Below are 111,591 nucleotides of genomic sequence, written 5' to 3' on the forward strand. Positions count from 1 at the left end.
GCCACCTCGAGGCCTGGGAGGGGCGGGTTCCGGACGTGCCGTCATCGCTCGATGAGTTGTCCCTGCCGGGTAGCGACGCCACCACGCAGAGGGTCACAACGCCTCCCGAGAGATAATTTTCCGTGGGGGCCCTGTGGGTCTTCCGCGTTTCCAGATAGCAGTTACCAGTCCAGAGCTATTGCAGTTAGGCTACGCGCCAGACCAGCCCCGAGCTACCTGCGATAGCCCTGGTTACCAGTCAAGGCAAGTCCAGGAAAACGAGGTAAGGTGGAATGTGCGGTATAGTGGGCCTGATGGCCAAGCAGGCGGTGAACCAGGGCATCTACGACGCCCTGACGGTGCTACAGCATCGCGGACAGGACGCCGCCGGCATGATGACCTGGCATGAGGGCCGCTTTCTGTTGCGCAAGAGCAATGGTCTGGTACGCGATGTCTTCCATACCCGCCATATGGCGCGTCTGAGGGGCAACCTCGGCATCGGCCATGTTCGCTACCCCACCGCCGGCTCCTCCAGCGAGGCGGAGTCCCAGCCGTTCTACGTGAACTCTCCCTACGGCATCGCGCTTGCCCATAACGGCAACCTGACCAACTCCGATCAGCTCAAGCAGGAGCTGTTCTCCTCCGATCTGCGCCATATCAACACCAGTTCCGACTCGGAGGTGCTGCTCAACGTCTTCGCCCATGAGCTGGGCAAGCAGGGGCTGCACCTGGGGGCGGGCGATGTCTTCGATGCGGTGCGCCGCGTCCATCGGCGCTGCCGGGGTGGCTATGCGGCGGTATCGATCATCAATGGGGTGGGGCTGGTGGCCTTCCGCGACCCCCATGGTATCCGCCCGGTGGTGTTCGGCACCCGTGACGAGGGGGCCGGCCAGGAGGTGATGATCGCCTCCGAGTCGGTGGCCCTGGACGTGGGGGGCTTCGAACTGCAGCGAGACCTGGCGCCGGGTGAGGCGATCTTCGTCGACATGCAGGGCAAGATCTACACCCAGCAGTGCGCGGATGCTCCCCAGCTGACCTCCTGTATCTTCGAGCACGTCTATCTGGCGCGTCCCGACTCGATCCTGGATGGCGCCTATGTCTACGGCACCCGCATGCATATGGGACGCAAGCTGGGTGACCGCATCCAGAGCGAGTGGCCGGAGCATGATATCGATGTGGTGATCCCGATTCCCGATACCTCGCGCACCTCGGCGCTGGAACTCGCCCAGCATCTGGGGGTGACCTATCGCGAGGGGTTCATGAAGAATCGCTATATCGGGCGGACCTTCATCATGCCGGGCCAGACCCAGCGGCGTAAGTCGGTGCGCCAGAAGCTCAATGCCATCGGCGTGGAGTTCAAGGACAAGAACGTGCTGCTGGTGGATGACTCCATCGTGCGGGGTACCACCTGCAAGCAGATCATCCAGATGGCGCGTGAGGCCGGGGCCCGCAAGGTCTACTTCGCCTCCGCCGCGCCGCCGGTGCGCTATCCCAATGTCTACGGCATCGATATGCCCTCGGCCGGTGAGCTGATCGCCCATGGGCGCAGCGAGGCCGAGGTGGGAGAGCTGATCGGCGCCGATCGCATCTTCTACCAGAACCTGGACGATCTGAAGGCCGCCTGCCGTGAGGCCAACCCGGCCCTGGATGCCTTCGACTGTTCGGTGTTCGATGGCAACTACGTGACCGGTGATATCGACGATGTCTACCTGGCGGCGCTCGAGGCCTCGCGCAACGATGATGCCAAGCAGCAGAGCGCCGGTGACCATGCCCTGGTTGGCACCCATAATCTCGATGACGATATCGACGACTGAGGCGATGCGCATGCATGACGAACACGATAGCGACTCGCCCTGGGCGCTCGAGACCCTGGCGATTCGCGCCGGCCATGATCGTACCGGTGAGCAGGAGCACGGCGAGCCGATCTTCCCTACCTCGAGCTTCGTCTATGGCAGCGCCGCCGAGGCGGCGCGCAAGTTCGGCGGGGAGGAGCCCGGCAATATCTATTCGCGCTTTACCAATCCTACGGTGCGTACCTTCGAGCGTCGCCTGGCGGCGCTGGAGGGGGGTGAGCGCTGCGTGGCGACGAGCTCGGGGATGGCGGCGATTCTCTCCACGGCGCTGGCGTTGTTGTCGGCCGGTGATGAGATCGTTGCCTCGCGCTCACTGTTCGGCTCGACGGTGAGCCTGTTCGACAAGTATCTGGGCAAGCTGGGCATCACCACCCGCTATGTGGAGCTGTCGGATCTCGAGGCCTGGGAGGCGGCGATGACGCCCGCGACTCGGCTGCTGTTCGCCGAGACCCCCTCCAATCCGCTCTCCGAGGTGGTGGACATCGCCGCCTTGGCCGAGATCGCCCATCGTCACGGGGCGCTGCTGGCCATCGACAACTGCTTCCTGACACCGGCGTTGCAGCGCCCCCTGACCCTGGGGGCCGATCTGGTGATCCACTCGGCCACCAAGTATCTGGATGGGCAGGGCAGGGCGATCGGTGGCGCGGTGGTGGGGCGCGACAAGGAGCTGGAGGAGGTATTCGGCGTGGTGCGGACCTGCGGCCCCTGCCTGAGTCCGTTCAATGCCTGGATCTTCACCAAGGGGCTCGAGACCCTTGAGCTGCGCATGCGGGCCCACTGCCAGAGTGCGCAGGCCCTGGCCGAGTGGCTGTCGGCTCATCCGGCGGTGACCCGTGTTCATTACAGTGGTCTCGCCAGCCATCCGCAGCATGCCCTGGCCGCACGCCAGCAGCGCGGCTTCGGCGCCGTGCTGGGGTTCGAGGTCGCGGGGGGGCGCGAGGCGGCCTGGTCGGTGATCGATGCGACTCGACTGCTCTCCATCACCGGTAACCTGGGGGATGTGAAGAGCACGATCACTCATCCCGCCACCACGACTCATGGTCGCCTCAGCGATGCCCAGAAGTCGGCGGCGGGTATCGCCGAAGGGTTGATTCGGGTCGCGGTGGGGCTCGAGGCCCTCGATGATATTCGGGCCGATCTGGCCCGTGGGCTCGACGCCTTGGTCTGATTCCGACTGTCGTTCTGACGCCCGTGCCGGGAGATTCGGCACGGGCGTCTTCGTCTACGCCATACGCCAAAGCAACACTTTTTTCGAATGCAGCATTTGGGTTTATTCAGCGGACTCGAACGATTACCTGGGGTAAGCTGTCCCATATCAAGTATGGGGACGGAGGGGCCATGTGGCGTAATACTAACGATGGCTGGGGGATGGTCAGCATCCTGCTGCACTGGACGCTGGCCATCCTCATCATTGGACTCTTTATCCTGGGGTGGTGGATGACCGGTCTGGGTTACTACGATCCCTGGTACAACCTGGGCCCCTGGTGGCATCGTTCGCTGGGCATGTTGGTGCTCTTTGCCACCCTGCTGCGCCTGGGGTGGCGTCTGGTCAATCCGACGCCTCGCGCACTGGGTGGGCCGCTGGAGCGGGCGATAGCCCATCTGGGGCACCTGGGCCTCTATGTGCTGATGCTGGTGGTGCTGGTCAGCGGTTATCTGATCTCCACCGCCGATGGCAAGGGCATCGCGGTATTCGACTGGTTCACGGTACCGGCGGTGATCAGTGGTCTGCCCAATCAGGCCAGTGTGGCCGGTGAGGTGCACTGGTATGCCGCTCTGGCGCTGATGATCCTGTCCGCCGGTCATGCCGTCGCTGCGCTCAAGCACCATCTTGTTGATCGCAATCCAGTGCTTCGTCGGATGATCGATCCCCATGCAGGACGACGCTGACCGATGTCGTTTCGCGAGGAGTATTCCTCAACGTGTCTTGTTCCAACAGGAGTCAATTTCGATGTTCAAGAAGAGTGCCATTGCCGCCGCGCTGAGCGCCACCGCCTTGATGGGCGTCGGTCAGGCCCAGGCCGCCGATTACACCATCGACAGTGAAGGGCAGCATGCCTTTATCCAGTTCAAGATCAGCCACCTGGGTTACTCCTATATCCTGGGTAGCTTCGAGGAGTTCAACGGCAGCTTTCAGTACGACCCGGAACAGCTCGAGGCCTCAAGCGTTCGGCTCGAGGTGCAGGTAGACAGCCTGAATACCAACCACGCCGAGCGTGACAAGCATATCAAGAGCGATGACTTCCTGAATGTCGGTGAGTATCCCACCGCAACCTTCAGCTCCACCGGCTTCGAGCCTGGCGGTGAGGGAGAAGGGGTGCTGACGGGCGAGCTGACCCTGCATGGCGAGACGCAGCAGATCGAGATGCCGGTCACGCTGCTGGGAGAGGGGGAAGATCCGTGGGGCGGTTACCGTGCCGGCTTCGAGGGAAGCACCACCCTGGCGCTCGCCGACTATGGCATCGACATGAGTAACTTCCCCGAGCCGATGCGTGAGCTCGAGCTCTACGTCACCTTCGAGGGTGTTCGCCAGTAAGCGTCGCTGCTCGAGCGACGCCGCGCACGACGAACCGCTCCCGGCCGAGGCTGGGAGCGGTTCTTGCATTCAGGGGAGGCTGGCTTCCCTGAGGGGCAGGCCTTTCGGCCTGCCCTGGTTGCTTTTATGCCTCAGTCAGTGTGTTTCGATCGAATCATTTCGATCGAATCACTTCGATCGCATCACTTCAGTCTCAGCATTGCGATATGGGTGTTGCGATTTCTGCATCAATTTAGCCCTCCGTATGCAGTATGGCGTGGGGGAAATGACGCCTCAGGATGCGGTTCTGGAACTCATCCACGAAGCGGCTGTTGATGATGATGATGAAGCGCTCGAAGGGGCGCGTCTCGTCGAGCTGGCGAATACCATCTACGCTGTGAAATACACGATCATCACGCAGATGCAGTACCTCGCCAGGCGCCAGGGTGGTATGTGCGATCGGATGCTGGCCGGCCTTGTCGCGGTAGAGATGATTCTCGGCCCCGGTGACGTTCTCGCGGTTGACCACCATGATGCTCAGCGCCTTGCAGCCGTCGGCATGGATCCCCTGGCCCTGCAGGGGGTCGACCTGGCCCTTGCCGCGTACGCCGGTGATCTGCATCAGGATGGGCTCGCCCGCCCCGAGGTTCCAGAGTCCCGCCCAGCCGCGCACGAAGGCCTTGACGTCGGGCCGCGAGAGGAACTCCTCGGTCAGAGGCGCATAGTAACGCAGCTTGTCGGCCATGCTTTCGGCGTCGTTGAAGGCGCCGCCCTGTGCCATGGGGCATTCGCCCAGGTTGGTCACGTCACCGGTCGGCGTCAGGGCAAGCCAGGACATGCGCTTCCAGCGTTGATTCACATAGGGGTCCCGTGGCAGGTCATCAAGAAAGCCCTGCCAGGCTGGCAGGTCGATCTGTTCGCGCAGATCGGCCTGACTCCAGTCCTGATGAGCGAGCGACTCGCGCACGCTGCGCGACCAGTAGTTGTCGTGTGCGGTGAGGGGGTGTGAATCGGTGCCGAGGCTGGACTTGAGGATGTTACGGTTCATGCGGTCTCTCCTGAGAGTGTTGGCTACATAGCCAGTTATGCCGGTCATGCTGCCGGCGGACGTGAATCGCCTCGGGTCGTGCGCACTCTCTCGAGTAGCGCAGTCACCGTGACGAGCGGGCAGTGTAAGTTCGCCCGACTGCGGCCGGCGAAACTGGCGTTGGGCAGGAGAGTGGCGATGAGATATTCTCATTCGTCTGTAGGAGATCTCTTACACGACTTCCCTGGTCATTCGGGGCAGGATCCATACAACGACGAGAGCCGGAATGAATGGATTGGCATCACGCCTCAGGTACTGGCTGAAACATCGTCGAGCACCGAATTGTCGCCGGCGCTCTCGCCTGGCGGATGGGGAGGGCTCGTCGGAGGAAGCCGAACGCGTTCGCCGACAGTATCGAGAGAGCGAACAGCGCTTTCGTGCCCTGCTGGAGAGCCTGCCCAAGGTGGCGGTGCAGGGCTATGACCGGCATCGCCGAGTGATCTACTGGAATGAGGCCAGCACCCATCTGTATGGCTATACCGCCGAGGAAGCCTTCGGGCAGACTCTGGAGGAGCTGATCATTCCCGACATCATGCGGGATGATGTGATCGCGGCGCATCGTGCCTGGGTCGAGGAGGGGCGCGAGATTCCCGCCGATGAGCTGGAGCTTCGTCACCGCAGTGGCAAGTTGGTGCCGGTCTTCTCGCATCATGTGATGCTCAATGAGCACACCGATGAGCCGTTGATGTTCTGTATCGATGTGGACCTGTCCGAGCAGAAGCAGGCCCGTCGTGAACTGGACTTCGCCAGGCGTTTCGATCGACTGACCCACCTGCCGAATCGCGAGTTCTTCGAGGAGCAGCTGGACGAGGCGCTGAGGGACACCACGGCGCAGGGTAGGTTGCTGGTGCTGGTGTTTCTCGATATCGACCGATTCGTGGATATCAACGATGCCCTGGGGTACCAGGAGGGCGATCGGCTGCTGCTTCAGCTGGCCGCCCGACTGGGCCAACAGCTGCGTGTCTCGGACCTGATGTGCCGTGTCTCGGGCGATGAGTTTCTGGTCGCCTTCTCGGGGGTGACCCATGAACGGGATATTCCGCGGCGTGTGCTCAAGGTTCAGGAGGCCCTGCGGGCGCCCTTTGCGCTGAGGGAGACGTCTCGCAAGCTGACGGCCTGTCTGGGGGTGAGTGTCTTCCCCACCAACGGTGAGAGTGCCGCCGAGCTGATCCGCTGTGCCGATGTGGCGAAGAATCGGGCCAAGCTGGAGGGGCGAGGGCAGGTGGTCTATTTCGATCAGCGCCTGCACGATGAGCTGCTCTACCAGCACCGCCTCATTGACCGCCTCGAGCTGGCCGTGGAGAGAGGCGAGTTGATGCTGCACTACCAGCCTCAGGTGGCACCGGCCAGTGGCCAGGTCGAAAATCTCGAGGCGCTGTTGCGCTGGTACCCCGCCGATGGCCCCCCGATATCACCGGCCGAGTTCATTCCCCTGGCGGAGCGCTCCGGGCTGATTCATCGCATCGGTGACTGGGTGATGGAGGAGGCGTGCCGTCAGCGCGCGGCCTGGCGCCAGGCCGGCCTGGCGCTGGGGCGTATCGATATCAACTTCTCCGGTAGCCAGTTGAATAGCCCCGACCTCTTCGCGCGCCTGGATGCCTGTCTGGCGCGCTTCGCTCTTGGCCCCCGAGACATCGGTCTGGAACTGACCGAAAATGTGCTGATCGACGCCGACCAGCGCGTTCTCGAGGGGCTGCAGCGGCTCTACCATCGTGGCTTTCGCATCGCCATCGATGACTTCGGTACCGGCTACTCATCGCTGAGCTATCTGAAGCACTTTCCGGTAACGGCACTGAAGGTCGACCGGGCTTTCGTGCGCGATGCTCCTAACCAACCCAAGGATCGCGCGATCATGGAGGCCGCCGTTTTCATCGGTCACCGGCTGGGCCTCGAGGTGGTGGCAGAGGGGGTGGAAAACGTGGAGCAGCTGGACTTGATACGCGAGATGCACTGCGATCTGGTGCAGGGCTTCTACTTCTTTGCGCCGATGGCGGCCGCGGAGGTCGAGCGCCTGCTGGCCGGGGTCTCGGCGTCTCCATCGGGTCTCTCCAGCTGAGCGTGACGCCATTCTGGCGTAGAATCGCGCCCTCACTCATCGATCTGGAGCCCGCGTGACTCGACCCGACTCTACCGACTCTTCCGAATCGCTCGGCGTAACCCTGTGGCGCCAGACCTGGCCGATGGCCATCGGCGTGCTGTCGCTGCTTGGCTTCCAGCTGGTGGACAGCGCCTTTATCGCCCGGCTGGGGACCGCGCCGCTGGCCGCCCAGTCCTTCACCTTTCCGCTCAGCTTCCTGATCATCGGCGTTCAGGTCGGCATGGGGATCGCCATCGCCGCCCAGATCTCTCGCTCCCTTGGCGCCGGTGACACCGCGCGCGCACGGCGCCTGGGGAGCCTGGTACTGGTGGTCGGCGCCGCGGTCATCGGTGTGCTGGCACTGCTCCTGTGGGTCTTGCAGGCGCCGATCTTCCTGCGCCTGGGGGCCGATGCCTCGACCCTCGAGCTGATTCGCGACTACTGGGCGCCCCAGCTGCTGGCCGCCTGGCTGGGGGCGGCGATCTACTTCGGGTATAGCCTGTTTCGCGCCCATGGCAATACTCGCCTGCCCGGCAGCATGATGGTGATGACCAGTCTGGTGAACCTGCTCCTCGACCCGTTGCTGATCTTTGGCGTCGGCTCCTGGGAGGGACTGGGGCTGCCCGGCGCGGCCTGGGCCACGGTTGTCGCCTTCGCTACGGGGCTGGTGGTGCTGGGATGGCAGGTTGGCAGGACGAATTGGCTGGCCCGGCATGGGCTGGTCGAGGAGTTGCGTGCCTCGGCGCGGTCATTCGCCGGCATCGCCGGGCCGGCCATGATCAGCCAGCTGATGCCGCCACTGGCGGCGATGCTGGCGATCGCTGTCGTGGCGAGTCAGGGGGAGGCGCAGGTCGCCGCCTGGGGGCTGGCCAGCCGCCTGGAGACACTATCGCTGATGGTGGTGCTGGCCATGACCATGTCGCTGCCACCCTGGCTTGGCCGCTGCTATGGCGCCGGAGATTGGGATCAGGTGCATCGCCTGATGCGTCTGGCACTGCGGGTCATCATCGTGTGGCAGCTGGCGTTGGGCCTGCTGATGGCTCTCGCCGCCCCCTGGGTCGCGCTGGCACTGTCCGGCAACCCCGAGGTGCGCGATGACCTGGCGCTGCTGATCCGCTTCCTGCTGCCCAGTTATGCGGCCCTTGGCGTCTGCATGATCGTGGTCTCGGCGGGCAATGCTCTGGGCTGGCCGCTGCGTGCCATGCTGATGTCGGGAGCGCGGCTGTTCATCTTCTATCTCCCCTGCCTGGCGCTGGGTGCCTGGCTGGGCGGGTTCCTGGGGCTTGCCGCCGGGGCCGCCATCGGCAATCTGATGGCGGGTTTCGCCGCCTGGTGTGTGCTGCGACGCATTCTGGCCAGCCCCCGGCGGCGTGCGCGGGTGGCGTAAGCCTTATACGTGATGCACTTCATGCGTGATGCACTTCATGCGTGATGCACTTCGTGGCCGCCATCCGAGAAGCCGGGCGGGGTGTTGGCGCTGACGATCACGCACTCCTCCTTGCCCAGGTTGCGGAAGCGGTGGGGGAGGCGCGACTCGAAGTAGTAACCGTCGCCCGCCCCGAGAACCCTGCTCTCGCCATTGACGGTGATCTCGATCTCGCCCGAGACGATGACACCACCCTCTTCACCGTCATGCTCCAGCATCTCCTCGCCGGTATCGGCTCCCGGGGGGTAGCGCTCATGAATGATCGAGAGTTGCCGCTCGGGTCGGCGTGCCGCGACCAGACGAAAGGACAGATGGCCGTCGCCGATCTCGGTAAGCTCCTCGGCGCGGTAGAACATCTGGGCCCCGCCGGGCTCGTCGCCGGCGAAGAAGGTGCTGATCGATACCGGCAGGGCGTCTAGTATTTTCTTCAATGAACTGACCGAAGGGCTGACGCTGTTCTGCTCGATCAGTGAGATGGTGCTGTTGGTCACGCCGGCGCGCTTGGCCAGTTCACGCTGTGAGAGGCCGTTTGCCAGTCGTAGCTGGCGAAGGCGGCTGCCTACGTCGAATCCGCTTTCCTCTTGCATGAAGCATCCCGTCAAGAAAATTGCACATATGATAGCGGTTAACGCCTGCGTCGATAAGGGCCGTGAGACGCTTGAGACGCAGGGGCGGTGAGATGTATCTGTTACCTCTCGGGACAATGACTTGCGTCACGCTTCGACATGGCGTCCGGGTCCGGGGTCAGGCATCATGGTGGATGGATAAGGAGGCCTTCGATGACCCCGTTACACGACCTTACCGGATTGATCCTGGCCGGTGGCCAGGGGCGCCGCATGGGTGGCGTCGACAAGGGGTTGGTGCCCTTCGCCGGTCGTCCGCTGGTCGCCCATGTACGCGATCGCCTGGCGGGCCAGGTGGCCGAGCTGCTGGTCAACGCCAACCGCAGCCTTGCCGATTATGACGACTTCGCCGACCGCGTAATCGAAGATGCCGAGGATGGCTACCAGGGGCCATTGATGGGGATCTACAGCGGCTTGCGGGCGGCGCGTACCCCCTGGCTGCTGGTGGTGCCCTGCGATACCCCAAGACTGCCCGATGATCTGGTGGATCGCCTGGTGACCGGCATCGGCGAGGCCGATATCGCCGTGGCCGGCGATGGCCAGCGCCTGCACCCCGTGGTGGCTTTGATGCGCACGTCCCTGGCCGACGATCTGGCCGCGGCACTGGCAGACGGCGAGCGCAAGATCGACCGCTGGTATGCCCGCCACGCCTGGGTGCGGGTGGATTTCGCCGAGGGGGGTGAGGCATTCGCCAACCTGAATACCCAGGAGGAGAAGCGTCGTCTGGAGCAGGCGCTTGCCGAGGAGCCGGCCAAGCGATGAGTGAGCCTGTTGACACCCTGATCCTGGACGAACATCTGCCGCTGCTCGGCATCGCCGCCTGGAGCGGCACCGGCAAGACCACCCTGCTCGAGGCGCTGCTGCCTCGCCTGCGTGAACGGGGGCTGCGGGTGGCGGTGGTCAAGCACGCGCATCACACCTTCGATGTCGACCAGCCCGGCAAGGACAGCCACCGACTGCGCCAGGCCGGTGCCAGCCCGATGCTGGTGGCCTCCAGGGAGCGATTGGCGCTGATGATGGAAACCCCGAATCAGCAGGAGGCGGATCTTCAGGCGCTGCTCGCCATGGTGGCAACCCAGCGGCCCGATCTGGTGCTGGTGGAGGGCTTCAAGGCCTGGCCGCTGCCCAAGCTGGAGCTGCATCGCCCGACCCTGGGCAAACCCCTGCGGGTAGCCGAGGATCCCTGGGTGCGTGCCGTGGCCACGGATGCCCCGCTGGTGTTGCCCGATGGGGTCGAGCGGCTCGACCTCAACGATCTGCCAGCCCTGACCGAGTGGATCGCCGCCTGGCCGGCGCGCTGGCCCGCCGAGCGCCGGCCGCGAGAGGTGAGTGAGGAGACCACGCCATGACCCTTTCCTGCTTCGAGTTGGGCGAACGCATGCTGGCCGTGGAGGAGGCCCGTGAAGCGGTAGTGGCGCTGGCTTCGGGACCGCTGCCCGCCGAGCGGGTGGCGCTCGCGTCACTGCATGGTCGGGTGCTGGCCGAGCCACTGCTGGCGCCCATCGATGTGCCCCAGAACACCAATGCCGCCATGGATGGCGTGGCCCTGGCCTGGCGGCCGGAGGCGCTGCCTGCCGGTGGTTTCCTGCGAGTCGCCGAGGTCCTTGCCGGCCATGCGATCGATCGGCCCCTCGCGTCCGGCGAGTGTGTCGGGATCACCACCGGCGCGCCGCTGCCGCCAGGCGCCGATACGGTGATCATGCGTGAACAGCTGCATCTCGAGAAAAGCGCCGATGGCGAGATTCGCGTTCGGGTCGACCTTCCCGAGCGTGTGCGTCGCGGCCAGAACGTGCGTCAGGCCGGCGAAGACATCCCCCGCGGTGCGACCGTTCTGGCGTCCGGTACACGCCTGGGGGCCGCCGAGCTGGGGTTGATCGCCTCGCTGGGATTTCGTGAGGCCACGGTGGTGCGCCGGCCGCGGGTCGCGGTGTTTTCCACCGGTGATGAGGTGGTGGCGCCGGGCGAGACGCTGCCGAGCGCCGGGATCTTCGATGCCAACCGCTTTGCCTTGATGGCACTGGTAGAGGAGCACGGTGGCGAGGTGATCGACCTGGGGATTCTTCCTGACACTCGTGATGCCATTGCCAGTGGGCTGTCGCGTGCCGCCGGCGACGCCGACCTGGTGCTCTCCAGCGGTGGCGTCTCGGTCGGGGATGCCGACTATACCCGCGCGGCGCTGCTCGAGCAGGGCGAACTGGGCTTCTGGAAGATCGCCATCCGTCCCGGTCGTCCGCTGGCCTGTGGTCGCCTGGGCTCGCGCGGGGTTCCCTTCCTGGGCCTGCCGGGCAACCCGGTGGCGAGCATGGTGACCTTCCTGCAGTTCGCCGCGCCGCTGCTGGCTCGGTTGCAGGGGCGAGAGGGCGCCTGGCCGCGCCGGCTGACGGCGGTGGCCGAGCATCCGCTGAGAAGTCGTGAGGGACGTGTCGACTACCTGCGGGGCCGCTACGCCAGTGCCAGTGACGGCCGCCTGCTGGTGAGCGATGTCGGTGCCCAGGGATCCGGTATCCTCTCCTCCATGGTGCGAGCCAACTGCCTGATCGAGATTGACGACACCCGCGGCAGCGTGGCCGCGGGTGAAAGCGTCACCATTCAACCCCTGTTCCGACTTCCATGAGGTGTCGATCCATGTCTTTGACCCATCTCAATGCGCGCGGCGAGGCCCATATGGTCGATGTTGCCGACAAGCCGGAGAGTCGCCGCGAGGCCTCGGCCTCGGGGCGTATCCGGATGCGCCCCGAGACCCTGGCGCTACTCGTCGATGGCGGGCTTCCCAAGGGGGACGTGCTGGCCACGGCGCGCATCGCCGGAATTCAGGCGGCCAAGCGTACCCATGAGCTGATTCCATTGTGCCACGCCCTGGCGCTGTCGAAGGTGGTGGTCGACTTTCACCTCGACGAGGACGAGAGCTGCGTCACCGTGACGGCCACCTGCCGTCTCAATGGCCGCACCGGCGTGGAGATGGAGGCTCTCACCGCGGTATCGGTGGCCTGCCTGACGCTCTACGACATGTGCAAGGCGGTGGACAAGTCGATGGAGATCGGCGCCATCCAGCTCGATACCAAGCGCGGCGGAAAGTCCGGTGACTACCGGCGTGATGCCGTCGCGCCGCGGCCGGCCCCCATCGTGACCGGCGAGGGGCAGGCCGGCGAGGTTCGTCTGGGTAGCCGCTGTGATATCGCCACGCCGTGCATCCGGGTCAAGTGCCTGGCCGAGCTGCGCGAGCGCCTCGGCGTGGGCGAGGTTGCCGTGGAACTGGATAGCCTGGAAAGCTTCGATGTCGCCGGGCTCAAGGCGGCGCTCAAGGTTCTCGATCCGCGCTTCTCGCGGCTCGATGAGGGGCGGGTGCTGTGCGCCGTCAACCAGGTGATGGCCTCGGACACCACGCCGGTGACCAACGAGGATGAGGTCGCTTTCTTCCCGCCGGTCACCGGAGGCTGAATCATGATTCGAGTGCAGGAGGCGCCTTTCGATGCCGGTGCCGAACAACAGGCGTTGCTGGCCGGGCGCACCGATATTGGGGCCGTGGTGAGCTTTACCGGCCTGGTGCGTGACTTCAACGAGCATCCGGAGGTATCGGCGCTGACCCTGGAGCACTATCCTGGGATGACCGAGTCGGCGTTGAAGGCGATTGTCGAGGAGGCACGTGGACGCTGGTCACTGGATGCGGTCACGGTGATTCACCGCGTTGGACGCCTGACCCCGGGAGACCCTATCGTGTTGGTGGTTGTCGCCAGCGCTCATCGCCGTGCCGCTTTCGAGGCCTGTGACTTCATCATGGACTACCTCAAGACACGGGCCCCCTTCTGGAAGAAGGAACACGCCGGCGACGGTGACTACTGGGTGTCGGAGCGGGATTCCGATCACTCGGATGCCCGCCGTTGGGAAGCTTGAATCGGAGATTGCACCATGACCACTCTGCCACGCGAACTGATTGATGACTTTGGCCGGCGCGTCAACTATGTGCGAATCTCGGTGACCGACCGCTGTGACTTTCGCTGCGTCTACTGCATGAGCGAGGAGATGACCTTCCTGCCTCGTGCCCAGGTGCTTACCCTGGAAGAGCTGGCGATGGTGGCACGTGCCTTTGTCGAACTGGGCGTGGAGAAGGTGCGCCTGACCGGGGGAGAGCCGCTGGTTCGTCGGGATATCGGCTCCCTTGTCGAGCAGATAGGTGGGCTTTCCGGGCTCAATGACTTCGCCATGACCACCAATGGGGCCAGCCTGCGCAAGCATGCCAGGCAGCTTCGTGAAGGGGGGCTCAAGCGGCTCAATATCAGTCTCGACTCCCTGGATTCCGAGCGCTTTCGTCGGTTGACGCGCACCGGTGATCTCGACCGGGTGATCGATGGGATTCGAGCCGCTCGCGAGGCAGGCTTCGAGCGCATCAAGCTCAACGCGGTGATTCTCAAGGGGCGTAACGATGACGAGGTGCTCGATCTGGTCGAGTTCGCTCGCCATGAGAATCTCGATATCAGCTTTATCGAGGAGATGCCGCTGGGTGATGTCTCCGATCACAGCCGGGCCGAGACCTTCTGCTCCAGCGACGAGGTGCAGGCGATCATCGAGAGCCGTTATCCACTGATTCCCACCACCGAGTCGACGCCCGGGCCATCACGCTACTTCCGCATGGGTGACAGTGATTCGCGCATTGGCTTCATCTCGCCTCATAGCCACAACTTCTGTTCGACCTGCAACCGCGTGCGTGTGACGGTAGAGGGGCGCCTGCTGCTGTGTCTCGGTAATGAGCACTCGGTCGACCTGCGTCGTGTGCTGCGCTCTCATCCCGGCGACATGGAGGCCCTCAAGCATGCCATTGTCGCCGCCATGCCACTCAAGCCCGAGCGCCATCACTTCACTACCGATGGCGATGTTCAGGTGGTTCGCTTCATGAACATGACCGGCGGGTGAGGGCTCAGTGAGCAAGATCTCAGTGCCAGCCATTCTTCAAGCGGCGCCATCGGGCGCCGCTTTTTGATAGTGATATTCGCCAATGAACAGCCGTATTTCTCACTCAAGACGATGGAAAGGCCCTCGATATTTCTTGCGACTTTTCTTGCCAAGCGGTGGCAACTGCATATACTTTTCATTGCGTAAGACAATGTCACCGTCTCATTTATTCGGCTCAGGAGGGACTGATGTCCAGCGAAACCCTGGAACGCATCGCTCGCAACAAGAACGTGGCACGCGCCGCGGCACGTCAGCTCAGCATGGAGCAGCTGCATAAGCTCGCCGAGGTGATCGAGGAGGTCATCGAGCAGAAAAAGGATGAAGAGCAGCAGCGTCAGCAGGAGGAGGCCGAGAAGGAGCGCAAGCGCTCCGAGATCCTCGAGGCGATCAACGAGGCGGGGCTTTCCGTGGATGATCTGGTAGTGGAGCCGCCGCGTCGCAAGCGTGGGCGTCCGCCGAAGAGTGCCAGCAAGGAGTAAGCTTTTTGGCCTGACTCTTTCGCCACATGTCCGTCGCCACATGTTCGTCGCTAAACGTGTGTCGTGAAGGACAGGACAAGAAAAAAGTTGTGCAAAAAAAGCCGCTTCTGAGAAGCGGCTTTTACGTCACGGGCCGGCGTCGGGCTACCCCGTATGGCTGATTGTCGACGTCTCCATGGCGAGAATCTGCAGGTGAATCTCCGGCAGGCGGCGCAGGTGTTCGTCGAACCAGCCGATCAATCGTGGCTGCAGGGCCAGACGAAGATCGGCCAGTGTCTCGACGCGCAGTGACGCCAGGACCTGGTCGAGCCATTCGCCCAGGTCGGTTTCGTCAAAGGGCTGGCTTTCGCTGGCATCGAGCATCAGCCTGCCGATGCGAGTCCAGCCGCCCTCGTCGGTGGCGGCCACCGTCAAGGCGAGATAGAGGCTGCCATGGCGGCTCTCCCTGCGCTGCCTACCCCCCAGACCCGGGAGCGGTGCCACGGCATTCTGGTCGATGATACAGGGGGGCTGTGGATGACGAGCCTCCAGGGTAAGGCCATCGGCATCGAAGCGAATCATGTCGCCGTTCAGTGGCGACAGTGGCGCCAGGATGCCGAGCGACTCGGCGATCTCGCGATGCGCCTGCTGATGGCGGGGTTCGCCATGAACCGGCAGCAGATAACGGGGCTTTACCCAGCCATACAGCGTGCGCAGCTCCTCCTGAGCCGGATGCCCCGAGGCGTGCAGCTCTGGGTGGTTGAACTCATCAAGCACCTCGACCCCTAGCTGACCCAGTCCACGTTTCAGGCGCTCGATCAGCAGCTCGTTGCCGGGAATCGCCTTGGCCGAGAAGATCACGCTGTCGCCAGGCGCGAGCTCGAGGGAGCGATGCCGGCCGCGGGCCAGTCGCTGCAGGGCGGCGCGTGGCTCTCCCTGGCTGCCGGTGGCAATCACCACGACCTCTTCCGGGGGCAGGTAGCCGAGGTCGCTGCTGGGTACCAGGGGCGGAAAGTCGTCCAGGTAGCCGAGGCCACGAGCGACGGCCACCATGCGTTCCATGGAGCGCCCCATCAGGCTGACCCGGCGACCACAGCGTTCGGCGGCACGGCCGATGGCGAGCACCCGAGCCAGGTTGCTGGCGAAGCAGGTCACCACCACGCGGCCCTTGCAGCGGGCGATGGTGTGATCCAGCGCCTTGGCCACCTCGCCTTCGCTGCGTGACTCGCCGGGCAGCGGGGCGTTGGTGGAGTCGCCGACCACCAGGTCCACGGGGGCCAGGGCGCGGAAGGTGGCCGGTGATATCGGGGCGCCGAGCAGCGGGTCGGGGTCCAGCTTCCAGTCACCCGTGTGAAGCACGCGATGCTCGCCGGCGGCGATCAGCAGCGAGCAGCTCTCGGGAATCGAGTGGGGCACCGGCAGGAAGCGCAGGGTAAAGGGTCCGGTCTCCATGGCCTCGCCGGGCTCGATCACCTGGATGGCGTCGCTGGCGAGCCCTCGTTCATGGAACTTGGCACGTAGCAGGCCGGCCGCCAGCGGGGTGGCGTAGATGGGGCAGCCCCATTTCGGCCACAGCCAGGCCGCGGCGCCGATATGGTCCTCGTGGCCATGGGTGATGATCAGCGCTCTGGGCGCGATGCCGAGCGTTTCCAGGCTGGCCAGGTTGGGCACCTGAAGTGGCGAGTCGGGAAGGTCCTGGCGAATCATCATGCCGCAGTCCACCGCGATCCAGGCCGCATCCTGGCCTTCCCCATGACCGTAGAGGCTGAGGTTCATGCCGATTTCGCCACAGCCGCCCAGCGGCAGAAAGCGCAGGGGAGGGCGGCGGCGAGGGCGGATCTGGACTCGAGACTTGAGCATCACGAAGGAGGCTTCCTAGTATATGACAGTTTCACTATACGGGAAGGCCCCCGGAGGTCACAACGCGCCCCCCGGATACAGGCGTTAGCTCGAGCCGTCCAGCGACACCTGGTTGGCGAGCACCTTGCGCAGGAAGTTGCGGGTGCGCGGGTCCCGGGGAGCACCGAAGAGCTGGTCGGGTGGTCCCTGCTCGACGATGCGCCCTCCTTCCATGAAGATCACCCGGTCCGCCACGTCCCGGGCAAAGCTCATCTCGTGGGTGACCACCAGCATGGTCTGGCGCTCTGTGGCCAACTGCTTCATCAAGCCGAGGACCTCCTCGACCCACTCCGGGTCCAGCGATGAGGTCGGCTCGTCGAAGAGTATTACCTCGGCCTGGGCCGCCATGGCGCGGCCGATGCCGACACGCTGTTGTTGGCCACCGGACAGCGAGGCGGGATAGGCGTCGGCCTTGTCGGCCAGCCCGATGCGCGCCAGGATCTCCCTGCCGCGCGCCAGGGCCTTCTCCTTCGGCCAGCGGTTGACCACTATCAGCCCCTCGGCAATGTTCTGAAGCGCCGTCTTGTTGGCGAACAGCGCATAGTTCTGGAACACGAAGGCGGTTCGCCGGCGTGCCGTGAGGATATCGGCACGGCTGGCCCGGGTGACATCGACATCGAGGTCCCCGATGGTCAGCCGGCCGGCATCCGGCCTCTCGAGGAAGTTGAGGCAGCGCAGCAGCGTCGACTTGCCGGTTCCCGAGGGGCCGATGACCACGATGATCTCGCCCTGCTCGATGGCCAGGTCGATGCCGTCTAGCACCGCCACCCCACCGAAGCGCTTGATGAGTCCCTCTACCTTGATCATCGCCGATATGCCTCGTTGAGCCGGGTCTCCAGGCGCCGCTGGAACCAGGCCAGAAGCTCGACGATGACCCAGTAGAAGAGCGCCACGGTGATAAAGGCCTCGAAGTAGAGGAAGCTGCCGGCGGCCTCCTTCTGGGTGGCGCCCATCAACTCGGTCACCCCAAGCGTAAATGCCAGGGAGGTGGCCTTGATCATGTCGATGAAGTAGTTCATCAGCGTGGGCACCGCGACGCGGGTCGCCTGAGGCAGCACGATGCGTCGCATCAGCTGGCCATTGGTCATGCCAATGGAGAGTGCCGCCTCGGTCTGGCTGCGGTCGACCCCGACGATGGCGGCACGGATGGACTCCGCCATGTAGGCCGAGAAGTGCAGGGTCAGGCCCATGATGGTGGCGGTGATGCCATTGATCTGAGTAAGAAAGGCCAGCAGCTGGGGTAGACCGTAGTAGAACAGGAATAGCTGTACCAGTAGCGGCGTGCCGCGAAAGAAGGAGATGAACAGCAGGGTAGCGGCGTTGAGCCCCGGGATCCGCAATACGCGGATCACGGCGAGGCCACAGGCGAGCACCAGGGCCAGCGCCATGCCTGCGGCTGCCATCTGCAGGGTCAGCGGCAGATAGCGCAGCAGGACGGGGACCAGCCCCAGCATGTAGTCGAGATCGAGTACGGGCATGGGGGCGGCTCAGCGCATCACGGGGTGGTGATGTCGGTGCCGAACCACTGTTGCGAGATCGTGCGCAGCTCGCCCGATTCACGCAGGGTGGCCAGGGCCGCGTCGACCCGGTCACGCAGGGCGCGATCCTCCTCGGTGTCACGGAAGGGCAGGGCATTGCGAATCTGCGAGAAGGGCTTGCCGGCCAGTGCCAGGGGCATGGGTTTCTCCTTGATGACCTGGCTGGCACTCACCCGGTCCATGATAAAGGCGTCGACGCGGCCCAGGGCGGTATCCTGCTCGATATTGCTCTCATAGGTACGGATGTCGATCTCGTCGGCGTAGGGCAGCTCGCGCAGCAACTCCTCATAGTTGGAGCCGAGATTGACGGCCACGGTCTTGCCCTTCAGATCCTCGACGGACTGGATCGCGTCATTGCCCTTCTTGACCACGACCTGAGCGCCGTCATAGACGTAGGGCTCGGTAAAGGCGTACTTGGCGGTGCGCTCTTCGGTAATGGTGATCTGGTTGGCGATGGTGTCGATGCGGCCGGACTCGAGCATGCCGAACAGGCCCGAGAAGTTTGCCGTGATGAACTCGACCTCGGCCCCCATCTCGTCGGCCACGGCTTCCATGACATCGACCTCGAAGCCCTGAAGCTTGTCCTGTTCGACGAAGGTGAAGGGGAAATAACCGCCGGACATGCCCACCTTGATGGTGTCATCGATAGTGTCATCGTCGGCCTGAGCCAGGCCGGCGGTCACGATACCTGCGGCCAGTGTGGTAAGGACAATGCGCTTGAGCATGATGTGCTCCCGTATGGTGTCTGGAGTAGCGCTAAGACGACGTAGCGTAATGGCTTTTCAGGATGCCCAACCTAGAGAATATAGTCGCGGAGCTCCAATAGCGCTTAGTTATATATTGGTAATGCAAGCTAGGGAGCGTTAACAATTACTAATTTTTGCGTACCTGATGTAGCATGACGGGATTTGGATGACGAATGCCTCGACTATTTCACGTTCGGTGCTTGGGGACGTCATGGATAGGTGCCCATCTATTGTTACGTGGGCACCTAATGTCGCTGGCCAAGGGCTTACGCGGAAGGTGTGTTCAGCGGCCGCTTACCGGAGCCCGGAGCGCCGGCCGGAACATCGTCAGGTACTTATTGGAAAAAGCCTCGAGCTCATGAAGAGTTCGGGGCTTTTTGCGTTTGCTGCCTTTTTTTCAGGGAGCCTGGGAGTAAGAGGGTGGTGATTAGACTTTGGTCGTTAGACAAAGGTATAATGCTTTCAAAGATCACCACCGTAAGGGTCATGATATGAGCAAGTCAGCAGTAGCTTTCCCTACCATCTGGGACCGTAGCGGCACCTCACGCAGAGTCGTGAAGCCTGCTCTGCGTGGGCTCTGGCATGGAATGATCAAGTTGGCTGAAGCCCAGTTTGCGGCACAGGCTCGCCGTGGGTCTCACCCCTACGTTTAAAGCAGCAAGGGACACCGACAAACTCGGCGCTCGGCAAGACACGCAAAAGCCCGGACCAGTAGGTCCGGGCTTTTCAGTGGTGCACTTGCAGGAAGGTGCGTGATCAATGCGTGGTCATACAACGCCCTGGTCGATCATGGCGTCGGCGACCTTGCGGAAGCCGGCAATATTGGCACCCAGTACCAGGTTGGTGGGCTCGCCGAACTCCTCGGCGGTCTCGGCGCATTGCTGATGAATATTGGCCATGATCTCCTTGAGCTTTATGTCGACTTTTTCCAGTGGCCACTGTTCCATGCTGTTGTTCTGGGCCATCTCCAGCTGGCTGGTCGCGACGCCACCTGCATTGGCGGCCTTGCCGGGTCCATAGGCAATTTTTGCCTCGAGGAAGTGGTCCACGGCATCGGCGGAGGAGGGCATGTTGGCCCCTTCGCTGACGCAGTAGACGCCGTTGTGGAGCATGACCTCTGCATCGGCGGCGGTAAGCTCGTTCTGAGTGGCGCAGGGAAAGGCGGCGTCGGCCTTGATGCGCCAGACCGCGTGGCCATCCTCCGGATACTCACCGACGGGGATGTAGTTAGCTTCAGGGTGTTTTTCCAGGTAGCTCTCCAAGGAAGCGCGGGTCACCTCCTTGAGCTCCTTGAGCAGATCGAGGTCGATGCCGCGGGCATCATGCAGCGTGCCACGGGAGTCCGTGCAGGTCACCGGCTTGGCGCCCAGCTCGTATAGCTTTTCGATGGTGTAGATCGCCACGTTGCCGGCACCCGAAACCAGACAGGTCTTGCCTTCCAGCGTCTTGCCGCGGGCTTCCAGCATGTTCTGAGCGAAGTAGACGGCACCATAGCCAGTGGCTTCCTTGCGACCGATGGAGCCACCCCAGTCCAGTCCCTTGCCGGTCAGCACACCCTCATAACGGCCTGTAAGGCGCTTGTACTGGCCGTAGAGGTAGCCAATTTCACGACCGCCAACCCCAATATCGCCGGCGGGAACATCGGTATGGGGCCCGATGTGCCGATACAGCTCGGACATGAAGGCCTGACAGAAGCGCATTATCTCGCCATCGGACTTGCCCTTGGGGTTGAAGTCCGAGCCGCCCTTGCCGCCGCCGATGGGGAGGCCGGTCAGGGCATTCTTGAAGATCTGTTCGAAGCCGAGGAACTTGATGATGCCGGAGGTGACGCTGGGGTGGAATCGCAGCCCGCCCTTGTAGGGGCCTAGCGCCGAGTTGAACTGGATGCGATAGCCCTTGTTGACCTGGACACGGCCGGCGTCATCGGTCCAGCAGATGCGGAACATGATTTGCCGTTCCGGCTCGACGATGCGTTCGATGATGCTGTGGTCATGATAATGCGGGCTGCGTTTGAAGAGTGGTCGCAGGCACTCCAGAACCTCTTCCGCCGCCTGGTAGAACTCGGTCTGGGCGGGGCTGCTCTTGCGGAGGTTTTCCAGTGTCTCATGAACGTAGGGCATCATCGTATCCTGAACAGAGGTGAATGGGCTGACCGCAGTGGGCCAATCTGAAAGTGTTTTCCATGGCAACGACTATATAGCAATGCAGCATTATGCATCAAATGTATGGGTCATGCGCGCACTGTGCGCTGTGATGGTGCACGCTGCATATCGGTTGTCCTCATTATGGAGCTTCGGTGTCGAAGGCATCTTCATTGACACACCGTGTCGCGGCTCTCGACATGGCGGTCGTGCCGGCTTTCCCTGTGCGGGGAGCGGTGCTAAGGTGCTCTGCCGCCGGTGCCCCGGCAGCAGGTTGGGTTCACGAGGCGCTGTAACGGTAAGGAAGAGACGGCATGGAGAAGACGACAACATATCCGGTGGAGCTTCTCTGCTACTGCCGCCCGGGCTTCGAACCTGACCTGGCTGCCGAGCTCTCCGAGAAGGCGGCTTCGCTTGGCAGAGCGGGGGAGACCGACTTTACACGGGATGCAGGCTTCGTGAGGTTCCTGCTCCCCGAGGGAGAGGTCGCCAATGGCCTGCATCGTGACCTGCCGCTGGGCGGGCTGGTCTTCGCCCGGCAGAGTCTGGTGGCGTTGCCGCCGCTGACGCTGTCGCGGGACGATCGACTGACATCGATCGTCGATCAGGTGGAGGCCAGTGGCTGGAGTTTCGAGAGCCTCTGGCAGGAGACCCCGGATACCAACGATGGCAAGGCGCTGGCTGGGCTTGCCAAGGCGCTGGAGCGGCCGTTGACCTCGCTTCTGAAAAAGCGCAAGGCGCTGCGTCGCAAGGCGGGCGGCAGGCGCCTGCATCTGCTGTGGAGTGCCGGTGACCGGGTTCAGCTGGGGATGAGCTTTCCGGGAAATCGCAGCGAGCTGCCGGGCGGCATCCGTCGTCTGCGTTTTCCCAAGTCGGCGCCCAGTCGCTCCACTCTCAAGCTGGAGGAGGCGTGGCATGAATTCGTGCCGCGGGGAGAGTGGGACGAACGACTCGGCGAGGGCATGCAGGCGGCAGACCTCGGCGCGGCACCGGGTGGCTGGACCTGGCAGCTGGTGCAGCGGGGCATGCATGTCTATGCGATCGACAATGGCCCGATGGACAAGGCGCTGATGGCCACCGGGCAGGTTGAGCACCTGCATGCGGACGGCTTTACCTGGGAGCCTCCGTACCGTCTCGACTGGCTGGTCTGCGATATCGTCGACAAACCCTCACGGGTGGAGGCGATGGTGGAGCGCTGGCTGGTTCGGCGCTGGTGCCGGGAGGCGGTATTCAACCTCAAGCTGCCGATGAAACAGCGCTGGCCGGAAGTGGATGCCTGTCTGCGTCGGCTTTCCGAGGCGCTGGAGGCGGCCAGGGTCGAGGCCGACATTGCCTGCCGCCACCTCTATCACGATCGTGAAGAGGTGACGGTGCATGTGAGACTGAAAGGGTAAGCGTCAGTGCGTGGTGGGTTCGTAGATGCGGATCCGCTCTTCCTCGGTTAGCAGTGGCAGCAGGCGCTGCATTACCTGAGTGCGGGTCTCGCTGGTGTACCACTCCTTCCAGGCACGCAGGTCACGCCACTTGGTGATCATCAGACGCCGGTCGCTGTGCCCCTGCTCCACGAGGCTCTCACCACCCACGAAGCCCTTGGCACCCAGCGACACTCGCATGGCCTCGCGGGCGGCCGCCTCGTACTCTTCCTCGAGGCCGGGCATGATACGGCGTTCGATAATGATCTTGATCATCTTGCAGGCTCCGACTGATTTCTTTAGCACCTAATGCCTTTACAGCGATCTTCAATTGTCACCAGGAGGTTCTCGATGGCGGAGAAACACGACTTTCAGGCCGAACTCGATACCACCGGACTCTACTGTCCCGAGCCGATCATGCTGATGCACAACAAGGTCCGCGACATGCAGACCGGGGAGGTGCTCAAGGTAGTCGCCAGCGACCCGGCGACCACCCGCGATGTGCCCAAGTTCTGCCAGTTTCTGGGGCATGAGCTGGTCCATCAGCAGCAGCAGGGAGACAGTTATCTCTACTTTATCCGTTTAGGCTAATCCTGTCCCCTCTGCGCCGCCGGCGTGGCTGGGATGCCCTCAGGCACCACCATCAGGGCCAGCGCCTCCAGGGTCGCCGGGTCCTCCTGGCGAATCCGGTTGGCGATCTGGCGCTGAAAGAAGTAGACCCGGCGATGGCGGCTATGCACGGGATAGAGACAGGCATCGCCGAGCACGATCGGCGTCTGCTCCACATGGCGCTCATCGGCGAGTAGCGCCTCGACCGTGCCGTCGCTGTAGAGTCGCCAGCCGAATACCTGCTTGAGCTGCCAGGGGGCCTCGCCATCATCCATGCACAGGGCGTGGGTGCCCTGCAGTTCGGGTAGCTGCTGGATCAGGGTGACCTGCTCGGTCTCCTCGTAATCGAAGTAGCTGGCGGCGTGCTCCAGCTCCATCACCTTGTGCTCTGGAGCGCTATCGAGCAGCTCCTCGGTCTCGGGATCCCGATAGCCGACGAAGCGGCCATGCTCGTCATCGTCCAGGCGTTGGCAGGGTGTCAGTGACTCCATCCACGCCACCAGGCCCACCACTTCACCATCCTCGCGTAGTCCCCAGGCCAGCAGTGGCATGCCATACAGGGTGTCGGGGCTGGCGTCGAGGCGATACACCATCTCGAGCCCATCAAGCTCCGGTGCCAATCGGACCAGGCGGCGTCTGGCCTGCTGACGCTGGCGCCTGGCATCCAGGTCGATGACCCGGGCAGTGCGGGGTGACATCTGGGTTCCCATGGTGTCCCTCCAGGTGCTGCTTGATCACGGATCCAGGCCGGGCGGAGATCGCCCCGGGCCGGTGCGGAAGCGCTCTGCGTCACTCAAGCACCACCAATAGCATAGACCCGATCATAGGTTAAGCCCTGCATCACGGGGCCGCTGACGGTCATGCCTCCGGGCAGCGTGAGGCGAGAGCCTCGCGCCGCTCAAGATGGGCCTGCAGGGCCTGATGGAAACTCGGAAATGGCGCCTCGGAATTTTGCCGAGAAAGCCACGCCTGACGATAGGCCTGCACCGCTTCCGGCGGCGTCTCAAGGCTATCGAAGAGTGGCAGGAGGCGGGTGAGCCACGCCTCAGCGGCATCATCCAGTGCTGTCAGCCAGTTGGCGAGCCGCCGTGCCTCGGGTGCCTGCCGCGGGTCGGCAGAGAAGCCTTCCGGCGGACAGTATCCGGGGGTGTCGAGCGCCTGGTCGAGCAAGGTATTGGCTTCCGTGAGGCGCTGTTCGGCGAGCAGCAGGGTGCGCAGTAACTGTGCCGTGTAGGGACGGTCGTTGAGCGCCTGCAGGTGTCTCTCGAGTGCCTCGAGGTCGACCGGTCGCGGAGAGCTTTCCAGCGGCGCGCGACTCAAGGCGTTAAGGTACTCGAGGGCGGTTAGCTGCTCACTCGGAGGCGTCAGGTCATCCGGGGGCAGTGGGGAGCTGACGCGTGAGAAGCTCTGCGCCCACTCCTCGGAACCGAAGAGCCCATTCCAGCTCGCCTGTGGAAGCTGTCGGCGCTTGGTGGAGGTTAGTTGTTCGAGACGAGCGAGGTCATCCGCGGCCAGCCTGTCGGCCACCCCGCTCGACAGGCATGCCGTGAGGCGTTGCCACAGTTTTAGTTCGTACTGCCAGCGCTGGCTGGCGGGGGCCACAAGTCCCAGGGTGCTGTTGCGCTGGGCGACCAGGGTGGTGATATGGCACTCACGCAGGGCAAAGATGTCGAGCAGGCCCTCGCGGGTGTCGGGGATGGGGACACGGCGTTCGCGTAGCCTGGGGAAGGCACCGATATTGCGTGGCTCGGCGTGGTCGGGAGGTGACAGGTCGAGGCGTTCGGCCAGGGTTCGCTGATAGTCGCGGAGCAGCCGATCGCTGGCATCGTTGGTGTCGCAGCCTGCCAGCATCAGGATAAGCGCTATGGCCACGATGCCACGGCACACAGGGTCAGGGATGAAGCGGGTCGCGTTCGCCATGGGCCACCGCCTTGCTGATTCGTCTCAGTCGCTCACCGAGCAGGATGGCCGCGACGGTGAGCCCTCCGATCAAGCCGATCCAGTAGCCATGGACGCCGAGCGGCGCCACGAGTCCAGGAATTCCGCGGGTGCCCAGCCAGTGGCCGCCGGCCATGCCCACCAGCCAGTAGGAGGTCAGCGTGATCACCATGATGATACGCGTGTCCTTGTAACCGCGCAGTGCGCCACCGAGATTGACCTGTAGCGAGTCGGAGACTTGGTAGACCATGGCCAGCAGGACCAGCGACAGGGCCAGAGAGGCCACTTCCGGGTCCCGCGTGTAGAGCCCGATCACCGGTTCGGCGGTGAATCGCAGCAGCAGGCCGTTGAGCAGGGCCACGGCCAGGCAGAGGACAATGCCATGCCAGGCGATCCGGCGCGCATGGTTGTGGCGCTGCTGTCCCAGCACATTACCGACCCGCACCGTTAGCGCCATGCTCAGCGACAGCGGCAGCATGAACAGGATGGAGGTGTAGTTGAGAGCTACCTGATGGGCAGCCACGGTGACCTCGCCGAGGCTGGCGATAAACAGGGCGATCAGCGTGAATAGCGTGACCTCGACGAAGATTGCCACACCGATGGGCAGTCCTACGTACAGCAGTTCGCTGACCAATCGCCAACGTGGGAGGCTGGCGGTATGCCATAGCGACACCTTGCCATAGGCACGCGAGTGGCGCGTATAGAGCCCCATGCACAGGCACATGGTCCATAGCGAAAGCGCGGTGGCGATCCCGCAGCCCAGCGCGCCAAGCGCCGGCAGCGCCTTAAGCCAATGCGGCAGCCAGGGCCCCAGCAGGGAGGTCAGTCCCTCGCCGCCGTAGATCAGCACGAAGTTGCTTGGCACATTGACGGCCAGCCCCGCCAGGCTGATCCATAACGAGGGACGGGTATGGTTCATGCCGTCGGAGAAGGCGCGCAGGGCCTGGAAGAGCGCGGCCCCGGGCATGCCGAAGGCCACCGCAAGAAGATAGCTACGCGAGCGTTCGGCGACTGCCTCGGGCACTTCCATCAGGGTGAAGATCGGGCCCACCGCAAACCACAGCAGCCCGGCGGCCAGTGCACCGAGTACCAGCGCTACCCATAGCCCCTGGTGCACATTGGGGGTGATCTCCGCGATACGACCTCCCCCCAGCAGCTGAGCGACGATGGGAGTGAGCCCCATCAGGGTGCCGGTCATGAACAGCATCAGTGGCAGCCACAGGCTGGAGCCAACCGACACCGCCGCCAGGTCAGTGGCGCTCAGTCGACCGGTCATCATCACATCGGCCACGCTCATGCCTGCCTGAGCCAGCTGGGCGCCGCAGATCGGCAGGGCCAGCGCCAGCAGTGGACGAGTCTCACGGCGGGCGGTATCGAAAAGGGTGGCCATCGGGCGGCTCAAGAGATGCGCTCCATGCAGTCGGGTAGGGGGGCCAATGCTAGCAAGGCCGGGCATTCTTTGCCCGTCTGGCGAGCGGTATACTAGGGCCTCAACCACGATCATGGAGGCCGCGTGACACACCGCTTGGAGGATATCATCGCCCTGTTCGATGGCCTGTTTCAGGAGACCTACCGAACGCGTCTGGTACGGGGTGGCGATGACCCCCTCTACCTGCCCGCCGACGCCGACTCGCCCTGGCACCGAGTGATCTTCGCCCGCGGCTTCTTTACCAGCGCATTGCACGAGATCAGCCACTGGTGCATCGCCGGGGCGAAGCGCCGCCAGCTGGAGGACTACGGCTACTGGTATCTGCCCGATGGGCGCGATGTCGCCCAGCAACGTGACTTCGAGGCCGTGGAGGTCGCGCCCCAGGCGCTGGAGCTGCTCTTCTCGCGGGCCTGTGGCCTGCGCTTCCATGTCAGCGTCGATAACCTCGATGGCGATGCCGTAGTGGACCGTGAGGCCTTCCATGCCAGGGTCGAGGCGCGTGCACGACGCTACGAGCGTGAAGGGCTGCCGTCGCGGGCAGACGCGTGGCGCCGTACCCTGGCCGCCTTCTATGACCAGGGCCTGCCTCTGTGCGAGGCGGTGGCCTCCGGTCGCGCCAGGCTTGCCGCCTCGCCTCAGCCGGCCTGAGTGGCGCGCCACGCTCGGCAGGGGCGATATGAACCCACGGGCAGCCTCCTTATCGGACCCGGGCGGTCGCTCCAACACCCTCGTCTGGAGAGCAGGCTAGGCTAGGGGGAGACATCAACGCCGCGAGGTGCCGCCGTGTTTCCCGACCCGTTACCCCAGGAGCAGCGCTTCCTCGATGCGCTGGCCCAGGACGACTGGCCCGCCGCCGATCAGTCCCTGACGCCGGGCGCCGTGGGGCTCGCCCCTGAAGAACTGATCGAGCTGTTCGAGTCGCAGCTGATGAGCCGTCACCTGGATCTCCAGGCACGGCGTCTGCAGGCCCGCGGCGAGGCCTTCTACACGATCGGCAGCGCCGGCCATGAGGGCAATGCGGCCATCGCCCTGGCGCTTCGCGCTACCGATCCCGCCTTCCTCCACTATCGCGATGCGGCCTTCTTTCTTCAGCGGGCCCGCCGGGTGCCTGGGCAGACGCCGCTGTGGGATATGCTGCTGAGTTTTGCGGCCTCCGCCGAGGATCCGATCTCCGGTGGCCGCCACAAGGTGCTTGGCTCCAAGACACTGTGCATCCCCCCTCAGACCAGCACCATCGCCTCACACCTGCCCAAGGCCATGGGAGCGGCCTACTCACTGGGGCTGTGGCGACGGCTGGGAGCTGGTGGCGAGTGGCCCGGCGACAGCGTGGTGCTGTGCAGCTTCGGCGACGCCTCCTTCAACCACTCGACTGCCCAAGGTGCCTTCAACGCCGCCGCCTGGTCCGCCTTCCAGGCTGTGCCGATGCCGCTTATCTGGCTGTGCGAGGACAATGGCATCGGCATTTCCACGCCCACACCGGAAGGGTGGGTGGCGGCCAGCATGGCCGCACGCCCGGGTATCCACTACCTGGCCTGCGACGGCCTCGATCTGCTCGATACCTGGCGTGTGGCCCGCGAGGCGGTGCGCATCGCTCGCAGCAGGCGCCAGCCAGTGTTTCTGCACATGCGCTGTGTCCGTCTGTTCGGTCATGCCGGCTCCGATGCTCAGCAGGCCTATCTGCCAGCCTCGCGCATCGAGGCCGATGAAGCCCGCGACCCGCTGCTGATCGGCGCCGGGCTGCTGCGCCGCCACGCGGGGCTCGACCGTGAGGCGGTCGCCGCTCTCTATCATCGGGTGCGCGAGCGGGTGGCGCGACTGGCCGAGGAGGCGGTGTGTCGGCCGCGCCTGGAGCAGGCATCTCAGGTGATGGCCAGCATCGTACCACCGCCGCGCCCTGGCCGCGTTCAGCCTTGGCGTGGCGAGGTCAGCACGACCCCCGACACCCTGGCTCGACGGCTCAATCAGGCACTCGATCGGCTGATGACCCGCTATCCCCACCTGGTGCTGGCCGGCGAGGATATCGGCCGCAAGGGGGGCGTCTACGGGGTGACCCAGAAGCTGCAGGCGCGCTTCGGGGGGCATCGGGTGATCGATACCCTGCTCGATGAGCAGAGCATCCTCGGGCTCGGCATCGGCATGGGGCAGAGTGGCCTGGTACCGATTCTTGAGATCCAGTTCCTGGCCTACCTGCACAACGCCGAGGATCAGCTACGCGGCGAGGCGGCCACCCTGAGCTTCTTCTCCTGCGGCCAGTACACCAACCCCATGGTGGTGCGTATCGCCGGGCTGGGCTACCAGAAGGGCTTCGGCGGCCACTTCCACAACGACAACGCCATCGCCGTGCTGCGCGATATCCCCGGCCTCTTGGTGGCCTGCCCCGCCAACGGCGCCGATGCCGTGGGGCTCCTTCAGGAGGCGGTGCGCCTGGCCGACGAGGAGCAGCGGGTGGTGGTCATGATCGAGCCGATCGCCCTCTATCACCGCCGCGACTTGCTGGAGGAGGGGGATGGCGGCTGGTGCTTTCCCGACCCGGGAGCGGAGTACCGCCTGGCGCCGGGGGAGCTCGGCCGCTGGGGCGACGGTCGCGAGCTGGCCATCGTGACCTACGGCAACGGGGTCCATCTCTCTCGTCAGGCGGCCGCGCGGCTTCAGGCCGAGGGTATCGCCCTGCGCATCATCGATCTTCGTTGGCTCACCGCCATTGATCACGACGCCGTCTTCGCGGCGGTGGCCGACTGCGCGCGGGTGTTGATCGTCGACGAGTGTCGGCGTACCGGGTCGGTGAGCGAGGAGCTGATGACCGCCCTGGTGGAGCGCGGGCTGCCCGGCGAGCGTCTGGCACGACTCACCGCCGAGGACAGCTTCATTCCGCTGGCACGGGCCGCCACCGTCACCCTGCCTTCGGTTGAAGGCATCGTGGCGCATGTACGGGCACTGCTGGCGCGATAGCTGGGCGATCAGCTCTCCTTCAGGCGTTGATGCAGGTGCAGCATCACCTCCACCTCATGTTCGGGGCGCAGCGGCTCCAGGCCCAGTTCGCCAAACAGCTCGCCCCGGGCACGCGACCAGTCGCCGGGGTCGAGGTCATCATACAGGCTGTCGGCGGGGGCCAGCTCGACGAAGGGGTCGAGACCATAGGTGTCGAAGAGCTGCGAGAGGGCCGCCTCATCGTCGCCGACGCCGGCGGTGTAGAGAGTGGCATTGAAATGGTCACCCTCCAGCTCGCGGATCACGTCCAGCGGGCTGACCCCCATGCTGCCGAGCTCCTCGAGGCTGTAGCCACCGAGTGATACCAGCTCGGCCTCCAGCCACTCATCATCGGGCTGTATCAGGGTGTGCTTGATACGGCCGTCGGGCAGCGTCCAGGCGATTGCCAGCGGCAGGCCGCCCGCATCGCCGGTCTCCACGGCGATAAAGCCGGGGATCGAGTTGTCTGTGCCGTTGGGTGGCATGTCAGGAGTCCTCATGTGTCATGTCGTCGCGGCCTGTCTCGCCGGCGGCGTCCGCGGTCAGCCGGAAGAAGCGCCGGGCGGTAGCGGTGGTGGCGGTTGCCAGCTCGGCTTCGGATTCGCCACGCCAGTGGGCAATCTCACGCAGGATCCAGGGCAGCAGGGCCGGTTCGTGACGTCTGCCCTTGAGTTTGGCAGGTAAGTTGCGCGGCAGCAGGTAGGGACAGTCGGTCTCGAGCATCAGCCGCGTCGAAGGAATCTGGGTGACCAGCTCCCGAAGATGGTGGCCGCGGCGCTCGTCGCATAGCCAGCCGGTCAGGCCGATATGCAGATCCAGGTCGAGATAGCCGAACAGCGTCGCGCGGTCGGCGGTAAAGCAGTGCACCACGGCATCCGTGATCTCGTCTCGCCAGGCATGCAGGATCTCGCGCATGCGCTGGCCGGCATCTCGCTCGTGAAGAAATAGCGGCTTGCCGTTCTCCGCCGCCAGCTCCAGCTGAGCCTCGAAGGCCAGCTCCTGTTCGGCGGGCGTGGAGAAGTTGCGATTGAAGTCGAGGCCGCACTCACCCACCGCCACCACCTCGGGCTGGCGATGCAGTTCGCCCATGGCGGTCGCGAGATCGGCGTCCCAGCGGCTGGCGTCATGGGGATGCACCCCGGCGGTGGCATGCAGCCCCAGGCCCTTGCCGGCGTGCTGGCGCGCCATGGCGATGGCCTGTTCGGCATGTTCGCGGTCGGTGCCGGTAAGAATCAGCGTTGTGACATTGGCCGCCTGTGCACGGCGCAGCACGGCCGGGAGGTCCCGGGCAAAGCTGTCATGGGTGAGGTTGGCACCGATATCCACCAGGGGCGCGGGCGCGGTGAAGCGCAGCGCCTCGGGCAGGAAGTCGTCGAAGGTGTCGGACACGCCTTGGCTCCTGTGCGTGAGGATCGGCAAAGGCCACTATTCTACCCGTCGGTTGGATGCTGCGGCCACGTCGGGGCGCGCTTGCGTTACACTGGGCGCCCTGTCGATCGAGGAGGACCCCGCGTGACCCTGCTACGTCTGGAACAGCTGCAACTGGCCTATGGTACCCATGTGCTTCTCGATGGCGCCGATCTGGTGCTGGAGAAGGGCGAGCGCCTGGCCCTGGTGGGGCGCAACGGCACCGGCAAGTCCACGCTGCTGCGCCTGGTGGCCGGCGAGATCCTGCCCGATGGCGGCAGCATCTGGCGTGCTCCCGGGCTCAAGATCGGTGTGCTGGCTCAGGAACTTCCCGAGGCCTCCGGCCAGACGATCTTCGATATGGTGGCCGGTGGCCTGCCCGAGGCCGGCGAGCTGCTCTCCGAATACCACCATCTGATTCACGAGGAGGAGCCGGACATGCGCCGCATGTCCGAGCTGCAGACGCGGCTGGAGGCCATCGATGGCTGGTCCTTCCACCAGCGCATCGATGTGGTGCTGACTCGCCTCGGTCTTCCCGGCGAGGCCGAGATGGCGTCGCTCTCCGGTGGCTGGCGTCGCCGTGTGGCGCTGGCAAGAGCGCTGGTGGCCGAGCCTGACCTGTTGCTGCTCGATGAGCCCACCAACCACCTCGATCTCGACACCATCGCCTGGCTGGAAGAGCAGCTGCTGGACTTCAGGGGGGCCGTGCTGTTCATCACTCACGACCGCGCCTTCCTGTCGAAGCTGGCCACCTCGATCCTGGAGCTGGATCGCGGCCGCCTGGGGCGCTACCCCGGTGAGTACGCCGCCTATCAGGCGCAGAAGAACCACGAGCTGGAAGTGGAGGCTCGAGAGAACGCCGAATTCGACAAGAAGCTCGCCCAGGAGGAGGCCTGGATTCGCCAGGGGATCAAGGCGCGCCGTACCCGCAATGAGGGACGGGTCAGGGCGCTGGAGCAGCTGCGCCGGGAGCGTAGCGAGCGCCGCGATCGCCAGGGCAAGGCCTCACTCTCTGTCGACAGCGGCGAGCGCAGTGGCAAGCGGGTGGTGAGCCTCGAGCATGTCAGCCAGCACTTCGCCGACGAGACGGTGATCCGCGACCTCTCCATCGAGGTGCAGCGTGGCGATCGTATCGGCTTTATCGGCCGCAATGGCGCCGGCAAGACGACGCTGCTCAAGATCCTGCTCGGCGAGCTGGAGCCGAGCGAAGGCAAGGTGCAGTTCGGTACCAAGCTGCAGGTGGCCTACTTCGATCAGCTGCGCGCCGGACTGGAGCCGGAGAAGACGGTCTATGACAACGTGGCCCAGGGCAGCGACCGCATCTCCGTGGGCGGCCGCGACCGCCATGTGATGAGCTACCTGCAGGACTTCCTGTTCACGCCGGAGCGAGTGCGCCAGCCGGTAAAGGCGCTCTCCGGCGGTGAGTCCAATCGCCTGCTGCTGGCCAAGCTGTTCACCCAGCCGGCCAACGTGCTGGTGCTGGACGAACCGACCAACGACCTGGATGTGGAAACCCTGGAGCTGCTCGAGGAGCTGCTGCTCAGCTTCGATGGCACCCTGTTGCTGGTTTCCCACGATCGCGCCTTCATGGACAACGTCGTCACCAGCGTGCTGGCCTTCGAGGGCGAGGGGCGGGTGCGTGAGTATGTGGGTGGCTACAGCGACTGGGTGCGTCAGGGCGGGAGCCTGCCGCCGGCCCCCTGGGAAGGGGCGGCGCGCCAGCATGCCGAGCCGGTGGCGGAGGCGCCAGCGGCGGAGCCGGAGAGGAAGGCCTCCTCCACGAGCGAGTCGGCGGCGAGCGCTACCGCGAAGAAACCGGTCAAGCTCTCCTACAAGCTGCAGCGTGAACTCGATGGGCTGCCGGCGGAGATCGAGCGGCTGGAGGGAGAGGTCGCTGAGTTCGAGACCCAGGTGGGCGACCCGGCCTTCTATCAGCAGGAGGCCAGCAAGGTGACCGCCACCCTGGAGGCTCTCGCGGCGCGTCAGGCCGAGCTCGATGCGGCCATGGAGCGCTGGATGGAGCTGGAGGCGATGGCCGCCGGAGAGGCATGAACCATGAACCATGAACGAAGAGGCGTGAGCGAGGAGCCATGAAAAAGGCGCCCTCTAGGGCGCCTTGTCAGGAAGGAGGCGAGGGGATTACTCCGCGCTCTCCTCTCCCTTCTTGCCGACGCGCACGGCGAGGACGTCGCACTGGGCCCCGTGGAGCACGCCGGTAGAGGTCGAGCCCAGCAGCAGGGCGAAGCCATGGCGGCCATGGGACCCGACCACGATCAGGTCGACATCATTCTCCTCGGCGAAGCGGTGGATCTCGGTGTCGGGCATGCCCACCAGCACGTGCTGATCCTCCTTGGCCACATGGCTATCGGCGATCTCGGCCAGCCGCTGCTTGGCATGCTCATCGAGCTGGTCCTGGATGCTGGTCAGGTCCATGGGGATATCGCCGCCATAGGCGAAGCCGAGCGGCTCTAGGGTGTGCATGATCGAGAGCCGGGCATGGTTGCGGTCGGCAATCTGATGAGCACGCTCAAGCACCCTGTGGGAATCCTTGGTCAGGTCGACGGCGACCAGGACGTGACGATATTCGTTGCTCATGGGACGTCTCCTCGACGGGTATCTCTCGGTGAATCGTATGCCTTCACTCTAGGCCGGCAGGCGCGGCAAGACAACGATCTATATCAACCATTTCGCATTAACTCGAGGGGAGAGGCGCCAATGATCTGGCTGATTATCCTGCTGACCATGTTTCTGGTGATATCACCGGTGATATGGCTCAAGCCCAATCCACGCCAGAAGCGGGTGGGGTCACTACGCAATGCTGCCATGCAGACGGGCCTCAAGGTAACCCTGCGGGTGCCGCCCCTGCATGGCGAAAAGACTCCGATGCCGGCCTATCGTTGGCCCTACCCACCACGGCAGCCGGGGCCGGACTTCATGCTGGTGCGAGACTCGCACGCGGCCGAGGCGCTCAAGCCCTTCGCGCATGACTGGCGCTGGCGCAAGGAGCCGCTGCGTCCCCTGCCCGAGGCGTTGGAGGCCAGGCTCAAGCGACTGCTGGAGCGGCTGCCTCAGGACGCCCTGGTCGTGGAATCCGGGGCCGACGCCCTGACCCTGTGGTGGCAGGAATCCCAGGGCTTTGCGCGCTTCTCGACCTATCTGGAGGACTTCGAGACCCTGCGAGACGGCCTGGCGGGCCGACCCGATGACCCGCAAGTGCCGGGACCGCCTGCGTTCTAGTCTTCTACCGTGGCCTCGCCACGCGACTGCAGGGCCAGGCCGTTGTCCTCGATGCGTGACAGCAGCTGAGCCAGGGTGGCGATCTCCTCCCGGTCGAGCCCGGCGAGCATCTCATTGCGAGCCTCGCGTACCACGTCGTCGATGCGCTCGAGCAGTGGGGTGGCGGCTGGAGTCAGAAACACACGCTTGGTGCGACGGTCCTGCTCACAGGGGCGACGTTCCACCAGTCCCTGGTCGGAGAGCTGGTCCAGGGTGCGCACCAGTGAGGGGGCCTCCACGCCGATGGCGCGGGCCAGGTCGCACTGGGGCTGGCCGTCGCCCAGTCGCCACAGGTGGTAGAGGGTAACCCAGCGAGTCTGGGTTAGCCCCAGGGGCGCGAGACGCTCATCGATGACCGCCCGCCATAGGCGAGGTAACCGGCTGAGCTGGAATCCGATATTCTCATGCATGGGCAAAGGGCCTTCGATTTAGGAAGTATGCTCGAATTGTCGGAACCCCCTGCGTGGATTGCAAGCGGGCTTATCATTCGCTTTTCCACACAGTGGCCGATGCCGGGCTTTCTGCCTCCACGGCGTCAGCCTCCTTCTCGACGTTTCGTTCAGGGGGCGGCGGTGCGGGAGTGGCCTCCTGTGGAGGCGCCGTCTCCTCGGCGATGGGCTCGCCGTCGCCTGGGACCGGAGGCCGCCAATCCATCCCCGGCAGGCCCGCCGGTCGACGCAGGCGACCATCGGCCAGGGTCGCGCTCTGCTCGTCGGCCACATGAAAGCGAATCACCCCGATGCGTTGACCGCCTTCGGTCATCACATCGATGCGCCAGCGCCCCGCGGTCGCCTCGGGGAAGTTCCGCTTATGGCTCCAGGCCCGATACCCCGCCTTGCGCCCCCCTTCGATCACCAGCGGTATGCGGTCGACCTCTTCGCCCTCGTGGCGCCATACATGATGAATCTCCTCCCTCAAACCACGCGGGGCGCGGATGGCCGTAAAGGCGAACAGTCCCTGATGGCTCAGCGCCTCGGGGCTGAGGCGAAGCTCACCCTCCGGCGAGCGGGCGGCCTCGTCGAAGCCAGGGGAGAGCGCCGTGGCGGTGATCCACAGGCTGGCCGGCGGCACCCAGATCCGGCCTACCCAGGCGGCCCCGGCCAGGGGTAGCAGCAGGGTGAGCGCCATCAGCCAGCGTCGACCGCTCTGGCTGGCGGTGAGATGCAGCAGGCTCGGCAGGCTGAACAGCAGCATGGCGGCAATCGCCAGCAGCAGGCTCTGGTAGGTGGTCAGATGGAGCAGGGTGGGCAGGGTGACCAGCACCACCACAAAGACGCACTGGGCGTGGAAGGCGAAGTAGAGCCAGCGTAGCCGCTCGGCGACCCGGTAGTAGAGTGGGTCGATAATCGAGAACAGCGCCATGGCGATCACCAGCAGGGTGAACAGGGCCTGGCCGCTGCTCCACACCGTGGTCGCCAGCAGAAAGGGCAGGCAGAAGAAGAGTGTCTCCTGGTGGATCATCTGGGCGATGAACTGGGTCGCCCCCTGGGCCAGGGTGGGGTAGCCGCGGCGTGCCAGAAGGCGGCCGATCACGCTTTCGGAGAGCAGCAGCAGCCAGGCGGCGAGCATCCCCAGCGCCAGCACTGCACCGAGCCACGGCTGGCGCTCTGCCAGGAAGAAGCTGCCGAGCCCCGCGGCAAAAGCGATGGGAGGCCATAGCCAGCTCCAGGGGCGCAGTCGTCTCACCAGTCCTTCGGCGCGGGCCTGCAGGCGAGTGATGCGGCTGGCGGATGGCGTATCGTGTGGGGTGGGCATGGTTGTCTCGGCTGGGCTGACGACTCGGTAAGCCCGCTATCCTAGCAGCATTGCTGGCTGGCCTGGCTGCCATACTTCTGAGTCACCGGGGAAGAGACTTGACGTGCGGGCCAGGCTGAACCAAGCTGTGGGCATTCAAACGTCCGTATGAAATCGGGAGGTTCGCGGAATGATCTATCAGGGTAATGCCATCGGGGTGATACGCGGCGATGATGATATCGCCACGCTGACCTTCGATCTCAAGGATGAGTCGGTCAACAAGCTCTCCAGTGCAGTGGTCACCGAGCTGGATGAGGCGGTCAAGGCGCTGCAGGACGAGACCGGCCTGGCGGGCCTGCTGCTCACCAGTGCCAAGGAGGCCTTTATCGTCGGCGCCGATATTACCGAGTTCCAGGCCATGTTTGGCAAGGGCGGTGACTTCCTGGAGTCGATGCTGATGCGGGTGCACGGCATCTTCAACGCCATCGAGGATCTTCCCTTTCCTACCGTCACCGCCATCAATGGCCTGGCGTTGGGCGGTGGCTGCGAGGTGCTGCTGACCACCGACTTCCGGGTGATGAGTGAATCCGCCCAGATCGGCCTGCCCGAGACCAAGCTCGGCATCCTCCCAGGGTGGGGCGGCTGCGTGCGCCTGCCGCGCCTGATCGGTGCCGACAATGCCATCGAATGGATCGCCGGCGGGACCCAGAATCGGGCCGACGCCGCCCTGAAGATGGGTGCCGTGGATGCCGTGGTGCCGGCCGAGCAGCTGGAGGCCGCCGCCCGCGACATCCTGGCCCGCGCCATTGCCGGAGAGCTTGACTACCGTGCCCGCCGTGCGGAGAAACAGCAGCCCCTCAAGCTCGGCCCCATCGAACAGATGATGGCCTTCGAGACCGCCAAGGGCTACGTGGCCGGCAAGGCGGGCCCGCACTATCCGGCGCCGGTCGAGGCGATCAAGGTGATCCAGAAGGGCGCCGGTGAGGAGCGCGGCCGGGCTCAGGCCATCGAGGCCAAGGCCTTCGCCAAGCTGGCAATGACCGATGTGGCCTTCAACCTGGTTGGCCTGTTCATGAACGATCAGGTCGTCAAGAAGAAGGGCAGCCGCTATGAGAAGGCGGCGCGTCCGGTCAAGCAGGCCGCGGTGCTGGGTGCCGGCATCATGGGCGGTGGCATCGCCTACCAGAGTGCCTCCAAGGGCACGCCTATCCTGATGAAGGATATCAAGGACGACGCCATCGAGCTGGGGCTCAAGGAGGCCCGCAAGCTGTTCGCCAAGCAGGTCGAGCGTGGCAAGCTCTCCACCGAGAAGATGGCCCAGAGGCTCAGCAACATTCGCCCGACCCTCTCCTACGGTGACTTCGGGCACGTCGATCTGGTGGTCGAGGCGGTGGTCGAGAACCCCAAGGTCAAGGAGGCGGTCCTCAGCGAGGTGGAGGCTGAGCTCGGCGAGCAGACCATCCTGGCCTCCAACACCTCCACGATCTCCATCGATCGTCTGGCGGCCAACCTCAAGCGTCCCGAGAACTTCTGCGGCATGCACTTCTTCAACCCGGTGCATCGCATGCCGCTGGTCGAGGTGATTCGCGGCGAGAAGACCAGTGACGCCGCGGTGGCGGCGACCGTGGCCTATGCCCGCGCCATGGGCAAGACGCCGATCGTGGTCAATGACTGCCCGGGCTTTCTGGTCAACCGGGTGCTCTTCCCCTACTTCGGCGGCTTCAGCCTGCTGATGGGGCAGGGCGCCGACTTTGCCCGGGTCGACAAGGTGATGGAGAAGTTTGGCTGGCCCATGGGGCCCGCCTACCTGCTCGATGTGGTGGGCATGGACACCGCGGTGCATGCCGGCGAGGTCATGGCCAAGGGCTTCCCCGAGCGCATGGGTAGCCTGGGAGGCGAGGGCCAAAGCAGCGCCATTCAGCTGATGTACGAGAACGATCGCCTGGGGCAGAAGAACGCCAAGGGGTTCTACGCCTACGAGGAGGATCGCAAGGGCAAGCCGAAGAAGGTCCGCGACGAGGCGGCCATCGAGCTGGTCAAGGGGGTGGTCAAGGAGAGTCGCGAATTCAGCGACGACGACATCATCGCCCGGATGATGGTGCCGCTCTGCCTGGAGGCCGTGCGCTGTCTGGAAGATAACATCGTCGGCAGCCCGGCCGAGGCCGATATGGCGCTGATCTACGGTATCGGCTTCCCGCCCTTCCGCGGTGGCGCGCTGCGCTATATCGATGCCATGGGAGTGGAGTCCTTCGTCGCACTGGCCGACGAGCTGGCCGGGGAGCTGGGCGCCCTCTATGCCCCCACCGACAAGCTGCGCGAGATGGCGGCTGCCGGCGAGCGCTTCTACGACACTCAGGTCCAGGCCCCGGACCAGGCCTGACCCCACCACCCCTACAGGAGTAGCAAGATGAGTTTGAATCCGAGAGATATCGTGGTGGTCGACTGTGTGCGTACCGCCATGGCCAAGGCCAAGAACGGCGCCTTCCGTCACGTGCGGGCCGAGAACCTGTCCGCCGCCGTCATGCAGTCGCTGTTCGACCGCAATCCGGGCCTCAATCCGGCCGAAGTGGATGACGTGATCTGGGGGTGCGTCAACCAGACCCTGGAGCAGGCCATGAACATCGCCCGCAATGCGGCGATCATGACCGGCATTCCGCGCAGTGTGCCGGCCCAGACGGTCAATCGCCTGTGTGGCTCCTCGATGAGCGCGCTGCATATCGCCGCGGCCAATATCAAGGCCGGAATGGGCGACTTCTATGTGATCGGGGGCGTGGAGCACATGGAACATGTGCCGATGACCCACGGCGTCGACGTCAATCCGGCGGCCAGCAAGCATGCCGCCAAGGCGGCGATGATGATGGGCCTTACCGCCGAGCTGCTGGGCAAGATGCACGGCATCTCCCGGGAGGAGCAGGACGCCTTCGGCGTACGCTCTCATCAGCGTGCCCAGGCCGCCCTGGAGAGAGGCGGGTTCGACAACGAGATCATCGGCGTGGAGGGGCACGATGCCAACGGCTTCCGCGCCCTGATCAAGCAGGATGAGGTGATCCGTGCCGATGCCAGCCTGGAGAAGATGGCCGCCCTCAAGCCGGCCTTCGACCCGCGCGGCGGCACCGTGACCGCGGGCACCTCCTCGGCGCTCTCGGTGGGTGCCTCGGGCATGGCGGTGATGAGCTACGAGCGGGCCCAGGCGCTGGGTCTCGAGCCCATCGCCCGGGTGCTCTCCACCGGCGTGGCTGGCTGTGATGCCTCCATCATGGGTTATGGGCCGGTACCGGCCTCCAAGCAGGCGCTCAAGGCCGCCGGCCTCACTGCCGATGACCTCGACACCGTGGAGCTCAACGAGGCCTTCGCCGCCCAGGCGCTGCCGGTGCTCAAGGACCTGGGCCTGCGCGATGTCATGGACGAGAAGGTCAACCTGCATGGCGGCGCCATCGCCCTGGGTCATCCGCTGGGCTGCTCCGGTGCGCGTATCTGCACTACCCTGCTCAACGTGATGCGCGAGCGCGATACCAGCCTGGGCCTGGCCACCATGTGTATCGGCATGGGGCAGGGCGTGGCGACGGTGTTCGAACGCCTGAAGTAAGCACCGGCTCGATGCAGGAAACAGCGGCGGCGCCCCGAGGGCGCCGCCGCTTCGTTTATAGGTTGGCACTGTCCCAATGCGCCACACTCTGTGGCAGGCTGAAACATCGTCGGCCAGTCCCAGGGAGATGGAAGAGACTTGTGACGGAACATGCTCTTTTTAATTAACTGATTTTAAGGCAAAAGTTTATTAATGGCCTGACTCTTTCATGATCTTCTCAGGAGGAGTCGATTCGTCTCCCCCCCTCGATAACTTGGCGACAATAATAAACAGGAGAGACTGCCTTGATGATGCTATCCCCAGCGCAAGGCCTAAGTGTTTTGGCCCTGACGCTTACCCCTCTTGCTGCTGCTACTGCGGTAGCCTCCGATCAGTCACTGATTGACCAATATTGCTCGGGCTGTCATCAGGCCAGCGACGAGTCAGGCTCCTGGAGTCGAATCAGTCAGCAGCGTAAGACGCCCGAGGGTTGGGACATGACGGTGGCGCGGATGCAGGTCATGCATGGGCTTGAACTGCCGAACGATGCACGTCGCGATATTGTTAAGTACCTGGCCGACACTCGGGGGCTTGCCCCAGAGGAGAGTGAAACGCAGCGTGCCCTGATCGAGCGGCGCCTTAACCGCATCGAGTCATTTGACCACCCCATTTATCAGGAGATGTGTGCACGATGTCATACGGGAGGCCGCGCTCAACTACAGCGGCGCTCCCAAGGCGAGTGGGAGCATCTGGTTAATTTTCACATAGGCCAGTTTCAGACCACAGAATACCAGTCCATGGCCCGAGATCGTGACTGGTTTGGCGTCGCTTTGGACGAGATCGTCCCCTGGCTGGCGGAAACTCAGGGGCTGACGAGCGAAGCCTGGGAGGCTTGGCAGCAGGCCGAGCCCCATGAACCGGAGGGTGAGTGGCAGCTCTGGGGCCACTGGCCCGGCGAGGGCGACTTCTACGCTGATGTCAGTGTGGTCGCTGCTGAAGGCGAGGATGCCTACAGGGTTGCACTGGATGGTGCCTTCACCGATGGGCGAAGACTCGACGGTGAGGGTCAGGCGGTCGTCTATACCGGTTATGAATGGCGCGCTCGCCTGACCCTCAACGGCCGCGACTTCAAGCAGGTGCTGGACCTCTCCCGGGAGCATCCTGGTGGGCGCATCTTTGACGATCATGATGATGCCCTGGGCATGCAGGTCACCATGCTGCCTCAGGAGGCCCAGGCGGCCAATCTGGTTGCTAGCCTGCCCGCCTCACTCAAGGCAGGCGAGCGTCGTCGTCTGGTGTTATTGGGTCATGGTCTGGACAAGGGCGAGATCGACCTGGGTGAGCATGTAACCCTGCGGCGGGTGGTGGAGCGCAGCGCGCATCGCCTGGTGATGGACGTCGAGGCCGATAGCCTGCTCCCCACCGGCTGGTTGCCGGTGACGGTAGGTGAGAGCAGCGCCGACGCGCTCTTAGCCGGCTATCGGCAGGTTGACCGCCTGGAGGTGAGTCCTGCGCTTGGGGTGGCGCGTATCGGCAACGACAAGACGCCGCCAGTCAGTGGTGTGTTTACCGCCGCCGGTTATACCCAGATGGGTGACGAGACGCTCCCCTTGGGACAAGTGCCCGTGCGCTGGGATGTCGCGCCCTGGGACGACATCGCTGAGCGTGACGAAGATGTGAAGTTCGCCGGCGTGATGGATGCGGCGACTGGCGTCTTCAGTCCCGCTGGTGCGGGTCCCAATCCCCAACGCCAGTACAACGCCAATAGTGTGGGCAACCTACGCGTGACCGCAGCGGTGGAGGGCCAGCCTGAGATTCAGGACGAGGCGCAGCTGATCGTTACCGTGCAGCGCTGGAACAACCCACCGCTTCGTTAAGGAGAGCACCATGGGAATCTTGCAAGCGATACCCCAGAACCTGCATCGCGTGGAAGTGGAAGGCGAGCCGCTCTGGTTCCATATCCCCACCACCAGTCTTTTCGCCCCGGACGACCTCAGCGAGGAGCTGCTGGCGCTGGCCAGTCGTGGCGAAGGGTTGGACAGCCAGGCTCTACCCCATCACCTGAAGGCTCTGGGTGGTGATATCGAGGCGCGACTGGAGCAGCTCAAGTCGCTGAAGCTTATCACCGATGGGGTCGTTCAGGCCTACAATCCCACGGTCGAGGTGGAGCAATTCCCCCTCTCCACCGTGGTGATTAACGTCAATACCGGCTGCAACCTGAGCTGCAGCTACTGCTACAAGGAAGATCTGGACAATCCTCGGGATGGCAAGAAGATGGACCTGGCCACTGCACAGGCGTCCATCGAAATGGTGCTGCGTGAGGCCCCACAGCGGGATCGTTATAACATCGTCTTCTTCGGCGGCGAACCACTCAGCAACATGCCACTAATCCGCCAGGTGGTCGAGTGGGCCGAGGCACGGATCCATGGGCTTGGCAAGACAGTGGACTTCACCTTGACCACCAATGCCACCTTGCTATCCGAGGAAAAGATCGCCTTCTTCGACGCGCACCGTTTCGGCCTGACGGTGAGCATGGATGGCCCCAAGGCGATTCATGACAAGAACCGCATCGCCGTCAATGGGCAGGGAACCTATGACCTGGTGGCCAAGCGTATCGCGCCATTGCTGGCCAATTACCGCTCGCGGCCAGTGGGGGCCCGGGTCACCCTGACTCGTGGGGTGACCGATGTGATCGGTATCCATGACCACCTGGTCAACGAGCTGGGGTTCGCCGAGGCGGGGTTTGCGCCGGTCACCTCCGGGGACATGGCCGCCTACAACCTTACCAGCGAAGAGCTCAAGACGGTCTTTGACGGCATGGTAGAACTCGGCGAGCGTGCCGTGTCGGCTGCCATCGACGGGCGCGATATCGGCTTCGGCAACTTCAACCAGTTGCTTACCGACCTCTGGGAGGGGCGCAGCAAGGCAGTACCCTGTGGCGCTGGCCTCGGGCTGGTCTCGGTGGATCACCAGGGGGATGTCCACCTCTGTCACCGCTTTACCGGCTCTGACATGCCAACCTTCGGCAATGTCGATGACGGCCTCGATCATTCGGGGCTCAAGCAGTTTATCGAGGCGCGGTCCGACCGCAGCGAGCGAGGCTGTGCTGATTGCCGGATTCGCAACCTCTGTTCCGGTGGCTGTTACCACGAGAGCTACGCCCGCTATGGTGATCCCATGACACCCACCTACCATTACTGTGACCTAATGCGCGACTGGGTCGATTTCGGCATCCAGGCCTATGCCCGCATCTTGCGACATAACCCCGACTTTCTGGACGGCCCCCTGGCCGGGAGGCAGAGCGCATGACCCATAACAAGAAACGTTTCAGTGACCTGGGGCTGGCCCCGCTCAACCGGAAGGCCCGCGAGATGGAACGAGCCTCGAGTCCCGAAGCCCTGGAAGAGGTTCAGGCCATGCAGACCATCGCCGGCTGTACCTCCAGCTTCGATCCAGGCTGGGAGGTAGATCCCTTCGGCGGTGTCGCCTCGCTGTGCCAGCCCATGGAGGCGGATCTCTACGGCTGTGCCGACCCCTGCTGGTGGCCTGCCCAGGTGCCGGACACCATGAACACCTACCCCGATTGGGGTGACGGGGCAGAGCGGGCCGAGGATGACTGGCGCAAGCTCGACAGCGTCTACCCGGGGGGTGAGAAGTGATGGAGAGCCCAGTGATGAAGCGACTCAATCTGACCTTGGCAGGCCTTCTGGCGCTCTCGGCACAGCCGCTGCTGGCAGACGCTGTCCAGGACGACGCCGCGCGCGAGTATCTGGTCACCATGGCGCACCCAAACCAGCTCTACGTGATCGACCCCGAGGCCCGTGAGGTCGTTCGCACCTGCGACGTGAAGGGCGACTTCGGTCCCGGCACCCTGCAGCTCTCCCCGGACGAGCGTACCGCCTATGTGCTGCATCACCGCTGGGAAGAGGCGGTTGGCATTGATCTCACCAGCTGTGAGGAGGTGTTTCGCGCCAGCGGTTCAATCGATAGCATCCGCGCCAAGTCTATTGCCTCGCTGGCGGTGAGCCCCGACGGCAGCCGTCTCTACAGCGTCTGGGACCGGGTGAGATTGGGCCTCGACCATTACGAGGTGCTGGAGCCGCAGTTGGCGGTCTACGATACCGCGTCGGGCCTGGATGCCGAGCCGATCGCCACCTTCCCGGCACCGCGCCAGGTGACCACCATGGCCGCAGCCGAGGATGGCTACCTGTATCTAGCCGGAGCCGATATCTATCGGATGGATCCGGAGAACGGCGACACTGAAATTGCCATCGCCAACCGAAACTGGGATCGACCCGACTTTAGCCCGCCCGATTCGCTGGCCATATGGAGCATGGGTGAGGTCACCGACGAGTTCCTGCGTCCCTATACGGTGGCGGAGCATCCCGGTGAGGAGAACGAGGCCTGGCACTGGGGCATTAGCCGTGTGGATCTAACGAGTGGTGAGACCGAAAACAAGGAGATTGCTCCCTTCGAGTTCATCATCTTCTCCATGGTCTCGGATCCTCGCGAGCAGGATGTCTTCTACGGTGTCTATACCCAGCTCAGCAAGCTCGACTCACGCACAAGGGAGATCGTCAAAGTGATCGACCTGGATCATACCTACTACAGCATCAACACTTCCTATGATGGTTCACGGATCTATCTCGGTGGCGCCTCCAGTGATATCGCCATCTACGATGACGACTTCAATGACCTGGGGCGTATTGAGCTGCCCGGCGATATGAGCACCGCGACTCTCAAGGTGGCACGCTTCTAGCTTGCCGTTGCGTGATCCTTCTGGCCGGCGCTTGCCAGAGCGACCGGCCCTTTCCACTGGGGCCAGCGCCTTGAATGAAGAGAGTGTTGATGCGTGAGACTGACGCTGCCCGCGATGCGAGGGCGCTGTCCTGGAGCTGGCTCTATCGCCCCCTCAAGGCGAGGCGCTTGGCGCTCGCCCGACTGCTGGGGTTGAGCCTGTCGGCGACGCTGATGGCATTGTTGCCGCCGTTGCTGACTCAGCGACTGATTGACCAGGGCTTGATGCAGGGTGATTTCGCCACCGTCGCCACTTACGTGGGTGCCCTGGTAGCGGTGGGGCTCTCTGCCATGGCGCTGCAGGGGCTGACCCGGCTGCAGCACGTGGCGCTCTCCGCTCGACTGCTGTTGTCACTGCGCCGTGCCTTGCTGCGCCATCTACTGCGTCTGGCACCTGCTCGCTGGCAGGCACGGGGTCGGGGAGATCTGATGAGCCGTCTCGACGGCGACCTCACCATCCTTCAAGGATTCGCCCTGGATAGCCTGCTGGGCGGCCTCTCCAACCTGCTGGGGCTGGTCGGGGCGCTGGCCATGATCGGCCTGTTCAGCCCTGCCTTGATGGCGCTGGTGGCGGTGCTGGTGCCGATCCAGTGGTTCTGGCTGCGCGCTTGGCGCCCAGCGCTGACACGCCGTCAGGAGGCCCTGAGGGCGCAGAGCGGGGATATCTCCGGCTTCTGGCAGGATACCCTGGCACATGGCCCCTGGTTCCAGGGCCAGGCATTGGAGGCTGCACGTCTCAACCGCTTACAGGGGCTTGGTCACGAGCAGCTGCGGCGCCTCCTGGCGGTGCGTCGGGTGGGGTTTCTCAGCGACATGGGGCCCCAGTTGATCCTCGCCCTGGCCCGGGCTGGGGTACTGCTGCTGGGCGGTTATCTGGTGATCCAGGGACGCTTGCAGCTCGGTGAGCTGGTGGCCTTGTTGGCCTATCTGGGCATGGTGATGGCGCCCATCGGCGGTCTGCTCGGTCTCTATGGAGGCTGGCAGCGTGCCCGAGTCAGCGCTTCACGCCTCGCCGAGCTCTTTGCCGAGCCCGCCATGAGCGACCCTTACCAGGGCCAGAGTCCAAACGGCCCGGGGGCATTGCGTCTCGAGGGCGTGCGTTTTCGTCATCCGGGGCAGGATACCTGGCTGCTGGACGGGGTCAGCCTTGGTCTCGAGCCGGGACAGAAAGTCCTGATCGAGGGGCCCTCAGGGGCCGGCAAGAGCAGCCTGATACGCATGCTGCTGGGGCTGGAGGTGCGTGAGGCTGGAGTCATCCGGGTCGATGGCGTGCCGCTCGAAGCCCTTTCCCGTCGTCAGTGGCTCAAGCAGGTGGCGTGGGTTGAGCAGTATCCAAGCCTGCTGCGCGGCAGCCTGGCCAGCAATCTGCGTGCCCTGGAACCTCATGCCACGGATGAGGCACTCTGCGAGGCGCTGAGACGGGTCGGACTGGGGGAGTGGCTGGCCAGCTTGTCGAATGGGCTCGAGACCGAGCTGGGTGATCTGGGGGGCAAGGTCTCCGGCGGCCAGAGGGCACGCCTGGCCTTGGCGCGGGCGCTGCTCAAGCGTCCCCACCTGGTCCTGCTCGACGAGCCTACCGCGGCGCTCGACCCGGTAGCGGCGAGGGCCCTCGACCTCCTGCTCGATGACGTCCTGGGCGACACGACCCGGCTGATCATCAGCCACCAGGGGGAGCGGTTCGGCCGCCTCGATGCCCGTTACCGACTGGAGCGGGGGCGCCTGGTCCCCGTGGAGGAGGCGGCATCATGTCGCTAACGCCGACCCTGGGAGTGATTGACAGTGGTGTTCCCCCAGGCGTGTGCCTGGCACGCTTTCACTCACCGAATGGTATGGAGGCCGAGGATCGGCTGGGCCATGGGCGTGCCATCTTCGCCACCCTGGGTCACTATCTGACGCTATCGCGGCAGGATATCGCGCTTTACAAGCTCTTCGAGAGACGTTTAACCGCCGATGCCGCGAGTCTGGCGGCGGCCTTCGAATGGCATCTCGAGGAGCCTCCGGCTTGGTTGTTGTGTAGTTTGGGGCTGGCCCGTCCCGAGGCGCGGCTGCAAACGGCCGTGGAACGCCTCCAGGCAGCCGGCACTCGTATCGTAGCCGCCAGTCCACGCTTCGGGACAGCGGTCTATCCGGCTGCATGGCCCGGGCCGATCGCGGTCAGCGGATCGGCGGGATTACCACCGGGCAAACCGCAGAAGGGAGGCGACGGGCGATGGTATGCCTGTGTCTGGGCGGCTCGAGAACCCCGGAAGGCAAGCGGCGCCTTGCAGCCCTGGCAGGTGGGGCCACCGACACTAAGGACGCCATCACCACTGGGCGGTGCCAGCTTCGCGGCGGCCCACGCCCTGGGTTACTGGCTGGCCGAGTCGGTGATGGCACTGGCGGGAGATGTAGGAGACCTGACAGGGAGAGCCGGCCAGTCGGAGTGATCGGCCCACCAGCGGATGATGGCCGGGGCGGCGGCGCCGGCTTCGGTCAGCAGTGTCTCCACCCGACGGGTATCCTCTACTTTCATCGCCTCGACCAGCGGCGCCAAGGGAACCCCCGCAACAGCCCGAATGCCTAGGGGCTGATCAGGGGTGAAGACCATGGCTTGTTCGCTCAGGCGGGTGCCGACAATGGCGAGCCCTCGTCCCACGCGTACCCGCGACCAGGGCTCCGGCATATGCAGTGGCAGCAGGTCGGGCCAATGGCAGCGTTCCACCCAGTAGGGCGCTGGTTCGGCGGATACCGAGCCCCATGAGGCGGCCTGGCGATAGAAGTCGCGACCGGCTCGGGCGAAACGAAAGTACTGGGCGTCCTGGCGACGCTGGTGGAAACGCTCCAGGGGCGCGATGGGCCGGCCATCGAGCAGGCTATTGAGCACCGGCGCGAGGCCATGAGCCGAAGAGAGGGCATTGAAGATGCCCTGGCCGGAGAGTGGGTCGATGGCCATGGCGGCATCCCCCAGGCGCCACAGGCGCTTCTCCCGGACCCGGGTGCGCCCCAGCAGGCTGGGGCGCTGATAGTGATGCTGGATGGGACTGTCGCCCCAGAGCTCGGCCAGCTTGGGCTGGGCGGCCAGCCAGGCGTCTGGTTCCCGACGCGTCCGGCGTAGCGTCGCCTCCGGCAGGGCCAGCTGCAGGTACTGCTGTCCGGCGAGCCGCGACCACCAGGCCCAGCCGCCGCCGGTGAGCGACAGGGCGGCGCTTGCCGGCGAGGGTTGGGTGGCATCGCCGCGCAGGATCCAGGACGGGGTGGCCCAGGGCGCACCATCGCGTAACTGGCGCCGTGCCGCCGCCCGCCCCCTTGCATCCACGCCCCAGGGGGCGCTGAGGATGCGGCCATCCGCCAGGGTCAGCCGCGCCCGATCGCCGTCACTCGCCAGGGCCGTGATCCGTGCCTCGATCACCGGAATACCGGCTTCGTGCAGGTCCGCCAGCAGGGCGGCATCGAAGGCCGGGCGTGGCAACAGCCACTCGGCATTGGGGGCACGCGCCTCGCCGCCCCAGGTGACCCGTCGTGGCAGGGGACCCACGGCGCAAGCGGCGGCCCGTGTCAGCCCCAGGCCGTGCAAGGCCTGAAGACTGCGTCGGCTGATACCTTCGATGGCGCGATAGTCGCGGATGCGGCCTGCTACCGTCACCCGCCGGCCGGCGCGATGCAGCAACATGGCCAGGGCGGCCCCGGCGGGGCCACCGCCGGCGATCAGCACCTCGCCGGCCGCCTCATCATGCATCAGAAGAAGCCCCCCACCAGTAGCTGAGCATAGAAGGACGTCTCGTCGCTGAGCAGCCACTCCGTATAGAAGTTGAGCTCGCCCCCGCCCATGTTGGGTCGGTCGGTGGTATCCAGGCTATCGAAGTCGTAGCCCATAGTCCGAGCAGCGCCTGGAGGTCGATGTCCAGGGTGGAGTGGCCGAGATCGGGTATCTCGTAGGCTTGTGCCGGCAGGTCAGCGGCCAGCAGCATGTTGCCCAGCGTCATCGTAGGACACTGGAAGTTATTTTTATTGTGCATTGCGGGTATCTTTTGTGGTTCGAAGGAGCCCCGGCAATATGCCGGGGCCTGAGTCCTGTCAGACTATCATGACGACCGACTTCTGCTCGGTGTAATGCTCGATCAAGGAGTCGCTGAGCTCGCGGCCGATCCCCGACTGCTTGAAGCCGCCGAAGGGCATGCTGGCGTCCAATAGGTTATGACCGTTGACCCAGACGCTGCCGGCCTCGATCTCCGGAATCAGGCGATTGACCGCGGCGAGATCGTTGGACCAGATGCTGGCGGCCAGGCCGTAGGGGGAGTCGTTGGCCATCGATACCAGGTCGTCGAGCTCGCGGAAGGTCTGTACTACCACCACTGGGCCGAAGATCTCCTCTTGCACGCAGCGGCTCTCCTGAGCCAGACCGGTGATCACCGTGGGCTCGACGAAGTAACCGCTCTCTCTCCCCTTGCCGCCGCCGGTGACGATGGTGCCGCCGTCGCTGCGGGCCTGGTCGATGTAGTCCAGCACTCGGTGCTGCTGCTTGGCAGAGACCAGTGGTCCCAGTGTGCTGGTGGCTTCCCAGCCTGGCGCCAGGGTCAGACCCCGGGCCTGGTCGGCGAGCTTGGCGACAAAGGCGTCGTGGATCGTTTCGTGCACATAAATGCGGGAGCCGGCGGTGCACACCTGGCCCTGGTTGAAGAAGATCGCCTGAGCAGCGCCGATTGCGGCGGCCTCGATATCGGCATCGGCCAATACCATCACCGGCGACTTGCCGCCCAGCTCCAGGGTGGTGCGGGTCATGTTCTCCATGGCGGCGTGGCCGATCAGCTTGCCCACCGGGGTCGAGCCGGTGAAGGCCACCTTGTTGATGCCAGGGTGGCCGGCCAGGGCTGATCCGGCGGTGTGCCCCAGGCCGGTGACCACGTTGAGGGTACCGGCGGGCAGGCCCACCTGCTCGGCCAGTTCAGCCAACAGCAGGGCGCTGAGAGGGGTGTCCTCGGCGGGCTTGAGCACAATGCTACAGCCCGCGGCGAGTGCCGGGGCCACCTTCCATGCCGCCATCAGCAGTGGGAAGTTCCATGGGATGATGGCTCCCACCACGCCGATCGGCTCGCGGCGGGTATAGGCGACGATCTGCCTATCGTCGGGCACGAAGGGCATGGAGGGGGTCATGCTGCGCCCCTCGATTTTGGTGGCCCAGCCGGCGGTATAGCGGATGAAGTCGATGGCCAGAGTCACGTCCATATGCCGCGAGAAGGTCACTGGCTTACCGTTGTCCAGAGTTTCGAGCAGTGCAAAGTCATCGGCGCGGGCCTCCAGGGCGTCGGCGAGATCCAGCAGCAGCTTTTCGCGCTGGGAAGGGCGCGAGCGGCGCCAGCTGAGGAAGGCCTCCCGGGCGGCAGTGATCGCGTCGTCGATATCCGCGGCGTCACCCGCCGGTACACGACTGATTACCTCGGCGGTGGCGGGGTTGTAGACATCCAGGGTATTGCCGCTCGCGGCGGGTCGCCAGCGGCCCCCAATGAAAAGGTCGTGACTCTTGTCCAGCCAGGATTGAATGGTGGGGGAAGGCTGCGTCATGGTTGTGCTCCTGTGGGGCTGATTTATGATTGTTGGCAGACCTGACTAGACAGCATGGGCCTGCTGCTTGGTATAGCAAGTACTATGCCAGCGTTATGTAATGTAATAATCACAATGAAAACAGTGGGTAGAGGTGCCGCGCGGAGGGTTGGCCGCAGATGATGCGTCGCCGGACACGACGGCTGTCGCATCTTGGGACACCTCGCCCCATGGGGAGACACCTATGTTGACCAAGGCCGCCCTGCGAACTACCGAGATGATGCGCCAGGCCCATGCCCGGCTACGTCGAGGACAACTGCCGGTGGATCTGCTCGATGCCAGCATCGGTCGCTCCTGGCAGCGCTGCCTGGATCACGGTCTCTCTCCCGGGAGAGTGCCGGAGTTGCCCAGGCTTAGTGGTAGCGAACTGCGGGACCGGCGTGACTCGCATCGTCGACTGATCGCCCTGGCTGAACCCCTGCTCAAGCGGGTTGCCGAGGATCTGCGCGGCTGCCAGCTGTTGCTGGCCGGCCCCGATGCCACCGTGCTCAAGAGCTACGGGAAGCGCTTCGTGCTGGATGAACGACTAGACATCGCTCCTGGCATCATTCTGGATGAGCGTTGGTTTGGGACCAATGCACCAGCCCTGGCGGTGATCGAGCGCGCGCCGGTGCTGGTCAAATCCAGCGAGCATTTGATGTTCCCCGAGAATCCGGTTTCTTGTGTGGCGGCACCGCTGCTTGATGTGAGTGGTGACTGCCTGGGGTTGATCGACCTGACGTTCGACGCCGGTCATCCCCGTCCGGAGATCTTCCTGCGGCGGGTACAGCAACTCACTGGCGCCCTGGAGCAGCAACTGTTTCGTGATCACTACCAGCAACGCTGGGTGCTTCAGGTGCATGCCTCTCTTGCCGAGTTGGATGGGGTGGCGTGCGGCCTGGTGGCGATCAACGAGGCCGGCCTGATCCTGGCAGTCGATCCTCAGGCGGCTCAGTGGCTGGGACGTGATGCTACGGGCCTGATTGGTGGTCATATCGAATCGCTCTTGGGCCGCTCCTGGACGGAGCTTCGTCGCCAGTGTGAGACGAATTCGGCGTTGTTGGGGCTGGAGCTGACCGGCGGACAGTTGGTGGGGCGCCTCAATCCGCCTGAGGCCTGGCGGCCGGCGACCCTGGATGGCGAGGTGGGGGGGGGCTCCGGCAACCGGATGCCGATCAAGTCGTCACGGCCCCGTCGGCCGGTGCTGGAGTCGTTGGTGGCCAGCTGGCCGCAGATCTTGGCCCGGGAAGCGCGCAGGGCGTCCCAGGCCCTGGCCGCGGGGCTGCCGGTCCTGCTGCAGGGCGACACCGGCACCGGCAAGGAGCAGCTGGCCCGTGCCTTGCACACCAGTATCGACGAAAAAGCTCCGTTCGTGGCGCTGAACTGCGCGGCCCTGCCGGAGAGCTTGATCGAGGCGGAGCTGTTCGGCTACGGCGAGGGTGCCTTTACCGGCGCCCGCAAGGGGGGCTATGACGGGCGCCTGGTGCAGGCCAACGGCGGGACCCTGTTGCTCGATGAGATCGGTGATATGCCGCTGGCGCTGCAGGCACGCCTGCTTCGGGTACTTCAGGAGCGGGTGGTGACGCCGCTGGGTGATCATCGCGAGGTACCCATCGAGTGTCGGGTGATCGCCGCCAGCCATCGCGATCTGGAGGCTCGGGTCGAGGTTGGCGACTTCCGCGAGGATCTCTTCTATCGCCTGGCCGGTGTGGTGGTCGAGCTGCCAGCGCTGAACCAGCAACAGCCGCTGACGGAAACGATTCGCCATCGCTGGGAGGTGCTCTGTCGCGGTCACGGTCGTGACCTGCCCCTGGCGGAGTCGCTCTGCGAGCGGTTGGCCGCCTATGACTGGCCCGGCAACTGGCGCGAGCTCGAGCACTGCCTGGAAGCGGCCTTGGTCGGCGCCGAACCGGAGCTTGATGCCCTGACACTGGATGCGCTGTCGCCGCGCTGGCAGCGCAAGTTGACAGGAGGGGCCCCTTCAGAGGCATTGGCCATCAGGTCATCGGGGACAGCAGGCGGTCCCCAGGAACTTCGAGAATTACAGCAGGCACATATGCAGCGCACCCTGGAGGCTTGTGACGGCAACTATACCGCCGCCGCTCGAGCCTTGGGGGTCAGCCGTTCGACGCTCTATCGGCGCCTGGGACGCTGAGCCATTGGTCGATACTCTCGAGGTTCTCCGTTGAGGCCTCGGGTACGGCGGTGATGAACATGAGTGTGCATAGGCGCAGCCGGTACTCAAGGAGGAGTGGCTACCCAATGTCACGGATGAGAAGATTATCCTCATGGTAAGAGTATTGGAACGCCTGAAGTAAGCACCGGCTCGATGCAGGAAACAGCGGCGGCGCCCAGAGGGCGCCGCCGCTTCGTTTTTTGTGGCCACTGACATCAGATTGCCACTCGCTCGCCTCCCCCTGCCGCCGGTATCAGTTCGCCATGCCCGCCAAGGCGGCGCCGCGACGAATCTCGTGGCGTACGGGGAGCAGTGCCTCGTCATGGATCCAGCCCCGCTCACGATAGTAGCGCAAGGCGCCATCATGGAGGGGGGCGCTCAGGCCCTCCTCGATCATCACCTGGGGCGTCAGCACCCCCAGGGCAGGATGGGTAGCCTTGAAACGGGTAAACGCGCCGAATACCTCGGACACCAGCCGGTAGACCTGCTCTGCATCGACATCGGCGCGGGTAACCAGCGTTGCCTTGACGCCGAAGGTGTGGATCTCGGGCTGGTCGGGCCCATACAGGCCAGCGGGGATCGTGGCGTAGCTGAAGTAGGGATAGGCGTTGACCAGCAGGTCGATGGTGGTGCCGCTGACATCGATGATCTCGGCGTTACACAGACGAATGGCCTGAGCGACCGAGTCATTGGGATGCCCCACCGTATAGACCATGGCGTCGATATTGCCATGGCACAGCTCCATGGATTGCTGATCGGCGGGCAGGTCGTGTACCTGGCGGAAGGTGGTGCGGCTCCAGCCGCGGGCATCCATCAGCCTGAGCATGGTGCTGCGCTGCCCGGAGCCCGGGTTGCCGATATTGACGGAGCGTCGCTGCAGATCCTCGAGGCTTGCGATGTCGGCATCGCGGCGGACGACCAGAGTGAACGGCTCACTGTGCAGCGAGAACACCGAACGCAGGGCCGTATCGGCGCCGGCCTGGCGGAATCCCTCGATGCCCTGGGTGGCATACTGGTGCAGGTCCGACTGGACGAGAGCGAATGCCAGCTCGCCACGGCGCAGGGCGCGCAGATTGGCGCTGGAGCCATCGCTGGGTTGTGCCCGACAGGGCGTGCTGAGGGTTCGACACAGGGCGCGTCCGACCACGTGGTAGACCCCGGCCGGACTGGCGGTGGCGATGGTCAGGGGTGTCTCGGTATCGGCAGGCAGGGAAGCGTGCAGTAGCAGGCTGGCGATGCCAACGGTCAGCCGTTTGGCGATGCTGTTCATGACTCACCTCGTAGCAGTGAGTCGGCCAGAGGCACACCAGAACCAGTGAGGTGTCGGGGCAATGCCTGTCAGGAGAGGTGTCGCCCGGTATCTGGTCGACAGGCTGTGTAGTTATCTCGATGGTTATCTTGACGGTTATCTCGATTGTTAGCTTGGTGTGGCTATCCTGGTGTCGTTATCTCGGTGTTGTGGTATCGGCCAGGATGGCCAGGCGGGGCCCGGTCATTTCTGATCACCAGGGCCATCTTTCAGGTATAGCAGGACCGGTGAGGCAGGCTGGGGCATTCAACGTAATTCTATCGAATAAGGTTATAGCACCCCCGCCTCGAGTCCTGCGGCCATGGCCATGGCCAGCTCCTCCACCTGCTCGGTGAAGGACTCCTGCCATTCGCCGCGCAGGATCAGCGGTTCCTGCGCCCAGCGCCAGCGCAGGCCGGTGGTGATGCTCTCCACGGCGCGTCGCGTGCCGGTGCCGTCATGGCCGGCGCGGACATAGAGGGCACAGGGCAACCCCTGGGCCTGTTCGAGGACCTCGTAATAGCTTCTGTCGAAGAAGTCCTTCAGGGCACCGCTCATATAGCCCAGGTTCTCGGTGGTGCCGAGCAGGATGGCATCGCAGTTACGGACGTCCTCGGGGCCCGACTCGAGGGGCGGCTTGACGATCACCTCCACGCCTTCGATCTCGGGATGGCGGGCGCCCTGCTCGGCGGCTTCGCGAAGCCTGAGGGTGTTGGGTGAGGGGGCGTGGGCAACGATCAGCAGACGCTTGGGCATGTTGACAGCTCCTCGTTTGTTTCCCAGGCTACGTTGACGTTCGTCTGTCTTCAATCAGGAGGATTACCGATGGCATTCGCCCTGTCGACCCTGCGCCTCTCCAGTCCCGCCTTCGAGGACGGAGGCGCCATTCCAGCCAAGCATACGGGGGAGGGCGATGACCTCTCGCCGGCGCTGGTCTGGCAGGATGCCCCCGAAGGCACCAAGGGCTTCGCGCTGATCTGCCACGATCCGGATGCTCCCCTGGTGCAGAACGGTACCTACGGCTTCGTGCACTGGGTGCTCTACAATATTCCCGCGTCCACCACCAGCCTGGAGGAAGCGACCAGCGTTGGGACGCGTGGCAAGAACGACTTCGGCAGGCTGGGCTATGGTGGCCCCATGCCGCCGGAGGGGCACGATACCCATCGCTACTACTTCTGGGTGCTGGCGCTGGACAAGCCCACCGATGACCTGCCCGAGGGGATTTCCCTGCGGGATCTGCTGCTCAAGGTCGAGCCGCATCTGCTCGGCATGAACCGCCTGGTGGGCACCTACCGGCGCGGCTGATCCCGACCCTGCAAGTGGTCCGATCCTGCCAGCAGCCTGACCCTGCAGTTGCTGGCCCTGCAGTAGCTGGCCCTGGAGTAGAGAGACGAGCGCCCCGGCATCATATGATGCCGGGGCGCTCTGCCATGGGGCCGTGAAAAAGGCGCGGGTTATTCGCTTAGTGCCTCGAGCAGTACCCTGGCGACGGGCTCCGAGGAGGGCGGGTTCTGGCCGGTAATCAGGCGGCCGTCGCGGCAGGTGTAGGGCGCGAAGTCGTCTGCCTTGGAGTAGTCCGCTCCGGCGGCCTTGAGGGCCTCTTCCACCAGGTGCGGTACCACCTCGGTCAGGCCCACGGCGTCCTCTTCACCGTTGGTGAAGCCGGTGACGCGGCGGCCACGGACGAGTGGCTCGCCCTCGGTGTCGCGCGCATGAAGCAGGACGATGGGGGCGTGGCAGACCGTCGCCACCGGCTTCTGCTGGGCCCAGAAGGTCTCGATCAGGCGGATGGAGTCGGGGTTGTCCACCAGGTCCCAGAGTGGACCGTGACCACCGGGGTAGAAGATGGCGTCGAAGTCGTCGGCACTGACCTCGGAAAGGCGCCGAGTAGTGGCCAGCTGCTGCTGGGCCTCGGGGTCCTGCTTGAAGCGCCGCGTGGCGTCGGTCTGGCTCTCCTCGGCATCGCTCTTGGGGTCCAGCGGCGGCTGGCCACCGGCGGGCGAGGCCAGCACCACCTCGGCGCCAGCGTCGAGGCAGGCGTAGTAGGGCGCCGCCAGCTCCTCCAGCCAGAAGCCGGTCGGCTCGCCGGTATCGCCCAGGCGGTCGTGAGAGGTAAGGACCATCAGGATGCGTTGGCTCATGAAAATCTCCGTGTCAGTGGTGCTGCATGTCTGGAGTGTCGTGGCCAGTGTGACGCAACAGGTGGTCACAGGGGAATTGAAGTTTGTCTATGGCTGGCATGCAGGCTCTCCATTGCCGTCGGCGATGTGCTCGATGACATGGGGCGGCTGTCAGCATCGCCTTCACACCCTCAGCGCAAGCCACCCTTCCTGTTTATCCCGTACCCTATCTCATTAAACACGACGGAAATTCGTGATAAACGTATATATCACGTAAGATATCGCTTACATTTGAGCCGAAAATAATCGGCCACCCAAGAAATAGTAGAAAATTACATCTAGTATGGAATCCATATTCGGCCATGCAGAAAGGCAGACGGGATGCCAAAGACAGCCGCCAGGCATGATAAGCGGAGCCCCCCCATCCACTCCAACGGTTTTCAAAGGAAAGCCGCTTGCGGAGCAATGGATTCGATTCGTCATGTTGAACACTAGAGGGGGGATTGCCATGCTGGTCGTAGGAGCCCGATTTATCGGGCGATCGGCTGCTTTCGACCCAAAGCGGACGTAACGAAAAATGTAGCATGAGCGAGAAATCTGGATATGCAGAATAATTAAAATTGGCAATTATGCCTATTAATTGCTTGGAGTGAACTTTTTAGGTTGAATTTTGCTGATAAACTTGGTGACACGTTTATCCAATCACATGTTGAGCATGTCAAATACCTTAGGCTGGTTTAGCATCGTATGATAAAGGCTATCACATTATTAACACGCCGGCTTGCCAATAGCCTCTATAGCATCGTGTCTTGGCTGGAAAGCAAAGAGCGCTCCGCCGAAATGCAATCGAAATTCGTGGACCTCGCGCCTACTGATGAGGCAGACAAGGCTGGCGTATATTCCGAAGCGATTTTGTTTGCGACGAACAATGCGAAGGTCTCCAACATTGCCCTTACGGGGCCTTATGGATCGGGAAAGAGCAGCATCATTCAATCCTTCTTGAAAAAGTATCGGCGACCTGCGCTTCATATTTCTCTCGCTGCGTTCGTTCCCGAGGCCGATTCGGGAGGCGAGAAGGTGAGCCGCCAAGAGATTGAGAGAAGCATCCTACAGCAGATGCTGTATGGTGCTGACGCTAACAAGCTTCCGCTATCCCGGTTCAAAAGAATTCAGTCCCCCGGTGTTTGGTCGATATTAAAATCTCTTTACATAATGCTTGGAATTCTTTCGGTGTGGTACGTGTTTCATCAGCGAGAAGACATCATTAGCGGCCCGTTTTTTGTTCCCCTCGATCACAGGAATTGGCTCAACGTGGGAATCCTTTTGTTCGCGGTAACATTCTTCTGGGTGACACTGCATCACTTTTATGTCGCAAGTTTCGGGTTGTCACTTAAGAGCATCTCATTGAAGGACGTTGAGATAAAGCCGGCACATGATGACCAGGCCTCCATATTGAATCGTCACCTAGACGAAATAGTTTACTTTTTTCAATCAACTGATTACGACCTTGTAGTCATTGAGGATATAGATCGATTTGAAAATCCCGAAATTTTCGTCACACTGCGCGAAATTAATAGCCTAGTGAACGAGAACGCAGGCGTGAAACGCACCGTCAGATTCCTCTACGCCCTGCGCGATGACATGTTTGTAAACACTGATCGAACCAAGTTTTTCGAATTCATCATTCCTGTCATACCGATCATAAATACATCGAATTCGATCGACATGGTGTTGGAGCAGGGAAAGAGGCTTGAGCTTGACGGGCGCCTTGATCGGCAGTTTCTGAGAGAGGTCTCACGATACCTGAACGACTTGAGGTTGATTCAGAACATCTTTAATGAATACGCTATTTATGTGGCTAATTTGGAAACTGATGGAGAGAATCTGCTCGACGCCAACAAGCTCCTCGCGATACTGATCTATAAAAACGTCTATCCAAGAGACTTTGAGCAGTTGCATCGCGGCGCGGGCACCCTTGCTAAAATATTGAGCCGCCAAGACAAGCTCATTGGGGATGGTGAGGCCACGTATAGGACCGAGATTGCAGAACTCGAAAAGCGGATTGAAGTCGCCGAGCGACAGACGCCTTCGGACCTTAGAGAGTTGCGGCAAATCTACGCTATGGCTCTGATTGAGAGGCTTCCACCGAATGTTAACAGCGTTCGTATTGATGGGTCGCAATGGATTCCGATTTCACAGCTGGCCAGCCACGATGCGTTTGAGAAGCTTATAGAGGGTTCCCGAATTATCGGCCGCAACGTCAATGGTCACTCACAGCAGGTCGATGTTTCCAAATTGCAAAGCGAGATGGACTCCCAGAAATCCTACCAGCAACGCAAGGAGGAGATAGAAAGCAAGGCGGTTGATAATAAGAACAAGATCTTGCGCCAAGTGCGCGACTTAAGATCAAAAATCGCAGCGCTTCGCACGATTAAACTCAACGAGCTGCTGCGTTTGAACCCTGGCTATGTGCAGGATCTTTTTGAAAGCTTCGGGGGAAACGGGGAGCTTGCCCGTTTTCTAATTCTGGAAGGTCATCTCGACGATACCTACTACCAATACACTACACTCTTTCACTCAGGCCGTTTGTCGCCCAATGACAATAAGTTTCTGATCCAGATACGGGCATTCGTCACGCCTGATCCGGTTTTTCCGATCGACAATCCAAAAGAGGTTATCGCAGCGATGCGAGATGAAGACTTCCGGCAAAGCTATGTCTTGAACGTCAAGCTTGTCGATAGTCTGCTGAGTGACCGGAGTAGTTACCTAGACCAAACGAAAAAACTTTTCGAGTTTATCTCGTCTGAATTTGAGAACTGCGAGGAATTTCTCGATGCCTATTACACAAGCGGCCACAATGTTGCAGGACTTCTTTCGGGAATAAACAAGGCTTGGGAAAGTCTAGTCCCAACTGTCATTGCCAGCCCTAACAATATCTCCCACGTCACCCAGCTGGTCTCGAACCTACCGGAAACCTCGCTTAAAACGCTCGCAAGGGATTTTGATGAGCTACCAGAATTTGTTGCGGCGAACCTTCCAGTGATTCTGGTGAATGCACCCGAGTTATCACCAAAACGACTTGAATGCCTTGACTTGGAGGTCAAGGATCTGGCAGCAATTAAAGAGCATTTTGAAATTGTGCATGTGATGTTCGAGAAGGGACTTTACGAACTCACGATAGCGAACCTGGAATACGTCTACCAAGCGCTTTTGGGGGAGAACGATCTCAAGCCAATGCGCGAGAAGAATTTTACCACCATACGCTCGACGAATAACGCAACCTTGATGAAGCGAGTCGAGCGCGATTTTGATCTCTACCTGCGCGATATTCTTTTAGAACTACAAGGAAATTCAGAAGAGGATGCCCCGGCTATTCTTTCCGTGGTTCGCCACGATACACTAGACCAAGATAATCTTCGGGAGTTTCTTGAGCGACAGACGACCCGGCTGCCGAATTTAGAGGATGTGCCCGAGAGATTGCATTCAATGCTGTTTAAGATAAATTCGATTGAATCAAATTGGGTGAACTGTCTCGCTTTCATGGAATCTGACGGGTTCGATGCAGATAGCCTAGTTGAGTATCTTGATCGAGATGTTGTCCGCGCGGTTATACTGCGACACCCTATACCATGCGACTCGGATTCACTGAAGCTGCGTCAGTTCTTAATCAATGCGGACTCGTTGTCTGATGTCGCTTACAGAGAATATGCTCATGCCCTGCCCAAGCCGTTCAAAAAAATCCCCGAGGGACTCGAGCCACCCAAGCTTCGAATCCTGATAGATGAAGGAAAAATCAACTTCACTCAGGAGAACCTCGACGCACTCGCTGACAACAGGAGTTTGCAGGTACTATTCGTCGCGACTAATATCGATACATATCTGGCGGATCCAGAAAATTTTGCAATCGACGATGGCTTCCGAGAGGAGCTTCTACGATCTGAAATTGATAATATGGAAAAGTTTGGAATAGTCGAATTGATGGACCTAGAGGTACTCGTGGATCTTCCCGAGCGATCAGCGCTTATCGGCCCGATTCTTAACAGCGCAGACACCAAAATACCCGAGCTTAATGGGAGTATTGTGCAATCTTTAATAATTAATTCTACACCCATAGAAACACAGATTTCCCTTTTTAATAAATATCATTATCTTATGGATGATGACGAAGTGCGTTATGTTTTGGCTAGTCTGCAGCCACCTTTTTCCGAAATAAAAACTGGATATAAGACGCCGAGGCTGGAGAATAGTCCCGATAATCGGGATTTGGTCAGCTGGCTTGATTCAAGAAACATTATCTCGTCATGGAGTGAGGGTGGCATCTTTGCTAACGATATCAGAGTGAATCTCTATAGGAGCCGATAAGTGGCTTACAAGATTCTGCACTGTCTCGGCGTCAGCGGTATTGCGCCTATAGCGCCACACACTGAACTACTGCTTCTGGCTAGATAGCGACGGCATAGCGGCTATGCCGTCGCTTGCACCTGTTAGACCTCTGTTTGCTCAGCCATGGTCAATGCGTCATCCACCTCAATCCCGAGGTATCTGACAGTGCTTTCGAGTTTCGTATGGCCTAAGAGTAGTTGAACAGCTCTCAGGTTTTTCGTTCGGCGGTAAATTAACGTTGCCTTGGTACGTCGCAACGTGTGAGTACCGTAGGCTGAAGGCTCCAAGCCAATAGCGGTGACCCATGATTTAACGATGCGTGCGTACTGCCGAGTAGACAAATGACATGAGCTTTTCAGGCGACTTGGGAATAAATAATCATCGTTACGGAGATGTGCAACCAGTATCCACTCATCTAGGACAGTGCGAGTTTGCTCGGTTATCTCAAACTGTACTGGTCTTTTCGTTTTCTGCTGCGTGACTATGGCCCTTGAAGAGACACGATTGCCATGGGCTACATCTCGGACTCGCAACTTGACAAGATCACATGCCCGCAACTTGCTATCGATAGCCACGCTCGAATAGCGTCAGATCTCGAATCTTTCCAGCAAGCTGCAGCCTGACGCGAATGGCCCAGATATCCTTGAGACGAAGCGGTGTTTTCTGACCAACCAGCTTGCCTTTATTCCAAGGCTTTCGGTTAACTGGTGTTGATGTGTTCATGGTATGGACCTCCTCAGGTGGAATGTATAGGATGGTCCATAACGTGCTCGACGTGTGCTGGAGCTTGCATTCCGTCGCGATTCGACCCTAAGTAGCTAGTAGTCAGGAAAAATAGCAGCCTCTTTCATTCACTATTAGGATATGCTCTCTTATGGTTTTTGATCGTCAAGAGAAAAAAGGGTAATATAGTCGCAATCTTATTGGTCTTGGAGGTAACGGTAGGTTTCAAAATCAACGTGAGTATCTTGTTTGGATTGGAAGTGAGCGTTAAAGTAGTATTTCACTCTATTGCGGAGGTGCTTATGGAAAATCCATTCGTATTGCTTACAGGCGTATGGTGCGGGGTGGCGTTTCTGCGGGCCGAGTTGGGACACTTCCAATCCAGACGAGAGATTAGCGTTGCAAAGTAGAGTCTGCCCGACCCAAGAGAAACGAGAGAAGGTGCAACTCCTTCTCCCCGCACCATTTGCTTCAAAAAAGCCCCAAGCGGTTTATTACTCGCTGCGCATATGGCTGAACCTAGGTATTAGACACCTTTATCGTTTTACTTTGGTCTAGACGACATGAATACAATCCCCATTCTCATAACAATCGCTCTTATACTTGTTGCCACAGTCGCTACTATTTGCCTCCACCGATCGGGCGCCTTAATTCTCAATGGCTCTAGATTTTAGCAAATGCACACATTGCAATTGCAGAATACTTTAAGCTAGATTGTCCAGATCCACGAAAGCTATAATAAACGGTGAGAAGTTGAAATGGATGCAAGAGATCTAGTCCCATTGCTCGGAGTTGTGATTGGATGGTTGCTGAGTGAGATAAGTACATTTTCTCGCCTGTCTAGAGAAAATCGTAAAACAACCAATAAAACAATAACAACTCTTCTTGAGATGCGTAGAGAGACTATGCGAGCAAATTTTTTACTGCAAGGCGGAAAGAGTTATTATAGTGATGGCTTCTCAGAGGCTCACCGAAAACGATTAATGGAGCTGCATTTGCAGCCTTTGGCACTGGAGCATCATTTAAAGGTTACTGAAGAGCTCTCAGAGGTAAATCCGTTACTCTCTGTCCAGCTGCATGATATGCTTGTTTCGCAAAAAGCATTCATGAATCAAAACCTGAAATCCTTGGAGGCAGCTCCAGAAGTTTATGAGTTCATGCTGTCTTTGTTTGAGGTTATTTATGAAAATTCAGCCAAAAGACTCAAGGAAATGGTTTTGCGTCTAGCTTTACAGCAGGGCCCACTAACGTGGGCTAGGTATGCTTTTTTCTTCAGGTTTCAGGAAAAAGAAATGGAGAATTGGGGAGATCATGCAGGAAGAATTGCTAAAGACTTTATCCCGATGGATGAAAATTCCTAAAAATCCTCTATTGATCTTGTTGTTTCTCTGGGTGGGACAAGTTTTCTTCCCCACCAAGTGGCCACCGCTAACTCTGCCCCGTAGACGAGTGTTAAAAGAGCACATCCTGAACGGCAGCTGTTGGCCGAACGAGGAATTTTAGTCTATGCTGATTGATCACTTCCGACTCTGAGTGGACATCCCGGAAAGGCAGCCGGCACGTTTATCGACTTGAATGATAAGGTACGCTCAATCAATGTCAGAGCGTTCCGACTAATACTTGCTAGGCAATCATGGGTGCTAAATCAGATGAAAGCGTTATTCATTGGCGCGGGTGCGGCTTACGATTGCGGAATGCCCCTTGTCTGGGAGTTGACCGCAGAATTGAGGCGCTGTCTAACACCTGAGAGAATTGTTTCGTTTAATGAAGGCTGGAAATCTCAAGGCGGCGGATGGAATCAGGATGTTATTTCCCGCGTCGCAATTCTATTAGGTAATAAAGACTTACATTACGAGCATATCATAGGAACTTTAGAGGTAGAGTTCTCTAGAGAGCGTAATGAAGGTAAAAGGCAAGACTATCACGCTGCTCTTGGCTTTCTTCTTCAGGCTGTATATGGCCTGCTAATGGAAAGGCAGGTAAAAAACACTGACTACGCGTTGAACGCACTTGATGATTTTTCTGCTATCAAAAAACTAGCTCAAGAGAATAATCCGCTTTGGATATTCTCACTAAACCATGACTGCATTATTGAAATGCTGGCGGCATCAGCAGGCATCCCTATAAAGTCAGGTTTCAATGAAGAAGTCAGTATTCCCATGAAGAGCACTGATGGAGTTTTACGTCAAATTCCGTTTGAAAGGTTGAGCAGAGCATCTATCGAAAGTAATTGCTATGATTTTCATAAGCATGGCGAATATGGTATTAATTTAATAAAGCTACATGGAGGGTTAGATATATTTGGGCAAAATGATGAGCTTAACTACTTGAAGATTAAGCCTGTCGAACAGGATCCAGCATCCTTTGCTCACCAACTTCAAATAATAGATAAAATAAATCAAGATATAGCGGTGCGTGATGGCGTCGTGTGCATGAACGAAAATGTTTATGAAGATGAACAAGGAAGGATTCAGTTTTTGCGCAAAACCCTTTTGTCAGGAGTGCATAAGTTTACAAAAAGACTGAGCCAAATAGCTCCATCTGAATTTCTTTCTCTTTTCAAGGGTAGTTTAAATTATGCCGATGCTCTTGTTTGTATTGGCTACAGTTTTGGGGATAAACACATAGATGAAAACATAGTGGATTGGTTGTCCTTGTCAGGATCACGGAAGCTCACTATTGTTAATCCTGGCATAGGTGGTTGCCCTGATAGATTGAAGTATTTATCAGAGCAAGTTGAATGCAATCCTATTGGTGCGGCTGAATATTTTATACAGGTTAGTGATGACAAACCTACGGAAATGCAGAGCATTTTGCGAAAAGAAAGATCGGTAGCGCGTGACAGAATTAGGCGTGAGCTTACTGAATGAAAATGTCTAACAAAGACAGGCATGGCGACCACTTTTTCGTTGCGGCTTCGCCTCCACTAAGAAGGCACGCATGCTGGCAGCGTTATATCAGAGCCAACTGAACGGCCGCTCTTGGCCGATAGCAGCCATACCGGCCACTATGATGAATACTTGGCCAATCACTTCCCATAGGCTGACCTGATCATCGCCGACCCAAAGAGGTAACCAGGCCATGCGGTTGGTAGAGTGTAAAGCGCACCAGTCGCCGGAGATTCAGGCGCTGTTTGCTCGCACCTTTTCCGCTGGCAAGGGGCCGGCAGAGGGCGAGCATGTTGCGGGTCTGGTGCGCAAGCTGATGGCCGATAGTGCCATTGAGGATGTCCTGAGCTTCGTGGCCATGGAGCAGGGCCGGATCGTGGCCGGCATCTTCTTCTCGCGGTTGACATTCGATCCCCCGATCACGGCCTTCCTGCTGTCACCGGTGGCCGTGCACCCTGATCACCAGGGCCGGGGCATCGCGCAGCGCCTGATCCGCTTCGGTCTCGAGAGGCTGAAGGCGAGAGGCGCGACGCGAATCTTTACCAAACCAGCGCGTAAAGCATCGCCCACTCGGGCGGTGATACAAGCGCGCATCGCTTCGCGGTGCCTGTGTTGATAGGGTTGGCGACAACTGATATTTTTCCAGTATGACAAAGCGTGCCTATAAAGAGCGGTTCTATCCCACCCCCGAGCAGGCTGAGCTATTGGCGCAGTCGTTCGGCTGCGCGCGTTTTGTCTGGAACAATACGTTGGCCTACCGCACCGAGGCGTATCAGATCCACGGGCAGTCGATATCACATTCAGCGGCGGAAAAGCGGCTGGTCGCCCTCAAAGCCGAGTATCTCTGGTTGAAGGACGTGTCTAGTGTGATCCTGCAGCAGACGTTGCGGGATCAGAAAGCCGCGTTCGACAACTTCTTCAATTCCAAACTCAACGCACGTTATCCGCGCTTCAAACGCAAGGATCGCCGACAGTCGATCCGGCTGACCCGAGCCGCCTTTCGCTATCGGGATGGCGAGATCACTATCGCCAAGGCAACGGAACCACTGCCGATCCGCTGGAGTCGTCCGCTGCCCTGTGCGCCCTCGAGTATCACCCTCTCGCGCGACCGTGCGGGGCGCTACTTCATCAGCTGCCTATGCGAGTTCACGCCCGAGACGCTGCCGGTCTCACCGAAGACCGTGGGCATCGATCTGGGCCTGACCGATCTGTTTATCACCAGCGATGGCCACAAATCCGGTAACCCGCGCCACCTCAAGCGCTATGAAGCCAAGTTGGCCTATCACCAGCGCCGTCTGGTCAGGAAACAGAAGGGGTCGAAGAACCGCACCAAGGCGCGACACAAGGTGGCACGGCTGCATGCCAAGATCGCGGACTGCCGCCGCGACGCCATTCACAAGGCGACCCGCACGCTGGTCAACGAAAACCAAGTGCTGTGTGTCGAGTCGCTGAATACTGCCGGTATGGTCAAGAACCGCCTCCTGGCCAAGGCCATCAGTGATGCCGGCTGGGGAGAGTTTGTCCGCCAGCTTGAGTACAAGGCGGAGTGGGCCGGGCGGCAACTGGTGAAAGTGAGCCGGTGGCTGCCTAGTAGCAAGGTATGCCATGGCTGTGGTCACCGGGTCGAGAAGCTGCCGCTGTCACAGCGTCGCTGGCATTGCGCAGGCTGCGGAGGCGCCATCGATCGCGATATCAATGCGGCCAACAATATCCGAACCGCCGGGCTGGCGGGGTTAGCCTGTGGAGCGACTGGAGCGGGGACGGCGGCCTAGCCGCCGTCTAGTGAAGGCGTGTCGAAGCAGGAAGGTTCTGAGGGCGACCTTGGAACCCTCGCCCGGTAGGGCGGGGAGTGTCAGCTACGGGGATCCGGCCTACTATTCGCGGGTCGGCTTCATGCCCGCGCCCCTGGAGACGGCGCCCTTCAGGCTGTCCCAGCCCGAAGGTTGGCTCGGCCAGGCGCTGGATGGAGGCGAGATCATGGCCCTAGCCGGTGCACCGCGCTGCGTCGCGGCGTTAGACGATCCCGCCTACTGGTAAGGTATGTGGTAAGGAGTGCCATGCTGCGGCCTGCCCGCCTTAGGTTAGGCCACACGGCCGAATCAGCCGCGGCGGCGGGCCAGTTCATAAAGGAGAATGTCGATGTCCGAGCTTCCACTGCTCAAGGTCTACTACGATGCCATCTGCCCGCGCTGCCGCAAGGATCGCGCTCGCTACGAGCAGTGGGCGGGAGAGGCCGGCGATCGGGTGGTGTGGTGCGATGTGACCGAGCATCAGCAGATGCTGCGCGACCAGGGGATCGATCCTCAGGCGGCGCTGCTCTCGCTGCACGTGGAAGAGGAGGGCGAGAAGGGCGGGGACATCGTGGAGGGGATCGACGCCTATATCCTGCTGATGCGGCGGGTGCCGCGCCTCAGGCCGCTGGCCTGGCTGATCGGCCTGCCGGGGCTCAAGCCGTTGCTGCGCCGCCTCTACGATGCCTGGGTCAGGCGGCGCCTGGAGAAGCAGGGGCGCCTGCCCTGAGCCCCGCCGGCGTTACGTCTCGCCGTTGAGGGTGATGATCAGGCGTCGTGGTCCGCCGTGGTCGCGGTGCTCGCCGAGCCTGATACCCTGCCAGGTGCCCAGCGCCAGGCGACCGTCGCGCACCGCCAGGGTCAGCTGGGTACCCAGCAGGCTGGCGATGACGTGGGCCGGCATATCGTCCGGCCCCTCCAGGGTGTGGTGGAAGTAGGGCAGGTCACCCGGGACCAGCCGGCGCAGGAAGGCATCCATGTCGTGGCGCACATCGGGGTCGGCATTCTCGTTGAGGGTCAGCGAGGCCGAGGTGTGCTGCAGCTGCAGGTGCAGCAACCCCACCCGGCAGTGGGCCAGCTCCGGCACGGCCTCGACGATTCGCTCCGTGATCAGATGGAACCCCCGCGCCAGGGCGGGAAGACGGATCTCCTGCTGGTGCCACATGGTCTCGTGCTCCTTGTTGTCAGCTGTTGTCAGCGATAGCCCGCCATCAGTTCGCGGATCAGCGGGGTATCGGCATCGCGATGGGTGGGCAGCTCGAAGCGGGCATGCGCGATGGCGGTGCGCGACAGCTCGGCGGTGATCAGCATCTCGCGCTCCTCGGCCTCGGCGAGCAGCTCGCCGCGGGGGCCGAGGATGCGTGAGCCGCCCCAGAAGTGGCTCTGCCCCTCGGGGCCGTAGCGGTTGGCCATGATGACCGGGGTGCCGTAGGTCATGGCGTAGAATTGCACATTGAGCACCCAGTTCTGCTCGTTGGAAAAATCATCGCTGACCACGCCCGAGGCCGAGTTGATCGGTGCACAGAGCACCGTGGGGCGGGGCAGCAGCGCGGCATGCACCAGTGCCGGGTTCCACAGGTCGGCGCAGATCAGCTGGGTCGCCGACCAGCCGGGGCGCACCTGCGTCTGGGTCAGCTCGTTGCCGTGGGTGAACCACTTGCCCTCCTCGAGGCCACCATAGGTGGGCAGGTTCAGCTTGCGGTGCACCGCGGTGATCTCACCCGCCTGAAGGATGGCCAGCGCGTTGTAGTATTCGCCGGGACTCGCCTCCTCGACGAAGCCAACCACCGTCTGCATCTCGCCACAGGCCTGGGCCAGCTCGCCTAGGCGTGGATCCTCCAGCGGCATGGCCACCTGCATCACGCGGCTGCCCAGTCCGTAGCCTGTCAACGAGAGCTCGGGGAAGACCAGCAGCTCGACGCCGCTCTCACGGGCCTCGTGGATGGTGGCGAGGTGTTGGGCCAGATTGGCATCCACATCGCCGAGAGTGGCATTGATCTGGGCGGCGCCGACGCGAAGCCTGTCCTGGTAGTGCATCTCTTTCCCCTTGAAAAGAGGGAGGGCCGCCCGCGGGCGGCCCTCCTTGGTGTAAAAGCCGCTGTGTAAACAGCGGTAGAAATAGCCGGCATTATGCCAGCCATGCCGTAGAGGTCACAGCAGCTCGTTCTCCTCGAGGAAGGAATGGGCCACGTCCTCGATGGTCTCGCGCTCGACGTCGACCCGGGCGTTGAGTTCCGCCATGGTCGCGTCGTCCAGCAGTGAGGAGAGCGCGTTCATCTGCGACTCGAGCTCGGGAAGCTCGTCGAGGGTCTCCTGGCGCACCACCGGCGTCAGGGCGTAGGCGGGGAAGAAGCCCTGGTCGTCCTCGAGCACCCGGAAGTCGAAGGCCGGGATGCGCCCATCGGTGGCGAACACCAGGCCCACCTCGACCTCGCCGTCGCGCAGCGCCGGGTAGACCAGGCCGGAGTCCATGCGCTTGACGTCGCCGCGGGAGACGCGGAAGTCATAGGCCTGCTGGAGCGGGCGCCAGCCATCCTCGCGGGCATAGAACTCGGCGTTCAGGGCGAAGGTCAGCGACTCACCATCGTTGATCGCCTCGGCCAGCTTGGAGAGGGAGTCGATGCCGGTCTCCTCGACGCTCTCCGCACGCATCGCCAGGGCATAGGTGTTGTTGGCCTCGGAGGGCTCGAGCCACACCAGGCCCTTCTCGGCGTCGAGCTCCTTGACCCGCTGGTAGCTCTCCTCCGACGAGAGGCTCTCCGTCACGTCGTTGTAGTTGATCAGCGAGGTGCCGGTGTACTCCCAGTAGAGGTCGATCTGGCCGTTCTCCTGGGCCTGGCGCAGCACGGCGGAACCCATGCCGGCGCGAGTGTCGACCTCGTAGCCCAGGCCCTCCAGGTACTGGGTGGTCATGCTGGAGAGGATCTGCTGCTCGGTGAAGTTCTTGCCTCCGACGGTAATCTCGGCGGCGCCGGCGGTGGTCATGGCACCGGCCAGGGCCAGGCCGGACAGGGTGGTCATCAAGCGTTTCATGGCTATTTCTCCTCGTGTGACGGTAAAGGGTCTAGCACGGTTGCAACGGTCAGGCGCGCGACGGGTTGACCCCACGCGGCACCACCAGGAAGGCGACGGTGGCGATCAGGGCGTCCACCACGATCGCCAGCAGCGCCGTGGGGATGGCGCCGGAGAGCATCATCACCGGATCGTAGAGGTCGATGCCGGTGAAGATCAGCTCGCCCAGCCCCCCGGCGCCGATCAGAAAGGCCAGCGGCACGGTGCCCACGTTGATGGTCAGGGCGGTGCGCATGCCGGCGAAGATCACGTATAGAGCGTTGGGCAGCTCGACCTTGAGCAGCCGCTGGGTCGCCGACATGCCGATGCCGGCGGCGGCCTCCATCAACGCCGGGTTGACCCCCGCGAGGCCGGCATAGGTGTTGCGCGTGATGGGCAGCAGGGTAGCCACGAAGAGCCCGAACACCGCTGGCACCGTGCCGATGCCCAGGAAGCTCATGGAGAGCGCCAGCACGGCGAGGGTCGGGATGGTGGTGCCGACGTTGAGCACCTGCATCAGCGATTCGGCCCAGCGTGCCATGGCGGGGCGCGAGAGCAGAATGCCCAGCGGGATCGCCACGCAGATGGCCAGCCCGCCCGAGATGGCAGTCAGCCATAGATGCTGCACGGCCAGGAACTGCACGTCGGGCAAGTACCAGAGGAACTCATCGATCACCCCGCTCGACTGGGCCCAGATGCCGGCCAGGAAGACGGCGACCAGCAGGAGCGCCTGCAGGGCCCCACGAAGGCTCTGTATCGGCATCGGCTTACTCCTTGCTCGTGGTCTCGGTGCTTGCCTGGGGCGAACGCTCGGCGGTCCGGAAGCGGGCACCCAGATGGTGCGTCATGGCACGCTGGGTAATGTGACCGCAGACACGCCCCTCGTCGTCAACGCAGGGCAGCCAGGTGGCGTCCTTGGCGAACATCAACGAGGCGACCTTGCGCAGGTCATCGTCGAGGGTCACCGTGGCCGGCACGTTCTGGAAGTGATCGCGACAGTAGCCCTTGGTGGTGCGGGCCTTGGCCCGGGTGATCAGGCCCACCGGCTGGCGCTGGTCGTTCACCATCAGGATGGCGTTCTGGTAACCGAAGTCGTCGATGCGGGCCTGCGCCGTCTCCAGGGTGTCGCCTGGCTTGATCGTGGCGATCTCGTCGGAGACCACCTCGCGGACCCTGACCAGGTTGAGGCGCTTGAGCGCGCGGTCCTCGCCCAGGAAGGACTCGACGAAGGCGTTCCGAGGTGCCGCCAACAGGTCGTCCGGCTCGGAGTGCTGGACCAGCTTGCCCTCGCGAAACACCGCGATGCGATCGCCCATCTTGATCGCCTCGTCGATGTCGTGGCTGACGAACATGATGGTCTTCTTGAGCTCCTGCTGCATCTTGAGGAACTCATCCTGGATCACCGTGCGGTTGATGGGGTCGATGGCGCCGAAAGGCTCATCCATCAGCATCACCGGCGGGTCGGCGGCCAGCGCACGGGCCACGCCAATGCGCTGCTGCTGCCCCCCGGAGAGCTCGTTTGGGTAGCGCTTCAGGAAGGCGTCGGGCTCCATGGCGATCATCGCCATCAGCTCGCGGGCCCGCTCGCGGTATCTGGCCTTGTCCCAGCCGAGCAGCTTCGGCACCACCGTGATGTTCTCCTCGATGGTCATGTTGGGGAACAGGCCGATCTGCTGAATCACGTAGCCGATGCTGCGGCGCAGGCTCTGGGTATCCATGCCGGTGGTGTCCTCGCCGTCGATGAACACCTTGCCGGAGGTGGGCTGGATGATGCGGTTGATCATCTTCAGCGTGGTCGTCTTGCCGCACCCGGAGGGGCCGAGCAGGATGCAGATCTCGCCCCGGGGGACCTCCATGCTGATGTGATCGGCGGCGACCACGGCACCCTTGGGGGTATCGAAGACCTTGGTCAGGTTATCGAGTTTGATCATGTGGTTTCCTTGTCAGAGGCCGGGTAAGCGGCTCGCAGGGTCAGGCCGGCTCGGCGGCCCGCTCCATGCCCTTGGGCGTCAGGCGCTTCTGCACGAAGAGCAGTGTGTAGTCGACGATGATCGCCAGCAGGCTCACCGCCACGGCGCCAACAATCAGCTGGCGCGGGTCGGACTGCGAGATGCCGCGGCTGATGAAGGTGCCGAGGCCGCCGGCACCGATATAGGCGGCGATCGCCATGACCCCGATATTGAGGACCACGGCGGTGCGCACGCCGGCCATGATCACCGGCACCGCCAGCGGGATCTCCACCATGCGCAGGCGTTGGTTGGGGCTCATGCCGATGCCGCGGGCGGCTTCACGCAGCGCCGGGTTGACGTTGTTGATGGCGGTGTAGGTGTTGCGGATGATCGGCAGCTGGGAGTAGAGCAGCACCGCGATCACCGCGGGCACATAGCCGATGCCGTGGCCGATCAGCGAAAGCACCGGAATCATGATCCCGAACAGTGCAATCGAGGGGATGGTGACGATGATCGAGGCGAGATAGAGCACCAGCCGTGCCACCCGTTCGTTCTTGGTGATGGCGATGCCGATGGGCACGCCGGTGAGGGTGGCGAGACCCACAGCCACACCCACCAGGGAGATATGCTCCAGGGTGCGCGCGAGCAGCAGGTCCAGGTTGTCCAGGGCGTACTGAATCAGCTCCAAGGCGACTCTCCTTTGATGATGGCGTAACGCCGCGGTCGAGGCGGCCTCCCGGGACGCGACGAGGCCATCGCGACGGGATCAGCGCAAATAGTAATGGCGGCGGCGTGCCTCACTTGCCGAGCGAAAGCTTATCAAACCTCACGTTCCATTTTGCGAGTAATGGGTGGTGAGGCGTACCGTCGTGATTGTCAAACGCATCCCACGCCCATCCCACATCCATCCCTTGGGCCTGTTCAGGTAGTGCCTGCACCGTCATGGCGTCGGCGTCGGCGTCGGCGGCACGGCCGGTTCAGCGCTCGCGGCGTGCCGACCAGTGACGCTGCATCTCCAGGAAGGTGAGCGAGGCCGACCAGGTGATCAGCATGAAGCCCAGCAGCGCCTCGCTGCCGGTGATGAAACGCAGCGGGCCGGTGGGGATAAGGTCGCCGTAGCCCAGGGTGGTGTAGGTGATGGCGGAAAAGTAGACGAAGTCGAGAAACTGCAGTGTGGCGATCCCCTCGAGGCTACCGGCCAGAGGGTGCTGGGCGAGCAGCACCATGCCGACGGCGAACATCCAGATTTCCGTCACATGGGTGGCAAAGAGCACGAAGCTGAGCATCAGGAAGCGCCGGCGCAGGGTGCCGCGGGCACGCTCAAGGCTCCGCCAGAGCCGCATCGACACCTCGTAGTGGAGCAGGATGCAGAGGACCACAACGATCAGGGTCACGATCACGGCCCAGAGATGGCCGGCATCCAGGTGGGCATCGAACACTGTTGGACTCCGCTGGTCGGTCACCGTCAGCCTAGCGTGATCGATGGCTGGCGTTAAGACCCGCGTATCGTCAAGACGCCTCGTCGAAACGGCTGCTAGGATGGAGCCACCGGCCTTCTCGAGTGCCATGCCTGGAGATGTTGCGATGAACAAGACCTCCTCCGAGGCGACGCCGCTGGACGATACCCTCTCGCCGCTGGCGCTCAAGCGTGTCGGCATCGATACCTATCGCGAGCATGTGGCCTACCTGCACCGCGAGTGCCACCGTTATCGCGCCGAGGGCTTTCAGGCACTCTCCAAGGTCGAGGTGCGCGCCAATGGTCGCTGTATCCTCGCCAGCCTCAACGTGGTCGATGACCCCGGCATCGTCGACTGCCAGCAGCTGGGGCTCTCCGAGGATGCCTTTGCCTCGCTGGGCCTGGAGGAGGGGCGGCCGGTAAGCGTCTCCCAGGCGGAGCCACCTGCGTCGATTCCCGCCCTGCATGGCAAGATTCGCGGCGAGCGTCTCACCCGCGCCGACTATCGGGGAATCATTCAGGATATCGCCGGGCTGCGTTACTCGAAGATCGAGCTGACCGCCTTCGTGGTGGCCTGTGATCTGGGCGAGCTGGATCGCGAGGAGATCTTCTACCTCAGTGACGCCATGTGTCGGGTCGGACGCCGTCTCGACTGGCACGAGCAACCGGTGGTCGACAAGCACTGCATCGGCGGCATCCCCGGCAACCGGACCTCGATGCTGGTGGTGCCCATCGTCGCCGCCCATGGGCTGCTCTGTCCCAAGACCTCGTCGCGGGCCATCACCTCGCCCTCGGGCACCGCCGATACCATGGAGGTACTGGCCACCGTCGACCTGCCCTTCGACACCCTGGGGGAGATCGTGCGTCGCCATCGTGGCTGTGTGGCCTGGGGCGGCAGCAGCCAGCTCTCGCCGGCCGATGATGTACTGATCTCGGTGGAGCGCCCGCTCTCCATCGACTCACCGGGCCAGATGGTGGCCTCGATTCTCTCCAAGAAGGTGTCCGCCGGCTCCACCCATCTGCTGCTCGATATTCCCGTTGGCCCCCACGCCAAGGTGCGGTCGATGCCTGAGGCTCGTCGGCTGCGCAAGCTGTTCGAGTTCGTGGCCGGACGCATGGGGCTGACCCTGGAGGTGGTGATCACCGACGGTAGCCAGCCGATCGGCCGTGGCATCGGTCCCATGCTAGAGGCTCGCGATGTGATGCGGGTACTGACCAATCATCTGGACGCCCCCATGGACCTGCGTCAGAAGGCGCTGCGGCTGGCCGGCCGGATGCTCGAGTTCGATCCCGATGTGCGCGGCGGGGATGGCTTCTCTATCGCCCGGGATATTCTCGATTCGGGGCGTGCCCTGGACAAGATGCAGGCGATCATCGAGGCTCAGGGAGCGAAGGCCTTCGATCCCGATAACCCGCCGCTGGCGAGGCATCGCTTCGAGGTGACGGCACCCCGGGGCGGCGTGGTGGTCGCCATCGACAACCTCAAGCTGGCGCGTGTCGCCCGGCTGGCCGGGGCACCCAAGGCCACCGGGGCAGGCATTGATCTGGCCGTGCGACTCGGTGATGTGGTCAGGCCAGGCCAGCCTTTCTATACCGTCTATGCCGCCTATCGCAACGAACTCACGCTGGCCCATCAGTCCAGTGAGCGCGATAGCGGCATCACCCTGGGAGAGCATGACGAGCTGCCCCAACTGAACGTGGAGATGTGACCCCGTGAGCCCAGATCGCCGAGCCGTACTGCTCCACTTCGCCGACGAAGCCGCCGCGGCGCGCCGCTTGGCCGCTGCCTCCGGCCTGCAGGCGCTGGCCGTTGACCGCCACCGCTTCCCCGATGACGAGCTCAAGCTGACCCTGCCTTTCGCCGAGAAGGGCGCCTTTCCCGAGACACTGGTGATCTACCGCAGCCTGGACAGGCCCAATGACAAGCTGGTGGAGCTGTTGCTGCTGGCGCGCCATGCCTGCCGGCAGGGCGTGGGACGCCTGCTGCTGGTGGCGCCCTATCTCGCCTATATGCGCCAGGATATCGCCTTCCACCCCGGCGAGATCGTCAGCCAGACCGTAGTGGGGGGCTTCCTGGCGGAGCTGTTTGATGGGGTGATCACGGTGGACCCTCACCTGCATCGTATCGAGCGGCTGGAGCAGGCGATCCCCCTCGAGCATGCGCTGGCCCTGTCCGGCGCCCCGCGGCTGGCCGAGCTGGTCGCCGAAAGGCGCCCCGGAGCGCTGCTGCTGGGGCCCGATGAGGAGGCGGGGCAGTGGGTGGCCAGGGCGGCCGAGGTCACCGGCGGTGAGCATGGCGTGTGTCGCAAGGTGCGACACGGTGACCGCGAGGTGTCGATTCAACTGCCCGACATCCCCGTGGCGGGACGCGAGGTGGTGCTGATGGATGACGTGGCCAGCTCAGGGCATACGGTGGCCCGTGCTGCCGAGGCGCTGCTGGCGGCCGGCGCGGACTCGGTGGATGTGGCCCTGACCCATGCTCTGTTCGCCGAGGATGCCCTGGCGGTGATTCGTGCGGCCGGGGTGGGCCAGGTATGGAGTACCGACTGCATCGCTCATCCGAGCAATGCCATCGACATGGCACCGGTGCTGGCCGAGGCTCTGGCCCGGCTGCTGGGACGGAGGTAGCGGGGGGCACCAACGCAAGCGCCGCCCCGAGGGGCGGCGCGGATAACAAGCCTTGGCGTTGCTGCTCTGAAGCGTTCCAGGCGTGTTGCGTATCAGGCGTAGGCCTGACGCGGCATGAAGGCCTGCAGACTCTCCAGGCTCATGACCTTCCAGCCGGTGTCAGGCTGGTCGGTGCGAAAGCCGATATCGTAACCCTGGTCGGTCAGGCGGGATTGCCAGAACTCCTGGGTGGCCAGCTCCTCGGCCTCATCGGAGGTGGCCGCATGGAAGATGCCGCCACCGAGATGCTGCTCCTGACCGCGGGGATGAATGGCAAAGACATCGACGAGAAAGGCGTGCATGTCGCTCTCACTGACTGGTGACTGTGAGGGCATCATAGCCCTTGCCTGTCGGAAATGAGAGCGAACCCCGATTCCGTTGTGTTACCTCCCATGTCGGCGCTGCATCATTCCTCGGCGGCATGGTCGATGCCACAGACGATAGCGCCCCGAATGCCAGGCATCCGGGGCGTCGCGGGCCGACTCGCTTGATCAGCCCTCCGGGTTATCGGACTTGTTCTCGGGCTTGTCGCCGCCACGGTGGGTAAGCGGGCTGGCCGTGTCGAGGCGCGGGTGGTTGTCGAGGAACTCGCGATGCGGATCGGGCAGGGCGTCCAGCGCCTGGAGGCTGCGAGTGATCGCATGGATCGCCGCTGTCACATCCCGGGTATTGCCGGTCTCGGAGATGGTATGCATGTTGCGGATCGGGAAGCCGATCGAGGTGGCCGCGCAATCCACCGCGGCGAGCACGCCGGCCATGCCGTCGGTACCGGTGTCGACGCCGACGATATCGCGCTGCATGGGGATGGCGTGTTCCCGGGCGGTGCTCTCGATGATGCGATTGAGCTGTTCGCTGGCGATGGAGCCCACCGACATGGTGAAGCCCTTGCCCATCTCCAGTGGCTGCATGCGGCGGTCGCCGATGCCGGGGGCGGCCACGTAGTCGTGGTTGACGTCCACGGCGATGATGGCGTCGGGCTCGAGCTCGCCGGCGAGCACCCGGCTGCCGAAGCGGCCGATCTCCTCATAGCTGGCGATGGCGAACATCACCCTGACCTTCTCGGTGCCTCCCGCCTCGGCGATCAGGCGTGCCACCTCGGCGGTGACGAAACAGCCCAGGCCGTTGTCGAGGTAGGCGCCGTAGAAGGTATCCGGGCTGAAGCCGTGACGGATGGGGCGCTCCAGCAGGATAGCATCGCCGGGGCGCACGCCCAGGTTCTCCACCTGCTGCTTCTTGTTGTCGCCATGGATCTGCAGGTCGAGGTAGAGCTGCTCCTTCTTGATGCCCTTGTCGCCGCTGCGTTGGGCGGGGTCGGAGAAGTGAATGGCGCCCAGCGCCTCCACGGTGCCACCCAGGATACGACGGTAGCTGCCCGGCGCCTCGGGGTCCTCGCTGAACAGGGTCACCTCGTGGCCGACCAGCACATTGGGCAGGAAGGAGTCACTGTTGATCCAGATCTTGCCGTCCTCGCCGATGGAGCGAACCTGCATGCGGATCTTGTCGGCGTGCCCGATGATCATCACCTTGAACAGATCGTCGCGCCCGGGGTGGGTGTCCAGCACCACGCTGGCGTGCCCCTTGAACTGGTGCAGCCGCCAGCCTTCGGGAGCGAAGCTATCGAAGTGGGGCTTGAGCACGCCGTAGGTCATGGCTCCTTCGAGCCCCACGGGGCTCGGGGCGGCGAGAATCTCGCGCATCAGCTCGAACTGCTCGTCGGGCATGGGGGCGGTCCAGGGGGTAGAGCTCATTCGTTACTTCTCCTTGTGTGCCGGGTGACACGGCCGGTGCCCCTGGTGTCCGGGGCTTCGTGATATAGGCCAGGCGTGCCGGCAGTGGCTACCTTATGGATGTTCCCCCAAGCTTATCATGGAGCCAGCCAGGCCCTGCAGGGGTCGAGGGAGGTCACTGGCCCTCGTAGGAGGGGAGCGATGTCACCATTCGGTGGGAAGGAGTTCGCATGCAAGGGCACAAGCGTAGCGATCTGGAGGCGGAGCACCATCCGGAGGCCATTCGCCGCCGGCTGCAGGGCGGCAATGCCGGGCAGAGCCTGCCCGACGCCATCCTGGGTGGCATCGACGGTTGCGTGACGACCTTCGCGGTGGTTTCCGGTGCCTTCGGGGCCGGCTTCTCGGCCACCGTGGCCCTGGTGCTGGGGTTCGCCAATCTGCTGGCCGATGGCTTCAGCATGGCGATCAGCAACTATGAGGCGATCAAGGCACAGCGCGAGCATGTCGACGGGGTGCGCCGCGATGAGCACCATCATATCGATGTGATTCCAGAGGGGGAGCGCGAGGAGATCCGCCAGATCTTCATCGCCAAGGGCTTCGCCGGCGAGACCCTCGAGCGGGTGGTCGAGACCATCTGCAGCGACCGTGAGCTGTGGGTGGAGACCATGCTGCGCGAGGAGCATGGCCTGCAGACCGAGGGCCTGAGTCCCCTGCGCTCGGGGTTGGTCACCTTCGCTGCCTTTCTGGTGGTGGGGGCGGTGCCGCTTCTGCCCTACGCCGTGCCCGGCCTGACGGCCAATGCGCAGTTTCTCTCCAGCCTCTCGCTCGCCGGGCTGATGTTCTTTCTGATTGGGATGGGCAAGAGCCTCGTCTATCACCAGCCGGTGCTGACCTCCGGCGTGCGTACCCTGCTGATGGGCGGCGCGGCGGCGGGATTGGCCTTCCTGACCGGTCACCTCGCTCAGGCGCTGTTTGGGGTTGGCGTCTGAAGGCTTGACGCGGATCAAGGCGACTCGGGACCGTGGCCGTGGAGTGTCGATCTCTACTCCCGGTGTCTTACCTGGTCATTATTATCCGGCTCCTCCGGAACCCCAGGTTCCACGAAAGCTGCACGGTGAAAGGTTGCCGCGGCTTCCACCTCTGCTATTCCACGTCGCCCGGGTTCCGGTGGGACCTCTCCTGCCAGCACCTTCAGCACCGAGCGTACCCCGCGTGACAGCGAGATGAGGTTGTAGCCACCCTCGAGCACAAAGACCAGCCGTCCCCCGCACTGCTCACGGGCCAGGGCCTGGAGGATACCGGTCATGGCGGCAAAGCCATCGTAGGTGACGTTCAATGCCAGGTCATGGCTGTGGGGGTCGAAGCCTGCCGAGACCAGAATCAGGTCTGGTCGGAACCATTGCGCCGCGGGCACCAGGATCTCGCGGAAGGCCTTGAGATAGGCGGCATCACCGGCGTCGGCGGGTAGCGGGACATTGACGTTGGTACCATCGCCGAGACCATCCCCGACCTCTTCGAGGCTGCCCGTGCCGGGGTAGAAGGGGGCAGCACGATGGATATCGAAGAACAGCACGTCGGGGTCGGCCCAGAAGATGTCCTGGGTGCCATTGCCGTGGTGGGCATCCCAGTCGACGATCATCACCCGCTCGCAGCCCAGCACCGCGCGGGCATGGGCGGCGGCCACCGCCACATTGTTGAACAGGCAGAAGCCCCGGGCGCGCACCGGCTCGGCGTGATGCCCCGGTGGCCTCACCAACGCGAAGCTGCTCTCCGTTTGCCCCTTGAACACCGCTTCCACGGCGGCGATCGCCGTGCCTGCGGCCACCTCGGCGGCCTGAATGCTGCCGGGCGAGACCGCGGTGGTATCCACGTCCAGCCAGACGTTCTGGCCGCGTAGTCGGAAGATACGGTCCAGGTAAGAGAGGGTGTGAACCCGCGCCAGCTGTTCCCGAGTCGCGGCCATACCCGTCTCAAACCTCATGCCGGAGACCGGCTCCTGTTCGAGGAGGTGGCGAATGGCGGTAAGCCGGGCGGGGTGTTCCGGGTATTTCCAGGGCACGCCGAGCCCCGACAGCAGCGAGCGGATACGCGTGTCCATGCGCCCAGGCAGGAAGGGCACCTCAATGTCGGGCTCGTGTGCCAGCATGCGCTCGTCGTAGAAGACGATCACCTGATTCTGGTCGCTCACGGTCAAGGCTCCCTGACTAGCGAGGCCCCAGTTGGGGGGGGGGGCCGCCTTCACAGCATAGCCGTGAAGACTACCCCTGTCTGACTGGACCATATCCGCCTGGGCCGTATATTGCGTAACTCGGCCTGGCCTGTCAGCTATCGGAGAGGCAGCGCGGCAGGCTGTCATGCAACGTGCGCGGCATGATGCCGAGGTCGGTGAAGCTTCCGGCGTCCGGGTCGGCAAGGTTGTCGCGCTGCATCAGCAGTCGCGGATGGCGCTCGAGCTCGTAATAGCTAACGAGTGAAAGGCTATGACACATGGGTCAGCTGTTGAACCCTGTGGTAGAGCTCAGATTTCATGCTCTGTGTGCAGCAGGCTCAGCGCGGATGTGTAGATGTACGGCACAGGCTACGCGCAGCATGGAAGCGAGATTTGGCACTGTGCCTTTGGTTGCTATGACCTCGCCATACAGCTCACTGATGAATTGACCAGTAGATAGTCGTTGATCTTGGGCTAGCTGGTCGAGAATTTCCCAGAACTCGTTTTCCAAACGGATACTGGTCACGCTGCCTTGCAAGCGCACCGACCGTGTGGTGCATTCATAACGCCATGGATCGGTTGATGCATAGACGTGGCACATATGTTCTCTCTCTGAAAGGTGTGTCTGCAGGCTGAAGGTGAATTGTGCTTGCGATTCACTGACATTGCCGCCTAAGACAGCACTTTAGCATTAGACTTTCGTAGATGTAGTAGTCCGCTGTTACCCGATGGATGCTTCCTACGTCTAGTCTCAAGTCTGTTTCTTGCTCCAGGTGGTCCCCCCTACAAAATTTGATATCGGCACAATACTGCTTTGGTATTGAGCTTTGATTACGAGAGGTCAGCTATGAGTTCACCCACTCTATCACGCCGCGTCTTTCTCAAAGCGAGCGGTGGTGTTCTGGCCGGTACTCTGGCCTTTGCCAGCGGACCTATTGCTCTATTGGCCCCCTCTCGCAGCTGGGCCATGCCACTCGAGACACTTAGCACACATCAAGGAGATGTTTTACTGGGGGTTGTTAAGCAGATTTTCCCACACTCGGGTTTAGAGGATGCTGTTTATGCCTACGTAGTGAAGAGCCTTGATCGAAAAGCTAGTGATAATAACTTGCTCAACACACTTAGTAACGGTATCACAGAGCTCGAAAAATCTGCCGGTGGTGACTGGTTAGCACTGGATGGTGCCTCTCGGCTTGATCATCTTACCGCCATGGCTGGTACGCCCTTCTTTGAAACTATCCGCGGTGATGCCGTGGTTTCGCTCTATGACAACCCCTTAGCTTTCGCCCACTTCGGCTATGAAGGTGCCGAGGGTGACGGTGGCTATCTAAGCAAGGGCTTCAACGACCTTACCTGGCTACCCGACCCACCCCAGCCTCAGGGTGGTTACCTGCCCTTTGAGGAGCCCACGGCTTGACGTAGACGCGATCATCGTGGACCAGAACAATAATGCTTATGGAGATGCCAAGATGGCAATGACTGACAACCAGAAGACCTTCGCTCATGACGATGCCAGTGTTGTCGTGGTAGTAGGTTCGGGTGCTGGCGGTGGTACCCTGGCTAATGAGCTGGCCCAACAGGGCATTGACGTGGTGGTGCTGGAAGCTGGTGCTTTGCATACCACAGCTGACTTCTTGGCCGATGAGTGGGCCTCCTTTGCTCAGCTTGCCTGGCTTGATACGCGCACTACTTCAGGTAGCTGGAGAATCGCGAATGACTTCCCCAACCTGCCAGCGTGGATCGTTAAGGCGGTAGGCGGGACTACCGTACACTGGGCAGGCGCAAGCTTACGCTTTCAGCCTCACGAGTTTGCTGCCCTGTCAACCTATGGAAAGGTGGCGGGCGCCAACCTACTCGATTGGCCCCTTACCTACAATGAATTAGCTCCCTACTACGACCGCGCCGAACGACGAATGGGCGTAACGCGCACCAACGACAACAAGGGACTGCCCGGAAATAATAATTTCAAGGTGATGTACAACGGCGCCAAGATGCTGGGCTACTCATGTAACACTGGGCATATGGCTATCAACAGCGCGCCACGTGCTGGTCGCGCTGCCTGCCAGCAGAGGGGGTTTTGCTTCCAGGGATGCAAAACTGGAGCTAAGTGGTCGACCCTCTACACCGAGTTGCCTGAGGGCATCGCCACTGGTCACCTAGAGCTTCGCCCCGAGTCCCATGTGGCACGAATTGAACATGATGAACGTGGCAGAGTAACGGCGGTGGTCTACTTCAATGCTGAGGGCAATGAGCAGCGTCAGCGGGCACGCCTGGTAGCGGTAGCCGGTAACTCCCTTGAAACGCCTCGCCTTCTGCTTAATTCAGCTAGTGACTTGTTCCCAGAGGGTCTTGCTAATGGCTCGGGCCAGGTGGGGCGCAATTATATGCGCCACATGACTGGGTCGGTTTATGCCACCTTCGAGGAGCCCGTGCACATGTACCGTGGCACAACCATGGCTGGCATCATCTCTGATGAGGCCCATCATGACCCTGAGCGCGGCTTCGTCGGTGGGTACGAGATGGAGACATTGTCTCTGGGATTGCCGTTCATGGCGGCCTTCCTAGATCCCGGTGCTTGGGGGCCGCGCTTTACAGGTGCGCTAGATCAGTACGAGAACATGGCGGGCATGTGGTTGGTGGGCGAAGACCTACCTCAAGAAAGCAACCGAGTGACCCTCAGCCCTGACGTTACCGACCGATACGGGCTGCCCGTTGCAAATGTCCATTATGATGATCATCCCAACGACATTGTCATGCGCGAGCATGGCTACCGGCAGGGCGCAGAGCTCTACCGCTCGGTGGGGGCCAGAGATATCTACGAGGTGCCGCCTTATCCCTCAACACACAACCTGGGAACCTGCCGGATGAGTGAACGCCCCGAAGAGGGGGTCTGCAATTCTTATGGCCAGACCCATGAGGTTCCCAACCTTTTCATCTCCGACGGCAGTCAGTTCACCACCTCCGGTGCAGAGAACCCGACCCTGACGATTGTATCCCTGGCCATCCGACAGGCCGAACATATCGGCCAGCTGATGAGGCAGAAAGCGATCTGATGTAAGTCCATAGCATCTCTACCTTTTCTCTTCTTTGAATTAGTCAAGGAGTTCTGAAATGAGTTTTTCTGGTGAACAGTATCCTGGCGTTCATATACCTCCATCCGAGACCGAAGGCTTTCGCCTTAATCACACCATGTTGAGAATAAAAGACCCTGAGGCGTCTCTAGGGTTTTATACCCGGGTGTTTGGCATGCGAGTGCTGCGCCGGCTCGACTTCGAGGCCATGCAGTTCTCTCTCTACTTTTTGGCACGTCCCGAAGCCGGTGAGTCCGTTCCCGATGATGCGAGTGAGCGCACCGTCTGGACTTTCAACCAGCGTGGCGTACTTGAGCTGACTCACAACTGGGGAACCGAGAGTCAAGAGGGGCGCATCTATCATGACGGCAATGCCGAGCCTCAGGGGTTCGGTCACATCTGCTTCAGTGTGCCGGATCTAGCAGCAGCTGAGACCTGGTTCGATGCCAACGATGTTGAGTTCGTCAAGCGCTCGGATCAAGGCAAGCTGAAAGATGTGATTTTCATCAAGGATGTCGATGGTTATTGGATTGAAGTGGTTCAGGCTGGTCGCCTCGGCTCATTGGGCGACTGACTTTCCTGACTCGTGCCCGGCTCCTCAATCTTTCGCCAGGCAGCGCGGCAGGCTGTCATGCAGCGTGCGCGGCATGATGCCGAGGTCGGCGAAGCTTCCGGCGTCCGGGTCGGCAAGGTTTTCGCGCTGCATCAGCACTACCTGGTCCCGCGTCAGGGGCGGTGAGGGGAGCGGGGAGAGCAGGGTAGCGGCGAGGCGCCAGGCGAAGAAGGGCAGAGGCAGCAGTCGCGGATGGCGTTCGAGCTGAGCCGCCACACGCTCGACCAGCTCCCGGTAGGTCAATACCTCGGGCCCACCGAGCTCGAAGAGCCGCCGCTCGACGGGTCGTGTCGCGGTGAGACGTGCCGCGGCACGGGCCACATCATCTACATGCACCGGTTGCAGGCGGGTCGTCCCGCGACCGAACAGCGGCACCAGCGGCAGGCGTACCAGCCGGGCGAGGTTGGTCAACAGGGCGTCATCGGGGCCGAACAGTACGCCGAGACGCAGCAGGGTCGCCTTGGGCATGGCCTCGAGCACGGCCTGTTCGCCGGCGGCCCGGGCACGCACATAGGCGGAGGGGGAGCGGGCATCGGCGCCGATGCCCGAGATATGCACCAGCCGCGAGATGCCGGCCTCCCGCGCCATCCCTGCCAGGCGGCCGGCGGCCCGTTCATGAATCGCGGTAAAGGTCAGCCCCGCCCGGGGCTGCTCCACGTAGAGACTGACGGCATTGATCGCGGCGGTGCTGCCCTCCAGGGCCGTCGTGACCTGTGCCTCGTCGCGAATGTCGCAGGTCATGGCCTCGATCCGGTCTCCGGGCTCGCGCCATGCGGGCAGGCTCGGGTGGCGTGAGGCGATGCGCACCGGGCGGCCCGCCTCCACCAGCTCGCGCACGATGGCCCGGCCGAGGAAACCGGTGCCACCGAAAACCGTGGTTGGACCCTCCTGCATGCTGCTTCCTTCTACATATTGGATGGGTCAATCCTGCCAGGCCGGACCCTGGTCGTCATGTGTTCGCTGGAGACCCGCAGCGCCGCGGTGTAGGCTTGGCAGCTTTCATCCCACCTTGTCTGGAGCCTGTCATGAGCGAACTTCCCGCCTGTCCTGCCTGTAACTCTCCCTATACCTACGAGGACGGCATCCAGTATGTCTGCCCCGAGTGCGGTCATGAGTGGTCCGCTCAAGCCGGTGACGAGGCACTCGACACTGGCCTCGAGGTGCGTGATGCCAACGGTAACCTGCTGGCCGATGGCGACAGCGTCACGGTGATCAAGGACCTCAAGATCAAGGGCTCCTCCCAGGTGGTAAAGGTGGGTACCAAGGTCAAGAGCATTCGGCTGGTGGAGGGTGACCATGATATCGACTGCAAGGTCGAGGGTGTCGGCCCCATGAAGCTGAAGTCCCAGTTCGTGAAAAAGGCTTGATCACGATGCGGACAGATAGTTTCCGCAAATGATAACGATTGCGTTTATTGATGCTATCGGCGTCGATCATGCCGCGATTCTGCCGGCTGGATAAGGGAATTCGCGGGGCGGGCTTCACATCGAAATCATATGGGACTAAAATGGTCCGCTATTGAGGCACGGCATATCGCTGGGCCGCTCGTCCACAGGAGGCTCGCCATGCTCAAGCTCTCGCGGCTGACCGACTACGCCGCTGTGGTGATGGCCCAGATCGCTCGTCACCCCGAGCACCCCCAGGCCGCTGCCGATCTCGCCGAGGCCGTCCAGCTACCGCACCCCACCGTCAGCAAGACGCTGAAGATGCTGGTCAAGGCGGGGCTGCTCGAGTCTCGCCGCGGTGCCCTGGGAGGGTACTCGCTGGCACGGCCTGCCTCCGAGATCACCACTATCGATATCATCACCGCCATCGAAGGGCCGGTGGCCATGACGGAGTGCAGCCATGACGATGGCGACTGTGAACTGGCCGCCACCTGTGGCGTCGCCGACAACTGGCAGCGCGTATCGTTGGGTGTGCGCACCCTGCTCGGCAGCGTGACCCTGGCACATCTGGCCAGCCCCACGCCGATCAAGTTGCCGGTACAGCTGCCCATCCAGAGCGTGAGCCTGGCCGCCGATACGGCCTGAGCATCCAAGTTTCATCAGATTCAATCGGCGAGCCCGTCTCGCCGGCCCAATGTCCGGGAGGGGAGAGATCATGGCAACTGAAGAAATGGAACAGCTTGTCCGTCGCGAATACAAAGAGGGGTTCGTGACCGACATCGAGAGCGAGACGCTACCGCCGGGCCTTGACGAGGACGTCATCGCCTTTATCTCCAACAAGAAGGGCGAGCCGGAGTGGATGCTCGAGTGGCGTCTCAAGGCGTATCGTGCCTGGTTGAAGATGACGCCGCCCTCCTGGGCTCACCTCGACTTTCCGCCTATCGATTATCAGGCCATCTCCTACTTCAGTGCGCCCAAGCGCCCCGAGGATCGCCCCCAGAGCCTAGACGAGGTGGATCCCAAGCTGCTCGAGACCTACGAGAAGCTGGGTATTCCGCTGCATGAGCGTGCCGCCCTGGCTGGGGTGGCGGTGGACGCCGTCTTCGACTCGGTCTCCGTGACCACCACCTTCAAGGAGAAGCTCGGCGAAGCCGGGGTGATCTTCTGCTCCATCTCCGAGGCAGTGCAGAAGTATCCGGAGCTGGTCAAGCAGTATCTCGGCACCGTGGTGCCCCAGACCGACAACTACTTCGCGGCGCTCAACTCGGCGGTATTTACCGACGGCTCCTTCGTGTTCGTGCCCAAGGGCGTGACCTGCCCCATGGAGCTCTCCACCTACTTCCGCATCAACGCCGAGAATACCGGGCAGTTCGAGCGCACCCTGATCATCTGTGAGGAGGGCGCCCAGGTCTCCTATCTGGAGGGCTGCACCGCGCCGATGCGCGACGAGAACCAGCTGCACGCGGCAGTGGTCGAGCTGGTGGCGCTGGACGATGCCTACATCAAGTACTCCACCGTGCAGAACTGGTATCCCGGCGACGAGGATGGCAAGGGCGGTATCTACAACTTCGTCACCAAGCGCGGTGACTGTCGTGGCGACCGCTCGCGCATCAGCTGGACCCAGGTCGAGACCGGCTCCGCCATCACCTGGAAGTATCCCTCCTGCGTGCTGCGCGGCAAGGACAGCATCGGTGAGTTCTACTCAGTGGCGGTGACCGGTGGCCGCCAGCAGGCCGACACCGGCACCAAGATGATCCATATCGGCGAGGGGTCGCGCTCCAGCATCATCTCCAAGGGGATCTCGTCCGGGCGCAGCAACCAGGCCTATCGCGGCCTGGTGAAGATCGGCCCCCGCGCCAAGGGTGCGCGCAATTTTACCGAGTGTGACTCGCTGCTGATCGGTGATCAGTGTGGCGCCCACACCTTCCCCTATCAGGAGATCGGCAACAGCACCGCGACCGTGGAGCATGAGGCCACCACCTCCAAGATCGGCGATGACCAGCTCTTCTACTGCCAGAGCCGCGGCATCTCCGAGGAGGACGCCGTGAGCATGATCGTCAACGGCTTCTGCAAGGACGTCTTCCAGGAGCTGCCCATGGAGTTTGCCGTCGAGGCCGAAGCGCTGCTCAGGGTCACCCTCGAAGGCTCCGTCGGCTGATCACACCGTTGCCAATCGCTTAATCGAATCAAAAGGTATTCACGATGCTCGAAGTCAAGGATCTACACGTTTCCGTCGAGGGTAATGAAATCCTCAAGGGCCTGTCGCTGTCCATCAATGCCGGCGAGGTGCACGCCATCATGGGGCCCAACGGCTCCGGTAAGTCGACCCTCTCGGCGGTCATCGCCGGCAGGGAAGAGTATGAGGTGACCAGCGGCAGCATCACCTATGACGGCCAGGACGTGCTGGAGATGTCCGTCGAGGAGCGTGCCTGTGCGGGCCTGTTGCTGGGCTTCCAGTACCCGGTGGAGATTCCGGGGGTCAAGAACATCTATCTGCTCAAGGCCGCGCTCAATGCCAAGCGCGAGGCTCAGGGGCTAGGCGAGATTCCGGCTCCCGAGTTCATGAAGCTGATCAAGGAGAAGGCGGCGCTCATGCAGATGGATGCCAGCTTCCTGCAGCGCTCCGTCAACGAAGGCTTCTCCGGCGGCGAGAAGAAGCGCAACGAGATCCTGCAGATGCTGGTGCTGGAGCCGCGCCTGGCGATGCTCGACGAGATCGACTCGGGTCTCGACATCGATGCCATGAAGGTCGTCTCCGATGGCGTCAACTCGCTGCGCTCCGAGGAGCGGGCCATCCTGTTGGTGACCCACTATCAGCGCCTGCTCGACTATATCGTGCCCGACCGGGTTCACGTGCTCGTCGACGGCCGCATCGCCATGAGCGGCGACGCGGACCTGGCTCGCGAGCTCGAATCCCGTGGCTATGACTGGGTGCTGGAGGAGTCCGTCGCATGAGTGAAGATACACAGCGTTTTCTCGACCGTCTGGCCGAGGCTCGTGCCGACCGCGCTGGCGAGCCGACCTGGATTGCCGCGCGTCGGCAGGCCGGCGCGGCCCGCTTCGAGGCGATGGGCTTTCCCACTCGCCGCGACGAGGCGTGGAAGTATACCGATGTTCGTGCCATCGCCCGGGGCGACTTCGCCCTGGCCGCCGATGCCGACTTCTCACCCGCCAGCGCGGCGACGTTGACCCTGCCCATCGATGCCTATCGATTGACCTTCGTCGACGGCATCTTCTCGGCATCGCTGTCGCAGCTCGATGGCCTGCCGGAGGGCGTCTCCCTGCAGCCCCTGTCGGTGGCACTGGCCGAGAACCATGAGGCGGTAGGCGGACCGCTGGGGCGCCTCACCGGGGTCGAGTTCTCGCCCTTTTCGGCGCTGAACACCGCCTTTATGGAGGAGGGCGCCGTGCTGCGCCTGGCGCCGGGCACCGTGGTCGAGAAGCCGATCATCCTGCAGTTCCTCTCCCGTAACGGCGAGGCGCCTGTGATGAGCCACCCCCGCGTTCTGGTGCAGGCCGGCGGGCGCAGTGAGGCGACCCTGGTCGAGCATCATGTGGGCGAGGAGGGCGCCGCCAACTTCACCAACCTGGTGGCGGAAGTGATCCTCGAGCGTAACGCCATGCTCACCCACTACAAGCTTCAGGAGGCGTCGCTCGCCGATCTGCATGTGGCGTCGATTCATGTCGAACAGGCCCGTGACAGCCGCTATACCTCGTTCAACCTGAATCTGGGGGGCGCCCTGGTGCGCACCGACCTGATCAGCGAGCTGAATGGCGAGAACGCGACCAGCGACTTCTACGGCCTGTTCTATGGCGAGGGTCGCCAGCATGTCGACAGCCACACCCTGGCCAACCACAATGCGCCGCGCACCTTCTCCAACGAGAACTACAAGGGCATCCTCGACGATCGCTCGCATGGCGTGTTCAACGGCAAGGTGGTGGTCAAGCCTGACAGTCAGAAGATCGAAGGCTTCCAGAGCAACGCCAACCTGCTGCTCTCCGATCGCGCCGAGATCGATGCCAAGCCCGAACTCGAGATCTACGCCGATGACGTAAAGTGCACCCACGGCTGCACCACGGGACAGCTCGACGAGGAGGCGATCTATGCCCTGCGCGCTCGCGGAATCGATCGCCAGACGGCTCGAGGTCTGCTGACCCTGGCCTTCGCGGGTGAGGTGCTCGAGGCGGTGCGCCTGGATGCCATCGCCGAGCGTGTGGAGCTCGCCGTCGCCGGCAAGCTGCCCGAGCGCTTCAACCTGGCCGGGCTGGTGGAAACCGCCGTGGCCCTGGGTGATGAGTAAGGGCCATGAGTGAGAGCGACCGCGATATCCTGAGGAGGAGCCTGCCATGACCGATCTGGCTACCCGCGCCCCCGCGACGTCGAGCCTCGACGTCGCGGCGATTCGCGCCGACTTTCCGATTCTCACGCGCCAGGTGCATGGCAGGCCGCTGGTCTATCTCGACAATGCGGCGACCAGCCAGACCCCACGGCAGGTGATCGACACGTTCGCTGCCTACTACGGTGGCTACAACGCCAACATTCACCGCGGGCTGCACACCCTGGCGGATGAGGCCACCGCTGCCTTCGAGGGTACCCGGGAGACGGTGCGCGGCTTCCTGAATGCCGCCGATAGCCGCGAGATCATCTTCACCCGTGGTACCACCGAGGCGATCAACCTGGTGGCCAACAGCTGGGGGCGTGCCAACCTCCAGGCCGGTGACGAGGTGCTTATCTCGCGCCTCGAGCACCACTCCAATATCGTGCCCTGGCAGCTGCTGGCCGCCGAGATCGGCTTTACCATCAAGGTGATCCCGGTAGACGCCCATGGCACACTGGATCTCGATGCCTATCGCGAGCTGTTCAGCGAGCGAACCCGGCTGGTCGCGGTCAACCATGTCTCCAATGCCTTCGGAACCGTCAACCCGGTCAAGGAAATGGCGACCATTGCCCATGCCCATGGTGCGCGGATCCTGGTCGATGGTGCCCAGGCCACGCCCCATCAGGCGGTAGACGTGCGCGATCTCGATGCCGACTTCTACGCCTTCTCCGGTCACAAGGTCTATGGCCCCACCGGGGTCGGTGTGCTCTATGGCAAGACCGAGCTGCTCGAGGCGATGCCGCCCTGGCAGGGAGGGGGGGAGATGATCGCCACCGTCTCCTTCGAGGCCGAGACCACCTTCGCCGAGATTCCCCACAAGTTCGAGGCCGGCACGCCGGCCATTGCCGAGGTGATCGCCCTTGGCGAGGCACTGAAGTGGGTGAGTGGAGTCGGGGTCGAGGCGATCGGTGCCTGGGAGGGGCGGCTGCTGGCCCATGCCACCGAGCGGGTCCTGCGCATCGACGGCCTGCGTATACTGGGCACCTCACCGGAGAAGGCCGGAGTGCTCTCCTTCGTGGTCGATGGTGCCCACGCCCAGGATATCGGCCTGCTGATCGACCAGCTCGGGGTGGCGATTCGAACCGGCCACCACTGTGCCCAACCGCTGCTCGCCCACTTCGGTGTCGATGCGACCTGCCGGGCGTCGTTTGCCGCCTACAACACCCTGGACGAGATCGACATCTTTGCCGATGCCCTGGAGCGCGTGATCGGCATGGTCAGGTAAGCCATGGGTCCAAGCCATGGGCAGGTGAGCAATGGTCGGACAAGGAACCGCTAGAAAAGGAACGCCATGAGCGACATCGAGCAGATTGCGAGCCTTCACAAGGGGCAGGAGCTGCCCCTTCAGCGTGATGTGGAGGTGATCGCCATTCCCTTCGGCAACAGCGTGACGCTTGCCGAGGATAGCGTGGTCAGCGTGATGCAGGCCAAGGGCAGTACGCTCAGCGTGGGCTACGAGGGGCGCCTCTACCTGATCGAGGGCGCCAATCTCGACGCCGTGGGGCTCGAGGCCATGCCGCGACCGACCCTGCATGAGGATGCCACGGATGAGGAGCTCGAGCAGTTTGTGTGGGACCAGCTACGCACCTGCTTCGACCCCGAGATTCCGGTCAATATCGTCGATTTGGGCCTGGTCTATGGCTGTCGGATCGAGCGCTTGATCAGTGGCGAGCGTATCGTCACCATTCGCATGACGTTGACTGCCCCCGGCTGCGGCATGGGGGATGTGATCGCTGCCGATGCACGCAACAAGATCCTTGGCGCCCCTCAGGTCAGCAAGGTGCATACGGAGATCGTCTTCGACCCGCCCTGGAGCCGTGAGATGATGAGCGACGAGGCCAAGCTCGAGCTCGGCATGTTCTAGCGGCTCGCGCCGTTGACCCCGCGATGATCGACCAGCGGGGGAGAGCGCTGAGGGAACAGGAGGTGCCGATGAAGCGGATGGCATGGCGGATCCTTCGGGCCGTCCTGATGGCGCTGGGCACGCTGATGTTGATGGCGGGGTTGCTTATGCTGGCTGCCAACCTTTGGGTGCTGGGGCAGACTCGCGAACGCATCGACTATCATCTGTCCCAGTGTCATGCCGAACAGGTTGGTATCGTCTTCGGTACTTCCCACTGGACCCGCAGTGGAACTCGCAATCCCTACTTCGAGGGGCGTATGAGCGCCTCGGCTCGCTTGCTGCGCCTGGGGCGTGTCGACCATCTGCTGCTCTCCGGTGACAACCGCACCCTCTCCTACAATGAACCCATTACCATGTGGCGTGACCTGCGCGGTCGTGAGGTGCCCGAAACGGCCATGACGCTGGATTACGCAGGCTTAAGCACCTTCGATACGCTGGCTCGCGCGAAGGCGGTATTTGGCGTGGAGCGTGCGCTGCTGATCACGCAAGAGTGGCATCTACCACGGGCGCTGTTTATTGCCGAGGCGCTGGGGATCGAGGCCCAGGGCTGTGCGGTGAAGGAGCGGAAGGTAAAGGGGCAGTGGCGGCTGGCGGCACGGGAGTGGGTAGCGCGACTGGCTACCCTGGGGGATCTCTATCTATGGGACCGTGAGCCCTACTTCCTGGGACCCCGAGAGCCGCTGGTCATCACCCCGCAGCGACGCACTACTGACCAGGAGGGCTGGGCGGCCGATACACCATCGGGCGAAAAGCGCTGAGAAGATGCCTCAGCGCCGCTTGTCACGGGTCTTCTGCAGGGCATAGAGCTCGCGAATCAGTGCCCGGCAGCCCTTCCAGCACTCTTCTGCCTTCGACTCGACCTCATCTGGCAGGGGGTGGGTCATCAGATTGGAGAGCGACTGCATCAGCACTCGCTCCTGTTCCAGGAGCTCTCCGATCACCACCTGACGCTCGTTGCCGACGAAGCTCTTCAGCCGGCTCCACAACCACATGTAGTCGTCGCGTTCGACATCGGCATCACGCGGCAGCATGTTGAGATGCTCCCGGGCGAGTGATTGCAGCTCGCGCATTGAACGGCTGCGTGTCTCATAGTGAGGCTTGAGAGCATCACGCAGCGTTGGCCGCAGGCGCTCCAGATTGTCCTGAAAATAGTCGATGCTGTCAGCCAGCGCTTCCAGCACGCTGTCCATCGCCACCTGGCGATTGTCGAGAAACATGAGCGGTCACCCCCTTTGGTGACGCAGATTGTGGCGGGGAAAACAGTGTTTTGCTACCCCCAGACTGGAATAAGTATGGAAATCGCAATGCCCATTGAGCCTGGCTTGTGCGCAACTGGCAATTACCCCTTGGGTTTAGGTGGCGCCTTGCGTGCCGGGGCCGCATTCTTCTCAAGGTGCTCGATGATCAGGCCGGCGATATCCTTGCCGGTGGCACTCTCGATGCCCTGCAGGCCGGGCGAGGAGTTGACCTCCATGATGACTGGACCATGATTGCTGCGTAGCAGGTCGACACCGGCCACTCGCAGGCCCATGGCCTTGGCGGCACGGATCGCCGTGGAGCGCTCCTCAGGGGTGATCCGGATGACACTGGCGGTACCGCCGCGGTGCAGGTTGGATCGGAACTCACCCTCAGCGGCCTGACGTTTCATGGCGGCCACGACCTTGTCGCCGATCACCAGGCAGCGAATATCGGCACCCTTGGCTTCCTTGATGTACTCCTGAACCATGATGTTGGCCTTCATGCCCATGAAGGCCTGGATCACGCTCTCCGCCGCCTGGTTGGTCTCGGCCAGCACTACGCCGATCCCCTGGGTGCCCTCGAGCAGCTTGATGACCAGCGGAGCATTCTTGACCATGGTGATCAGGTCGGGAATATCATCGGGGGAGTGCGCAAAACCGGTGATCGGCAGGCCAAGCCCCTTGCGCGAGAGTAGCTGCAGCGAGCGCAGCTTGTCTCGCGAGCGAGTGATCGCGACGCTGTCGTTGAGCACATAGGTGCCCATCATCTCGAACTGGCGCAGCACCGCACAGCCGTAGAAGGTTACCGAGGCGCCGATCCTCGGGATCACGGCATCGAAGGACTCCAGCTCTCCGCCCTTGTAGTGGATCGATGGCTGGTGAGCCGCGATGCTCATGTAGCAGCGCAGGGTGTCGACCACTCGCGCGGTGTGGCCGCGCTGCTCGGCGGCCTCCACCAGGCGTCGAGTGGAGTAGAGATTACGGTTGCGTGACAGCAGTGCAAAATGCATCGAGTCGCTCCGGAGGGGGAAAGCGAATTCAGGGGTCGCCGAGCAGAAAGGAGGCGCCGGGAGCTACTAACAGGCGGCGCAGAGCGCGCCGGCCCAACAGCATGGGGTGACGCATGTCGCGTCGATCGGTCAAGGTGAACTCCACCGGGTACTCCAGGGTGCCGAGCCGCATGGGCGTGCGGACCACATAGCGCCACTCCTGTTGACCGTTGGAGCTGCGTACCTTGCGGCGGTCGTGGAGCGGCATGCGGAAGACGTGGGGTGGCGAGTCGGGGCCACTGCCGGGGATGGTAAAACTGACCCACGGCTCTCCCTCCTCTTCGAAGGTCGTGATGTCCTCCGCGTGCAGCGCCGAGGTACGCGCCCCGGTATCCGCCTTGGCGCACAATACCAGCTGCATGTCGGTCAGCTCGACCATCTCCCGGCGGCCAATGATTGCCTTGGGGGTATAGGGCAGTTCTTTCATCGTTGTCATGGGTCGTCTTCGCCTTCAGCGCGTCAGGGCCACGAGCCGCTTGCCGATGGACGAGTCGGCGGGCGCCTCGCGCAAGATCATCAACACCGGCAGCCGCAGCCTGGGGATCAGGGCCAGGTCGCGGGCCACTCTCATGAAGTCCGCCTGCTCGCAGCTTGCCAGGCGCTCAAGGTAGCACGGCAGCCGCTGACCATCCTCGAGAAGCGGCCAGCCGCGCGCGGCGATGGCCGCCAGCAGATCGGGGCCACAGGCGTGGACATCGGCCAGCAGGCTGTCGAACCAGTCACCGGCGGCCTCGCTGGTCGACGCCGCCCGTACACAGGCACACAGGGTCTCGACATCGCCGGCCTCGGCAGCCGCCTCGCCCCGGACGCGCAGCGCCTGGGCCAGCCGGTCATCGATGGCGACATGCTCGAGACAGTAGCACAGTGAGGTGAGCATCGCGGTGGGCAGGTCGGGCAGCCGCCGGACGAGCTGGCGACTCTCCTCATCTCCCATACGTACCGCAAAGTCGGCCAGGCCCTGGAGGCCGAGCGCCTGCCAGTCGAGCGTCTGCTGACCACTGAGATAGGCCTCTACCGGCTCCAGGTGCGAGCTGGCCGCTCGTCCCAGATCGTGGCTGGCGAGGGCATGCAGCATGGTCTGGAAGGGGAGCGATGGCGTAAAGGCCAGCGGATTGTCCTTCATCAGGTTATCCACCGCCTGGCCATCCTCGCGCCCGACATTGGCCACGTTCCGGCCCAGGGTCTCGAGTAACCGCTGCACGAAGGCATCGCGGGATGCAGGGTCGAGCCGGCCCTGTTCATCGAGGGGCAGTGCCAGGAACCAGATCAGCGGGTCGGGCATGTCGCCAAGACGGAAGACCAGGCCCAGCCGGGCCTGGCCCTGCCAGGGAGCCGGCCAGGGCGCCGTGCCGGCCTCCAGGGCTTCCAGGGTCGCCATCTCGCAGGGCTCCACGCGCCGGCCCAGGTGGTAGAGCCGTACCTCGGCCCCGCTGCGCACGAAGAAGTCGTGAAGGGTGTGGATGGGTTGCATGGCATCTCCGCTTGTCTGAGCGTGCACTCTACCGTGGCATCACCAGGCTGTCAGCAGGTTCGGCGAGGATGTGCCAGGGATGGTCAAAGTTTGATCGCCGTTCGCTGTCTCCCATGGCATCAGGGCTAGCGAACTCTTTCCAGCGGTTATCCACAGGGCCGTTCACGGAAACTGTGAATGAGCCATGAGCATGGGATAATTACCCGGAGCGGAGCGCGATATCGTGATCCTTTAGGTGGCGGGTGGTCACGGGTCGCCGGGGGCGGGATAATGACGCCACACTCGACTGGGAGCTTCCCCGATGACGGTTCACGACGAACTCGACAAGTCCCTGCGCTGGCTCGAGGCCACCATGAAGGCCGCCAACCTGTGGAAGATGGAGACGCCCGCGCCCTCGGCATTCGATAGCGAGGAGCCCTTCTGCGTCGATACCATGGCGCTTCCCCAGTGGTTGCGTTTCGTGTTTATCGCCCGGCTGGACGCCCTGGTGGAGCGTCGCGCTCCACTGCCGGCGCGCTGTGATGTGGCCCCGGCCCTGGCGGCCTATTTTGCCCAGCAGGGAGGGCGTGCCAGCGACCGCCTGCTGCTCTGCCAGGTGGTGGAGGAGATCGACCGCCTGATCACCGAAAACTGATTCGGTAGCGAGTTGCCTGGTCGCCAGGCCCTGTTACAACAGCACAACAGGACAACAGCACGCCGAACACAACAGGGCCCGCCACTGGCGGGCCCTGTTGTGTTCGGCGTGAGGTGGAATCAGAAGCGGTAGCTGACGGCCCCCATCACCACCCAAGGGTCGATGTTAACGGTGCCGATATCGGCACCATCAAGCTTGGCATCGGTATCGATGTCGAGGTACCAGGCTGCGCCATTAAGCGCCCAGTGATCGTCGATCAACAGGTCGATCCCCAATTGGCCGGCGGCCCCCCAGGAGTCGTCCAGCTCCAGGTCACCTAGATCGCTCTTCTCGTTGGAGAAGCGGGTGTAGTTGACGCCCACGCCGATATAGGGCTGTACATAGGCGTCGGTGCCGCCCAGCGGATAGTACTGCAGGGTCAGAGACGGCGGAAGGTGCTTGGTGGAAGCCAGGTTCGCCCCGTTCAGCTCGATGTCGTGTTTGAAGGGCAGAGCCGCCAGCAGCTCCACGCCCATCTTGTCGGTAAAGCGATAACCCAGGGTAAAGGCAAAATCGGTCTCGTCTTGGACGTCCGCCTTAACGGCACCATTGACTAGGTTTCCGTTATCGCTCTTGGGCGCGACCTTGGCCACGCCGAGACGGGTGAAGACGTCACCGGCGCCGTAGGCGAGGGCCTGGCTGCTGACGGTAACGGCGACGACGGTGATGCTCGCCGCAATCAGGATTGAGAGGGGGCTCTTGCGCATGCTTCGGCTCCTGGTGGCTGGCTCTCTGCGACGGGGTGCCGCATCGGATTTCATGCTTATGTTAACGAGCCGTTAGGCGCCGCACGTTGATCCAGCGCAAGGTTTTTTTATCCGAGGTGGCAGAGTGTCGCAGCGCGCCCGGAACGTCTTCAGGGTCGCCAGAACGGGGGGAATCGTCTTCACTGAAGTCAGTGGATAGAGACGGGGGTGCCCATGGAGCGTAAGGAGTCGCGATACGGTCTGGAGATGGCGCTGCTGGCCCTGCTTCTGGCGGCGGGGCTGGCGGTGTGGCTGCTGCTGCGCCCCGAACTGATCACTGGTCTGCCGCTTGCGGTGCGCCTGCCGTTGATACTGCTGGGCATCTGGGCGCTGGGTGCGGCCTTCCTGCGCCCCTATGGGGTGTTGCCCAGTCACGGCTGGCAGCATCGAATGCTGACGCCCCCCTGGAGCCTGCTGGCTCTGGGGCTGTTTGCCTTGCTGCTGATGGGGCTGGCCCTCTCGGGATAGTGGCGCCTGGTAAGTGGAAGGACCAACAATCCGAACCGGGCGGATCATGGAGTGCCTGATCGCCAGGTGCTTATGCAGCAGGGCCCGCCAGTGGCGGGCCCTGTTGTGTCTGGGGTGGGGATGGTCAGAAGTGGTAGCTGATGCCACCCATGACCAGTATCGGGTCGAGCTCGACCTTGCCGATGTCATTCCCATCCAGGCTGGCGTCGGAATCGATATCCATATACCAGACTGCGCCGCTAAGGGCCCAGCGGTCGTCGATCAGCAGATCCACCCCCAGCTGGCCGGCTGCCCCCCATGAGTCATCCAGTTCAAGCTTTGCGCTGGAACCGTCGAGCTTCTCGTCGGAGAAGGTCGTGTAGTTGACGCCTACGCCGACATAGGGCTGGACATAGGCGTCGGTGCCCCCCAGCGGATAGTACTGTACGGCTAGGGTCGGCGGGAGATGGTCTGTTGAACCGGTAGCGGCACCACCGGCAAGTGTGAAGTCATGGTCGAAGGAATCTGAGGCCAGCAGCTCGACGCCCAGCTTGTCGGTAAAGCGGTAGCCCAGGGAAAAGGCGAAGGCGCTATCGTCCTTGACATCAACATCGAGTGTCCCGTTGGCCAGCGAACCGTTATCACTCTTGGGCGAAAACTTGGCCACGCCGAGGCGGGCGAAGAAGTCGCCGGCACCGTAGGCGAAGACCTGGGTGCTGGCGGTGACGGCAACGCTCGTCGCGATCAGGATGGTGAGAGTTCTCTTGTGCATGGTTTTGGCTCCTGCAAGCGTTGGCGCGGTAGGACACCGCCACCGAGCATTCATTTTAGATGCATGCCGCAGGTTTTGCGTTGTTTTAACGTTGGGGCTGGAGCGCAGGGCGAAAATCGGCCGATGGCACACCTGCAGAAACGATGCAGGCCGCCCGAGGGCGGCCTGCTGGTGGGAAGGGGCAGACCAGGGCCTGCATGCTGTGGATGGGCTGAGAGGGGTTTCCTCTCCCGCATTCTACTCGGCCGTGGCCAGCAGGCTGGCGTTGCCGCCGGCTGCGGTGGTGTCGATGCAGAGGTGGCGTTCCACTGCGTAGCGCTCCGGCGCGATGGTCTGGGTCTCCAGCGGCACGATGGGCCCGTCGCGCTCGGCGAGTGCCCGGCGTAGCTCTCGGGTCCAGTCGCTGCTGCCGGCGGCGGCCACCGCCACGAAGCCCTCGATCGCGCTCAGCGTATCGGCCGAGACGCGGCCGTCGAGCCCGGCGACCGGCGCTCCGGCCCGCTCGAGGGGCTGTACGGCTTCGGCCGCGCCCGGTGCGACGATCAGCGCCGGGCAGCCGGCACCGAGTGCCTGCACCGCCTGGGCGACGGCGATATCCAGCGTCGGGCCGAGACAGAGCACCGGCCCCTTGGGGTACATCGCGAGCCGGTTGCTCTCTCCGGTCGGTCCCGGTAGCGACTGCGGCGTCATGTCCAGAGACGCCGTTTCGGCCAGCGCCTTGCGGATCACGCCGCGTTGTCCGGAGAGCGCCCGGCGCAGCACCTCGACCCGGTCGGGCCGCGCCGCCCAGTTGCGCGGGTCGAGGCCGTCGAGGCCCGACTGCAGATCGCCGAGCGACACGGCGTCGCCCCGCGGCGCTTCGTGACGCTCGACCTCGGCGGTGCGGCGAAAGCGAGTGACGTAGAGCGGCCCGCCGGCCTTGGGTCCGGTACCCGAGAGCCCCTCGCCGCCGAAGGGTTGGGAGCCGACGATGGCGCCGATCTGGTTGCGGTTGACGTAGACGTTGCCGACATGGATCCGCTCGACGATCTGCTGTACGCGATCGTCGATGCGGGTGTGCAGGCCGAAGGTCAGTCCATACCCCTTGGCGTTGATCGCATCGACCACCTCGTCGATCTCCCGCGCCTTGAAGGTGGCCACATGCAGCACCGGCCCGAAGATCTCGCGCTCGAGATCACTGATGCCGTCGACCTCGACCACCGCCGGGGTGACGAAGGTGCCCTCCGCCGGTGCGGGCAGCGTCTTCAGCAGCCGGCCGGCCTTGCGCTGGGCTTCCACGTAGGCGGTGATATCGGCCTGGGCCTCGGCGTCGATCACCGGCGAGACGTCGGTGTCGGTGTTCCAGGGGTCGCCGATCACCAGCGCGTCCATGGCACCGTCGAGCATGGTCAAGAGTCGTTCGCGTGCCTCCTCCTGGACGTAGAGCATGCGCAGCGCAGAGCAGCGCTGGCCGGCCGACTGGAAGGAGGAGATCAGGATGTCGCGCACCGCCTGCTCGGTGAGCGCGCTGGAGTCCACGATCATGGCGTTGAGTCCACCGGTCTCGGCGATCAGCACCGCATCGGGCCCGGCGTTCTGAGCGAGCGCCTTGTGGATGATCTGCGCCACCTCGGTGGAGCCGGTGAAGCAGACGCCGGCGATGCGCGGATCGCTGGTCAAGGGGCCACCCACCGTCGGCCCATCGCCGGGCAGCAGCTGCAGCGCCGCCTCAGGCAGCCCGGCCTCGCGCATCAGCTCGACGGCCCGGGCGGCGATCAGTGGCGTCTGCTCGGCGGGCTTGGCGAGTACGGCGTTGCCGGCCCCCAGCGCGGCCGCGATCTGGCCGGTGAAGATCGCCAGCGGGAAGTTCCACGGACTGATGCAGACGAAGAGGCCGCGGGCGCTGCCGGGCTCCTCGGCCTCGAGGCGCTCGCTCTCGTTGGCGTAGTAGCGCAGGAAGTCCACCGCCTCGCGCACCTCGGCGATGCCGTCGAAGAGCATCTTGCCGGCCTCGCGGGTGCAGATCACGGTCAGCTCGGCGATGTGCTCCTCGTAGAGATCGGCGGTCCGGCGCAGCACCTCGGCGCGCTCCGCCGCCGGCCGCGCCGACCACTCGTGGTAGCCACCCTCGGCAGCGTCCAGCGCGGCGGCCACCTCCTCCCTGGTCGCCTCGTGGACCTGGCCGACCACCCGGGAGGTGTCGGCGGGGGAGAGCGTGTCACGCGCCTTGCCCTGGGGCGCTGGGCCGCCGGCAAGCATCGGCCCGGCCGTCCAGGTGGTATCGGCGAAGGCCTCGCGGGCCTCGATCAGCGGCAGGATCGAGGCCGGCTCGTTGATCCGGTAACCCCGGGAATTCTTGCGCTCTGGAGCGAACAGCTCGCCGGGTTGGCGGATCGACGGGCTGGCGATGGCATCGTCCAGGCGCTCGAGTTCGGCGACCGGGTCCTTGGCGACCTCGCTCGGCGGGATGGTGTCATCCACCACCTGATTGACGAACGAGGAGTTCGCCCCGTTCTCCAGCAGGCGGCGCACCAGGTAGGCCAGCAGGTCGCGGTGCGCGCCGACCGGGGCATAGATACGGCAGTGGGTGCCCTCCGACTGCTTGACGATATGGTGCAGCGACTCGCCCATGCCGTGCAGGCGCTGGAACTCGTAGCTCTCCTTGTCGCTGCCCGCCATGGCGATGATTGCCGCGCAGGTATGGGCGTTGTGGGTCGCGAACTGCGGGTAGATGCGATCGCGCCGGTCGAGCAGCATCTGCGCGCAGGCCATGTAGCTGACGTCGGTATTGACCTTGCGGGTAAAGACAGGGAAGGTCTCGACGCCCATCTCCTGGGCCAGCTTGATCTCGGTGTCCCAGTAAGCCCCCTTCACCAGCCGCACCATGATCTTGCGATCAAAGCGCTCGGCCATCTCGTGAAGGGCCTCAATCACTGGTGCGGCGCGGCGCCCATAGGCCTGCACCACCACCCCGAAGCCGTCCCAGCCATCGAGTTCCGGGTCGGAGAGCAGCGCCTCGATCACGTCCAGCGACAGATCCAGGCGGTCCTGCTCCTCGGCATCGATGTTGAAGCCGATGTTGGCCTTGGCCGCCTGCTTCACCAGCTCCTGTGCCCGGGGCACCAGGACCCTCATCACGGTATCGCGGTGCGTATACTCGTAGCGAGGATGTAGCGCCGACAGCTTCACCGAGATACCGGGGCTTGAGCGCACGTCGCCCTTGGCCTGTTTGGCGATCGCCTCGATCGCCGTGGCGTAGGCCTGGTGATAGCGCAGTGCGTCGGCGTCGGTGCGCGCCGCCTCGCCCAGCATGTCGTAGGAGTAGGTGTAGCCCTGCTTCTCGAGCTCCCGGGCATTCTTCATGCCCTCCTCGATGGTCTGGCCGAGCACGAACTGACGGCCGAGAATCTTCATCGACTGGCTAACTGCGGTGCGCACCACCGGTTCGCCCATGCGGCGCACCAGGCCCCGCAGCGCACGTACCGGACCCTTGGGATCCTCCTCGAGTACCTTGCCGGTCAACATCAGCGCCCAGGTCGAGGCGTTGACCATCGACGAGGAGGACTTGCCCAGGTGCGCGCCCCAGTCAGAGGGCTCGATCTTGTCGTGGATCAGGTCGTCGATGGTCTCCGCATCGGGCACGCGCAGCAGCGCTTCGGCCAGGCACATCAGGCCGACGCCCTCGGCGGTGGAGAGCCCGTATTCGGCCAGGAACGACTCCATCATGCTCGGCGAGGTTTCCTTGCGCACCCGCGCCACGTAGTTGGCGCCGGCCTCAGCCACGCGCTGGCGCTCCTCTTCGGAAAGGCGCAGCTGCTCCACCAGTCCTTTCAGCACGCTGGCTTCATCGATCGAATAGTGCTCGCGGATGCGCGCGCGGAGGACGTTCTCGACCCCCTGGGGACCCGGGGTGGCGTGATTCATGGTTGATTTCTCCTGCTAATGGCCCCGGTCACGGGGCCACGTGGTGTTGCTGGGTTCGGCGCCCTCGGGCACCGAATTACCGCTCGATATGCTGATACTCGCCGGCATCGGCGGTGGCGAGGCTCACCGCCATGATGGCCACCCAGGCGGCGATGAAGCCGGGGATGATCTCGTAGACACCGGGCCCGCCCATGAAGGAGCCGTTCCAGCCCAGCGAGATCCAGATCATGACGGTGAGGGCGCCTACCACCATGCCGGCGATGGCACCGGCGCCGTTGGTGCGCCGCCACATCAACGAGAGGATGATCAGCGGGCCGAAGGCCGAGCCGAAGCCAGCCCAGGCGTTGCTGACCAGTCCTAGTACCTGGGAGTCGGGGTTGGAGGCGATGATCACGGCGACGATGCCCACCAGCACCACGCAGAGGCGACCGATCGCCACCGTCTCCTTGTCAGATGCCTGCTTGCGTAGGAAGAGCCGGTAGAAGTCCTCGGTCAGTGATGAGGAGGAGACCAGGAGCTGGCTGGAGATGGTACTCATGATCGCCGCGAGAAGCGCGGCATAGAGGAAGCCGGTGATCAGCGGATGAAACAGCAGATCGGCGAGGATGATGAAGATGGTCTCCGGGTCCTCGACGTTCATCCCGTTGCGCACGGCGTAGGCCCGGCCGAAGATGCCCAGCGACACGGCCCCAATCAGGGAGATGGCCATCCAGGACATGCCGATGTTGCGCGCTATCGGAACCTCCTTGAGGCTGCGAATGGCCATGAAGCGCACGATGATGTGCGGCTGACCGAAATAGCCCAGCCCCCAGGTGACCGCCGATAGCCAGCCGATGACTGTCAGCCCCTCGGTCCAGGTCAGCAGGGTGGGGTCTACCTCGTTGAGCGTCTGCGAGGCCTGGGAGTAGCCGCCGCCGCCCTCGCCGAAGAGCACCACCGCCGGCATGATCACCAGTGCCAGCATCATGATGCAGCCCTGCACAAAATCGGTCAGGCTAACGGCCAGAAAGCCGCCGATGACGGTGTAGACCAGCACGATACCAAGAGTGATGACGACTCCCGCTGCATAGTCGCTCAAGCCGCCAAAGTTGAAAATGCCGGCGAAGGCGCTCTCGAACAGCTTGCCGCCCGCCACCAGGCCGGAGGCGGTGTAGACGGCGAAGAAGATGACGATGACGACCGCTGATACGGTGCGCAGTGACAGTGCTCGAGTCGGAAAGCGGTTAGCCAGGAACTCGGGGATGGTGATCGCGTTGCCGTAGTGGACGGTTTGCTCACGCAGACGCGGGGCGACCAGAGTCCAGTTGAAGAAGGCGCCCACTAGCAGGCCGATGCCGATCCAGGCCGAGCCGAGCCCCGACACGAACAGCGCCCCGGGCAGCCCCAGTAGCAGCCAGCCGCTCATGTCCGAGGCACCGGCGGATAGCGCGGCCACCTTGGGACTCAGGCCGCGTCCGCCCAGCATATAATCTTCGGATGACGAGGTGGCCTTCTGCATCGCATAAACGCCGATGGCGATCATGAGTACGAAGTAGCCCATCAGGCTGATCCATACACCAGTTTCCATGAAAACTCTCCAGTTCGTCAGGGCGGAGCCAGGCTCCGAGTCGTTGATGCCGCTGCCCAGGGGGGGGGGACAGCCGGGCATCGCTTTCTTGGTTTTGTTGTTTCGATAGCGTCTTGGTTTTTTGGCTTCGATGGCGTCACGCCGGGCCTCGTCAAGCGTTACAGTGATTCGCTGTTCGCATGATCTCCTCCGGCGAGTGTGGTACTCGGCACGACAACTTGCGGCGTTGTGCCGGTGCGGTTGCGATGAGAGTGAGACTGTCGCAGCCTGGCCTCACCCTAACTGTAGGTGCCCAGCGTCGAGGATGCTTGTGGATTCCGCGGGAGTTATTGCAAAAAGCGCGTGCGTTATCCGACGATGGCTTCAGGTCGTTAGACTTTCGTCTGAGATCAGGTTAGGGAGGTGCATCGCAAGGCATCGTCGTTACGCCGTGAGGAACTGGCGAAGCGCCGTCGCAGGCGGCTTGGCGGCTGTCCATAGGCTTGGCGGCAGGCGTGGGAGAGCGCGCTCTGGTTACTGAAACCGGTCAAGGCGGCGATCTCCGCCAGCGGCAGGCGGCTGTCGTCGAGTAACCGGCGAGCGGCCTCGAGGCGACGGCGTCGCACATATTGCCAGGGCGTGAGCCCAGTCTGCTGGCGAAAGCAGTGTCGGAAGTGAGCCTCGCTGAGGCATGCCACCCGAGCCAGGTCGGCCACACTGAAGCGGCTGGCCAGATGAGCCTCGATGAAGCGATCCAGACGCACCATATCGAGCCTGGAAGGGGAGGCTTTCGCCTTACAGGCCAGGCGGGCGTGTAGGCAGCCCAGCAGCGTTGCAGCGAGTCGGTCACCCTGTTGTGGATCCGGTGTCGAGTAATTGAGCTCCTCCAGTAGAAATCCCATGTAACGCTTGAGCGGGTCATCCAGGGTAAAGAAGCGTGGTGCGTCGAAGAGGCGTGCAAGGTCTTGCTGAGGACCGGTAAGGGCGGCGGATCTTGTCGATAGATCGAGAATGAGTTGGCGGTTGTCGCCGGTGCCTGCGTAGTAGTGCACATGATTGGCCGGCACGATGCAGCCGGAAAGCGCCGAGATAACACCGCCAAGCCCTTCGATCTCGAATTCCGCGCGGCCGTGCAGTCCGATTACTACCTGATGGTAATCGTGGGCATGGTGGCGAGTGGCGGTGTCGAGGGGAATCTGGCGGATCACGCTGGACATGGCGGGCTCCCTTCGAGCGGCGGGCGAGATACCATCCTACCCCGTGCGGCAGAATGTCTCATTTCACGCTGCGTTGACGCTCGCGCAGTGCCTGGCGGCGCGCCAGGTGGGCGCGCAGTGCTGCGAGCTCGTCATGTCCCTGTTCATCCAGCAACGACTTGCCCCTCGCGGCGCGGCCGTGGTTGCCATGCGCGTCCATCAGGCGCTGGGCCCGACGGCGCACACCATCCAGGTAGTCATCATGGCGGATTGGATACCCCATGATGGCATTCCACTCGCTCTCGTCGACGCGGCCCTCCAGTGCCTGGTCGAAGAGGATCAACAGTCGTTCGGGGTCGGTACGAAAACGTGGTGTGCCGGAGAGCAGCAGCAGGCCAACCATGCCGCCGAAGATCAGCAGACAGACGACAAAGACCAGCAGATAGAGGGCCATGGCAAGCTCAGGCGTGACATCAGTAGAGGTGCGCAGGTCACGGAGGGAAGGAAAACCTGGAGCGGGTGAAGGGAATCGAACCCTCGTCTTAAGCTTGGGAAGCTTCTGCTCTACCATTGAGCTACACCCGCGAGTCGTTTTCGATAGTAAAACCAACGCCTTGCCTATTGCAAGTCGTCTTGTGGGTTTCCTGGTCCTGCGTCGATAACCCGTTGTTTTGCGGCATTTGCCGGGAGCTTCGAGACCGTTGCTGGACCTGATCTGCCGGCCTGATGATGCGTGGGCTTCACTATCAGTTTGTTCGATATATTGCTGGAACGGCGTCAAGCAGCTGTTTTCATTGACGCTCTGTTCGAAAATAAATGAAAAAATTTTGGCTTGTCGCGAACTTTCTCGCCAGTGGCTGTCTGACTCTGTACAGCCAGTCGCGATGGCAGTCGCTAACACTGTTGCTCCGCTGGCAGTTTCGATCGCATCTTGGCCGTTCCTTCGGGAGCGGCCTCTTTTTTCTGGGTCAATGCTGGTCGCTCCCGATGGCAAGAGGTCGGCTTGAGGGGGCAGGCCTGCTGGCACCAACATGTTTGCCCCACCGGTCGACGGGGCAAGAAAGGGGGGCCAGTTGAATGCTACTTATCAATCAGCGGTCAGCGGTCAGCGGTGACGCATGCGCAGGATGGCGTCGAGTACGTCGCGGCGGGTCACGATGCCTACCAGCCGATTCTGCTCGACGACCGGATAGACCTTGGGCTTGTTGCCGAGCATCTCCTGGGCCAAGTCGGTGATGCTCTTGGTGGGTGACACCGAGAGGACCTCATGGCGCATCAGGTCGCTGACCAGCGGCGGCTCGTCGTTGAGATAGGCGCTCTCCAACACCTTGCCCATCACATCCTGCTCCGAGATGAAGCCGATAAGCTGGTCGTTTCCATCGACCACCGGTGCGCCGGGCAGGCGGTGCAGGGCAAGCCCCTGGGCCAGCGTGGCGACCGAGGTCTTGTTGGTGACCCGGTAGCAGTCGCGGGACATGATCTCACGTACGATGGTGGGAGCCTTGTTGGCCATGAGGGTCTCCTTGTGCCGGTTTGCCTTTAGCATAGCCGACCGTGACGGTTCTCCGTCGTGTCCGGGCGAGCCACCTTCAACGCTTGTGGTCCCGGGGAACCCGGGATGCCGTCACTCCCTCAAACCTATCACCATCTTATGTTCCCTGGAGGTTATCCATGGATGCACGCGAATACCTCGCCCGTAAGGGGCTGGATGGCGAGCGCGACCGCGAGCGCCCCAACACACTGGAAGAGAAGGCTTGGGCGCGTGCCCGGGAGTCTGGCGATCACCGTCCCCGGGCTGGTACGCCCCACGACTGGGAGGAGTGGGAGCGCTATCATGGCGAGCTGGCCGAGGGGGCCGATTCCATCGACCAGAAGATCGACCATGAGGCTCATCGTCAAGCTCTGTCCCATGAACAACCCCAGGCCAATGAACAGGATGCTTCGGCGAAGGACGCCAGCGTGGGTACCTTTATACCGCCAGCGCAAGAGGGGGGCGCCGTCGGTCACTCCTCGGCGTCACCGGACGCGGTTTTCGAGGCACCGCCTCGTGTACGCCTGGCACTGCGCATGCTGGCGATCCTGTTGCCTCCACTGGCCCTGGGGCTTGCCGGGCTGGGGGCACGCCCCGTGCTGATCGCCCTGGCGTTAACCCTGCTTGGATGGGTGCCGGGAGTGGTATATGCCTGGTGGCGCCTCTCCAGCGTCTGACACTTCGTTCCCATGAGGCTTGGCAGTCTGCATACCGCGCGTGTAAGCTTGGTAAACTTTTTTTTTGGAAGAGGTTTACCAATGGGGTATCTGATTGGCGTTACCGTGCTCTGGGCGTTCTCCTTCTCGCTGATCGGCGTCTATCTCGCTGGTCAGGTGGATAGCTACTTTGCGGTGTTGATGAGGGTTGCACTGGCGGCGCTGGTCTTCCTGCCGTTTCTGCGCCCACGACTGCTGAAGGGGCGCCAGCGCTGGGTGCTGATGGGGCTGGGGGCGGTTCAGCTCGGAGTGATGTACCTGTTCTTCTACCAGTCGTTCCTGCTCCTTTCGGTGCCGGAGGTGTTGCTGTTCACCATCTTCACGCCGATCTATATTACCCTGCTCGACGATGCACTCTTTGGGCGTTTTACCCCCTTCTATCTGATTACCGCGACGCTGGCCGTGCTGGGGGCTGCGGTGATCCGTTACGACGGCGTTGACGGGGGCTTCTGGATGGGCTTTCTGGTCGTGCAGGGCGCCAACCTCTGCTTCGCCCTTGGTCAGGTGGGCTATCGACGGCTGTCGGCCGAGCTGCCCGAGTCGTTGCCGCGCTACAGCGTCTTCGCCTGGTTCTACCTCGGGGCCCTGGTCGTGGCGGTGCCGGCCTTCGCCCTGCTCGGCAATGCCGCCGCGCTTCCCTCTACCGACGTTCAGTGGGGCGTGTTGCTGTGGCTGGGGCTGATCGCCTCCGGCCTGGGCTACTTCCTGTGGAACCTCGGCGCAGTGCGGGTCGATGCCGGGGCCCTGGCGATCATGAACAATGCGCTGATTCCGGCGGGGCTGGTGGTCAACCTGGCGATCTGGAATCGGGATGCCGACCTCGTTCGTCTCGGGTTGGGAGGGGGCATCATCCTGGCGGCACTGTTGCTCAACGAGTGGTGGGTGCGTCGGCGATCTGCCTCGCTGGCCTGAGGTCGTGTTTGCTCGTGAGCAGAGCGCTCGCCATAATGAGCCGCTGAGCTGCGAGAGGCCCCCGAATGTCACCCCAACAGAGAACGGCGATGGGGCGTGAGACGCCACCTTTCCACCATATTGGTCTGATCGGCCGCCTGGGCAGCGCCGGGGTGGTCGAAACCCTCAAGCGCCTGATGCGCTTTCTCGACGAGCGTGGTTTACATGTCATCGTCGAGGATCGCACCGCCACGGTACTGCTCGACCATGGTCACCCCGAGGCCAGCCGGCGAATGCTCGGTGAGTTGTGCGATCTGGTGATCGTGGTGGGTGGCGATGGCAGCCTGCTGGGCGCAGCCCGTACCCTCTGTCATAGCGGCACCCTGGTACTAGGTGTCAACCGTGGCCGGCTGGGGTTTCTGACCGATATCTCCCCCGACGAACTGGAGGAGCGGGTCGGGGAAGTGCTCGAGGGACACTATGAGGTAGAGGAGCGCTTCCTGCTCGATGCCGAGCTCTATCGTGACGATACCCTGATGGGCAGTGGCGATGCGCTCAACGAGGTCGTGCTGCACCCTGGCAAGGCGGTGAGGATGATCGAGTTCGAGCTGTTTCTCGATGGCCAGTTCGTCTATAGTCAGCGCAGCGATGGCCTGATCATCGCCACTCCCACCGGCTCGACCGCCTATTCGCTCTCCGGCGGTGGGCCGATCATGCACCCGCGCCTCGATGTGCTCACTCTGGTGCCAATGTTCCCGCATACCCTGTCGAGCCGCCCCATCGTGGTGGATGCCTCCAGCGAGATTCGTATTCATATCGGTGAGACCAACCAGACCTACCCGCATATCAGCTGCGATGGGCAGACCCGGGCGGTGGCCAAGCCCGATGATGTCCTGGTGATTCGCCGCAAGCCTCAGACGGTGCATCTGGTGCATCCGGTGGGGCACAACTTCTACGAGGTCCTGCGCAGCAAGCTGGGCTGGAGCCATCGCCTGGGAGATTGACGTGAACAAGCGGGCGAGGCTCGAGGGCTATGACCTGATCGGTGATGTTCACGGCTGTGGCGCCACCCTGGCGGCCCTGCTGGAGAAACTCGGCTATCACCAGCGAGGTGGCGTCTATCGACACCCGCGACGCAAGGTGATCTTCCTCGGCGACCTGGTCGACAGGGGGCCGCGCGTGCGGCTGGCGGTGCAGATCGCCTATCGCATGGTGGAGGCGGGCGAGGCGCATATCGTGATGGGCAATCATGAATACAACGCCTTGACCTACTGCCAGCCGGCCCCCTCGGGGCTGGGACGTGACTGGTTACGCGAGCATTCTCCGCGCAACAACCGCATCATTCGCGAGACGCTCGAGCAGTACCGTGATCATCCCCAGGAGTGGGAGGAGGCGCTGGCCTGGTTCCTGGAGATGCCGCTGTGTCTGGAACTCGACGGCCTGCGGGTGGTTCACGCCTGTTGGGATCAGGCGCTGATCGACGAGCTCTATCGGCGCCGGCCCGACGCTCGCCTGGATCAGGCGTTCCTGGTCGAGTCCACGGCGCCCGGCACCCGGGCCTTCAAGATTCTCGATCGTCTGACACGGGGCACCCAAATGCCCCTGCCCCTGGGGGTGGCGATTCACTCGGGGGACGGTTTCACCCGGCGCAGCTTTCGCACCCACTTCTGGGCACGTTCACCACAAACCTGGGGCGATGTGGTGTTCCAGCCGGACAACCTGCCCGGCGATCTCGAGCAACGTCCCCTGACCGAAGAGGAGCGGGCCCGCCTGTGCCACTATGGCCTGGATGAGCCACCGCTGTTTATCGGTCACTACTGGTGCGAGGGCATGCCGGCGCTGCCCACGGCCAATATCGCCTGCCTGGACTACAGCGCCGTGAAGTTCGGTCGTCTGGTCGCCTATCGCTGGAGTGGGGAGTCGCGGCTGAACGCCGACCACTTCGTATGGCTGCGAGTGCCCCGGGAGGAGCAGGTGAGGCCTCAGCCGTGTGAGATCGATCTCGATTGATACACACTGTTACAAAATTATCGTGTCGGGCGGTGAACTCCCGGCGTCATTCGCCATCTGAGTAGGTGTTCCCTTGAATGATCCCTTGCTCTTGTCCGGCGGCCCCCTCCGCCGGATTTTTTATGCATGGTTGTATGTATGGTTGTATGCAAGGTTGTTTGATACATGGTTGGTTAGCACATGTTTTTTTAACACACGGTTGCCGGCTGTTCACTGGCGGCGGGTCACCAACCCCGAGGTAATGCCATGTATCGCGTGATGCTGCTGCCCGTGGATGCCGACACCCGTGAGCTGCGCCGTGCCCTCTGGGCCGCGCGGATCGGCCATCGCATCACTGCCGAGGAGGAGGGGCAGCTGCTGTGGCTGGCCGACCCTGCCCAGCACGAGGCGCTGCTGGAAGTAGTCAGACGCTGGCAGCGTGGTGAACCACTGACCGGCGGCACCCCGTCTCGCCGTCCCGACCGGGCCGGGGCGCTGCTGTCGGTGTGGCGTCAGGCCCCGCTGACCACCGCGACCCTGGGGCTGTGCCTGCTGGTGTTCGCCGCCATGGCGCTATTCGGTGACCTGGTGATCGCGCTGCTGGCCATCGTGCCGCTGGGAATCAGCCCGGCCGGCACCCTGTCGGTGGGAAATCTGTCGGATGTACTGGCCTCAGGCCAGGTGTGGCGCCTGCTGTCGCCCGCTTTCCTGCACTTCGGCTGGATGCACCTGATCTTCAACATGCTCTGGCTATGGTATTTCGGTCGCCAGGTGGAGGCGCTGCAGGGGAGTCGGCGCATGCTGACGATTCTGCTTGCCGCCGGCATCGGTGCCAACCTGGCCCAGTATGCCGCCGGCACGGCACTGTTCGGTGGCATGTCAGGCGTTGACTTCGCGCTGCTCGGCTATGTCTGGCTGATGTCTCGGCGTGCCCCGGGCAGCGGCTTCTTCGTGCCGCAGATGCTGGTGGTGTTCATGCTGGGCTGGATGCTCTTCACCATGACCGATATGGCAGCCACAGTAGGCTTCGGCAATGTGGCCAACGAGGCACACCTGGGTGGCCTGGTCGTGGGCCTGGCCCTGGGCTGGTACCATTCCGGACGCGCCCGCCACCAGCGCTGACGCATCGATTCCCTGGAGAACCTTACGATGAGTGATATGACCTTCGAGCGCATGATCCAGCAGATGAGCCCGTCCATCTACGAGAGCCTCAAGCAGGCGGTCGCCCTGCGCAAGTGGCCCGACGGTCGCCTGCTGACACGCGAGCAGACCGAGCTCTGTCTCGAGGCGGTGATGCGTTACGAGGTGGAGAACAACGTGCCCGAGAGCGAGCGCGTCGGCTACCTGGAGCGACGCACCTGCGGGGGGGCCAACAGTGGCGCGAACGTCGACCCGGCGCTGGCCGGCCTGGCGCGGGACGCCAGTCGTGACTGAGTCGCTGGTCGTGGCGAGAGAGGTGCAGGGCTGCTTGACCAAGATGGGCATCGTCCCGGGGCAGGGCGGTGAGCCGGCCCATTACACCCTGCGGGCAGGCGAACAGCGTCTGGCGCTCAATGAGCGCCTGGGTCGGCCGCTGACCCTTGCCTGGAGCGGCGCCATCGCCTGCACCCACTGTGGGCGTGCAACGAAGAAGAGCTTTGCCCAGGGTTACTGCTACCCCTGCTTCAAGCGGCTCGCCCAGTGCGACACCTGTATCGTCAAGCCGGAAACCTGTCACTTCTTTGCGGGTACCTGCCGGGAACCGGAGTGGGCCGAGCGTCACTGCTTCCAGCCGCATATCGTCTATCTGGCCAATGCCTCGGGCCTCAAGGTGGGGATTACCCGGGGTACCCAGGTACCCACCCGCTGGCTCGATCAGGGCGCGGTTCAGGCGCTGCCCATCATGGCGGTGGAGACTCGCCAGCAGTCCGGCTTCGTGGAGATGCTGTTCAAGGAGGAGGTCTCTGATCGCACCAACTGGCGGGCGATGCTAAAGGGAGACACCGCCGTGCTCGACCTGCCCGCCGAACGGGATCGGTTGCTGGCGCGACTCGAGGGCGGGCTCGCCAACCTGCGGGAACGCTTCGGCGCCGATGCCATCCGGGCTCTGAATGAGGCGCCGGTGACCCTGGAGTATCCGGTGCTGGAGCACCCCACCAAGGTGGTCTCCCATAACCTCGACAAGACGCCTGAGGTGTCGGGCATCCTGCTCGGCCTCAAGGGGCAGTACCTGATACTCGACAGCGGGGTGATCAACCTGCGCAAGTACACCGGATACGAGGTCAAGGTCACCGTGTGAGCCCTCGGCTATCCTGTCATCAACGACCCGAGTCTGGCGACAGGAGGCTTTCGATGAGCGACACCATGCGTGCCATGCGCCTTCATGCACCTGGTCGGCCCCTGGTGTGGGAGACAGTGCCTCGTCCCCGCCCGGGGCCGGGTGACGTCCAGCTGCGGGTACTGGCCTGTGGGGTGTGTCGCACCGACCTGCATGTGATGGATGGCGAGCTCGCCGATCCTCGTCTGCCGCTGGTGCTGGGCCACGAAATCATCGGTGTGGTTACCCTGGTGGGGGATAGCGTCACCGGCATGACGCCGGGGGACAGAGTCGGCGTGCCCTGGCTGGGCTGGACCTGTGGCGAGTGTGCAGCCTGTCGACGGGGGGAGGAGAATCTCTGCCGGCATGCCGAGTTTACCGGCTATACCCGCGACGGCGGCTATGCCGAGTACTGTGTGGCCGATGCCCGCTACTGCTTCCCGGTGCCGGCTGGTGATGCGCAGGCCAGTGCGCCGCTGCTGTGTGCCGGACTGATCGGCTTTCGCACCTGGCGGCTGGCCGGTGGCGATGCGCCTCGGGTGATTGGCCTCTATGGCTTCGGTGCCGCCGCCCATATCCTGATCCAGCTGGCGAGGTACCATGATCAGCGCATCTTCGCCTTCACCCGCCCCGATGACGCTGAGGCTCAGGCCTTCGCCCGCCGACTTGGTGCGGAATGGGCCGGTGGCAGCGACCAGGCACCACCCGAACCGCTGGATGCCGCCCTGCTGTTTGCCCCGGTGGGCGAGCTGGTGCCGACGGCGCTGTCTCATGTGCGCCCCGGTGGCTGCGTGGTGTCCGGTGGCATTCACATGTCCGATATCCCGAGCTTTCCCTATCGTCTGCTATGGGAGGAGCGTTCGCTGAAATCGGTAGCCAATCTGACGCGCCAGGATGGCGAGGCGTTCCTGGCTCTGGCCCCGCAGGTGCCGATTCGTACCGAGACCCGTGCCTACCCCCTCGAAGCGGCTAACCGGGCGCTTGACGACCTTCGCGGTGGACGGCTCAGCGGTGCCGCCGTGCTGATTCCCTGATGCCTCGCCGTTCGCGAATGAAAACAGAGCCGTCAGTGTGGTACTCGAACTTCATTTTCGCGCTCGACAATCGAGAAACTCCGTGGATTTGGCGTATCGACAGCCATGATCCAGGCATGGGTCTATGAATCAATGTCGACTTAGTGCTGGCGGGGGAGGATGCGCCGGTAGCGGTCAAGACATGTATCCAGCCAGGTGCCGGAAAGGCGTTGCGGGGGTGTGGTCTCGGGCACCCGCAACTCGAGCAGTAACCAGCCGGTCTCAACGCCGGGCTCGGCCAGGCGTGCAGAGAGGTCCTTCGGCAAGCTCTCGGGCCGGCACCAGGCGAGCCCCAGG

Annotated in this window: 110 protein-coding genes and 1 tRNA gene (2 of these 111 running past the window's edge); 61 read left to right on the forward strand and 50 right to left on the reverse strand. The window is 62.9% G+C overall.

All coding sequences use genetic code 11. From position 1 onward, the window contains the following. From GRB80_RS02090 to GRB80_RS02110, 5 genes are all read left to right on the forward strand, one after another. Positions 1–116, forward strand: the 3' end of a protein-coding gene (locus GRB80_RS02090; RefSeq protein WP_161422392.1) for a CvpA family protein. It extends 454 nt beyond the left edge of the window; the window shows 116 of its 570 coding nt (coding positions 455–570); its start codon lies off the left edge, out of view; the stop codon is at positions 114–116. A 156-nt stretch (positions 117–272) separates the two neighbouring features. Next, on the forward strand, positions 273–1,793 hold the full coding sequence (purF, locus tag GRB80_RS02095) for an amidophosphoribosyltransferase (RefSeq protein WP_132042555.1): 1,521 nt from the start codon (positions 273–275) through the stop codon (positions 1,791–1,793). 10 nt (positions 1,794–1,803) lie between these two features. Then, the gene (locus GRB80_RS02100) at positions 1,804–3,000 is read left to right on the forward strand and encodes an O-succinylhomoserine sulfhydrylase (protein ID WP_161422393.1); all 1,197 of its coding nucleotides are present in this window, start codon (positions 1,804–1,806) and stop codon (positions 2,998–3,000) included. A 170-nt stretch (positions 3,001–3,170) separates the two neighbouring features. After that, on the forward strand, positions 3,171–3,722 hold the full coding sequence (locus GRB80_RS02105) for a cytochrome b (protein ID WP_132042559.1): 552 nt from the start codon (positions 3,171–3,173) through the stop codon (positions 3,720–3,722). A 61-nt stretch (positions 3,723–3,783) separates the two neighbouring features. Beyond that, a complete protein-coding gene (locus GRB80_RS02110) occupies positions 3,784–4,368 on the forward strand; it encodes a YceI family protein (protein WP_161422394.1) in 585 nt (194 codons plus the stop codon). Positions 4,369–4,600: 232 nt separating this feature from the next. On the opposite strand, the gene GRB80_RS02115 is transcribed toward GRB80_RS02110, so the two are convergent. Further along, positions 4,601–5,395: a 2OG-Fe dioxygenase family protein gene (locus GRB80_RS02115; protein WP_132042562.1), complete on the reverse strand. Its 795-nt coding sequence runs from the start codon at positions 5,393–5,395 to the stop codon at positions 4,601–4,603. A 265-nt stretch (positions 5,396–5,660) separates the two neighbouring features. Between GRB80_RS02115 and GRB80_RS02120 the strand changes: the two genes are divergently transcribed. Together GRB80_RS02120 and GRB80_RS02125 are read left to right on the forward strand one after the other, a co-directional pair. Continuing rightward, positions 5,661–7,490 carry a putative bifunctional diguanylate cyclase/phosphodiesterase gene (locus GRB80_RS02120; RefSeq protein ID WP_161422395.1) on the forward strand — a complete coding sequence of 610 codons (1,830 nt, stop codon included), beginning with the start codon at positions 5,661–5,663 and terminating at the stop codon, positions 7,488–7,490. Between the two features lie 124 nt (positions 7,491–7,614). Next, positions 7,615–8,898 carry an MATE family efflux transporter gene (locus tag GRB80_RS02125; protein WP_161424208.1) on the forward strand — a complete coding sequence of 428 codons (1,284 nt, stop codon included), beginning with the start codon at positions 7,615–7,617 and terminating at the stop codon, positions 8,896–8,898. A 35-nt stretch (positions 8,899–8,933) separates the two neighbouring features. Here the strand turns inward: GRB80_RS02125 and GRB80_RS02130 are convergent, their stop codons facing one another. Beyond that, a complete protein-coding gene (locus tag GRB80_RS02130; RefSeq protein WP_132042565.1) occupies positions 8,934–9,524 on the reverse strand; it encodes a cupin domain-containing protein in 591 nt (196 codons plus the stop codon). A 192-nt stretch (positions 9,525–9,716) separates the two neighbouring features. Between GRB80_RS02130 and mobA the strand changes: the two genes are divergently transcribed. The 7 genes from mobA to GRB80_RS02165 all read left to right on the forward strand — a co-directional run bounded on the left by mobA (position 9,717) and on the right by GRB80_RS02165 (position 14,986). Further along, on the forward strand, positions 9,717–10,322 hold the full coding sequence (gene mobA, locus GRB80_RS02135) for a molybdenum cofactor guanylyltransferase MobA (protein WP_132042567.1): 606 nt from the start codon (positions 9,717–9,719) through the stop codon (positions 10,320–10,322). Continuing rightward, on the forward strand, positions 10,319–10,909 hold the full coding sequence (mobB, locus tag GRB80_RS02140; protein ID WP_132042568.1) for a molybdopterin-guanine dinucleotide biosynthesis protein B: 591 nt from the start codon (positions 10,319–10,321) through the stop codon (positions 10,907–10,909). The genes mobA and mobB overlap by 4 nt, the downstream gene beginning before the upstream one ends. Continuing rightward, the gene (gene moeA / locus GRB80_RS02145; RefSeq protein ID WP_161422396.1) at positions 10,906–12,174 is read left to right on the forward strand and encodes a molybdopterin molybdotransferase MoeA; all 1,269 of its coding nucleotides are present in this window, start codon (positions 10,906–10,908) and stop codon (positions 12,172–12,174) included. Before mobB ends, moeA begins: the two co-directional genes overlap by 4 nt. An 11-nt stretch (positions 12,175–12,185) precedes the next feature. Continuing rightward, positions 12,186–12,998 carry a cyclic pyranopterin monophosphate synthase MoaC gene (gene moaC / locus GRB80_RS02150; RefSeq protein ID WP_132042572.1) on the forward strand — a complete coding sequence of 271 codons (813 nt, stop codon included), beginning with the start codon at positions 12,186–12,188 and terminating at the stop codon, positions 12,996–12,998. 3 nt (positions 12,999–13,001) lie between these two features. Then, complete coding sequence (gene moaE / locus GRB80_RS02155; protein ID WP_132042573.1) at positions 13,002–13,451, forward strand: molybdopterin synthase catalytic subunit MoaE; 450 nt, start codon at positions 13,002–13,004, stop codon at positions 13,449–13,451. A gap of 24 nt (positions 13,452–13,475) precedes the next feature. Then, positions 13,476–14,468, forward strand: coding sequence for a GTP 3',8-cyclase MoaA (gene moaA, locus GRB80_RS02160; protein ID WP_132042690.1), 993 nt, complete (start codon positions 13,476–13,478; stop codon positions 14,466–14,468). Positions 14,469–14,695: 227 nt separating this feature from the next. Next, positions 14,696–14,986 (forward strand): H-NS family histone-like protein, encoded by a 291-nt coding sequence (locus tag GRB80_RS02165; protein ID WP_132042575.1) that lies wholly within the window; start codon positions 14,696–14,698, stop codon positions 14,984–14,986. A gap of 144 nt (positions 14,987–15,130) precedes the next feature. On the opposite strand, the gene GRB80_RS02170 is transcribed toward GRB80_RS02165, so the two are convergent. The 5 genes from GRB80_RS02170 to gdhA all read right to left on the reverse strand — a co-directional run bounded on the left by GRB80_RS02170 (position 15,131) and on the right by gdhA (position 21,268). Then, positions 15,131–16,741, reverse strand: a complete 1,611-nt coding sequence (locus tag GRB80_RS02170; protein ID WP_161424209.1) for a ribonuclease J — start codon at positions 16,739–16,741, stop codon at positions 15,131–15,133. A 168-nt stretch (positions 16,742–16,909) separates the two neighbouring features. Next, on the reverse strand, positions 16,910–17,671 hold the full coding sequence (locus GRB80_RS02175; protein WP_161422397.1) for an amino acid ABC transporter ATP-binding protein: 762 nt from the start codon (positions 17,669–17,671) through the stop codon (positions 16,910–16,912). Beyond that, positions 17,668–18,342, reverse strand: coding sequence for an amino acid ABC transporter permease (locus GRB80_RS02180; RefSeq protein WP_132042579.1), 675 nt, complete (start codon positions 18,340–18,342; stop codon positions 17,668–17,670). The genes GRB80_RS02175 and GRB80_RS02180 overlap by 4 nt, the downstream gene beginning before the upstream one ends. A 17-nt stretch (positions 18,343–18,359) precedes the next feature. After that, entirely contained in the window at positions 18,360–19,127 is a 768-nt protein-coding gene (locus GRB80_RS02185) for an amino acid ABC transporter substrate-binding protein (protein ID WP_161422398.1), read from the reverse strand. 788 nt (positions 19,128–19,915) lie between these two features. Next, complete coding sequence (gdhA, locus tag GRB80_RS02190; RefSeq protein WP_161422399.1) at positions 19,916–21,268, reverse strand: NADP-specific glutamate dehydrogenase; 1,353 nt, start codon at positions 21,266–21,268, stop codon at positions 19,916–19,918. A 335-nt stretch (positions 21,269–21,603) separates the two neighbouring features. Here gdhA and rlmM point away from each other — a divergent pair, with 335 nt between their 5' ends. After that, positions 21,604–22,683, forward strand: coding sequence for a 23S rRNA (cytidine(2498)-2'-O)-methyltransferase RlmM (gene rlmM / locus GRB80_RS02195; RefSeq protein ID WP_161422400.1), 1,080 nt, complete (start codon positions 21,604–21,606; stop codon positions 22,681–22,683). Positions 22,684–22,686: 3 nt separating this feature from the next. Here the strand turns inward: rlmM and GRB80_RS02200 are convergent, their stop codons facing one another. Continuing rightward, complete coding sequence (locus GRB80_RS02200) at positions 22,687–22,977, reverse strand: antibiotic biosynthesis monooxygenase family protein (protein WP_132045157.1); 291 nt, start codon at positions 22,975–22,977, stop codon at positions 22,687–22,689. Between the two features lie 75 nt (positions 22,978–23,052). Between GRB80_RS02200 and tusA the strand changes: the two genes are divergently transcribed. Then, positions 23,053–23,292 carry a sulfurtransferase TusA gene (gene tusA / locus GRB80_RS02205; RefSeq protein ID WP_132045155.1) on the forward strand — a complete coding sequence of 80 codons (240 nt, stop codon included), beginning with the start codon at positions 23,053–23,055 and terminating at the stop codon, positions 23,290–23,292. Here tusA and GRB80_RS02210 read toward each other — a convergent pair. The 3 genes from GRB80_RS02210 to GRB80_RS02220 all read right to left on the reverse strand — a co-directional run bounded on the left by GRB80_RS02210 (position 23,289) and on the right by GRB80_RS02220 (position 26,638). Continuing rightward, positions 23,289–24,020, reverse strand: a complete 732-nt coding sequence (locus GRB80_RS02210; protein WP_132045153.1) for a hypothetical protein — start codon at positions 24,018–24,020, stop codon at positions 23,289–23,291. The genes tusA and GRB80_RS02210 overlap by 4 nt on opposite strands. Before the next feature lie 148 nt (positions 24,021–24,168). Further along, positions 24,169–25,230: a DUF3080 family protein gene (locus GRB80_RS02215; protein WP_161422401.1), complete on the reverse strand. Its 1,062-nt coding sequence runs from the start codon at positions 25,228–25,230 to the stop codon at positions 24,169–24,171. Continuing rightward, complete coding sequence (locus tag GRB80_RS02220) at positions 25,202–26,638, reverse strand: MATE family efflux transporter (RefSeq protein WP_161422402.1); 1,437 nt, start codon at positions 26,636–26,638, stop codon at positions 25,202–25,204. Before GRB80_RS02220 ends, GRB80_RS02215 begins: the two co-directional genes overlap by 29 nt. 123 nt (positions 26,639–26,761) lie before the next feature. Between GRB80_RS02220 and GRB80_RS02225 the strand changes: the two genes are divergently transcribed. Both GRB80_RS02225 and GRB80_RS02230 read left to right on the forward strand, forming a co-directional pair. Then, complete coding sequence (locus GRB80_RS02225; RefSeq protein ID WP_132045149.1) at positions 26,762–27,325, forward strand: elongation factor P hydroxylase; 564 nt, start codon at positions 26,762–26,764, stop codon at positions 27,323–27,325. Positions 27,326–27,460: 135 nt separating this feature from the next. Then, positions 27,461–29,626, forward strand: a complete 2,166-nt coding sequence (locus tag GRB80_RS02230; RefSeq protein WP_309663609.1) for a dehydrogenase E1 component subunit alpha/beta — start codon at positions 27,461–27,463, stop codon at positions 29,624–29,626. An 8-nt stretch (positions 29,627–29,634) separates the two neighbouring features. Here GRB80_RS02230 and GRB80_RS02235 read toward each other — a convergent pair whose 3' ends face one another. Next, positions 29,635–30,129 carry a hypothetical protein gene (locus GRB80_RS02235; protein WP_161422403.1) on the reverse strand — a complete coding sequence of 165 codons (495 nt, stop codon included), beginning with the start codon at positions 30,127–30,129 and terminating at the stop codon, positions 29,635–29,637. Position 30,130: 1 nt separating this feature from the next. Next, positions 30,131–31,033 (reverse strand): TatD family hydrolase, encoded by a 903-nt coding sequence (locus GRB80_RS02240; RefSeq protein WP_161422404.1) that lies wholly within the window; start codon positions 31,031–31,033, stop codon positions 30,131–30,133. A 123-nt stretch (positions 31,034–31,156) separates the two neighbouring features. On the opposite strand from GRB80_RS02240, the gene GRB80_RS02245 reads away from it, so the two are divergent. Further along, positions 31,157–33,103 (forward strand): ATP-binding cassette domain-containing protein, encoded by a 1,947-nt coding sequence (locus GRB80_RS02245; protein ID WP_161422405.1) that lies wholly within the window; start codon positions 31,157–31,159, stop codon positions 33,101–33,103. Positions 33,104–33,190: 87 nt separating this feature from the next. On the opposite strand, the gene GRB80_RS02250 is transcribed toward GRB80_RS02245, so the two are convergent. Beyond that, on the reverse strand, positions 33,191–33,646 hold the full coding sequence (locus GRB80_RS02250; RefSeq protein ID WP_132045141.1) for a universal stress protein: 456 nt from the start codon (positions 33,644–33,646) through the stop codon (positions 33,191–33,193). A gap of 120 nt (positions 33,647–33,766) precedes the next feature. On the opposite strand from GRB80_RS02250, the gene GRB80_RS02255 reads away from it, so the two are divergent. Next, positions 33,767–34,288 (forward strand): preprotein translocase subunit YajC, encoded by a 522-nt coding sequence (locus tag GRB80_RS02255; protein WP_161422406.1) that lies wholly within the window; start codon positions 33,767–33,769, stop codon positions 34,286–34,288. Here the strand turns inward: GRB80_RS02255 and slyA are convergent. Next, complete coding sequence (gene slyA / locus GRB80_RS02260; RefSeq protein WP_161422407.1) at positions 34,285–34,737, reverse strand: transcriptional regulator SlyA; 453 nt, start codon at positions 34,735–34,737, stop codon at positions 34,285–34,287. The two genes, GRB80_RS02255 and slyA, sit on opposite strands and share 4 nt — an antisense overlap. 73 nt (positions 34,738–34,810) lie before the next feature. After that, entirely contained in the window at positions 34,811–36,082 is a 1,272-nt protein-coding gene (locus tag GRB80_RS02265) for a DUF5924 family protein (RefSeq protein ID WP_161422408.1), read from the reverse strand. A 169-nt stretch (positions 36,083–36,251) separates the two neighbouring features. Between GRB80_RS02265 and fadB the strand changes: the two genes are divergently transcribed. The 8 genes from fadB (at position 36,252) to GRB80_RS02305 (ending at position 46,849) form a co-directional block, all read left to right on the forward strand. Beyond that, positions 36,252–38,441, forward strand: a complete 2,190-nt coding sequence (fadB, locus tag GRB80_RS02270; protein WP_161422409.1) for a fatty acid oxidation complex subunit alpha FadB — start codon at positions 36,252–36,254, stop codon at positions 38,439–38,441. Between the two features lie 27 nt (positions 38,442–38,468). Next, positions 38,469–39,647, forward strand: a complete 1,179-nt coding sequence (gene fadA, locus GRB80_RS02275) for an acetyl-CoA C-acyltransferase FadA (RefSeq protein WP_161422410.1) — start codon at positions 38,469–38,471, stop codon at positions 39,645–39,647. A 290-nt stretch (positions 39,648–39,937) separates the two neighbouring features. Beyond that, complete coding sequence (gene peaA, locus GRB80_RS02280) at positions 39,938–41,503, forward strand: quinohemoprotein amine dehydrogenase subunit alpha (protein ID WP_237562024.1); 1,566 nt, start codon at positions 39,938–39,940, stop codon at positions 41,501–41,503. A gap of 10 nt (positions 41,504–41,513) precedes the next feature. Then, positions 41,514–42,935, forward strand: a complete 1,422-nt coding sequence (gene peaB, locus GRB80_RS02285; RefSeq protein ID WP_161422412.1) for a quinohemoprotein amine dehydrogenase maturation protein — start codon at positions 41,514–41,516, stop codon at positions 42,933–42,935. Then, complete coding sequence (gene qhpC, locus GRB80_RS02290; RefSeq protein ID WP_161422413.1) at positions 42,932–43,285, forward strand: quinohemoprotein amine dehydrogenase subunit gamma; 354 nt, start codon at positions 42,932–42,934, stop codon at positions 43,283–43,285. The genes peaB and qhpC overlap by 4 nt, the downstream gene beginning before the upstream one ends. 14 nt (positions 43,286–43,299) lie before the next feature. Then, on the forward strand, positions 43,300–44,385 hold the full coding sequence (gene peaD, locus GRB80_RS02295; protein ID WP_237561904.1) for a quinohemoprotein amine dehydrogenase subunit beta: 1,086 nt from the start codon (positions 43,300–43,302) through the stop codon (positions 44,383–44,385). An 89-nt stretch (positions 44,386–44,474) separates the two neighbouring features. Beyond that, a complete protein-coding gene (locus GRB80_RS02300; RefSeq protein WP_161422415.1) occupies positions 44,475–46,178 on the forward strand; it encodes an ATP-binding cassette domain-containing protein in 1,704 nt (567 codons plus the stop codon). Next, positions 46,169–46,849, forward strand: a complete 681-nt coding sequence (locus tag GRB80_RS02305; RefSeq protein ID WP_161422416.1) for a hypothetical protein — start codon at positions 46,169–46,171, stop codon at positions 46,847–46,849. Before GRB80_RS02300 ends, GRB80_RS02305 begins: the two co-directional genes overlap by 10 nt. Here GRB80_RS02305 and qhpG read toward each other — a convergent pair. The 3 genes from qhpG to GRB80_RS02320 form a co-directional block, all read right to left on the reverse strand. Further along, positions 46,771–48,138, reverse strand: coding sequence for a flavin-dependent monooxygenase QhpG (gene qhpG, locus GRB80_RS02310; RefSeq protein WP_161422417.1), 1,368 nt, complete (start codon positions 48,136–48,138; stop codon positions 46,771–46,773). The two genes, GRB80_RS02305 and qhpG, sit on opposite strands and share 79 nt — an antisense overlap. Continuing rightward, complete coding sequence (locus GRB80_RS02315; RefSeq protein WP_161422418.1) at positions 48,138–48,275, reverse strand: hypothetical protein; 138 nt, start codon at positions 48,273–48,275, stop codon at positions 48,138–48,140. Before GRB80_RS02315 ends, qhpG begins: the two co-directional genes overlap by 1 nt. 201 nt (positions 48,276–48,476) lie before the next feature. Beyond that, positions 48,477–49,961, reverse strand: coding sequence for an aldehyde dehydrogenase family protein (locus GRB80_RS02320; RefSeq protein ID WP_161422419.1), 1,485 nt, complete (start codon positions 49,959–49,961; stop codon positions 48,477–48,479). Between the two features lie 223 nt (positions 49,962–50,184). Here GRB80_RS02320 and GRB80_RS02325 point away from each other — a divergent pair, with 223 nt between their 5' ends. Beyond that, positions 50,185–52,134, forward strand: a complete 1,950-nt coding sequence (locus GRB80_RS02325; RefSeq protein ID WP_161422420.1) for a sigma-54-dependent Fis family transcriptional regulator — start codon at positions 50,185–50,187, stop codon at positions 52,132–52,134. Between the two features lie 274 nt (positions 52,135–52,408). Here the strand turns inward: GRB80_RS02325 and GRB80_RS02330 are convergent, their stop codons facing one another. After that, a complete protein-coding gene (locus tag GRB80_RS02330; protein ID WP_161422421.1) occupies positions 52,409–53,425 on the reverse strand; it encodes a TAXI family TRAP transporter solute-binding subunit in 1,017 nt (338 codons plus the stop codon). A gap of 309 nt (positions 53,426–53,734) precedes the next feature. Further along, a complete protein-coding gene (locus GRB80_RS02335) occupies positions 53,735–54,199 on the reverse strand; it encodes a flavodoxin family protein (protein WP_161422422.1) in 465 nt (154 codons plus the stop codon). 69 nt (positions 54,200–54,268) lie between these two features. Between GRB80_RS02335 and GRB80_RS02340 the strand changes: the two genes are divergently transcribed. Next, positions 54,269–54,748, forward strand: a complete 480-nt coding sequence (locus GRB80_RS02340) for a YbhB/YbcL family Raf kinase inhibitor-like protein (protein ID WP_161422423.1) — start codon at positions 54,269–54,271, stop codon at positions 54,746–54,748. A gap of 149 nt (positions 54,749–54,897) precedes the next feature. Here GRB80_RS02340 and GRB80_RS02345 read toward each other — a convergent pair whose 3' ends face one another. Continuing rightward, positions 54,898–55,584: a type 1 glutamine amidotransferase domain-containing protein gene (locus GRB80_RS02345; RefSeq protein WP_161422424.1), complete on the reverse strand. Its 687-nt coding sequence runs from the start codon at positions 55,582–55,584 to the stop codon at positions 54,898–54,900. A gap of 726 nt (positions 55,585–56,310) precedes the next feature. Here GRB80_RS02345 and GRB80_RS02350 point away from each other — a divergent pair. Next, positions 56,311–59,925, forward strand: a complete 3,615-nt coding sequence (locus tag GRB80_RS02350; RefSeq protein ID WP_161422425.1) for a YobI family P-loop NTPase — start codon at positions 56,311–56,313, stop codon at positions 59,923–59,925. A gap of 122 nt (positions 59,926–60,047) precedes the next feature. On the opposite strand, the gene GRB80_RS02355 is transcribed toward GRB80_RS02350, so the two are convergent. Both GRB80_RS02355 and GRB80_RS16310 read right to left on the reverse strand, forming a co-directional pair. Beyond that, positions 60,048–60,521 (reverse strand): tyrosine-type recombinase/integrase, encoded by a 474-nt coding sequence (locus GRB80_RS02355; RefSeq protein WP_309663495.1) that lies wholly within the window; start codon positions 60,519–60,521, stop codon positions 60,048–60,050. Next, on the reverse strand, positions 60,508–60,669 hold the full coding sequence (locus GRB80_RS16310) for a hypothetical protein (protein WP_237561905.1): 162 nt from the start codon (positions 60,667–60,669) through the stop codon (positions 60,508–60,510). The genes GRB80_RS02355 and GRB80_RS16310 overlap by 14 nt, the downstream gene beginning before the upstream one ends. Before the next feature lie 758 nt (positions 60,670–61,427). Between GRB80_RS16310 and GRB80_RS02360 the strand changes: the two genes are divergently transcribed. The 6 genes from GRB80_RS02360 to GRB80_RS02385 all read left to right on the forward strand — a co-directional run bounded on the left by GRB80_RS02360 (position 61,428) and on the right by GRB80_RS02385 (position 66,077). Then, on the forward strand, positions 61,428–62,030 hold the full coding sequence (locus GRB80_RS02360) for a hypothetical protein (RefSeq protein ID WP_161422426.1): 603 nt from the start codon (positions 61,428–61,430) through the stop codon (positions 62,028–62,030). A gap of 288 nt (positions 62,031–62,318) precedes the next feature. Beyond that, positions 62,319–63,539: a hypothetical protein gene (locus tag GRB80_RS02365; RefSeq protein ID WP_161422427.1), complete on the forward strand. Its 1,221-nt coding sequence runs from the start codon at positions 62,319–62,321 to the stop codon at positions 63,537–63,539. Between the two features lie 211 nt (positions 63,540–63,750). Next, positions 63,751–64,173, forward strand: a complete 423-nt coding sequence (locus tag GRB80_RS02370) for a GNAT family N-acetyltransferase (protein ID WP_161422428.1) — start codon at positions 63,751–63,753, stop codon at positions 64,171–64,173. A 31-nt stretch (positions 64,174–64,204) separates the two neighbouring features. After that, the gene (locus tag GRB80_RS02375; RefSeq protein WP_161422429.1) at positions 64,205–65,329 is read left to right on the forward strand and encodes an RNA-guided endonuclease InsQ/TnpB family protein; all 1,125 of its coding nucleotides are present in this window, start codon (positions 64,205–64,207) and stop codon (positions 65,327–65,329) included. Between the two features lie 49 nt (positions 65,330–65,378). Next, positions 65,379–65,594, forward strand: a complete 216-nt coding sequence (locus GRB80_RS02380; RefSeq protein WP_161422430.1) for a hypothetical protein — start codon at positions 65,379–65,381, stop codon at positions 65,592–65,594. Between the two features lie 102 nt (positions 65,595–65,696). Beyond that, positions 65,697–66,077: a thiol-disulfide oxidoreductase DCC family protein gene (locus tag GRB80_RS02385; RefSeq protein WP_161422431.1), complete on the forward strand. Its 381-nt coding sequence runs from the start codon at positions 65,697–65,699 to the stop codon at positions 66,075–66,077. A gap of 12 nt (positions 66,078–66,089) precedes the next feature. Here the strand turns inward: GRB80_RS02385 and GRB80_RS02390 are convergent, their stop codons facing one another. The 7 genes from GRB80_RS02390 to GRB80_RS02420 all read right to left on the reverse strand — a co-directional run bounded on the left by GRB80_RS02390 (position 66,090) and on the right by GRB80_RS02420 (position 71,786). Further along, the gene (locus GRB80_RS02390; RefSeq protein WP_161422432.1) at positions 66,090–66,512 is read right to left on the reverse strand and encodes a secondary thiamine-phosphate synthase enzyme YjbQ; all 423 of its coding nucleotides are present in this window, start codon (positions 66,510–66,512) and stop codon (positions 66,090–66,092) included. A gap of 29 nt (positions 66,513–66,541) precedes the next feature. Next, positions 66,542–67,384, reverse strand: a complete 843-nt coding sequence (locus GRB80_RS02395; protein WP_161422433.1) for a nitrilase-related carbon-nitrogen hydrolase — start codon at positions 67,382–67,384, stop codon at positions 66,542–66,544. A 114-nt stretch (positions 67,385–67,498) separates the two neighbouring features. Next, complete coding sequence (locus tag GRB80_RS02400; RefSeq protein WP_161422434.1) at positions 67,499–68,380, reverse strand: glycine betaine ABC transporter substrate-binding protein; 882 nt, start codon at positions 68,378–68,380, stop codon at positions 67,499–67,501. A 49-nt stretch (positions 68,381–68,429) separates the two neighbouring features. Beyond that, positions 68,430–69,161, reverse strand: a complete 732-nt coding sequence (locus GRB80_RS02405) for an ABC transporter permease (RefSeq protein WP_161422435.1) — start codon at positions 69,159–69,161, stop codon at positions 68,430–68,432. A 4-nt stretch (positions 69,162–69,165) separates the two neighbouring features. Beyond that, entirely contained in the window at positions 69,166–70,329 is a 1,164-nt protein-coding gene (locus GRB80_RS02410; protein ID WP_161422436.1) for an ABC transporter ATP-binding protein, read from the reverse strand. Positions 70,330–70,369: 40 nt separating this feature from the next. Continuing rightward, on the reverse strand, positions 70,370–71,035 hold the full coding sequence (locus tag GRB80_RS02415; RefSeq protein ID WP_161422437.1) for an ABC transporter permease: 666 nt from the start codon (positions 71,033–71,035) through the stop codon (positions 70,370–70,372). 289 nt (positions 71,036–71,324) lie between these two features. After that, positions 71,325–71,786, reverse strand: a complete 462-nt coding sequence (locus GRB80_RS02420) for a potassium channel family protein (protein ID WP_240721773.1) — start codon at positions 71,784–71,786, stop codon at positions 71,325–71,327. 145 nt (positions 71,787–71,931) lie between these two features. Here GRB80_RS02420 and GRB80_RS02425 point away from each other — a divergent pair, with 145 nt between their 5' ends. Together GRB80_RS02425 and GRB80_RS02430 are read left to right on the forward strand one after the other, a co-directional pair. Continuing rightward, on the forward strand, positions 71,932–73,512 hold the full coding sequence (locus GRB80_RS02425; protein WP_161422438.1) for a thymidine phosphorylase family protein: 1,581 nt from the start codon (positions 71,932–71,934) through the stop codon (positions 73,510–73,512). Positions 73,513–73,516: 4 nt separating this feature from the next. Beyond that, positions 73,517–74,431, forward strand: a complete 915-nt coding sequence (locus GRB80_RS02430; protein ID WP_161422439.1) for a ribose-phosphate diphosphokinase — start codon at positions 73,517–73,519, stop codon at positions 74,429–74,431. A 92-nt stretch (positions 74,432–74,523) separates the two neighbouring features. Here the strand turns inward: GRB80_RS02430 and GRB80_RS02435 are convergent, their stop codons facing one another. Beyond that, complete coding sequence (locus tag GRB80_RS02435) at positions 74,524–74,772, reverse strand: hypothetical protein (protein WP_132045107.1); 249 nt, start codon at positions 74,770–74,772, stop codon at positions 74,524–74,526. A 189-nt stretch (positions 74,773–74,961) separates the two neighbouring features. Beyond that, on the reverse strand, positions 74,962–76,218 hold the full coding sequence (locus GRB80_RS02440) for a M20/M25/M40 family metallo-hydrolase (protein WP_161422440.1): 1,257 nt from the start codon (positions 76,216–76,218) through the stop codon (positions 74,962–74,964). 209 nt (positions 76,219–76,427) lie between these two features. Between GRB80_RS02440 and GRB80_RS02445 the strand changes: the two genes are divergently transcribed. Further along, entirely contained in the window at positions 76,428–77,186 is a 759-nt protein-coding gene (locus tag GRB80_RS02445; protein WP_161422441.1) for a VIT1/CCC1 transporter family protein, read from the forward strand. 53 nt (positions 77,187–77,239) lie between these two features. Here the strand turns inward: GRB80_RS02445 and GRB80_RS02450 are convergent, their stop codons facing one another. The 3 genes from GRB80_RS02450 to GRB80_RS02460 all read right to left on the reverse strand — a co-directional run bounded on the left by GRB80_RS02450 (position 77,240) and on the right by GRB80_RS02460 (position 79,007). Beyond that, positions 77,240–78,385, reverse strand: coding sequence for a histone deacetylase family protein (locus GRB80_RS02450; protein WP_309663493.1), 1,146 nt, complete (start codon positions 78,383–78,385; stop codon positions 77,240–77,242). Between the two features lie 133 nt (positions 78,386–78,518). Then, on the reverse strand, positions 78,519–78,686 hold the full coding sequence (locus GRB80_RS02455; protein ID WP_202597151.1) for a hypothetical protein: 168 nt from the start codon (positions 78,684–78,686) through the stop codon (positions 78,519–78,521). 36 nt (positions 78,687–78,722) lie between these two features. Beyond that, on the reverse strand, positions 78,723–79,007 hold the full coding sequence (locus GRB80_RS02460; RefSeq protein WP_161422443.1) for a ribbon-helix-helix domain-containing protein: 285 nt from the start codon (positions 79,005–79,007) through the stop codon (positions 78,723–78,725). Positions 79,008–79,253: 246 nt separating this feature from the next. Here GRB80_RS02460 and GRB80_RS02465 point away from each other — a divergent pair, with 246 nt between their 5' ends. The 3 genes from GRB80_RS02465 to gloA are packed head-to-tail and all read left to right on the forward strand — an operon-like array spanning position 79,254 to position 82,051. Beyond that, on the forward strand, positions 79,254–79,823 hold the full coding sequence (locus GRB80_RS02465; RefSeq protein ID WP_161422444.1) for a twin-arginine translocation signal domain-containing protein: 570 nt from the start codon (positions 79,254–79,256) through the stop codon (positions 79,821–79,823). 52 nt (positions 79,824–79,875) lie between these two features. Then, positions 79,876–81,459 carry a GMC family oxidoreductase gene (locus tag GRB80_RS02470; protein ID WP_202597152.1) on the forward strand — a complete coding sequence of 528 codons (1,584 nt, stop codon included), beginning with the start codon at positions 79,876–79,878 and terminating at the stop codon, positions 81,457–81,459. A 58-nt stretch (positions 81,460–81,517) separates the two neighbouring features. Then, the gene (gene gloA / locus GRB80_RS02475; protein WP_161422445.1) at positions 81,518–82,051 is read left to right on the forward strand and encodes a lactoylglutathione lyase; all 534 of its coding nucleotides are present in this window, start codon (positions 81,518–81,520) and stop codon (positions 82,049–82,051) included. 24 nt (positions 82,052–82,075) lie between these two features. On the opposite strand, the gene GRB80_RS02480 is transcribed toward gloA, so the two are convergent. After that, complete coding sequence (locus GRB80_RS02480; RefSeq protein WP_161422446.1) at positions 82,076–82,984, reverse strand: complex I NDUFA9 subunit family protein; 909 nt, start codon at positions 82,982–82,984, stop codon at positions 82,076–82,078. A 131-nt stretch (positions 82,985–83,115) separates the two neighbouring features. On the opposite strand from GRB80_RS02480, the gene GRB80_RS02485 reads away from it, so the two are divergent. The 8 genes from GRB80_RS02485 (at position 83,116) to GRB80_RS02520 (ending at position 90,515) form a co-directional block, all read left to right on the forward strand. Further along, complete coding sequence (locus GRB80_RS02485) at positions 83,116–83,457, forward strand: zinc ribbon domain-containing protein YjdM (protein ID WP_161422447.1); 342 nt, start codon at positions 83,116–83,118, stop codon at positions 83,455–83,457. A 198-nt stretch (positions 83,458–83,655) separates the two neighbouring features. Then, the gene (locus tag GRB80_RS02490; protein WP_132045088.1) at positions 83,656–84,120 is read left to right on the forward strand and encodes an SUF system Fe-S cluster assembly regulator; all 465 of its coding nucleotides are present in this window, start codon (positions 83,656–83,658) and stop codon (positions 84,118–84,120) included. Positions 84,121–84,190: 70 nt separating this feature from the next. Further along, on the forward strand, positions 84,191–85,633 hold the full coding sequence (gene sufB, locus GRB80_RS02495; protein WP_161422448.1) for a Fe-S cluster assembly protein SufB: 1,443 nt from the start codon (positions 84,191–84,193) through the stop codon (positions 85,631–85,633). Positions 85,634–85,677: 44 nt separating this feature from the next. After that, on the forward strand, positions 85,678–86,430 hold the full coding sequence (gene sufC, locus GRB80_RS02500) for a Fe-S cluster assembly ATPase SufC (RefSeq protein WP_132045084.1): 753 nt from the start codon (positions 85,678–85,680) through the stop codon (positions 86,428–86,430). After that, positions 86,427–87,776, forward strand: a complete 1,350-nt coding sequence (sufD, locus tag GRB80_RS02505; protein WP_161422449.1) for a Fe-S cluster assembly protein SufD — start codon at positions 86,427–86,429, stop codon at positions 87,774–87,776. The genes sufC and sufD overlap by 4 nt, the downstream gene beginning before the upstream one ends. A gap of 46 nt (positions 87,777–87,822) precedes the next feature. Next, positions 87,823–89,079 carry a cysteine desulfurase gene (locus GRB80_RS02510; RefSeq protein WP_161422450.1) on the forward strand — a complete coding sequence of 419 codons (1,257 nt, stop codon included), beginning with the start codon at positions 87,823–87,825 and terminating at the stop codon, positions 89,077–89,079. A gap of 66 nt (positions 89,080–89,145) precedes the next feature. Then, positions 89,146–89,718 (forward strand): putative Fe-S cluster assembly protein SufT, encoded by a 573-nt coding sequence (gene sufT / locus GRB80_RS02515; RefSeq protein ID WP_161422451.1) that lies wholly within the window; start codon positions 89,146–89,148, stop codon positions 89,716–89,718. A 68-nt stretch (positions 89,719–89,786) separates the two neighbouring features. Beyond that, positions 89,787–90,515 carry a SanA/YdcF family protein gene (locus GRB80_RS02520; RefSeq protein ID WP_161422452.1) on the forward strand — a complete coding sequence of 243 codons (729 nt, stop codon included), beginning with the start codon at positions 89,787–89,789 and terminating at the stop codon, positions 90,513–90,515. Between the two features lie 9 nt (positions 90,516–90,524). Here GRB80_RS02520 and GRB80_RS02525 read toward each other — a convergent pair whose 3' ends face one another. The 4 genes from GRB80_RS02525 to GRB80_RS02540 form a co-directional block, all read right to left on the reverse strand. Further along, positions 90,525–90,974 (reverse strand): hypothetical protein, encoded by a 450-nt coding sequence (locus tag GRB80_RS02525; RefSeq protein ID WP_132045074.1) that lies wholly within the window; start codon positions 90,972–90,974, stop codon positions 90,525–90,527. Positions 90,975–91,096: 122 nt separating this feature from the next. Beyond that, the gene (gene rimK / locus GRB80_RS02530; protein WP_161422453.1) at positions 91,097–92,005 is read right to left on the reverse strand and encodes a 30S ribosomal protein S6--L-glutamate ligase; all 909 of its coding nucleotides are present in this window, start codon (positions 92,003–92,005) and stop codon (positions 91,097–91,099) included. 28 nt (positions 92,006–92,033) lie between these two features. Beyond that, on the reverse strand, positions 92,034–92,471 hold the full coding sequence (locus GRB80_RS02535; RefSeq protein WP_132045163.1) for an ATP-dependent zinc protease family protein: 438 nt from the start codon (positions 92,469–92,471) through the stop codon (positions 92,034–92,036). A gap of 24 nt (positions 92,472–92,495) precedes the next feature. Continuing rightward, positions 92,496–93,515 (reverse strand): DUF3549 family protein, encoded by a 1,020-nt coding sequence (locus GRB80_RS02540; protein ID WP_161422454.1) that lies wholly within the window; start codon positions 93,513–93,515, stop codon positions 92,496–92,498. A gap of 301 nt (positions 93,516–93,816) precedes the next feature. Here GRB80_RS02540 and GRB80_RS02545 point away from each other — a divergent pair, with 301 nt between their 5' ends. Beyond that, positions 93,817–94,149, forward strand: a complete 333-nt coding sequence (locus GRB80_RS02545) for a YqcC family protein (RefSeq protein WP_161422455.1) — start codon at positions 93,817–93,819, stop codon at positions 94,147–94,149. 119 nt (positions 94,150–94,268) lie between these two features. Here GRB80_RS02545 and GRB80_RS02550 read toward each other — a convergent pair whose 3' ends face one another. Then, positions 94,269–94,895 carry an OmpW/AlkL family protein gene (locus GRB80_RS02550; RefSeq protein WP_161422456.1) on the reverse strand — a complete coding sequence of 209 codons (627 nt, stop codon included), beginning with the start codon at positions 94,893–94,895 and terminating at the stop codon, positions 94,269–94,271. 213 nt (positions 94,896–95,108) lie between these two features. Between GRB80_RS02550 and GRB80_RS02555 the strand changes: the two genes are divergently transcribed. After that, a complete protein-coding gene (locus GRB80_RS02555) occupies positions 95,109–95,402 on the forward strand; it encodes a hypothetical protein (protein ID WP_132045506.1) in 294 nt (97 codons plus the stop codon). A gap of 124 nt (positions 95,403–95,526) precedes the next feature. Here the strand turns inward: GRB80_RS02555 and GRB80_RS02560 are convergent, their stop codons facing one another. From GRB80_RS02560 to GRB80_RS02590, 7 genes are all read right to left on the reverse strand, one after another. After that, positions 95,527–96,153 carry an OmpW/AlkL family protein gene (locus GRB80_RS02560; protein WP_161422457.1) on the reverse strand — a complete coding sequence of 209 codons (627 nt, stop codon included), beginning with the start codon at positions 96,151–96,153 and terminating at the stop codon, positions 95,527–95,529. A gap of 237 nt (positions 96,154–96,390) precedes the next feature. Continuing rightward, positions 96,391–100,056, reverse strand: coding sequence for a bifunctional proline dehydrogenase/L-glutamate gamma-semialdehyde dehydrogenase PutA (putA, locus tag GRB80_RS02565; protein ID WP_161422458.1), 3,666 nt, complete (start codon positions 100,054–100,056; stop codon positions 96,391–96,393). Positions 100,057–100,132: 76 nt separating this feature from the next. Continuing rightward, entirely contained in the window at positions 100,133–101,623 is a 1,491-nt protein-coding gene (putP, locus tag GRB80_RS02570; RefSeq protein WP_132045500.1) for a sodium/proline symporter PutP, read from the reverse strand. A gap of 389 nt (positions 101,624–102,012) precedes the next feature. Next, positions 102,013–102,819 (reverse strand): AraC family transcriptional regulator, encoded by an 807-nt coding sequence (locus GRB80_RS02575; RefSeq protein ID WP_161422459.1) that lies wholly within the window; start codon positions 102,817–102,819, stop codon positions 102,013–102,015. 58 nt (positions 102,820–102,877) lie between these two features. After that, positions 102,878–103,252: a hypothetical protein gene (locus tag GRB80_RS02580; protein ID WP_132045496.1), complete on the reverse strand. Its 375-nt coding sequence runs from the start codon at positions 103,250–103,252 to the stop codon at positions 102,878–102,880. Between the two features lie 57 nt (positions 103,253–103,309). Continuing rightward, positions 103,310–103,383, reverse strand: a tRNA-Gly gene (locus GRB80_RS02585). Between the two features lie 520 nt (positions 103,384–103,903). Continuing rightward, positions 103,904–104,311: a CBS domain-containing protein gene (locus GRB80_RS02590; RefSeq protein WP_132044891.1), complete on the reverse strand. Its 408-nt coding sequence runs from the start codon at positions 104,309–104,311 to the stop codon at positions 103,904–103,906. 158 nt (positions 104,312–104,469) lie between these two features. Between GRB80_RS02590 and GRB80_RS02595 the strand changes: the two genes are divergently transcribed. From GRB80_RS02595 to GRB80_RS02630, 8 genes are all read left to right on the forward strand, one after another. Continuing rightward, on the forward strand, positions 104,470–105,006 hold the full coding sequence (locus GRB80_RS02595; RefSeq protein ID WP_161422460.1) for a YqaE/Pmp3 family membrane protein: 537 nt from the start codon (positions 104,470–104,472) through the stop codon (positions 105,004–105,006). A gap of 81 nt (positions 105,007–105,087) precedes the next feature. After that, on the forward strand, positions 105,088–105,957 hold the full coding sequence (locus GRB80_RS02600) for a carboxylate/amino acid/amine transporter (RefSeq protein WP_132044895.1): 870 nt from the start codon (positions 105,088–105,090) through the stop codon (positions 105,955–105,957). A gap of 65 nt (positions 105,958–106,022) precedes the next feature. After that, positions 106,023–106,940: an NAD(+) kinase gene (locus GRB80_RS02605; RefSeq protein ID WP_237561906.1), complete on the forward strand. Its 918-nt coding sequence runs from the start codon at positions 106,023–106,025 to the stop codon at positions 106,938–106,940. Between the two features lies 1 nt (position 106,941). Beyond that, positions 106,942–107,946 (forward strand): metallophosphoesterase, encoded by a 1,005-nt coding sequence (locus tag GRB80_RS02610; RefSeq protein WP_161422461.1) that lies wholly within the window; start codon positions 106,942–106,944, stop codon positions 107,944–107,946. Between the two features lie 246 nt (positions 107,947–108,192). Continuing rightward, positions 108,193–109,047 (forward strand): rhomboid family intramembrane serine protease, encoded by an 855-nt coding sequence (locus GRB80_RS02615; RefSeq protein WP_132044899.1) that lies wholly within the window; start codon positions 108,193–108,195, stop codon positions 109,045–109,047. Positions 109,048–109,074: 27 nt separating this feature from the next. Then, positions 109,075–109,359: a YeaC family protein gene (locus GRB80_RS02620; RefSeq protein ID WP_161422462.1), complete on the forward strand. Its 285-nt coding sequence runs from the start codon at positions 109,075–109,077 to the stop codon at positions 109,357–109,359. Positions 109,360–109,402: 43 nt separating this feature from the next. Then, the gene (locus GRB80_RS02625; protein ID WP_161424213.1) at positions 109,403–110,203 is read left to right on the forward strand and encodes a DUF2797 domain-containing protein; all 801 of its coding nucleotides are present in this window, start codon (positions 109,403–109,405) and stop codon (positions 110,201–110,203) included. Positions 110,204–110,256: 53 nt separating this feature from the next. Continuing rightward, positions 110,257–111,255, forward strand: coding sequence for a zinc-dependent alcohol dehydrogenase family protein (locus GRB80_RS02630; protein ID WP_202597153.1), 999 nt, complete (start codon positions 110,257–110,259; stop codon positions 111,253–111,255). Positions 111,256–111,395: 140 nt separating this feature from the next. On the opposite strand, the gene GRB80_RS02635 is transcribed toward GRB80_RS02630, so the two are convergent. Continuing rightward, positions 111,396–111,591 carry the 3' end of a hypothetical protein gene (locus tag GRB80_RS02635; protein ID WP_161422463.1) on the reverse strand. The gene runs 401 nt beyond the window's last position, so 196 of the gene's 597 nt are visible here — the last part of the coding sequence; its start codon lies off the right edge, out of view; it ends in the stop codon at positions 111,396–111,398.

Source organism: Halomonas icarae (assembly GCF_009901955.1).
GTDB classification, from domain to species: domain Bacteria; phylum Pseudomonadota; class Gammaproteobacteria; order Pseudomonadales; family Halomonadaceae; genus Halomonas; species Halomonas icarae.

Coding starts and splice junctions, on each gene's coding strand:
- GRB80_RS02125 (WP_161424208.1), top strand. CDS start 7,615: ATGGCCATCGGCGTGCTGTCGCTGCTTGGCTTCCAGCTGGTGGACAGC.
- sufT (WP_161422451.1), top strand. CDS start 89,146: ATGAGCGACATCGAGCAGATTGCGAGCCTTCACAAGGGGCAGGAGCTG.
- GRB80_RS02345 (WP_161422424.1), bottom strand. CDS start 55,584: ATGAGCCAACGCATCCTGATGGTCCTTACCTCTCACGACCGCCTGGGC.
- GRB80_RS02590 (WP_132044891.1), bottom strand. CDS start 104,311: ATGGCCAACAAGGCTCCCACCATCGTACGTGAGATCATGTCCCGCGAC.
- gloA (WP_161422445.1), top strand. CDS start 81,518: ATGAGTTTTTCTGGTGAACAGTATCCTGGCGTTCATATACCTCCATCC.
- GRB80_RS02550 (WP_161422456.1), bottom strand. CDS start 94,895: ATGCGCAAGAGCCCCCTCTCAATCCTGATTGCGGCGAGCATCACCGTC.
- GRB80_RS02165 (WP_132042575.1), top strand. CDS start 14,696: ATGTCCAGCGAAACCCTGGAACGCATCGCTCGCAACAAGAACGTGGCA.
- GRB80_RS02395 (WP_161422433.1), bottom strand. CDS start 67,384: ATGCACTACCAGGACAGGCTTCGCGTCGGCGCCGCCCAGATCAATGCC.
- GRB80_RS02265 (WP_161422408.1), bottom strand. CDS start 36,082: ATGCCCACCCCACACGATACGCCATCCGCCAGCCGCATCACTCGCCTG.
- rlmM (WP_161422400.1), top strand. CDS start 21,604: ATGGAGAAGACGACAACATATCCGGTGGAGCTTCTCTGCTACTGCCGC.
- GRB80_RS02410 (WP_161422436.1), bottom strand. CDS start 70,329: ATGATCAAACTCGATAACCTGACCAAGGTCTTCGATACCCCCAAGGGT.
- GRB80_RS02200 (WP_132045157.1), bottom strand. CDS start 22,977: ATGATCAAGATCATTATCGAACGCCGTATCATGCCCGGCCTCGAGGAA.
- GRB80_RS02540 (WP_161422454.1), bottom strand. CDS start 93,515: ATGCAACCCATCCACACCCTTCACGACTTCTTCGTGCGCAGCGGGGCC.
- GRB80_RS02340 (WP_161422423.1), top strand. CDS start 54,269: ATGGCATTCGCCCTGTCGACCCTGCGCCTCTCCAGTCCCGCCTTCGAG.
- GRB80_RS02315 (WP_161422418.1), bottom strand. CDS start 48,275: ATGGGCTACGACTTCGATAGCCTGGATACCACCGACCGACCCAACATG.
- GRB80_RS02485 (WP_161422447.1), top strand. CDS start 83,116: ATGAGCGAACTTCCCGCCTGTCCTGCCTGTAACTCTCCCTATACCTAC.
- gdhA (WP_161422399.1), bottom strand. CDS start 21,268: ATGCCCTACGTTCATGAGACACTGGAAAACCTCCGCAAGAGCAGCCCC.
- sufC (WP_132045084.1), top strand. CDS start 85,678: ATGCTCGAAGTCAAGGATCTACACGTTTCCGTCGAGGGTAATGAAATC.
- GRB80_RS02510 (WP_161422450.1), top strand. CDS start 87,823: ATGACCGATCTGGCTACCCGCGCCCCCGCGACGTCGAGCCTCGACGTC.
- GRB80_RS02385 (WP_161422431.1), top strand. CDS start 65,697: ATGTCCGAGCTTCCACTGCTCAAGGTCTACTACGATGCCATCTGCCCG.
- peaD (WP_237561904.1), top strand. CDS start 43,300: ATGAAGCGACTCAATCTGACCTTGGCAGGCCTTCTGGCGCTCTCGGCA.
- GRB80_RS02235 (WP_161422403.1), bottom strand. CDS start 30,129: ATGCCACCCAACGGCACAGACAACTCGATCCCCGGCTTTATCGCCGTG.
- GRB80_RS02300 (WP_161422415.1), top strand. CDS start 44,475: ATGCGTGAGACTGACGCTGCCCGCGATGCGAGGGCGCTGTCCTGGAGC.
- GRB80_RS02470 (WP_202597152.1), top strand. CDS start 79,876: ATGGCAATGACTGACAACCAGAAGACCTTCGCTCATGACGATGCCAGT.
- GRB80_RS02255 (WP_161422406.1), top strand. CDS start 33,767: ATGATCTGGCTGATTATCCTGCTGACCATGTTTCTGGTGATATCACCG.
- GRB80_RS02460 (WP_161422443.1), bottom strand. CDS start 79,007: ATGTGCCACGTCTATGCATCAACCGATCCATGGCGTTATGAATGCACC.
- GRB80_RS02555 (WP_132045506.1), top strand. CDS start 95,109: ATGGAGCGTAAGGAGTCGCGATACGGTCTGGAGATGGCGCTGCTGGCC.
- purF (WP_132042555.1), top strand. CDS start 273: ATGTGCGGTATAGTGGGCCTGATGGCCAAGCAGGCGGTGAACCAGGGC.
- GRB80_RS02370 (WP_161422428.1), top strand. CDS start 63,751: ATGCGGTTGGTAGAGTGTAAAGCGCACCAGTCGCCGGAGATTCAGGCG.
- mobA (WP_132042567.1), top strand. CDS start 9,717: ATGACCCCGTTACACGACCTTACCGGATTGATCCTGGCCGGTGGCCAG.
- GRB80_RS02425 (WP_161422438.1), top strand. CDS start 71,932: ATGAACAAGACCTCCTCCGAGGCGACGCCGCTGGACGATACCCTCTCG.
- moeA (WP_161422396.1), top strand. CDS start 10,906: ATGACCCTTTCCTGCTTCGAGTTGGGCGAACGCATGCTGGCCGTGGAG.
- GRB80_RS02440 (WP_161422440.1), bottom strand. CDS start 76,218: ATGAGCTCTACCCCCTGGACCGCCCCCATGCCCGACGAGCAGTTCGAG.
- GRB80_RS02335 (WP_161422422.1), bottom strand. CDS start 54,199: ATGCCCAAGCGTCTGCTGATCGTTGCCCACGCCCCCTCACCCAACACC.
- slyA (WP_161422407.1), bottom strand. CDS start 34,737: ATGCATGAGAATATCGGATTCCAGCTCAGCCGGTTACCTCGCCTATGG.
- GRB80_RS02595 (WP_161422460.1), top strand. CDS start 104,470: ATGGATGCACGCGAATACCTCGCCCGTAAGGGGCTGGATGGCGAGCGC.
- GRB80_RS02405 (WP_161422435.1), bottom strand. CDS start 69,161: ATGCCGATACAGAGCCTTCGTGGGGCCCTGCAGGCGCTCCTGCTGGTC.
- GRB80_RS02250 (WP_132045141.1), bottom strand. CDS start 33,646: ATGAGCAACGAATATCGTCACGTCCTGGTCGCCGTCGACCTGACCAAG.
- GRB80_RS02525 (WP_132045074.1), bottom strand. CDS start 90,974: ATGTTTCTCGACAATCGCCAGGTGGCGATGGACAGCGTGCTGGAAGCG.
- GRB80_RS02365 (WP_161422427.1), top strand. CDS start 62,319: ATGAAAGCGTTATTCATTGGCGCGGGTGCGGCTTACGATTGCGGAATG.
- tusA (WP_132045155.1), top strand. CDS start 23,053: ATGGCGGAGAAACACGACTTTCAGGCCGAACTCGATACCACCGGACTC.
- GRB80_RS02330 (WP_161422421.1), bottom strand. CDS start 53,425: ATGAACAGCATCGCCAAACGGCTGACCGTTGGCATCGCCAGCCTGCTA.
- GRB80_RS02615 (WP_132044899.1), top strand. CDS start 108,193: ATGTATCGCGTGATGCTGCTGCCCGTGGATGCCGACACCCGTGAGCTG.
- GRB80_RS02210 (WP_132045153.1), bottom strand. CDS start 24,020: ATGGGAACCCAGATGTCACCCCGCACTGCCCGGGTCATCGACCTGGAT.
- GRB80_RS02575 (WP_161422459.1), bottom strand. CDS start 102,819: ATGTCCAGCGTGATCCGCCAGATTCCCCTCGACACCGCCACTCGCCAC.
- GRB80_RS02620 (WP_161422462.1), top strand. CDS start 109,075: ATGAGTGATATGACCTTCGAGCGCATGATCCAGCAGATGAGCCCGTCC.
- moaC (WP_132042572.1), top strand. CDS start 12,186: ATGTCTTTGACCCATCTCAATGCGCGCGGCGAGGCCCATATGGTCGAT.
- peaA (WP_237562024.1), top strand. CDS start 39,938: ATGCTATCCCCAGCGCAAGGCCTAAGTGTTTTGGCCCTGACGCTTACC.
- GRB80_RS02115 (WP_132042562.1), bottom strand. CDS start 5,395: ATGAACCGTAACATCCTCAAGTCCAGCCTCGGCACCGATTCACACCCC.
- GRB80_RS02480 (WP_161422446.1), bottom strand. CDS start 82,984: ATGCAGGAGGGTCCAACCACGGTTTTCGGTGGCACCGGTTTCCTCGGC.
- GRB80_RS02390 (WP_161422432.1), bottom strand. CDS start 66,512: ATGTGGCACCAGCAGGAGATCCGTCTTCCCGCCCTGGCGCGGGGGTTC.
- GRB80_RS02465 (WP_161422444.1), top strand. CDS start 79,254: ATGAGTTCACCCACTCTATCACGCCGCGTCTTTCTCAAAGCGAGCGGT.
- GRB80_RS02605 (WP_237561906.1), top strand. CDS start 106,023: ATGTCACCCCAACAGAGAACGGCGATGGGGCGTGAGACGCCACCTTTC.
- qhpC (WP_161422413.1), top strand. CDS start 42,932: ATGACCCATAACAAGAAACGTTTCAGTGACCTGGGGCTGGCCCCGCTC.
- GRB80_RS02320 (WP_161422419.1), bottom strand. CDS start 49,961: ATGACGCAGCCTTCCCCCACCATTCAATCCTGGCTGGACAAGAGTCAC.
- GRB80_RS02400 (WP_161422434.1), bottom strand. CDS start 68,380: ATGAAACGCTTGATGACCACCCTGTCCGGCCTGGCCCTGGCCGGTGCC.
- rimK (WP_161422453.1), bottom strand. CDS start 92,005: ATGCATTTTGCACTGCTGTCACGCAACCGTAATCTCTACTCCACTCGA.
- GRB80_RS02490 (WP_132045088.1), top strand. CDS start 83,656: ATGCTCAAGCTCTCGCGGCTGACCGACTACGCCGCTGTGGTGATGGCC.
- GRB80_RS02360 (WP_161422426.1), top strand. CDS start 61,428: ATGGATGCAAGAGATCTAGTCCCATTGCTCGGAGTTGTGATTGGATGG.
- peaB (WP_161422412.1), top strand. CDS start 41,514: ATGGGAATCTTGCAAGCGATACCCCAGAACCTGCATCGCGTGGAAGTG.
- GRB80_RS02545 (WP_161422455.1), top strand. CDS start 93,817: ATGACGGTTCACGACGAACTCGACAAGTCCCTGCGCTGGCTCGAGGCC.
- GRB80_RS02580 (WP_132045496.1), bottom strand. CDS start 103,252: ATGGCCCTCTATCTGCTGGTCTTTGTCGTCTGTCTGCTGATCTTCGGC.
- GRB80_RS02435 (WP_132045107.1), bottom strand. CDS start 74,772: ATGCACGCCTTTCTCGTCGATGTCTTTGCCATTCATCCCCGCGGTCAG.
- GRB80_RS02520 (WP_161422452.1), top strand. CDS start 89,787: ATGAAGCGGATGGCATGGCGGATCCTTCGGGCCGTCCTGATGGCGCTG.
- GRB80_RS02120 (WP_161422395.1), top strand. CDS start 5,661: ATGAATGGATTGGCATCACGCCTCAGGTACTGGCTGAAACATCGTCGA.
- GRB80_RS02185 (WP_161422398.1), bottom strand. CDS start 19,127: ATGCTCAAGCGCATTGTCCTTACCACACTGGCCGCAGGTATCGTGACC.
- GRB80_RS02600 (WP_132044895.1), top strand. CDS start 105,088: ATGGGGTATCTGATTGGCGTTACCGTGCTCTGGGCGTTCTCCTTCTCG.
- GRB80_RS02630 (WP_202597153.1), top strand. CDS start 110,257: ATGAGCGACACCATGCGTGCCATGCGCCTTCATGCACCTGGTCGGCCC.
- GRB80_RS02625 (WP_161424213.1), top strand. CDS start 109,403: ATGGGCATCGTCCCGGGGCAGGGCGGTGAGCCGGCCCATTACACCCTG.
- GRB80_RS02175 (WP_161422397.1), bottom strand. CDS start 17,671: ATGATCAAGGTAGAGGGACTCATCAAGCGCTTCGGTGGGGTGGCGGTG.
- fadB (WP_161422409.1), top strand. CDS start 36,252: ATGATCTATCAGGGTAATGCCATCGGGGTGATACGCGGCGATGATGAT.
- fadA (WP_161422410.1), top strand. CDS start 38,469: ATGAGTTTGAATCCGAGAGATATCGTGGTGGTCGACTGTGTGCGTACC.
- putP (WP_132045500.1), bottom strand. CDS start 101,623: ATGGAAACTGGTGTATGGATCAGCCTGATGGGCTACTTCGTACTCATG.
- GRB80_RS02535 (WP_132045163.1), bottom strand. CDS start 92,471: ATGAAAGAACTGCCCTATACCCCCAAGGCAATCATTGGCCGCCGGGAG.
- GRB80_RS02455 (WP_202597151.1), bottom strand. CDS start 78,686: ATGTGTCATAGCCTTTCACTCGTTAGCTATTACGAGCTCGAGCGCCAT.
- GRB80_RS02180 (WP_132042579.1), bottom strand. CDS start 18,342: ATGCCCGTACTCGATCTCGACTACATGCTGGGGCTGGTCCCCGTCCTG.
- GRB80_RS02350 (WP_161422425.1), top strand. CDS start 56,311: ATGATAAAGGCTATCACATTATTAACACGCCGGCTTGCCAATAGCCTC.
- mobB (WP_132042568.1), top strand. CDS start 10,319: ATGAGTGAGCCTGTTGACACCCTGATCCTGGACGAACATCTGCCGCTG.
- GRB80_RS02375 (WP_161422429.1), top strand. CDS start 64,205: ATGACAAAGCGTGCCTATAAAGAGCGGTTCTATCCCACCCCCGAGCAG.
- GRB80_RS02100 (WP_161422393.1), top strand. CDS start 1,804: ATGCATGACGAACACGATAGCGACTCGCCCTGGGCGCTCGAGACCCTG.
- GRB80_RS02305 (WP_161422416.1), top strand. CDS start 46,169: ATGTCGCTAACGCCGACCCTGGGAGTGATTGACAGTGGTGTTCCCCCA.
- qhpG (WP_161422417.1), bottom strand. CDS start 48,138: ATGCATGATGAGGCGGCCGGCGAGGTGCTGATCGCCGGCGGTGGCCCC.
- sufD (WP_161422449.1), top strand. CDS start 86,427: ATGAGTGAAGATACACAGCGTTTTCTCGACCGTCTGGCCGAGGCTCGT.
- putA (WP_161422458.1), bottom strand. CDS start 100,056: ATGAATCACGCCACCCCGGGTCCCCAGGGGGTCGAGAACGTCCTCCGC.
- GRB80_RS02130 (WP_132042565.1), bottom strand. CDS start 9,524: ATGCAAGAGGAAAGCGGATTCGACGTAGGCAGCCGCCTTCGCCAGCTA.
- moaE (WP_132042573.1), top strand. CDS start 13,002: ATGATTCGAGTGCAGGAGGCGCCTTTCGATGCCGGTGCCGAACAACAG.
- GRB80_RS02215 (WP_161422401.1), bottom strand. CDS start 25,230: ATGGCGAACGCGACCCGCTTCATCCCTGACCCTGTGTGCCGTGGCATC.
- GRB80_RS02170 (WP_161424209.1), bottom strand. CDS start 16,741: ATGAACCTCAGCCTCTACGGTCATGGGGAAGGCCAGGATGCGGCCTGG.
- GRB80_RS02445 (WP_161422441.1), top strand. CDS start 76,428: ATGCAAGGGCACAAGCGTAGCGATCTGGAGGCGGAGCACCATCCGGAG.
- GRB80_RS02105 (WP_132042559.1), top strand. CDS start 3,171: ATGTGGCGTAATACTAACGATGGCTGGGGGATGGTCAGCATCCTGCTG.
- sufB (WP_161422448.1), top strand. CDS start 84,191: ATGGCAACTGAAGAAATGGAACAGCTTGTCCGTCGCGAATACAAAGAG.
- GRB80_RS02325 (WP_161422420.1), top strand. CDS start 50,185: ATGTTGACCAAGGCCGCCCTGCGAACTACCGAGATGATGCGCCAGGCC.
- GRB80_RS02220 (WP_161422402.1), bottom strand. CDS start 26,638: ATGGCCACCCTTTTCGATACCGCCCGCCGTGAGACTCGTCCACTGCTG.
- GRB80_RS02560 (WP_161422457.1), bottom strand. CDS start 96,153: ATGCACAAGAGAACTCTCACCATCCTGATCGCGACGAGCGTTGCCGTC.
- GRB80_RS16310 (WP_237561905.1), bottom strand. CDS start 60,669: ATGAACACATCAACACCAGTTAACCGAAAGCCTTGGAATAAAGGCAAG.
- GRB80_RS02110 (WP_161422394.1), top strand. CDS start 3,784: ATGTTCAAGAAGAGTGCCATTGCCGCCGCGCTGAGCGCCACCGCCTTG.